General features: G+C 71.8%; 98 protein-coding genes, 1 tRNA gene, 1 pseudogene and 1 riboswitch (2 of these 101 running past the window's edge). Of the genes and pseudogenes, 53 read left to right on the top strand and 47 right to left on the bottom strand.

What is annotated here, in order from left to right; translation table 11 throughout:
• Positions 1 to 56: the 5' end (the start) of an NAD(P)-dependent malic enzyme gene (locus FB465_RS22440; RefSeq protein ID WP_145797523.1), read on the bottom strand. 1141 nt of this gene lie to the left of the window's left edge; 56 of the gene's 1197 nt are visible here — the first part of the coding sequence; the start codon lies at positions 54 to 56; its stop codon lies off the left edge, out of view.
• A 656-nt stretch (positions 57 to 712) separates the two neighbouring features.
• Here FB465_RS22440 and FB465_RS22435 point away from each other — a divergent pair.
• From FB465_RS22435 to FB465_RS22415, 5 genes are all read left to right on the top strand, one after another.
• On the top strand, positions 713 to 1669 hold the full coding sequence (locus FB465_RS22435) for an ABC transporter substrate-binding protein (protein WP_246192785.1): 957 nt from the start codon (positions 713 to 715) through the stop codon (positions 1667 to 1669).
• Between the two features lie 380 nt (positions 1670 to 2049).
• Positions 2050 to 2967, top strand: a complete 918-nt coding sequence (locus tag FB465_RS22430) for an ABC transporter substrate-binding protein (protein ID WP_145793206.1) — start codon at positions 2050 to 2052, stop codon at positions 2965 to 2967.
• 34 nt (positions 2968 to 3001) lie between these two features.
• Complete coding sequence (locus tag FB465_RS22425) at positions 3002 to 3973, top strand: amino acid ABC transporter permease (RefSeq protein ID WP_246192784.1); 972 nt, start codon at positions 3002 to 3004, stop codon at positions 3971 to 3973.
• A gap of 38 nt (positions 3974 to 4011) precedes the next feature.
• Positions 4012 to 4764: an amino acid ABC transporter ATP-binding protein gene (locus FB465_RS22420; RefSeq protein WP_145797520.1), complete on the top strand. Its 753-nt coding sequence runs from the start codon at positions 4012 to 4014 to the stop codon at positions 4762 to 4764.
• Between the two features lie 110 nt (positions 4765 to 4874).
• Entirely contained in the window at positions 4875 to 5465 is a 591-nt protein-coding gene (locus FB465_RS22415; protein ID WP_145793204.1) for a CGNR zinc finger domain-containing protein, read from the top strand.
• Here FB465_RS22415 and sodX read toward each other — a convergent pair.
• Positions 5449 to 5886, bottom strand: a complete 438-nt coding sequence (sodX, locus tag FB465_RS22410) for a nickel-type superoxide dismutase maturation protease (RefSeq protein ID WP_145793202.1) — start codon at positions 5884 to 5886, stop codon at positions 5449 to 5451. The two genes, FB465_RS22415 and sodX, sit on opposite strands and share 17 nt — an antisense overlap.
• Before the next feature lie 171 nt (positions 5887 to 6057).
• Here sodX and sodN point away from each other — a divergent pair, with 171 nt between their 5' ends.
• From sodN to FB465_RS22375, 7 genes are all read left to right on the top strand, one after another.
• Entirely contained in the window at positions 6058 to 6456 is a 399-nt protein-coding gene (sodN, locus tag FB465_RS22405) for a superoxide dismutase, Ni (protein WP_145793200.1), read from the top strand.
• A gap of 400 nt (positions 6457 to 6856) precedes the next feature.
• Positions 6857 to 11170: a LamG domain-containing protein gene (locus FB465_RS22400; RefSeq protein WP_170290663.1), complete on the top strand. Its 4314-nt coding sequence runs from the start codon at positions 6857 to 6859 to the stop codon at positions 11168 to 11170.
• The gene (locus tag FB465_RS22395; protein WP_246192783.1) at positions 11167 to 11598 is read left to right on the top strand and encodes a DUF4279 domain-containing protein; all 432 of its coding nucleotides are present in this window, start codon (positions 11167 to 11169) and stop codon (positions 11596 to 11598) included. The genes FB465_RS22400 and FB465_RS22395 overlap by 4 nt, the downstream gene beginning before the upstream one ends.
• Before the next feature lie 143 nt (positions 11599 to 11741).
• Complete coding sequence (locus FB465_RS22390) at positions 11742 to 12110, top strand: nuclear transport factor 2 family protein (RefSeq protein WP_145793196.1); 369 nt, start codon at positions 11742 to 11744, stop codon at positions 12108 to 12110.
• A gap of 84 nt (positions 12111 to 12194) precedes the next feature.
• Positions 12195 to 12674, top strand: coding sequence for a GNAT family N-acetyltransferase (locus tag FB465_RS22385; protein ID WP_145793194.1), 480 nt, complete (start codon positions 12195 to 12197; stop codon positions 12672 to 12674).
• Between the two features lie 234 nt (positions 12675 to 12908).
• Positions 12909 to 13322, top strand: a complete 414-nt coding sequence (locus FB465_RS22380; RefSeq protein WP_145793192.1) for an ATP-binding protein — start codon at positions 12909 to 12911, stop codon at positions 13320 to 13322.
• A 115-nt stretch (positions 13323 to 13437) separates the two neighbouring features.
• The gene (locus FB465_RS22375) at positions 13438 to 14469 is read left to right on the top strand and encodes an RNA polymerase sigma factor SigF (protein WP_246192782.1); all 1032 of its coding nucleotides are present in this window, start codon (positions 13438 to 13440) and stop codon (positions 14467 to 14469) included.
• Between the two features lie 95 nt (positions 14470 to 14564).
• On the opposite strand, the gene FB465_RS22370 is transcribed toward FB465_RS22375, so the two are convergent.
• Positions 14565 to 14975 carry a hypothetical protein gene (locus FB465_RS22370; RefSeq protein WP_145793190.1) on the bottom strand — a complete coding sequence of 137 codons (411 nt, stop codon included), beginning with the start codon at positions 14973 to 14975 and terminating at the stop codon, positions 14565 to 14567.
• 50 nt (positions 14976 to 15025) lie between these two features.
• On the opposite strand from FB465_RS22370, the gene FB465_RS22365 reads away from it, so the two are divergent.
• Both FB465_RS22365 and FB465_RS22360 read left to right on the top strand, forming a co-directional pair.
• Positions 15026 to 15997: a diacylglycerol/lipid kinase family protein gene (locus tag FB465_RS22365; protein ID WP_145793188.1), complete on the top strand. Its 972-nt coding sequence runs from the start codon at positions 15026 to 15028 to the stop codon at positions 15995 to 15997.
• Positions 15998 to 16346: 349 nt separating this feature from the next.
• A complete protein-coding gene (locus FB465_RS22360; RefSeq protein ID WP_014138019.1) occupies positions 16347 to 16598 on the top strand; it encodes a WhiB family transcriptional regulator in 252 nt (83 codons plus the stop codon).
• 294 nt (positions 16599 to 16892) lie between these two features.
• Here FB465_RS22360 and FB465_RS22355 read toward each other — a convergent pair whose 3' ends face one another.
• From FB465_RS22355 to FB465_RS22345, 3 genes are all read right to left on the bottom strand, one after another.
• Positions 16893 to 18413 carry a sensor histidine kinase gene (locus FB465_RS22355; RefSeq protein WP_246192781.1) on the bottom strand — a complete coding sequence of 507 codons (1521 nt, stop codon included), beginning with the start codon at positions 18411 to 18413 and terminating at the stop codon, positions 16893 to 16895.
• A 425-nt stretch (positions 18414 to 18838) separates the two neighbouring features.
• Positions 18839 to 19897 (bottom strand): SIS domain-containing protein, encoded by a 1059-nt coding sequence (locus FB465_RS22350; protein ID WP_145793186.1) that lies wholly within the window; start codon positions 19895 to 19897, stop codon positions 18839 to 18841.
• 157 nt (positions 19898 to 20054) lie between these two features.
• Entirely contained in the window at positions 20055 to 21362 is a 1308-nt protein-coding gene (locus tag FB465_RS22345; protein WP_145793184.1) for an extracellular solute-binding protein, read from the bottom strand.
• A gap of 493 nt (positions 21363 to 21855) precedes the next feature.
• Between FB465_RS22345 and FB465_RS22340 the strand changes: the two genes are divergently transcribed.
• The 9 genes and pseudogenes from FB465_RS22340 to FB465_RS37065 form a co-directional block, all read left to right on the top strand.
• Positions 21856 to 23169 carry an extracellular solute-binding protein gene (locus FB465_RS22340; RefSeq protein ID WP_246192780.1) on the top strand — a complete coding sequence of 438 codons (1314 nt, stop codon included), beginning with the start codon at positions 21856 to 21858 and terminating at the stop codon, positions 23167 to 23169.
• 154 nt (positions 23170 to 23323) lie between these two features.
• Complete coding sequence (locus tag FB465_RS22335; RefSeq protein WP_425461205.1) at positions 23324 to 24313, top strand: carbohydrate ABC transporter permease; 990 nt, start codon at positions 23324 to 23326, stop codon at positions 24311 to 24313.
• On the top strand, positions 24313 to 25224 hold the full coding sequence (locus FB465_RS22330; protein ID WP_145793180.1) for a carbohydrate ABC transporter permease: 912 nt from the start codon (positions 24313 to 24315) through the stop codon (positions 25222 to 25224). The genes FB465_RS22335 and FB465_RS22330 overlap by 1 nt, the downstream gene beginning before the upstream one ends.
• A 48-nt stretch (positions 25225 to 25272) precedes the next feature.
• Positions 25273 to 26853 (top strand): glycoside hydrolase family 3 protein, encoded by a 1581-nt coding sequence (locus FB465_RS22325; protein WP_145793178.1) that lies wholly within the window; start codon positions 25273 to 25275, stop codon positions 26851 to 26853.
• A gap of 121 nt (positions 26854 to 26974) precedes the next feature.
• Positions 26975 to 27763 (top strand): GntR family transcriptional regulator, encoded by a 789-nt coding sequence (locus tag FB465_RS22320; RefSeq protein WP_145793176.1) that lies wholly within the window; start codon positions 26975 to 26977, stop codon positions 27761 to 27763.
• Between the two features lie 181 nt (positions 27764 to 27944).
• Positions 27945 to 28232 carry a DUF3311 domain-containing protein gene (locus FB465_RS22315; protein ID WP_145793174.1) on the top strand — a complete coding sequence of 96 codons (288 nt, stop codon included), beginning with the start codon at positions 27945 to 27947 and terminating at the stop codon, positions 28230 to 28232.
• Complete coding sequence (gene mctP, locus FB465_RS22310; RefSeq protein ID WP_145793172.1) at positions 28229 to 29863, top strand: monocarboxylate uptake permease MctP; 1635 nt, start codon at positions 28229 to 28231, stop codon at positions 29861 to 29863. Before FB465_RS22315 ends, mctP begins: the two co-directional genes overlap by 4 nt.
• Before the next feature lie 134 nt (positions 29864 to 29997).
• Positions 29998 to 30744 (top strand): histidine phosphatase family protein, encoded by a 747-nt coding sequence (locus tag FB465_RS22305; RefSeq protein ID WP_145793170.1) that lies wholly within the window; start codon positions 29998 to 30000, stop codon positions 30742 to 30744.
• Between the two features lie 40 nt (positions 30745 to 30784).
• Positions 30785 to 31894 (top strand): annotated as a pseudogene (locus FB465_RS37065) (phosphodiester glycosidase family protein); the annotation flags it as partial.
• Positions 31895 to 31907: 13 nt separating this feature from the next.
• Here FB465_RS37065 and FB465_RS22295 read toward each other — a convergent pair.
• A complete protein-coding gene (locus tag FB465_RS22295) occupies positions 31908 to 32972 on the bottom strand; it encodes a CDP-alcohol phosphatidyltransferase family protein (RefSeq protein WP_145793166.1) in 1065 nt (354 codons plus the stop codon).
• Positions 32973 to 33182: 210 nt separating this feature from the next.
• On the opposite strand from FB465_RS22295, the gene FB465_RS22290 reads away from it, so the two are divergent.
• Complete coding sequence (locus FB465_RS22290) at positions 33183 to 35525, top strand: RICIN domain-containing protein (protein ID WP_246192779.1); 2343 nt, start codon at positions 33183 to 33185, stop codon at positions 35523 to 35525.
• 92 nt (positions 35526 to 35617) lie between these two features.
• Here FB465_RS22290 and FB465_RS22285 read toward each other — a convergent pair whose 3' ends face one another.
• Positions 35618 to 36565, bottom strand: a complete 948-nt coding sequence (locus FB465_RS22285) for a helix-turn-helix domain-containing protein (protein WP_145793163.1) — start codon at positions 36563 to 36565, stop codon at positions 35618 to 35620.
• A gap of 61 nt (positions 36566 to 36626) precedes the next feature.
• The gene (locus FB465_RS22280; protein WP_145793161.1) at positions 36627 to 36827 is read right to left on the bottom strand and encodes a hypothetical protein; all 201 of its coding nucleotides are present in this window, start codon (positions 36825 to 36827) and stop codon (positions 36627 to 36629) included.
• A gap of 47 nt (positions 36828 to 36874) precedes the next feature.
• Between FB465_RS22280 and FB465_RS22275 the strand changes: the two genes are divergently transcribed.
• The 3 genes from FB465_RS22275 (at position 36875) to FB465_RS22265 (ending at position 41177) form a co-directional block, all read left to right on the top strand.
• The gene (locus tag FB465_RS22275; RefSeq protein ID WP_145793159.1) at positions 36875 to 37369 is read left to right on the top strand and encodes a GNAT family N-acetyltransferase; all 495 of its coding nucleotides are present in this window, start codon (positions 36875 to 36877) and stop codon (positions 37367 to 37369) included.
• 93 nt (positions 37370 to 37462) lie between these two features.
• Positions 37463 to 37591, top strand: a riboswitch (cobalamin riboswitch).
• Between the two features lie 77 nt (positions 37592 to 37668).
• A complete protein-coding gene (locus tag FB465_RS22270; RefSeq protein WP_425461204.1) occupies positions 37669 to 40161 on the top strand; it encodes a ribonucleoside-diphosphate reductase subunit alpha in 2493 nt (830 codons plus the stop codon).
• Positions 40161 to 41177, top strand: a complete 1017-nt coding sequence (locus tag FB465_RS22265) for a ribonucleotide-diphosphate reductase subunit beta (protein ID WP_145793157.1) — start codon at positions 40161 to 40163, stop codon at positions 41175 to 41177. Before FB465_RS22270 ends, FB465_RS22265 begins: the two co-directional genes overlap by 1 nt.
• 159 nt (positions 41178 to 41336) lie before the next feature.
• On the opposite strand, the gene def is transcribed toward FB465_RS22265, so the two are convergent.
• The 8 genes from def to FB465_RS22225 all read right to left on the bottom strand — a co-directional run bounded on the left by def (position 41337) and on the right by FB465_RS22225 (position 49187).
• Positions 41337 to 41969, bottom strand: a complete 633-nt coding sequence (gene def / locus FB465_RS22260; RefSeq protein ID WP_145793155.1) for a peptide deformylase — start codon at positions 41967 to 41969, stop codon at positions 41337 to 41339.
• A gap of 84 nt (positions 41970 to 42053) precedes the next feature.
• On the bottom strand, positions 42054 to 43037 hold the full coding sequence (locus FB465_RS22255) for a tetratricopeptide repeat protein (RefSeq protein WP_145793153.1): 984 nt from the start codon (positions 43035 to 43037) through the stop codon (positions 42054 to 42056).
• A 197-nt stretch (positions 43038 to 43234) separates the two neighbouring features.
• Complete coding sequence (locus tag FB465_RS22250) at positions 43235 to 44536, bottom strand: HD-GYP domain-containing protein (RefSeq protein WP_246192778.1); 1302 nt, start codon at positions 44534 to 44536, stop codon at positions 43235 to 43237.
• Complete coding sequence (locus FB465_RS22245) at positions 44533 to 46029, bottom strand: HD-GYP domain-containing protein (RefSeq protein WP_246192777.1); 1497 nt, start codon at positions 46027 to 46029, stop codon at positions 44533 to 44535. Before FB465_RS22245 ends, FB465_RS22250 begins: the two co-directional genes overlap by 4 nt.
• Before the next feature lie 261 nt (positions 46030 to 46290).
• Positions 46291 to 46638 carry a mycothiol system anti-sigma-R factor gene (gene rsrA / locus FB465_RS22240; protein ID WP_145793151.1) on the bottom strand — a complete coding sequence of 116 codons (348 nt, stop codon included), beginning with the start codon at positions 46636 to 46638 and terminating at the stop codon, positions 46291 to 46293.
• Positions 46635 to 47273 (bottom strand): sigma-70 family RNA polymerase sigma factor, encoded by a 639-nt coding sequence (locus FB465_RS22235; protein ID WP_170290814.1) that lies wholly within the window; start codon positions 47271 to 47273, stop codon positions 46635 to 46637. Before FB465_RS22235 ends, rsrA begins: the two co-directional genes overlap by 4 nt.
• A gap of 476 nt (positions 47274 to 47749) precedes the next feature.
• Positions 47750 to 48454, bottom strand: a complete 705-nt coding sequence (locus FB465_RS22230; protein WP_145793147.1) for an alpha/beta hydrolase family protein — start codon at positions 48452 to 48454, stop codon at positions 47750 to 47752.
• Positions 48402 to 49187, bottom strand: a complete 786-nt coding sequence (locus tag FB465_RS22225; protein ID WP_145793145.1) for an SOS response-associated peptidase — start codon at positions 49185 to 49187, stop codon at positions 48402 to 48404. Before FB465_RS22225 ends, FB465_RS22230 begins: the two co-directional genes overlap by 53 nt.
• Positions 49188 to 49306: 119 nt before the next feature.
• Between FB465_RS22225 and FB465_RS22220 the strand changes: the two genes are divergently transcribed.
• The 7 genes from FB465_RS22220 (at position 49307) to FB465_RS22190 (ending at position 56407) form a co-directional block, all read left to right on the top strand.
• Entirely contained in the window at positions 49307 to 50011 is a 705-nt protein-coding gene (locus FB465_RS22220; protein WP_145793143.1) for a M50 family metallopeptidase, read from the top strand.
• A gap of 230 nt (positions 50012 to 50241) precedes the next feature.
• Positions 50242 to 51561, top strand: coding sequence for a 3-phosphoshikimate 1-carboxyvinyltransferase (gene aroA, locus FB465_RS22215; protein WP_145793141.1), 1320 nt, complete (start codon positions 50242 to 50244; stop codon positions 51559 to 51561).
• A 17-nt stretch (positions 51562 to 51578) separates the two neighbouring features.
• Entirely contained in the window at positions 51579 to 52634 is a 1056-nt protein-coding gene (rsgA, locus tag FB465_RS22210) for a ribosome small subunit-dependent GTPase A (RefSeq protein WP_145793139.1), read from the top strand.
• A 155-nt stretch (positions 52635 to 52789) separates the two neighbouring features.
• Complete coding sequence (locus FB465_RS22205; protein ID WP_145793138.1) at positions 52790 to 53113, top strand: DMT family transporter; 324 nt, start codon at positions 52790 to 52792, stop codon at positions 53111 to 53113.
• 59 nt (positions 53114 to 53172) lie between these two features.
• Positions 53173 to 53970: a histidinol-phosphatase gene (hisN, locus tag FB465_RS22200; RefSeq protein WP_145793136.1), complete on the top strand. Its 798-nt coding sequence runs from the start codon at positions 53173 to 53175 to the stop codon at positions 53968 to 53970.
• Positions 53971 to 54161: 191 nt separating this feature from the next.
• Positions 54162 to 56066, top strand: a complete 1905-nt coding sequence (locus FB465_RS22195) for a sensor histidine kinase (protein WP_145793135.1) — start codon at positions 54162 to 54164, stop codon at positions 56064 to 56066.
• The gene (locus tag FB465_RS22190; protein ID WP_145793133.1) at positions 56066 to 56407 is read left to right on the top strand and encodes a DUF742 domain-containing protein; all 342 of its coding nucleotides are present in this window, start codon (positions 56066 to 56068) and stop codon (positions 56405 to 56407) included. The genes FB465_RS22195 and FB465_RS22190 overlap by 1 nt, the downstream gene beginning before the upstream one ends.
• A 69-nt stretch (positions 56408 to 56476) precedes the next feature.
• Here FB465_RS22190 and FB465_RS22185 read toward each other — a convergent pair whose 3' ends face one another.
• On the bottom strand, positions 56477 to 57955 hold the full coding sequence (locus FB465_RS22185) for a catalase (RefSeq protein ID WP_145793131.1): 1479 nt from the start codon (positions 57953 to 57955) through the stop codon (positions 56477 to 56479).
• Between the two features lie 103 nt (positions 57956 to 58058).
• On the opposite strand from FB465_RS22185, the gene FB465_RS22180 reads away from it, so the two are divergent.
• Positions 58059 to 58472 (top strand): Fur family transcriptional regulator, encoded by a 414-nt coding sequence (locus FB465_RS22180; RefSeq protein WP_145793129.1) that lies wholly within the window; start codon positions 58059 to 58061, stop codon positions 58470 to 58472.
• Between the two features lie 193 nt (positions 58473 to 58665).
• Here the strand turns inward: FB465_RS22180 and FB465_RS22175 are convergent, their stop codons facing one another.
• From FB465_RS22175 to FB465_RS22165, 3 genes are all read right to left on the bottom strand, one after another.
• Positions 58666 to 60579, bottom strand: coding sequence for a tetratricopeptide repeat protein (locus FB465_RS22175; protein ID WP_246192776.1), 1914 nt, complete (start codon positions 60577 to 60579; stop codon positions 58666 to 58668).
• Positions 60580 to 60981: 402 nt separating this feature from the next.
• Positions 60982 to 61055, bottom strand: a tRNA-Met gene (locus FB465_RS22170).
• Positions 61056 to 61112: 57 nt separating this feature from the next.
• Entirely contained in the window at positions 61113 to 64031 is a 2919-nt protein-coding gene (locus FB465_RS22165) for a UPF0182 family membrane protein (RefSeq protein WP_145793127.1), read from the bottom strand.
• A 186-nt stretch (positions 64032 to 64217) separates the two neighbouring features.
• Here FB465_RS22165 and FB465_RS22160 point away from each other — a divergent pair, with 186 nt between their 5' ends.
• On the top strand, positions 64218 to 64754 hold the full coding sequence (locus FB465_RS22160) for a PPA1309 family protein (RefSeq protein WP_145797511.1): 537 nt from the start codon (positions 64218 to 64220) through the stop codon (positions 64752 to 64754).
• Positions 64755 to 64766: 12 nt separating this feature from the next.
• Here FB465_RS22160 and FB465_RS22155 read toward each other — a convergent pair whose 3' ends face one another.
• The 4 genes from FB465_RS22155 to FB465_RS22140 all read right to left on the bottom strand — a co-directional run bounded on the left by FB465_RS22155 (position 64767) and on the right by FB465_RS22140 (position 68028).
• The gene (locus FB465_RS22155) at positions 64767 to 65849 is read right to left on the bottom strand and encodes a YlbL family protein (protein ID WP_145793126.1); all 1083 of its coding nucleotides are present in this window, start codon (positions 65847 to 65849) and stop codon (positions 64767 to 64769) included.
• Positions 65850 to 66012: 163 nt separating this feature from the next.
• Entirely contained in the window at positions 66013 to 66198 is a 186-nt protein-coding gene (locus FB465_RS22150) for a hypothetical protein (RefSeq protein WP_145793124.1), read from the bottom strand.
• Positions 66199 to 66348: 150 nt separating this feature from the next.
• Positions 66349 to 66789: a molybdenum cofactor biosynthesis protein MoaE gene (locus tag FB465_RS22145; protein ID WP_425461203.1), complete on the bottom strand. Its 441-nt coding sequence runs from the start codon at positions 66787 to 66789 to the stop codon at positions 66349 to 66351.
• Between the two features lie 90 nt (positions 66790 to 66879).
• Complete coding sequence (locus FB465_RS22140) at positions 66880 to 68028, bottom strand: NAD-dependent epimerase/dehydratase family protein (RefSeq protein WP_425461202.1); 1149 nt, start codon at positions 68026 to 68028, stop codon at positions 66880 to 66882.
• Positions 68029 to 68218: 190 nt separating this feature from the next.
• Here FB465_RS22140 and FB465_RS22135 point away from each other — a divergent pair, with 190 nt between their 5' ends.
• Positions 68219 to 69724, top strand: a complete 1506-nt coding sequence (locus FB465_RS22135) for a zinc-dependent metalloprotease (RefSeq protein WP_145793119.1) — start codon at positions 68219 to 68221, stop codon at positions 69722 to 69724.
• Complete coding sequence (locus FB465_RS22130; RefSeq protein WP_145793117.1) at positions 69721 to 70290, top strand: NUDIX hydrolase; 570 nt, start codon at positions 69721 to 69723, stop codon at positions 70288 to 70290. The genes FB465_RS22135 and FB465_RS22130 overlap by 4 nt, the downstream gene beginning before the upstream one ends.
• Positions 70291 to 70376: 86 nt before the next feature.
• Here the strand turns inward: FB465_RS22130 and FB465_RS22125 are convergent, their stop codons facing one another.
• Positions 70377 to 71060, bottom strand: coding sequence for a M48 metallopeptidase family protein (locus tag FB465_RS22125; protein ID WP_145793115.1), 684 nt, complete (start codon positions 71058 to 71060; stop codon positions 70377 to 70379).
• A gap of 243 nt (positions 71061 to 71303) precedes the next feature.
• On the opposite strand from FB465_RS22125, the gene FB465_RS22120 reads away from it, so the two are divergent.
• Together FB465_RS22120 and FB465_RS22115 are read left to right on the top strand one after the other, a co-directional pair.
• On the top strand, positions 71304 to 72428 hold the full coding sequence (locus FB465_RS22120) for a ThiF family adenylyltransferase (protein ID WP_145793113.1): 1125 nt from the start codon (positions 71304 to 71306) through the stop codon (positions 72426 to 72428).
• 170 nt (positions 72429 to 72598) lie between these two features.
• Complete coding sequence (locus FB465_RS22115) at positions 72599 to 73948, top strand: ABC1 kinase family protein (protein WP_145793112.1); 1350 nt, start codon at positions 72599 to 72601, stop codon at positions 73946 to 73948.
• Positions 73949 to 74065: 117 nt separating this feature from the next.
• Here the strand turns inward: FB465_RS22115 and FB465_RS37970 are convergent, their stop codons facing one another.
• The 4 genes from FB465_RS37970 to FB465_RS22095 all read right to left on the bottom strand — a co-directional run bounded on the left by FB465_RS37970 (position 74066) and on the right by FB465_RS22095 (position 77870).
• Positions 74066 to 74311, bottom strand: coding sequence for a hypothetical protein (locus FB465_RS37970; protein ID WP_145797510.1), 246 nt, complete (start codon positions 74309 to 74311; stop codon positions 74066 to 74068).
• 149 nt (positions 74312 to 74460) lie between these two features.
• On the bottom strand, positions 74461 to 74826 hold the full coding sequence (locus FB465_RS22105) for a WhiB family transcriptional regulator (protein WP_281292353.1): 366 nt from the start codon (positions 74824 to 74826) through the stop codon (positions 74461 to 74463).
• Positions 74827 to 74991: 165 nt separating this feature from the next.
• A complete protein-coding gene (locus FB465_RS22100; RefSeq protein ID WP_145793108.1) occupies positions 74992 to 75456 on the bottom strand; it encodes a hypothetical protein in 465 nt (154 codons plus the stop codon).
• 242 nt (positions 75457 to 75698) lie between these two features.
• A complete protein-coding gene (locus FB465_RS22095; RefSeq protein ID WP_281292389.1) occupies positions 75699 to 77870 on the bottom strand; it encodes an ATP-dependent DNA helicase UvrD2 in 2172 nt (723 codons plus the stop codon).
• 262 nt (positions 77871 to 78132) lie between these two features.
• On the opposite strand from FB465_RS22095, the gene FB465_RS22090 reads away from it, so the two are divergent.
• A complete protein-coding gene (locus FB465_RS22090) occupies positions 78133 to 78390 on the top strand; it encodes a mycoredoxin (protein ID WP_145793104.1) in 258 nt (85 codons plus the stop codon).
• 70 nt (positions 78391 to 78460) lie between these two features.
• Here the strand turns inward: FB465_RS22090 and FB465_RS22085 are convergent, their stop codons facing one another.
• Positions 78461 to 79267 (bottom strand): GntR family transcriptional regulator, encoded by an 807-nt coding sequence (locus tag FB465_RS22085; protein ID WP_145793103.1) that lies wholly within the window; start codon positions 79265 to 79267, stop codon positions 78461 to 78463.
• A 169-nt stretch (positions 79268 to 79436) separates the two neighbouring features.
• Between FB465_RS22085 and FB465_RS22080 the strand changes: the two genes are divergently transcribed.
• Positions 79437 to 79925 (top strand): ATP-binding protein, encoded by a 489-nt coding sequence (locus tag FB465_RS22080; protein ID WP_170290661.1) that lies wholly within the window; start codon positions 79437 to 79439, stop codon positions 79923 to 79925.
• Between the two features lie 204 nt (positions 79926 to 80129).
• Here the strand turns inward: FB465_RS22080 and nudC are convergent, their stop codons facing one another.
• The 5 genes from nudC to FB465_RS22055 form a co-directional block, all read right to left on the bottom strand.
• Positions 80130 to 81062, bottom strand: a complete 933-nt coding sequence (gene nudC / locus FB465_RS22075) for an NAD(+) diphosphatase (protein WP_145793099.1) — start codon at positions 81060 to 81062, stop codon at positions 80130 to 80132.
• Positions 81063 to 81098: 36 nt separating this feature from the next.
• Positions 81099 to 82499 (bottom strand): dipeptidase, encoded by a 1401-nt coding sequence (locus tag FB465_RS22070; protein ID WP_145793097.1) that lies wholly within the window; start codon positions 82497 to 82499, stop codon positions 81099 to 81101.
• Between the two features lie 188 nt (positions 82500 to 82687).
• Positions 82688 to 85570, bottom strand: coding sequence for an FtsX-like permease family protein (locus tag FB465_RS22065; protein WP_145793095.1), 2883 nt, complete (start codon positions 85568 to 85570; stop codon positions 82688 to 82690).
• Positions 85567 to 86340, bottom strand: coding sequence for an ABC transporter ATP-binding protein (locus tag FB465_RS22060; protein WP_246192774.1), 774 nt, complete (start codon positions 86338 to 86340; stop codon positions 85567 to 85569). Before FB465_RS22060 ends, FB465_RS22065 begins: the two co-directional genes overlap by 4 nt.
• A gap of 28 nt (positions 86341 to 86368) precedes the next feature.
• Positions 86369 to 86980, bottom strand: coding sequence for a PadR family transcriptional regulator (locus FB465_RS22055; RefSeq protein WP_145793094.1), 612 nt, complete (start codon positions 86978 to 86980; stop codon positions 86369 to 86371).
• Between the two features lie 61 nt (positions 86981 to 87041).
• On the opposite strand from FB465_RS22055, the gene FB465_RS22050 reads away from it, so the two are divergent.
• Positions 87042 to 88013, top strand: coding sequence for an endonuclease/exonuclease/phosphatase family protein (locus FB465_RS22050; protein ID WP_246192773.1), 972 nt, complete (start codon positions 87042 to 87044; stop codon positions 88011 to 88013).
• Here the strand turns inward: FB465_RS22050 and FB465_RS22045 are convergent.
• The 4 genes from FB465_RS22045 to FB465_RS22030 form a co-directional block, all read right to left on the bottom strand.
• Positions 88003 to 89190, bottom strand: a complete 1188-nt coding sequence (locus FB465_RS22045) for a PP2C family protein-serine/threonine phosphatase (protein WP_145793090.1) — start codon at positions 89188 to 89190, stop codon at positions 88003 to 88005. The two genes, FB465_RS22050 and FB465_RS22045, sit on opposite strands and share 11 nt — an antisense overlap.
• Before the next feature lie 191 nt (positions 89191 to 89381).
• Positions 89382 to 92573: an ATP-dependent helicase gene (locus FB465_RS22040; RefSeq protein WP_145793088.1), complete on the bottom strand. Its 3192-nt coding sequence runs from the start codon at positions 92571 to 92573 to the stop codon at positions 89382 to 89384.
• A gap of 180 nt (positions 92574 to 92753) precedes the next feature.
• Complete coding sequence (locus FB465_RS22035) at positions 92754 to 96155, bottom strand: ATP-dependent helicase (protein ID WP_145797508.1); 3402 nt, start codon at positions 96153 to 96155, stop codon at positions 92754 to 92756.
• A gap of 270 nt (positions 96156 to 96425) precedes the next feature.
• Positions 96426 to 96752 carry an MGMT family protein gene (locus FB465_RS22030; RefSeq protein ID WP_145793087.1) on the bottom strand — a complete coding sequence of 109 codons (327 nt, stop codon included), beginning with the start codon at positions 96750 to 96752 and terminating at the stop codon, positions 96426 to 96428.
• Positions 96753 to 96895: 143 nt separating this feature from the next.
• Between FB465_RS22030 and FB465_RS22025 the strand changes: the two genes are divergently transcribed.
• Positions 96896 to 99631 carry a flippase-like domain-containing protein gene (locus FB465_RS22025; RefSeq protein WP_425461201.1) on the top strand — a complete coding sequence of 912 codons (2736 nt, stop codon included), beginning with the start codon at positions 96896 to 96898 and terminating at the stop codon, positions 99629 to 99631.
• Positions 99632 to 99723: 92 nt separating this feature from the next.
• Here the strand turns inward: FB465_RS22025 and moeZ are convergent, their stop codons facing one another.
• The 5 genes from moeZ to FB465_RS22000 all read right to left on the bottom strand — a co-directional run bounded on the left by moeZ (position 99724) and on the right by FB465_RS22000 (position 106090).
• Complete coding sequence (gene moeZ, locus FB465_RS22020) at positions 99724 to 100902, bottom strand: adenylyltransferase/sulfurtransferase MoeZ (protein ID WP_145793085.1); 1179 nt, start codon at positions 100900 to 100902, stop codon at positions 99724 to 99726.
• A 243-nt stretch (positions 100903 to 101145) separates the two neighbouring features.
• Positions 101146 to 102096 carry an NAD-dependent epimerase/dehydratase family protein gene (locus FB465_RS22015; RefSeq protein ID WP_145793083.1) on the bottom strand — a complete coding sequence of 317 codons (951 nt, stop codon included), beginning with the start codon at positions 102094 to 102096 and terminating at the stop codon, positions 101146 to 101148.
• A 46-nt stretch (positions 102097 to 102142) separates the two neighbouring features.
• A complete protein-coding gene (locus tag FB465_RS22010; RefSeq protein WP_145793081.1) occupies positions 102143 to 103222 on the bottom strand; it encodes a hypothetical protein in 1080 nt (359 codons plus the stop codon).
• Positions 103222 to 104799, bottom strand: a complete 1578-nt coding sequence (locus FB465_RS22005; protein WP_145793079.1) for a DUF3492 domain-containing protein — start codon at positions 104797 to 104799, stop codon at positions 103222 to 103224. Before FB465_RS22005 ends, FB465_RS22010 begins: the two co-directional genes overlap by 1 nt.
• Before the next feature lie 355 nt (positions 104800 to 105154).
• Positions 105155 to 106090, bottom strand: coding sequence for an alpha/beta fold hydrolase (locus FB465_RS22000; RefSeq protein ID WP_145793077.1), 936 nt, complete (start codon positions 106088 to 106090; stop codon positions 105155 to 105157).
• Between the two features lie 242 nt (positions 106091 to 106332).
• On the opposite strand from FB465_RS22000, the gene FB465_RS21995 reads away from it, so the two are divergent.
• From FB465_RS21995 to FB465_RS21985, 3 genes are all read left to right on the top strand, one after another.
• Positions 106333 to 106989 carry a TetR/AcrR family transcriptional regulator gene (locus tag FB465_RS21995; RefSeq protein WP_145793075.1) on the top strand — a complete coding sequence of 219 codons (657 nt, stop codon included), beginning with the start codon at positions 106333 to 106335 and terminating at the stop codon, positions 106987 to 106989.
• 129 nt (positions 106990 to 107118) lie between these two features.
• Positions 107119 to 107346 (top strand): DUF3107 domain-containing protein, encoded by a 228-nt coding sequence (locus tag FB465_RS21990; protein ID WP_145793073.1) that lies wholly within the window; start codon positions 107119 to 107121, stop codon positions 107344 to 107346.
• A gap of 157 nt (positions 107347 to 107503) precedes the next feature.
• Positions 107504 to 107785 (top strand): hypothetical protein, encoded by a 282-nt coding sequence (locus FB465_RS21985; protein WP_145793071.1) that lies wholly within the window; start codon positions 107504 to 107506, stop codon positions 107783 to 107785.
• Positions 107786 to 107797: 12 nt separating this feature from the next.
• On the opposite strand, the gene FB465_RS21980 is transcribed toward FB465_RS21985, so the two are convergent.
• Complete coding sequence (locus FB465_RS21980) at positions 107798 to 108547, bottom strand: ferritin-like fold-containing protein (protein WP_145793070.1); 750 nt, start codon at positions 108545 to 108547, stop codon at positions 107798 to 107800.
• A gap of 595 nt (positions 108548 to 109142) precedes the next feature.
• On the opposite strand from FB465_RS21980, the gene FB465_RS21975 reads away from it, so the two are divergent.
• The 6 genes from FB465_RS21975 to FB465_RS21955 all read left to right on the top strand — a co-directional run bounded on the left by FB465_RS21975 (position 109143) and on the right by FB465_RS21955 (position 115016).
• A complete protein-coding gene (locus tag FB465_RS21975) occupies positions 109143 to 110738 on the top strand; it encodes a DEAD/DEAH box helicase (protein WP_342791824.1) in 1596 nt (531 codons plus the stop codon).
• A 352-nt stretch (positions 110739 to 111090) separates the two neighbouring features.
• Entirely contained in the window at positions 111091 to 111960 is an 870-nt protein-coding gene (locus tag FB465_RS21970) for an alpha/beta fold hydrolase (protein ID WP_145793068.1), read from the top strand.
• Between the two features lie 322 nt (positions 111961 to 112282).
• Positions 112283 to 112429 (top strand): hypothetical protein, encoded by a 147-nt coding sequence (locus FB465_RS35935; protein ID WP_170290660.1) that lies wholly within the window; start codon positions 112283 to 112285, stop codon positions 112427 to 112429.
• 229 nt (positions 112430 to 112658) lie between these two features.
• A complete protein-coding gene (locus tag FB465_RS21965) occupies positions 112659 to 113297 on the top strand; it encodes a DUF6758 family protein (RefSeq protein WP_145793066.1) in 639 nt (212 codons plus the stop codon).
• A 41-nt stretch (positions 113298 to 113338) separates the two neighbouring features.
• The gene (locus FB465_RS21960) at positions 113339 to 114187 is read left to right on the top strand and encodes a PHP domain-containing protein (protein ID WP_145793064.1); all 849 of its coding nucleotides are present in this window, start codon (positions 113339 to 113341) and stop codon (positions 114185 to 114187) included.
• 214 nt (positions 114188 to 114401) lie between these two features.
• Positions 114402 to 115016: a MarC family protein gene (locus FB465_RS21955; protein WP_145793062.1), complete on the top strand. Its 615-nt coding sequence runs from the start codon at positions 114402 to 114404 to the stop codon at positions 115014 to 115016.
• Between the two features lie 7 nt (positions 115017 to 115023).
• On the opposite strand, the gene FB465_RS21950 is transcribed toward FB465_RS21955, so the two are convergent.
• Positions 115024 to 115343: the 3' portion of a suppressor of fused domain protein gene (locus tag FB465_RS21950; RefSeq protein WP_145793060.1), read on the bottom strand. It continues 331 nt past the right edge of the window; only the last 320 of its 651 coding nucleotides appear in the window; its start codon lies off the right edge, out of view; it ends in the stop codon at positions 115024 to 115026.

Genomic DNA, 115343 nt, shown 5'->3' with positions numbered 1-115343 from the left:
GCGTCGACGGGGTCGTCGGTGTCCTGAGTGCTGGGGTGGATGATCTCCGCTGCCACGATGACCTCTTCAGTCATGATCAGCGAGAGCGCACGGCCGACGGGCGTACGACCCGGCCCGCCGATGCGGGAAACCGGGTACGCCTGGGCGTACCCGGAGCCGGGTCGGGGCGCTGCCGTCGAACGGGCGCCCTCGGGTGAGGGTATGGGGTGTTGTCTGCGCTGTGCTTCCGGTCTGCCAGGGCATCATCCGGTCGGTGCCGGATCTTGAGCCTAGGTCGGACTAAGGCATCGCACCTATGCCTTTTTGTCCTCTTAACGTGCGCGTCATCCCTTGATTGCCACTTGACGACCCCTGGTTTCGGAAGCACCGAGGGGCCTGTGACGGCAATGGCGACTGAGCACGCACACCCGCAGGAGTGAACCAGACACGGAGGGGAGCTGGTGCACCGGATCCAGAGTCGGCGTCTTCGACTTCCGGTCCTGTGCACCCCGAGCCTGTCGCGACTCGGCGGTCTGGTTCGGTTCGGGGGTCACCCGATACCAGATTCTGACACACCCGCCGCCCGGCCCAGCAGAGTGGGATGGCAGGATCCGCTCTCAGCCACCGGTACCCGGCCTGTCGTGCCTCCACGCGAGCGCGGCAGCCGGCCCATCCGCACACCCGCGCGCCTGGTGGCAGACAGCACCACCTCTCCCACAGGAGGAGCACCACCATGCACAGACCGACCCAGCTCAGACCCACCCAGCTCAGACCGGCCCGGCACATGTCCACCCTGGCAGCCGGCCGGGCCGGCGCCGCTCTGGCGGCCGGTTCACTGCTGCTCACCGCCTGCGGCAGCACCGCGGTCACGAAGAACTCCGCGGACGAACTGCGCGGCAGGCTCCCCGCCGCCGTGAAGGCGGCCGGCGTCCTGAAGGTCGGCTCGGACCTCAACTACGCGCCGGTCGAGTTCAAGGACCAGAACTCCGAGGCCGCCGGAATCGACCCGGAGATCGCCGAGGCCATCGGCAAGCAGCTGGGTCTGAAGGTCGAGATCGTCGACACCTCGTTCGACAAGCTCATCCCCGGCCTGCTGGCCAAGCAGTACGACATGGTGATGTCCGCGATGAGCGACAACCGCCAGCGCCGCGAGGGCACGGACGACAGCGGCAAGCAGACCTCCCCCGGCGTCGACTTCGTCGACTACTTCATCGCCGGCACCTCGCTCCTGGTCCAGAAGGGCAACCCCAAGGGCGTCAAGAGCCTCGACGACCTCTGCGGCCACACCATCGCCCTGCAGCGCGGCACCACCCAGGCCGCCATCGCCGACCGGCAGATCGGAGCCTGCGGCAAGACCGGCAAGCCGCTGGTCGTCCATCTCTTCGACACCGACGACCAGGCGCTGGCCGAGGTCGCCACCGGCAGGGCGGTCGCCGACCTGAACGACTACCCGGTGGCCGCGTACGTCGCGCAGCGCAACCAGGCCGGCAAGCAGTTCGAGGTCGCCAGCTCCCAGCTGCAGCCCGGCCCGTACGGGATCGCGCTGACCAAGGAGAACACCGAGCTTCGGGACGTTCTGGCCAAGGCGCTCGACCAGGTCATCCGCAGCGGCGAGTACGACAAGATCCTCGCCAAGTGGAACGTCGGCGCCGGCGCGGCGCAGAACGCGGTCGTCAACGGAGGCTTCTGACGCCCGTTCGCCTCGGCCGGGCCTCCCGGGCTGAGCGACCTCTGGTCCGCATACTTATACACAGGGTGACAGGGGCACGGAATTGCTCCGAATAGCGGACAGTCCGGGCCCCCGTTATCCGATTTTGATCTGAATATGGGTCCGTTCACCGGCACCGGATGGCAGGATTCCCCCAACTCGGATCGCGACAGCCACTTGGTCGAGTCAGTTCGATCGCTCGTCCACCTCGGCGGAGGGTGGCGACGGCACCACCAGGAATGACCTGCACAGACGAACGACCGGCACGGCTCCGTACGACGTTGTGCGGGCCGGTTGGACCCGGTGTGCCGCTCCCCCGCGGCGCGCTTCGCCCGACCTCTCCCACAGGAGGAGATCCCCCCATGACCGCCCGCACCTCGCGCTCCCGCCTCCTCGCGGCCGGCGCCGTACTCGCGTCCGCCTCGCTGGCCCTCACCGCCTGTAGCAGCAGCAAGAGCACCGGCTCCGCGAGCCCGAGCACCACGGTCGCCGCCGTCACCGCCGATCCTTCGCTGGCCGCGCTGGTCCCCGCCGACCTCAAGTCGAGCGGCAAGCTGGTCGTCGGCGCCGACGCCTCGTACGCGCCGAACGAGTTCAAGGACGACAAGGGCAACATCGTCGGCATGGACGTCGACCTGGCCAACGCGATCGCGCAGAAGCTGGGCCTGACGGCCAACGTCCAGAACGCCGACTTCACGTCGATCATCCCCGGTATCACCTCGAACAAGTACCAGCTCGGGATGAGCTCCTTCACCGACACCAAGGAGCGCGAGGCCACGGTCGACATGGTGACCTACTTCTCCGCCGGCACCGCCGCAGCGGTCAAGTCCGGCAACCCGGACAAGATCACCGACGACCTCTGCGGCAAGAAGGTCGCCGTCCAGACCGGCACCACCCAGGCCGACTCGATCAAGGACGTCATCAACCCGGCCTGCGTCAAGGCCGGCAAGCCGACCATCCCGAACGACGGAGACAAGTTCGCCCTGCAGACGGACGTCACCACCGCTGTGGTGTCCGGCCGCGACCAGGTCATGTTGGCGGACTCGCCGGTCATCGACTACGCGATCAAGCAGACCAACGGCCAGCTGCAGAAGCTCGGCGCGACCACCGACACTGCCCCGTACGGCGTCGTGGTGGCCAAGGGCTCGCCCCTGTCCAAGGCCGTCCAGGGCGCCATCACCGCCCTGATGGCAGACGGCACCTACAAGCAGATCCTGTCGAAGTGGGGCGTCGAGGCGGGTGCGATCAACAGCTCCACGATCAACGGCGCCACCAGCTGACCGTCTTTCTGAACCCACCCCCTGAGGTCACACTGTGAACCCTTCCGATCAGGGGGCGACCCCGGGACGGCCTGACTACATCAAGGCCGTCCCGGTGCGCCACCCCGGACGTTGGGCCGGAGCCGTCGTCATCGCGGTCCTCGCGGCGATGCTGTTCCACGCCCTGAAGTACAACCCCGCCTTCCACTGGGACATCGTCGGGAACTACCTCTTCGACTCGAGCATCCTGCACGGCCTCGGGGTCACCCTGGAGCTGACCGCGCTGTCCATGCTCATCGGCGTGGTCGGCGGCGTCGTCCTCGCGGTGATGCGGCTGTCGCCCAACCCACTGCTCTCCGGCAGCGCCTGGGTCTACATCTGGGTGTTCCGCGGCACGCCTGTCCTGGTCCAGCTGCTGTTCTGGAACTTCCTCGGCGCCCTGTGGGCGAAGATCTCGATCGGTGTCCCGTTCGGCCCGGCCTTCTGGTCCGAGAACACCAACTCGCTGATCCCGGTTTTCACGGCAGCCCTGCTCGGCCTCGGCCTCAACGAGGCCGCCTACATGGCGGAGATCGTCCGTGGTGGCATCCAGTCCGTCCCCGAGGGACAGACCGAGGCCTCGCACGCGCTCGGTATGAGCCAGTTCGCCACGATGCGGCGCATCATCCTGCCGCAGGCGATGCGGGTGATCATCCCGCCGACCGGCAACGAGACCATCTCGATGCTGAAGACCACCTCGCTGGTGTCGGTGATCTCGCTGGAGGAGCTGCTGCGAGCCGGTCAGAACATCTACTCGCGCACCTTCCAGACCATCCCACTGCTGATCACGGTCAGCCTCTGGTACCTGTTCCTGACGTCTATCCTGACAGTGGGCCAGTACTACATCGAGCGGTACTACGCGCGCGGGGCCAACCGGGTCCTGCCGCCCACCCCGCTCCAGCGCCTGCGCGGTCTCTTCACGCGCAAGCCCACGCCGCACGCCGAGCACGACGTCGTCACCGGCGTCGAGGGAGGTGGCCACCTGTGAGCGACCTGACGAAGGCAACGGCCGATTCTGCGGCCCCCATGGTCAAGGCCGAGGGCGTGCACAAGTCGTACGGCCTGATCGAGGTACTCAAGGGCATCAACCTGGAGGTCAGGAAGGGCGAGGTGTTCTGCCTGGTCGGCCCCTCCGGCTCCGGCAAGTCGACCTTCCTGCGGTGCATCAACCACCTGGAGAAGATCAACGCCGGCCGGCTCTCGGTCGACGGCGAGCTTGTCGGGTACCGCGAGAAGGGCGACCGGCTCTACGAGCTCAGGGACCGCGAGGTGTCGCTCAAGCGCCGCGACATCGGCATGGTCTTCCAGCACTTCAACCTCTTCCCGCACATGACCGCCCTCGACAACGTGATCGAGGCTCCGGTACAGGTCAGGGGCGAGAGCAAGTCCGCCGCCAAGGAGCGGGGGATGCAGCTCATGGAGCGGGTGGGCCTGGCCGACAAGGCCCGCAACTACCCCTCACAGCTCTCCGGCGGCCAGCAGCAGCGGGTCGCGATCGCCCGTGCACTGGCGATGCAGCCGAAGCTGATGCTCTTCGACGAGCCCACCTCGGCGCTCGACCCCGAGCTGGTCGGCGAGGTCCTCGACGTCATGCGCGGTCTCGCCGAGGAGGGCATGACGATGATCGTCGTCACCCACGAGATGGGCTTCGCCCGCGAGGTCGGCGACGCGTTGGTCTTCATGGACGACGGCGTGGTGGTCGAGTCCGGCAGTCCGCGCGACGTGCTCACCAACCCGCAGGAGGAACGGACCAGGGCCTTCCTGTCCAAGGTCCTCTGACACCGTTGTCGTTTCGGCGCCTGCCGCACCCGTGGCAGGCGCCGCCGCGCGTCCGCCATTGGTAATACCCTGGGGGCAGCTCACCCGTTACCGCCCCTGGAAGGACCACCGTGGAGCTCGCCTCGTACGCCGACTACGCCGTCCGGCTGGTGAACAGCGAGGAGCCCGAGCGCGGCACCGACGCGCTGACCTCGGTGGACGCCGTACGGGCCCTCTTCGGTACCCCCTCCCGGGCCGCCGCCATCGCCGACGAGGCCGACCTGCCGCGGCTGCGGGCCGTCCGGACCAGGCTGCGCGGGGTCTTCGAGGCCGCCGCGGAGGGCGACGAGGTCCGTGGGGTGGACCTGCTCAACAGCCTGATGGTGGAGTACCCCGTCAGCCCGCTGGTCTCCGGCCACGACTACCTGGACGAGGCCGGCCGGCCCCGCTGGCACCTGCACCTGGCCGACAACGCGCCCACCGCCGCCGCCAACTACACCGCGGTGGCCTGCATGGGCCTGGCCATCCACCTCACCGAGCTCGGCGCCGACCGGCTCGGCATCTGCCAGGCCGCGCCCTGCCGCAACGCCTACCTGGACACCTCCACCAACCGCTCGCGCCGCTACTGCTCCGACCGCTGCGCGACCCGCGCCAACGTCGCCGCGTACCGGGCCCGCAAGCGGGAAGAGGCCAAGCGGGCCACGCTCACAGCTCAAGGCTGAGCGGCCGGTGCACCCCCAGCCGGGCCGCCAGCCAGGGCGCCCGGGCCAGCGGTCCGCTGGTCAGTGCACGCTCCAGCCAGACCGTCGGGGCCAGCCAGGCCGGGCGGGGCCGGATCCGCAGCAGCACGCGTCCGAGCACCAGTTCGTCCGGTACCGGCCCGTACTCCCGGCTGTCGGTGTGCACGCCCTGGTTGTCGGACAGCAGCCACCACCCGCGCGGACGGCGCTCGGCGGCCCGCTTCACCACCAGCAGGTCCTGCCGCAGCGGGTGCCGGAACAGCACCACGGCACCCGGCCTGATCCGCGCGCCGTACCGGACCAGGACGTGGTCCCCGTCGTGCAGTGACGGGCGCATCGACGGGCCCACCACGTCGATCACCCCGAACGGCAGCAACCCGCTGCTCTCCTGCCTCGTTGTCATCCGATCACCCCTGACTCCGCGTCCAGTGTCCAGCATGGCCCGGGCCGCGGACCCGTCCGAAATCTACCGGTTCGGGCTCCGCCTTTTGCCCTAGGCACCCGGCCCTGCGGCGAAACGGACGGGGCGGAGGGGTAATCTCAGCGCGGGAAGACGATCTAAGGAAGGACTCCCATGTTCTCTCGTCTGTTTGCACCGCGCGCCACTGCGCACGCCCACTGCGACCTGCCCTGCGGTGTGTACGACCCGGCCCAGGCCCGCATCGAGGCCGAGTCCGTGAAGGCCACTCAGGAGAAGTACCAGGCCAACGAGGACTCGCACTTCCGGGCCCGCGCCATCGTCATCAAGGAGGAGCGCGCCGAGCTGGTCAAGCACCACCTCTCCGTGCTGCACACGGACTACTTCAAGGCCCCGCACTTCGAGGCGTACCCGCAGCTGCACGAGCTCTTCAACAACGCCGGCAAGGCCGCCTCGGCCGCCAAGGCGTCCACCGACCCGGCCACCGGCCAGGCGCTGCTCGACCTCATCGCCCAGATCGACGCGATCTTCTGGGAGACCAAGAAGGCTGCCTGAGCCACCGGCTCGCCGCATCCGGCACCAGCACCGACCGCACCCGGTCCGCGGGGCTCCACCTCGGAGCGCCGAAGGCCGGGTGCGGTCGTGTTCCCGGCACAGACCTGATGACGCGGACCTGATGAGGCCGACCTGATGGCGCAGGCCCGATGACCGCACCCCCCGTCCGGCGGGGAGCTCCCCCCGCCGGACGGGGGTGCCGTTCCCGGATCTCCGCGTGTGAGTATTCGCATGCCCTCGGGGGGTGGGCCCAGATCTGACGCTTGATCAGCGCACGGCGCTCTGCGACGCCGCCGCCGCCTCCTGGGGCGAAGTGATCCCCACTCAGGAGAACGGCGACACAATGCACAGGAAAGTCCCGATAAGGGCAGGCCGGGTACGTCGTGCCCTGGCCCGGGCGATGACCGTCACCGCCCTCGCGACGGCCACGTCGCTGGTGATGTCGGTGGCCCACGCCGTCCCCCAGCAGGTCGCGCCGAAGGCGGCCGATCCGGCCCCGGGCCACGCGGTCAACGGCGAGCTGGCCCACTACGACTTCGAGTGGAGCGAGCCGGACTACACCCCGAACACCATCGAGGGCGGCCCCCGGGCAGCTCACCACAACGGCGTGTTCGCCGGTGCGCGGACCGACAACGAGGCGATCTGGGGCAACCTGGGCTCCGGCGGCCGGACGCTGCGCCTCGACGGTGTGGACGACTACCTGTCCGTCCCGGTCACGCTGCCCACCGACCAGTCCTTCACGGTCTCGGCCTGGGTGCAGCTCGGCAAGGCTCCCGGCCAGTCGTACTCGGTGATCACCCAGCCGGGCAGCCGGGTGTCCGGCTTCTACCTGAAGGTGAATCCGGACGGCAAGCCGGTGTTCGGAATGCCGCGGGCCGACTCGGAGACGACCGGCTGGGACGCGGCGAACGGCACCGCGGTGGTGGCCGGCGCGAACGACTGGACCCATCTCACCGGCGTCTACGACTCGGCCGCCGCCCAGATCCGGCTGTACGTGAACGGCGCCCTGGCGTCGACCGCCGCGCACACCGCGACCTGGCAGGCCGCTGGTGAGGTCCAGGTCGGCCGGGGTCTCCGGGCCGGCACGCCCGGCGACTACTTCCCGGGCCGGATGGACGAGGTCCGGCTCTGGCAGCGCGCGCTGCCGGACATCGAGGCCTCGGCGGTGGCGATCCCGGACGCCCAGATGCGCAGCGACCGGTGCGTCACCGGGAACTGGCTGCACGCGGGCGGTCCGAAGGTGAAGGCGGTGGCGGCGCAGAGCCTGGCCGCCGGCCGAGCCGTGGACACCCGCCAGGCGGTGTTCACCTGGGGCATGGGCACGCTGGGCAACGCCCGGATGGACGACCAGAACGACCAGCGGGCCGCCAACCAGGCGCAGACCGCGCGGCAGGACGTCTGGGCCAAGGTGACCACGCCCTACGCGGTCCACACCTCCGACTACATGACGTTCCTGCACGCGCCGGAGTACGGCAAGGCGATGCGGGACTTCCTGCTGGACAGCGGGGAGAAGAACTTCGACGGCCCGCCGCCGCCCAAGCCGACGCAGGCCGCGCTCGACCGGGCGATCGCGATCCTGAAGGAGCGCAGGGCCGCCACCGCGGACCAGCCCTGGGGCGGCATCTACGGCTTCTACGCCTCCGAGGACTGGCTGAAGTCGCTGTCCTCGTACCAGATCGCACGCTGGATCCGCCTGGGCGGGTTCCCGTCCGCGGCTCCGGCGAAGGACTCGGTCGAGTTCCGGATGGAGGTCGAGGACCTCAAGATCCAGTGGGCCGGGTGCGACACCACCGAGCCGCTGGACCCGCTGCACCTGTTCGACGAGGTGGTCGCCACCGCGAACGCCGAGTGGCAGGCCGAGCAGGCCGCGCAGGCCAAGCAGCGCGCCGACATCGCGGCCGCCGACATCCAGGCCAACAAGGACGTCCGGACGGCGTCGAACGCGATGGTCGAGGCCCAGGGCCAGGCGTACATCGTGAGCCGGATGCTGGTCTTCCAGAAGTACTGGCAGGGCAGGCCGAAGACGGACTCGGACTACCCGAAGCCGGCCCAGTTCACCCAGGCCACCACAGAGATGGCCAACGCGAAGAAGGCGATCTCCGCCCAGCTGGCCGTCGCGCAGAAGGCCGCCGCCTCGGCGAAGACCCAGGCCGACCGGGCGAGCGCCGCGCAGACCGAGGCCGGGAAGATCGCGGCCGCCAACGGCACGCCGTACGGACGCGGTCTGACCTACGCGCTGCAGTCGGCGCAGGTGACCAAGGCCGAGGCCGCCGCCGCGCAGTCCGCCGCCAAGGCGGTCGAGGCGACCCTGAACGCCGTCTCGGCCACCCAGGCCGACAGCAAGGCGCTCTACTCCCTCGGTGACACCCAGTCGCACGCGGCCAAGGCCGAGTTCCAGCGCGCGGCCGCACAGGAGGCCGCCGACCAGGCCCACGCCGCCGCCGCGGCCGCCGCCACCCAGGCGGACCGGGCCGCCCAGGCCGCCGCCCGCGCCAAGGCGGACAAGGAGAAGGCCCAGCAGGCCGAGCAGACCGCGAAGGCCGCTGCCGCCGATGCCCACGAGAAGCGGGCCGTCGCGGACCAGGAGCGCGCCAACGCCGCCGACGCCCGCGCGCGGGCGGACGCCGAACGGACCAAGGCCGCCCAGGCCGAAGCCACCGCCCAGAGCCAGCGGGCCAGTGCCGCAACCGCGCTGAGTGCCGCTCAGACCGCCGGTCAGACCGCCGCCGACAAGGCGGCGGCGGCCGAGGCCGCCGAGAGCAGGGCCTCCGTGGCCCGGGACGCCGCGCTGGCCGCCGAGGCCAACCGGAACTCCACCGCTGCCCGGCAGAAGGCGCTGGAGGCCGCGGCGGCCGCCGCCGAGGGCACCGCCGACGCGCAGGAGACCCGCCAGGCGGCGAACGACGCCAAGACCGCCGCCGGCCAGGCCACCAGTGCCGCGTCCGGCGCCCGGTCGGCCGCGAACGACGCGAGCGCCGCCGCGGTCGCCGCCCGTACCGCCGCGACCCAGGCCGAGGGTGCGGCCTCCCGCGCCAGGGCCGCATCCGAGGCGGCACAGGCGGACGCCGCCATCACCGCAGCCGCGGCCGCGACCTCGCACGCCGCCGCCGCCGACGCCATCGCGGCCTCCGAGCAGGCCGCGCAGAACGTCAAGAACGCGAACGAGCAGGTCCAGAAGGCGGGCGCGGCCGCCGCGCAGGCCCGGGTCGCCGCGGCCGCCTCCCGCAAGGAGGCCGACCAGGCCGCCGTCGACAGTGCCCGTACGGCCGGTCAGGCCTTCGCGGCGGCTCAGGCCGCGGCGGCGGCGCGCGATGCGGCGTCGTCCGCGATCCGCGCCGGCAACGACGCCATCGCGCTCGGCACCCCGTTCCGGGAGACCGACTCCTCGGCGGCGCTCGCCGTCCTGGTCGGTCAGAGCGGCAAGACCCTGGCGCAGCAGCAGGCGGACGTGGCCAAGGCCCGCGCCGACGAGGCGGCGAAGGCCGCCAAGGACGCTGCCGCTCTGGCGGCCAAGGCCGACGCCGACGCCAAGGCGGCGGCCCAGGCCAGTGCCAACGCCGCGGCCGACGCCGCGAGTGCCGCGAAGTCGCTGCAGAGGGCACGCGAGTCCGCCGCCCAGGCGGCGAGCGACGCCGAGGCGACCAAGCTGGCCGACGCCAACACCGGCAAGTACGACATGCAGGCGCAGACCGATGCGTTCTACGCCTCGATCTCCGCCCGCGACGCGACCACCGACGCGACCGCCGCCCGCTCCTCGGCCACCGCCGCCGAGCAGGACGCCGCAAGTGCCCGCAGGGCCGCGAGCGCGGCCGAGAGCGACGCGGCCACCGCACGCTCCACGGCGACCCGGGCCGACCAGGACGCCGTCGCGGCCGAGAAGGCCGCCGCCAACGCCCGCAGCGACGCCGAACAGGCGGATCAGGCGGCCACGCGTACCGAGGAGAAGGAACGGGCCGACGAACTGGCGGCCCGCCAGGCGGCGATGGCCTCCGACGGCAGCAGCCCGGGCCCGGAGCTGACCGCCGACGAGGAGAAGATCCTGCTGGCCCAGTGCGGCCAGAGCTGCGTGGACGCCTACCGCAAGGCCCGTGCCGAGGCCTCGCAGGACGTCCTCGACTGGGTCAAGGAGAACGGCGGTCAGATCCTCCTCGACGTGCTGGGCGTCACCGATGCCAAGAAGTGCTTCGCGGACGGGGACGTCGAGGGCTGCCTCTGGACGCTGGTCAACGTGGGCAGCCTGATCGTCGTGATCGGCAAGCTGCCGGCGGTCAGCAAGGCCATCGTCAGGATCAGCGGCGGCATCGCGAAGTTCTTCGAGGAGACCGAGGCCGCCAAGCGGGTCCTCGACCGGGCCCGCAAGCTCATCGAGCGGGCCAGGAAGGCGCCGGGCTGCCCGGTCAAGGCGGTGACGAAGGCCGCGTCGGCGAAGTCCGCGCACACCGCCGTCGCGCCGCGCGCCGCCACCTGCGGGTTCATCGCCGGTGAGATCCCGGACGCGGCCGCGATCGACCGTGGTTCGCTGGTCAAGATCAAGGAGAAGCAGCTGGAGAAGGCACTCGCCTCGCTCGGCGAGGACCCGCACGGCTTCAAGGAGGACTGGGTCGGCAAGGCCGTCTCCCGGTTCGACGCGGTGCGCGACGGCGCGGGCCGCATCATCCTGATGAGCAAGGACGGAAAGATCCTGGTGCCGACGAACTACAGGTACATCCCGTGAGCGCGTTCCAGATGTACGTCCGGGTCGTCAGCTCCTCGCTCCAGCCGTCGGACATCACCGCGCGGCTGAACGCGGAGCCTGACGAGTCGTCGGCGATCGGCAGCCGCCGCCGTCCCGAGCTTCCTCCGCGCGGTCACACCAGCTGGATCCGACGCGCCGTCGCTCCCGAGGCCGGTGCCAGGCCGGAGGATCTCGAACCGTCCGTCCTGGCCTGGGGTACGGAGTTCGCCGCCGCGCTGGGCGCCCTCGCCGAGAGCGGGGCGGCCGACGTCTCGCTGGTGATCGTCCAGCGGATCCAGGACCCGGACGGTACCGCGGAGAAGGGCATCTTTCTCGGCGCGGAGCTGATCAGGTGGCTGGCCACGGCCGGAGCGTCGCTCGACGTGGACCAGTACGTGCTCCACGAGTGCGAGCAGTCGCAGGACTGACACCCGCCTCGCACAGGCCCGGTCGTCGGCGGCGCCGACGGCCGGGCCTTCCCCGGGTGCCGCTCCTGCGGTGCGGCGTACGCTCATGGGTACGGGTCGAATCGCCCGGGTCCGGCTCGTCCGAACGAGCGAAGGAGACCATCATGAGCAGCATGGCGGCACCCACCGCCTTCGACACCGAGGCCCTGCGCCGGGGCATCGAGGGGCCCGACGCCTCGGCCCTGCTGACCCTGTACTCGGACGACGCCGAGATCCGCATGGTGGACCACCAGACCCAGCCCAGCCACCCCAAGGTGATGCACGGGCGCTCCGCGATCTCCGAGATGCTGAGCGACGTGTACGGCCGGGAAATGACGCACAAGCTGGAGAGCGTGCTGGTCGACGGCGATCACGTGGCGTTCATGGAGTCCTGCGAGTACCCCGACGGCACCCGGGTGCTGGTCACCTCGGTGGCGGACCTCCGGGACGGCCGGATCGTCGACCAGACCTCCGTCCAGGCCTGGGACGAGTAGCCGCACCCCGTGCCGGCCCGGTGCTCCGCACGACCGTCGCGAGGACAGTCCCGCCAGGTCGGTGCCGCCGAGTACGCTCGCCGTATGATCCGCACCGCCGAAATCACCGACGTCCCCGTCATCCACTCGATGATCCGCGAGCTCGCGGAGTACGAGAAGGCCCTGCACGAGGCCCAGGCCACCGAGGAGCAGCTGCGCGAGGCGCTGTTCGGGGACGACCCGGCCGTCTTCGGCCTGATCGCCGAGGACGACGCGAGCGGCGAGCCGGTGGGCTTCGCGCTCTGGTTCCGCAACTTCTCGACCTGGCGCGGCACCCACGGCATCTACCTGGAGGACCTCTACGTCCGGCCGAGCGAGCGCGGTGGCGGCCACGGCAAGGCCCTGCTGACGGAGCTGGCCCGGATCTGCGTGGAGCGCGGGTACTCGCGGCTGGAGTGGTCGGTGCTCGACTGGAACGAGCCGTCCATCGGCTTCTACAGGTCGCTGGACGCGGTCCCGATGGACGACTGGACGGTCTTCCGGCTCACCGGCGAGGCACTCGACGCGCTCGGCGCGGGGCAGTAGAAACGGGTCCGGGTTCGCTCGTTCCCGTGACGGTGGTCGGAGATCGCGACATACGCCCATGGATCGCGGTAACGTCTCGGGCGGATGCGCGGCGTTCCGGCCTCTCCCGGGTGGGTATGACCGCTACGTACCGCACCACCCCTCTGGACAGTTGGGGCGAAGCAGTTGAGCCAAGCAACAGGAAGTGCCGCGGCCGCCGAGCCGCAAGCACCGCGCGTCACCCAGGAGGTGAGGGTGTCCCAGATCGACGGCGAGCCCGGAGTGAAGGACTTCGTAGAGGTCCGGCTGCCCGCGGCCGGGGCGTACCTCTCGGTGCTGCGAACGGCCACGGCCGGCCTCGCGGCCCGGCTGGACTTCACTCTCGACGAGATCGAGGATCTCCGGATCGCGGTGGACGAAGCCTGCGCCATCCTGCTTCAGCAGGCGGTGCCGGGTTCCGTTCTGAGCTGCGAGTTCCGGCTGGTCGGGGACTCGCTCAGAGTCACCGTCTCGGCACCGACCACCGACGGCCGGGCCCCCGAGCGGGACACCTTCGCCTGGACGGTGCTCTCCGCACTGGCCGGCGAGGTGGAGTCCTCGGTCGGCGCGGACAACACGGTGAGCATCAGCCTGCACAAGAAGCGCGGCGGAGCACCTGCCCAGCTGTGAGGGCCGGCCGTGAAGCCGTACGTTCGGCGCCACCCGCGCCGCGCGTACGGCTCCCCCGTACCGCCTTGCGGTACAACCCAAGTGAAGTGCTCCCGGAACGGAACGGGTGATCGCCGTGAGTGATCTGGACCGCACAGGTGCAGCCGGGAGCCCGGCCGCCACCGCCGACGTGGCCGTGCCGCCCCAGGCGAGCGCCGCCGCCCCGTACGACGCCCGAACCGCCGTAGACGACGTGCACCCGAAGGACGCCCATCGGATGAGCCAGCCGACCGATCCGACGCCGGAGCAGGAGCAGGAGCAACCGGCCGAGGAGGTGCCGACCGACGAGGACCTGCAGGCCGCCGCCGAGGTGGTCCGCGGTGCGGTCCCCGCACAGGCCCACCGCTCCGGTGCGCCGGACCGGGAGGCCGCGCGGGCGCTGTTCGTCCGGCTGTCGGCGCTCCCTGAGGGATCGCCCGAGCGGGTCGAGCTGCGCAACCAGCTGGTCCGGATGCACATCCCGCTGGTCGAGCACCTGGCCAGGCGGTTCCGCAACCGCGGCGAGCCGCTGGACGACCTGACCCAGGTCGCCACCATCGGCCTGATCAAGTCGGTGGACCGCTTCGACCACGAGCGCGGGGTGGAGTTCTCCACGTACGCCACCCCGACCATCGTCGGCGAGATCAAGCGGCACTTCCGGGACAAGGGCTGGGCGGTCCGGGTCCCGAGACGGCTGCAGGAGCTCCGGCTCTCGCTGACCACGGCGACCAGCGAACTCTCCCAGCGGCACGGACGCTCGCCCACGGTGCACGAGCTGGCGGAGCACCTCGGGATCTCCGAGGAGGACGTGCTGGAGGGCCTGGAGTCCGCCAACGCGTACAGCACGCTCTCGCTGGACGTACCGGACAGCGACGACGAGTCGCCCGCGGTGGCGGACACCCTGGGGGCGACGGACGAGGCCCTGGAGGGCGTCGAGTACCGCGAGTCGCTCAAGCCTCTGCTGGCTCAGCTGCCCCCGCGGGAGCAGAAGATCCTGGTGCTGCGGTTCTTCAGGAACATGACGCAGTCTCAGATCGCGGCCGAGGTGGGCATCTCACAGATGCACGTGTCCCGACTGCTGGCCCGCACCCTGGCGCAGCTGCGGGAGAAGCTCCTCGTCGAGGAGTGAGGGCTCACTGACAGGGGCGCGGGGAACCGCGCGCAGCGGAAGGCTCAGGACCGGACCTTCCGTCTCGCGCGGTTCCCCGCGCCCCTGTCGGTGCGCTAGCGATCGCCGTAGAGGGCCTGGGTGACCTTCGGGTTGAGCAGCGACACGATGCCGGCCAGGCCGAGCAGGGCGACGACCACCGCGACGACGGCCACCGCGCCCCCGGGCTGCCACATGTAGTAGGCGACCGGCAGGCAGATCGAGTTGGTCAGCACGGCCGGGCTGCGCCCCCAGCGGCGGAGCTTCAGCAGGGACCAGCCGGCCAGCAGCGGCAGCAGCCCCATCAGCAGCAGCACCACACCGCCGGCCTCGCTGCGGCCGAGCGCCACCGGGTCGCCGAGCAGCCCGGTGATCATGTCGTAGATCCCCCAGCCGGCCAGCGCGGCCCCCTCCAGCGCGGTGATGACGGCGCCGACGAGCAGCGGGGTGGGCCTGGCGGGGCTCTGGGCGATGGTTTCTGCGGTCACTCCAGCAGGGTAACCGCCGGTCCTCCCGTACCGACCCGTAGGCTGACGCCATGCGCGCTCTCCTGGTCGTGAACCCGAAGGCGACCACCACCAGTGGACGCACCCGCGACGTGCTCACCCACGCCCTGCGCAGCGATCTCAAGATGGAGGTCGCACACACCGAGTACCGCGGCCATGCGCGTGATCTGGCCCGCCAGGCGGCCTCCGAGGGCGCTGTGGACCTGGTGGTGGCCCTGGGCGGCGACGGCACCGTGAACGAGGTCGTCAACGGCCTGCTGGCCCACGGCCCCTCCGAGCGGGTCCCCCGGTTGGCGGTCGTCCCCGGTGGCAGTACCAATGTCTTCGCCCGCGCGCTCGGCCTGCCGAACGACCCGGTGGAGGCGACGGGCGCCCTGCTCGACGCGCTGGAGCACGGGCGCGAGCGGGCCATCGGCCTGGGCAAGGCGATGTCCGAGGGGCTGCCGGACCGCTGGTTCACGTTCACCGCGGGCCTGGGCTTCGACGCCGGCGTGGTGGGCCGGGTCGAGGAGCAGCGCAGAGCCGGCCGGAGATCCACCCACGCGCTCTACATCAACCAGGCACTCCGCCACTACGTCACTGAGCGTGAACATCGCAAGAACGGCCCGATCTCCCTGCAGATCAACGGGCACGAGGCCGTGCCGGGCCTGGTGATGGCCATAGCGTCCAACACCTCACCGTGGACCTTCCTGGGCAACCGCCCGGTCCTTCCTTCGCCCGCCGCCTCCTTCGACACGGACCTCGACGTCTTCGGCATCACTCGAATGACCGCGTTCGGCACGGCTCGAACGGTCCGTCAGATTCTGCGCTCGCACACGCCTGCGAATGGCGGCAAGGAGCCCCTCGGGCCGAGCGGCAAGCATGTCGTCTCCTACCACGACGTCAGACACTTCACCTTGGTTTCACAGGAACCGGCCCCGTTTCAGGTCGACGGGGACCACCTTGGAGACAGGAGTCGCGTCAGTTTCACAGGCGTTCGGCGGGCACTGCGTGTGATTGTGTGACCAGAAGGGGGTCTGACCCTTCTTCTCGAACGCACAAGCCCCCTTCACCCCATAGAAGTACGGCCTGTGAGGTAGGCGACACCGAAGAATCAAAAATTCCTACCCGAAGGGGGTTGTATCCCGGCCCGAGGTTTGCGAACCTCTACATGGCGATCGGGACACGTCGCAAAGCGGGACACCGCGACACATCCCTTGATAGCCCGAACCCCACCCCAGCGCAGACCACCCGGGCCCGATGGGCCTTTGGTCTCTTTTGCTGTTGCGGGATTCGTGAAAGCGTTCACATTCACAAGCCACCACGATTGCGTCGGCCGGGCCACAGCCCACCGACCGGAGGAGTTGGACGAACATGGACTGGCGCCACCGCGCTGTCTGCCGCGAAGAGGACCCGGAGCTGTTCTTCCCGATCGGGAACACCGGTCCTGCTCTGCTGCAGATCGAGGAAGCCAAGGCCGTGTGCCGCCGCTGTCCCGTCATGGAGCAGTGCCTGCAGTGGGCGCTCGAGACCGGCCAGGACGCCGGCGTCTGGGGCGGTATGAGCGAGGACGAGCGTCGTGCGATGAAGCGCCGCGCTGCCCGCAACCGCGCCCGCACCGCCTGACACACACTCAGCAGTACCTGATCAACCCATGATCAAGGGCTCCTCCGTACCGCAGGTGGAGCCTTCCGAAGAACGGAACCCGCCCCGGCGGAATTCCGTCGACGCCGAGCGGCCCGGGCACTTGATACTGTTCACTTAGAGCAATATCGTGGACCTAGGGCGCTCACCGTGTGCAACACAACGGCAGGGCGTCGCACCACCCAGAGCCCCCGCTCCGGCCGACTCCCCCCGACGGCCGGAACGGGTTGAGAGGCCCTGTCGACCCACCCCCCCGGTCGACAGGGCCTCGTTTCTCTATCGCACCGGGATCTCCAGGACCACCTTCGTGCCGCCGCCGGGTGCCGCGACCATGTCGAAGGTGCCGCCCAGCTCATTGGTGGCCAGCGTCCTGACGATCTGCAGCCCGAGGTTCCCCGCCTGCTGCGGGTCGAAGCCCTCCGGCATGCCCTTGCCGTCGTCCTGCACGGTGATCAGCAGGTACTCCTCCGGCTTGGCGCCGCCGTTCCAAGTGTCCGACCAGCCCATACCGGTGGCCGGCGCCCGACCGCGCAGTGCGCTGACCTCCAGGCTTCCCGAGGCCTTCGGGCCGAAGGCGTGCTCCAGCGCGTTCTGCAGCAGCTCGGTGAGCACCATCGCCAGCGGGGTGGCCACCTCGGCCGAGAGGATGCCGAAGCTGCCGGAGCGCCTGGTGGCCACCCGGCCGTCCTGGGACAGCTCCATCACCATCGCGAGCACCCGGTCGGCGATCTCGTCGAAGGCGACCTGCTCGTCCAGCGTCTGCGAGAGCGTCTCGTGCACGATGGCGATCGAGCCGACCCGGCGTACCGCCTCGTCCAGCGCGGACCGGCCGGCCTCCGAGTCCATCCGGCGGGACTGCAGGCGCAACAGTGCGGCCACGGTCTGAAGATTGTTCTTCACCCGGTGGTGGATCTCCCGGATGGTGGCGTCCTTGGTCATCAGCTCGCGGTCACGCCGGCGCAGCTCGGTGACGTCGCGGGCCAGCACCAGCGAACCGGTGAGCACGCCCTTGGGCTTGAGCGGGATCGCCCGCAGGGTCACCACTCCCCCCTGGGCCTCCACCTCGGTCTGCCGGGGGGCCCAGCCGCTGGCCAGCTTGACCAGCGCCTCGTGCACAGCCCCGCGTGACGGCGGCGCCAACTCGGCGGTGGTACGGCCGAGATGACTGCCCACCAGGTCCGTGGTGAGCCCCAACCGGTGGTAGGCGGAGAGCGCGTTGGGGCTGGCGTAGGTCACGATGCCGTCCGCGTCCAGGCGGATCAGCCCGTCGCCGACCCGGGGCGCGGCGTCCATGTCGGTCTGCTCGACGCCGTGGTAGGGAAACGATCCTGCAGCAATCATCTGGGCCAGGTCGGAGGCACTCTGCAGGTAGGTGAGCTCCAGCCGGCTCGGCGTGCGCACGGTGAGCAGGTTGGTGTTGCGGGCGATCACGCCGAGCACCCGGCCCTCGCGCCGGACGGGGATCGACTCGACCCGCACCGGCACCTCCTCGCGCCACTCCGGGTCACCCTCCCGGACGATCCGGCCCTCGTCGAAGGCGGCGTCCAGCAGCGGACGGCGGCCGCGCGGGACGAGGTGGCCGACCATGTCGTCCTGGTAGGAGGTCGGCCCGGTGTTCGGGCGCATCTGGGCGACCGAGACGTACCGGATCCCGTCCCAGGTGGGGATCCACAGCACCAGGTCGGCGAAGGAGAGGTCGGAGAGCAGCTGCCACTCCGAGACCAGCATGTGGAGCCACTCCACATCGGCACCGGTCAGGGTGGTGTGGCGGCGGACGAGTTCGTTCAACGAGGGCACATGGCGAGCGTAACCCCACCAGGCCCTCCGCCCCCCTTCCAGCTGTTGTCCAGACCAATCCGCGAAGGCCTCTGGACAACCCGGATTGGTCTAGTCCACAATGAAGAAGCACCAAGGAGCGGCCCCCGCGCAACTGCCCTGACCGCGCGAGGCAGCTCCTCGGTCGGACGCCTTCCGGCCGAGAGCCCCGCACAGCTCTCGGCCCGGGAAGGCGCCCGACGACAGCTCCGGGCTGCGGTGCCGCATGGGTTGAGGGTCCCGTGTCGGCGCCGTGGCCCGTAGTGCTGTTTGGGCGCACCCACGCATCCGCTGAAGGGGCGCGGGGAACTGCGCGAGGCGGAAGGCTACGGTCCGTACCTTCCGACTTCGCGCAGTTCCCCGCGCCCCTTCTGGGTTGCCCGCCTGCGTCCAGCGCGCCCCTTGCGTCAGTGGGTCTCGGTGACCTTGGCGAGGGCGCGCGGGGCGTCCGGGTCCTGGCCGCGGGCGATGGTGACCTCGTACGCGAGCTGCTGCAGCGGGAGGATCTCGAGGATCGGCTGGACCTCCTCGGGCACCCCGGCCGGCAGCGCGAAGCCGGCCGACGCGGCGTCCACCTGCTCCTGCTGGCCGATGACCACCAGGTCCGCCCCACGGCCGCGCAGCCGGTCCAGCACGGGCTGCAGGGCCTCGCCGCCCTTGCCGTCCGGGACGATGGCGATGACCGGGGAGACGTTGTCCACCATGGCCAGCGGGCCGTGCAGCAGGTCGGCGCCGGAGAACGGGGACGCCGGGATGTACGTCGTCTCCATGAGCTTCAGCGCGGCCTCGCGGGCCGTCGGGTAGCCGTAGCCGCGCGAGGTGAGCACCAGGCGCTGGGCGAAGCGGTAGCGCTCCGCCAGGGCCTTCACCTCGGCCTGGCGGGCCAGGATGCCGGCGGCCAGCTCGGGCAGGTCCTTGGCCGCCGAGCCGTCGCCCCCGCGCAGGCCCTCGATCAGCAGGTAGAGGGCGAGCAGCTCGGCCGTGTAGGTCTTGGTGGCCGGCAGCGCCTTCTCCGGGCCGGCCAGCACGTCGATGTGGAACTCGGAGACCTCGGCCAGCGGCGAGTCGGCGTTGTTGGTCACCGCGAGGGTGATCGCGCCGGCCTCGCGGGCCGCCTTGGTGGAGGCCACCAGGTCGGGCGAGCCGCCGGACTGGCTGACGGTGATCACCAGCACGTCGGTGAGGTCGGGCTTGGCACCGTACGCCGTGGTGGTGGACATCGAGGTGAGGCCGGCCGGCTTGCCGAGCAGGACCTCGATCAGGTACTTCGCGTACAGGGCCGCGTTGTCGGAGGTGCCGCGTGCGGTGAGCAGCACGAATCGCGGCTTGCGAACGGCGATCTCGGCCGCGATCTCGCGGATCCTCGGTGCTCCCTCGTCGAGGATGCGCTGCAGGACGGCCGGCTGCTCGGCCATCTCCGCCGCCATGATCCGGCCCGGTACGGAGCTGGTCTGCGTGTCGGACATCTGAATGTGCCTCCGATGAGATGGTTCTACCCCGGCCCGGGCGGCTGCCCGGCGGGGACCTCTACGGCGGCGAGTCCGCACACTCGCTGCGGTGTTTCCTCCGACGATCCTACGGGGGCCGGATCGCCGGAGCACACCCGGCGCACCGTGCCCAGGATCACGACGGATTGTTGATCAGCTGGTCGATCTGGGCGTCGGCGTCCCTGGTGGCAGCGTCGACCGACTTGCCCTTGAGGATGTCGTTCAGCATGTTGACCAGCACGTTCTGCTTCTCGACCGCTCCCCAGCCGGGCGCCAGCGGCGTGAACCAGGCGTCCGGTACGGCGTTGGCGGCGGCCGCGGTGGCCGGCTTGAACTTGAGCGGGCTCAGCTGAGTGAGGTTGTTCGGCAGGGTGTCCTTGTCGGCCAGGATCTGCTCCGACTTGGCGCTGGTGAACATCCGGATCCAGTCCTTGGCCGCCTCGGCCGACTGCGACTTGGCGGTGACGGCGAGGTCGGAGCCGCCGATGAAGGACGGCAGCGGCTTGCCGTTCGGGCCCGGCATGCCGACCACCTTGAGGGCGTCCTTGAGTCTGGGGTCTCCGGAGACCGGGGCGAGGGCGGTGCCGACCTCCCAGCCGTTGCCGTACAGCACCGCGGCCTTCTGCTTGCCGAGGACAGCCGCCTGGTTGAGCTCGTTGACCGTCAGGTCACCGTGGTTGTACGTCTTCACCAGCTCGACGAAGTGCTCGATGCCCTGCTGGGACTTGCCGTCGTGCAGGGTGCCGTGCCAGGTGCCCGCGCTGTCGAAGCGGGCGATCGCGCCGCCGTACGCGGCCACGTAGGACATCGCCGCGTACCAGTACGGGCCGGGCAGGTAGAGCGCGGAGAAGTTCTTCTCGCCCTTGTGCTTCGCCTGGACCTTGTCGAGCACCGCGCGCAGCTCGTCCTCGGTCCTGGGGAAGTCGGCACTGCCGGTGGCCTCCTGGAACATCGCCGAGTTGTAGAGGCCGACCCGGGCGCCCGCGTAGTACGGCACGCAGAACAGCTTGTCCTGGTAGGTACAGGTGTTGACCAGACCGCGGATCCAGGTGTCGGAGTTCTCGAAGGTCGACTTCTCGACCGGCGCGAGCGAGCCGTTGAGGATGTACTTCATCGTCTCGGTGTTGCCGAGCTCGACCACGTCGGGGGCGTTGTTCTCCTTGAGCGCGGCGTCCAGCTTGGCGATCTTGTCCGCCCAGGTCTGGTAGCTGAGCTTCAGGTCGACGTTCGGGTACTTGGCGGCGAACTCGTCGTTGACCTGCTGGACCAGCTCGGGCCAGCTGCCCTGGGCCTCGTTCATCAGCCAGACCGTGACCATGCCGCTCACGGCCTTGGGGTCGGTGGTGGTCGGGCCGCCCTTGGCCGCCGTACCGCCTGCCCCGCACCCCGCCACGGAGACCAGCAGCGCGGTGACGCCGAACGCGGCCATGAGCTGACGCTTCACGCAATCCTCCGGGGGAGCAGGAGCGGCCTGCACAGTGGTACAGACCAGATTGCTGGAGCCTGGACCAGACCAATTCTGCTGTCAACGCACCTACGGGCCGCAGCCGCCAGTCGTTGTACACCCGTTGCTTAAGGCTCCTTTCAGGTCGGCTTGAGGAACCGTTAGGCCTCCACCCTCCAGGACCGGGACGTGTCCGATTACGCCCGTACTGCCCGCATTTGCCCCCGACCTTGGTCCAGTCCAACCACGGTCGTGTCAAGCGTTGATAACGGCTTGTGCAGACCGCCGACGAACCCTTGACGCTCTTCATTGGTCCATGCCAATCTCCACCCGTTGGTCTAAACCAATGGTCTACGCCGACAAGCGGGTTGCAGCGTCACCCCCCCAAGTACGCAACCGCGGTATCCGGTGAAATCCCCCCAGGCACAACGACGCTCAGGGCTCTGGCCCAACAGCCCGGTGCCATCCCTTGCTCATCCCTCTGGAGGATGGTTTGAACCGCAAGATCGCAGCCGTGGCCGCCATTGCCACCGTGCTCGTCGCCTCGGCCTGCTCTTCGTCCGGCTCTTCCGGTGACGCCAAGCAGGCGACGCTGAGCAAGGACGGCAAGGGCAAGACCGTCACCGTCTGGCTGATGGACGACGCCCAGAAGGGCTGGCCGTCCGTCGTCGACGCTGCCAAGAAGCAGTTCGAGGAGGAGACCGGCGCCACCCTGAAGATCGAGTGGCAGACCTGGACCAACTACACCACCAAGCTCGACACCGCGCTGCTCTCCGGCAACGCCCCCGACCTCATCGAGGCCGGAAACACCCAGACCGCCAAGTACATCGAGGCCGGCTCCTTCGTCGACCTGACCGGCGTCAAGGGCCAGTTCGACAACTCGGACAAGTGGCTGGACTCGCTGGCCGCCTCCGGCCAGAGCGGTGACGGCACCAAGACCTACGCCGTCCCGTACTACGCCGGTGCCCGCGTCCTGATCTACCGCAAGGACCTGTTCGCCGCCGCCGGCGTCACCGCCGCGCCGACCACCCTGGCCGAGCTGACGGCCGCGCTGGACAAGGTCAAGGCCGCCAACGCGAGCACCCCCGGCTTCTCCGCCCTCTACCTCCCGGGCCAGAACTGGTACACCGCCGCCTCCTTCGGCGCCGGCACCTTCGGCGTCAAGAACATCGTCGCCAAGAAGGACGGCGACAAGTGGGCCGGCACCCTGACCGACCCGAAGTTCGTCGAGGGCATCAAGACCTGGAACGACCTGCAGAAGAAGTACTCGACCGGTGGCACCACCACCGACGAGGCCACCCAGGACGCCCTGATGGCCAAGGGCAACATCGCCGCCATCGTGGGTGCGGGCTGGGAGCTCGGCTCCGTCATCGACCCGAAGACCGGTGACCCGAAGCTCGCCGACAAGCTCGCCACCATCGCCCTCCCGGGCACCGCGGCCGGCTCGCCGACCCCGGCATTCCTCGGCGGCTCCGACCTGGCCGTGCCGGCCAAGGCCGCCAACCCGGGCCTGGGCGCGACCTTCCTGCAGATCTACACCAACACCAAGCAGCAGACCGAGCTCGCCAAGTTCGCGATCCCGAACAACAAGACCCTGGTCGCCGCCTACAAGGCCGCCGCTCCGGCGAACAAGGCCGCCGGTGACGCCGCCGAGGGCCAGACCTGGTTCATCCCGAACTCGCCGCTGTGGTCCGGCGCCGACGAGACCGCGCTGAAGACCGCCTTCGGTGCGATCGCCGCCGGTGGCGACCCGGCCGCCGAGCTCAAGAAGGTCCAGGACACGATCGTCAAGGACCTGAACGGCTGAACCGGCTGACCGCAGGCCCTCCCGGCGCCCCTGGGGCACCTCCCCGGCCTGCCAGCACTGAGCGCAAGGGGGTGGGCAGTTCGCGAGGTCGCGAACTGCCCACCCGCGCGCCGGTCAGTTACCGACCAGTTCCGCGGGCCCGGGAAGGACCCTGATGAGTGTGACCAGCAACGAAACGTTGGTAGAGGCCGAGGCGGTCGCCCCCGCCCCCGCCGCCGCGCCGAAGCGGCGCCGCGGCTTCTTCGCCGGCGGCCACTACATTCCGTACGTCATGATCCTCCCGGCCGTGGCCGCTCTGATCGGCGTCATGGCGTACCCGCTCTACTCGCTGTTCGACCTGTCGTTCCAGAACGTCAACAGATACGCCCAACTGGTCAACCCGAGCCTGTCCAGGTACATCGGCCTCGACGGTTACACCAAGGTGCTGTCGGACGACCAGTTCTGGGAGGTCGTGCTCCGCAGCGTCTACTTCACCGTCGAGCTCGTGGTGCTGTCGATGGTGCTGGGCATGCTCTTCGCGCTGCTGCTGAACCGGGTCTCCCCCTGGGCCAAGGTCACCGTCATCACCGTGCTGATGTTCGTCTGGGCGATCCCCGCGATCGTCACCGGCACGATCTTCAAGTGGCTCTTCGCGAGCAAGGGCGGGGTGATCGACTACATCGGCTACCTCTTCGGCGGCACCAGCGAGACGAAGAACTACGACTGGTTCGCCGACCCCACCGTCGGCCTCTACGTGGTCTCCGCCGCCGTCATCATCTGGGGCGCGCTGCCCTTCCTGGTGATCGGCCTGCACGCCGCGCTGACCCAGGTGCCGAAGGAACTGATCGAGGCCTCCAAGCTCGACGGCGCCAACGCCCTCCAGAGCTTCCGGCACGTGGTCGTCCCGGTCATCAAGCCCTTCCTGCTGGTCTCCGCCTCGCTGAGCTTCATCTGGGACTTCCAGGTCTTCGCGCAGATCTTCTCGCTGCGCAACAGCTCCCCCGAGCCCGGCTACTGGAACATCGGGATCTACCTGTACGAGAAGGGCATCGTCTCCTCGCACTACAGCGACAGCTCGGTGATCTCGATCGCGATGATCCTGCTCATGCTGGCGGTGCTCGTCTTCTACATCCGCCAGGTCATCAAGATCGGAGCCCAGGACTGATGGCTGCCACCGACGTGCACGCAGAGACCGTGACCCCGCTCGCGGCCCCCAAGGTCCGGCAGAAGGTCCGGACGACCGGCCAGAGCCGGGCGATGACCTGGGTCTGGAACACCATCGCGCTGGGCTTCGCCGCGGTGATGGGCTTCCCGATCTACTGGATGATCATCACCACGTTCAAGACGAACAAGGACCTGATCGCCAAGGATCCGACCTTCTGGCCGAGCACGTTCTCCTTTGAGAGCTACAAGACCATCTTCGACGACCCGGCGTTCCTGCCCGGTCTGCAGAACACCCTGCTGATCACCATCGGCTCGGTGCTGCTCGGCCTGGTGGTCGGCTTCCTGGCCGCCGTCGCGGTGGCCCGCTTCAACTTCCGCGGCCGGAACTTCTTCATCGTCACGATGCTGGTCATCCAGATGGTGCCGCTGCTGGCGATCATCATCCCGCTCTTCATCGTGATGAAGACCGCCGACATGACCGGCACGATCTTCGGTGTGGTGCTGGCCTACCTGGTCTTCACCATCCCGTACGTGATCTGGACGCTGCGCTCCTTCATCGTCAACATCCCGGCCGAGCTGGACGAGGCCGCGATGGTCGACGGGTGCACCAAGTGGGGCGCCTTCTTCCGGGTGATCCTCCCGCTGACCCTGCCCGGCCTGATCACCACCGGCGTCTACAGCTGGATCCAGGCCTGGAACGAGTTCATCGTCGCCAACACGCTGCTCAGCAGCGGCGGCAAGCAGACCTCGATGATCTGGCTGACGTTCTACTCCACCACCCCGACCCGCGGCGCCGACTTCGGCGCCCAGATGGCCGGCGCGCTGCTGGTGTCGCTCCCCGTGATCATCCTGTTCGTGATCTTCCAGAAGAAGCTGTCGGCGGGTCTCACCGCCGGTGCGGTCAAGGGCTAGTCCCACCCACCCGCAGGTCCAGCACCCCCACCCCCCAGGGAAGGAACCATGGCGATTCCCGGTACGGAAAGCGTCGAACTCCTCAGCGACGCCGGAGCTGTCCTCCAGCCGGGCTTCGCCGGGCTCACCGCCCCCGACTGGCTGCGCAGGAGACTCGGCTCGGGCGAGCTCGGCGGGGTCGCCCTGTTCGGCCGCAACATCCGTACCCCGCAGCAGGTCGCGCAGCTCACAGCCGAGATGTACGCGCTCAACCCCGACCTGCTGGTCGCCACCGACGAGGAGGGCGGCGACGTCACCCGCCTGGAGGTCACCAGCGGCTCCTCGTACCCGGGCAACTTCGCACTCGGCGAGGTCGACGACACCGACCTCACCGAGCGGGTGGCCCGCTCGATCGGCTTCGACCTCTCCACCGTCGGGATCAACCTCGACTACGCGCCGGACGCGGACGTCAACTCCAACCCGGACAACCCGGTCATCGGGGTCCGCTCCTTCGGCGGCGACGGCGAGCTGGCCGCCCGGCACACCGCCGCGTACGTGCGCGGCCTGCAGTCCGCCGGCGTCGCCGCCTGCGCCAAGCACTTCCCCGGCCACGGGGACACCGCCGGCGACTCGCACCTCGGGCTGCCCAGGATCGACCTGACCCCGGACCAGTTCCAGGAGCACCTGAAGCCGTTCCGGGCCGCCATCGCGGCCGGGGTGAAGACGATCATGACGGCGCACATCCTGTTCCCCGCGTACGACGACCAGCTGCCCGCCACCATGTCGCCGGCCATCCTGACCGGGCTGCTCCGCGAGGAGCTCGGCTTCCAGGGCCTGATCGTCACCGACGGCATCGAGATGGGCGCGATCTCCGGCACCCACGGCGTCGCCGCCGGGGCCGTCAAGGCGATCGCGGCCGGCGCGGACACCATCTGCGTCGGCGGCGGACTGCAGGACGAGGCGGCCTTCCTCTACCTGCGCGACGCGCTGATCTGGGCCGTCCGCGAGGGCCGGCTCTCCGCCGAGCGGCTGCACCGGGCCGCCGAGCGGAACCGCGCGGTGGCCCGCTGGTCGGCGGGCGTACGGCAGGCCCAGGTGGGGGCGCACGGCGAGGTCGGGATCGGCCTCACCGCGGCCCGCCGGGCGCTGCGGATCCACGGCGAGCTCCGCCCGGTCCGGGGCGTGCCGCACGTGGTCGAGTTCTCCCCCGGCGCCAACATCGCGGTCGGCGACGAGACCCCGTGGGGTGTGGCCGGGCCGCTCTCGGAGCTGGTCCCCGGCACCACCCGGACCCGGATCGGCGCTCCCGCCACCCGGCTCGAGGGCTCCGGCCTGCTCCACGTGGCCGTCGCCGCCGAGGGAGCCGAGGTCGACGTCGCCCCGGTCCTGGGCGCCGCCGTGGGCCGTCCGCTGGTGATCGTGGTGCGCGACGTGCACCGGCACCAGTGGATGAAGCGGGCCGCGCTCGCCCTGGTCGAGGCCCGCCCGGACGCGGTGGTGGTGGAGATCGGCACGGCGTACGGACTCGCCGAGACCTTCCGCTCGCGCGGCGTGACGGTACTGGCGACCCACGGCGGCGCCCGGGTCTGCGGCGTCGCCGCCGCCGAGGCCCTGGCCGGGCTCGCGCTGAGCGCCGCCAAGAGCGGCTGAGCGTACGGTCTCAGGTCCTGTCCCGGCGGGAGCTCACATCTTCGGGCTTCCGCGTGCAACCATGTGCGATACATAGACGGAGGAGCCGGTGACGGCTGCAGGGCGAGGAGTGAGAGCGGCCATGAGCGGCGACAGGGGCACGGCGGCCATCCCTGAGGGCACCACGGTGCCGGCACAGGCCGGGACGGCCACGGGCGCGGCCGCTCGGGTCCCCAAGTACTACGGCCTCAAGCGCCACCTGCTGCAGCTCACCGAGACCCAGCCGGCCGGCACCCCGGTGCCGCCCGAGCGGGCGCTGGCCGCCCAGTTCGACACCTCTCGCACCACCGTCCGGCAGGCCCTGCAGGAGCTGGTGGTCGAGGGCCGGCTGGAGCGCATCCAGGGCAAGGGCACCTTCGTGGCCAAGCCCAAGGTCGCCCAGGCCCTGCAGCTCACCTCCTACACCGAGGACATGCGCGCCCAGGGCCTGGAGCCGACCTCCCGGCTGATCGAGGTCGGCTACATCACCGCCGACGACCGGCTGGCCCCGCTGCTGGACATCAAGCCCGGCGGCCGGGTGCTGCGGATCGAGCGCCTGCGCCTGGCCAACGGCGACCCGATGGCGATCGAGGTGGCCCACCTCTCGGCCAAGCGCTTCCCCGCCCTGCGCCGCAACCTGGTCAAGCACAACTCGCTCTACACCGCGCTGCGCGAGGTGTACGGGGTCACCGTGGCCGAGGCCGAGGAGACCATCGAGACCACCCTGGCCAACCCGCGTGAGGCCGGCCTGCTCGGCTCCGACCTCGGCCTGCCGATGCTGCAGCTCTCCCGGCACTCCTTCGACGCGGAGGGCCATCCGGTGGAGTGGGTGCGCTCGATCTACCGCGGCGACCGGTACAAGTTCATCACCCGCCTGCAGCGCCCGGCCTGACGCAGAAGCGTCCGGTATCCGGGAAGTTCCGCCGTACCTAGTGACACAGGTCACTCCGTGCCCTAAATTTCGCAGCCGTACTGACTGCCGATCACCAGGGGTGCTGCTCGGCGGACGCACGGGCCCAGGTCCGCGCGTTGCGGCGCCGACGAGGTGAGCCCTCATCAGCCGGAGCCGCAACATGTCGTCAGAAGTCCCCCTGCCCGAGGCCGTTGAGCCCAGCCCGATCCCGGCGGTGACTCCGGAACGGGTCCTGGCCGGGCTCAGCCTCCTCGTGCCGATCGTCGCGATGCTCTGGGTCTCCTCGTACGCGAAGGCGACCCCCGAGCTCGGCGGGATGCCCTTCTTCTACTGGTACCAGCTGCTCTGGGTGCCGGCGTCGGCCGTGTTCACGGTCGCCGCGTACCTGTTGATCAACCGGGACGAGAAGGCCCGCAAGGCCGCCGCCCAGGCCGGTGGTCGGGCATGAACCACACCGGCGTCAACGTCACCGCTCTGACGGTCTTCCTGCTGTTCTTCGTCCTGGTCACCGTGATGGGCTTCCTCGCCTCGCGCTGGCGCCGGGCGGACAACGCCCTCCACCTGGACGAGTGGGGCCTGGGCGGCCGGAGCTTCGGCACCTGGGTCACCTGGTTCCTGCTCGGCGGCGACCTCTACACCGCGTACACCTTCATCGCCGTCCCCGCCGTGATCTACGGCGCGGGTGCGGCGGGCTTCTTCGCGGTGCCGTACACGATCATCGCGTACCCGCTGGTCTTCCTCTTCCTGCCGCGGCTGTGGTCGGTGTCCCGGGTGCACGGGTACGTCACCCCGGCCGACTTCGTGCGCGGGCGGTACGGCTCCAAGTCGCTGTCGCTGGTGGTGGCGCTGACCGGCATCCTGGCCACCATGCCGTACATCGCGCTGCAGCTGGTCGGCATCCAGGCGGTGCTGGACGTGCTGGGCGTCGGCGGCGGCGCGGACAGCAACTGGTTCGTCAAGGACCTGCCGCTCTTCCTGGCCTTCGCGGTGCTCGCCGCGTACACGTACTCCTCGGGTCTGCGGGCGCCGGCGCTGATCGCGTTCGTCAAGGACACCCTGGTGTACATCGTGATCATCGTCGCGGTGATCTACATCCCGATGCGCCTCGGCGGCTACGGGCACATCTTCGACACCGCGGCGCAGAAGTTCAGCACCGTCAACCCGGCGACCGGCAAGCCCGTCGGCGCGCTGGTCTCGCCGGAGAAGGCCCAGTGGACGTACGCCACGCTGGCCTTCGGCTCGGCGCTGGCGCTGTTCATGTACCCGCACTCGGTGACGGGTGTGCTCGCCTCCAAGTCCCGCAACACGGTGCGCCGGAACATGGCGATCATGCCGGCGTACTCGCTGATGCTGGGCCTGCTGGCGCTGCTCGGCTTCATGGCCATCGCGGCGGGCGTCGGCAAGGGCGTGAAGGGCTACAACAACCAGCTGGCCGTGCCGCAGCTGTTCGAGAACATGTTCCCCGACTGGTTCACCGGCGTCGCCTTCGCCGCGATCGGGATCGGTGCCCTGGTACCGGCCGCGATCATGTCGATCGCGGCGGCCAACCTGTTCACCCGCAACGTCTACAAGGACTTCATCAAGCCGGACGCGACCGCCGCCCAGGAGACCAAGGTCGCCAAGATCGCCTCGCTGCTGGTGAAGGTCGGCGCGCTGGCCTTCGTGCTGGTGATGGACAAGCAGTTCGCGATCAACCTGCAGCTGCTCGGCGGCCTGTGGATCCTGCAGACCTTCGTGTCGATCGTCGGCGGGCTCTTCACCCGCTGGTTCCACCGCTGGGCGCTGCTCGCGGGCTGGGCGGTCGGCATGGCGTACGGCACCTGGAAGGCGTACGGCGTCTCCTCCCCCGCCACCAAGCACTTCGGCGGCAGCTCGGCGGAGATCCCGGGCATCGGCGAGATCGGGTACATCGGCCTCACCGCCTTCGTGCTCAACCTGACCGTCGCCGTCGTCCTGACGCTGGTTCTGCGGGCCGTCAAGGCCCCTGAGGGCGTCGACGAGACCAGCAAGGCGGACTACACCGCGGAGGCCGGTGAACCCGCCCTGGCGAAGGCTCCGGAGCCCGCAGTCGCACACTGAGCCGACGGGCGCACTCGGACCTCCCGCGTGCGCCCTGTGATCGCGCCGTCACCCCGGACAACACTGGGGTGACGGCGCGATCATTTGAATGACGGCCGGCCGAGGAAACGACGACGTCACGGGGAGAAGCGGCCATGGCAGAACTCAGCAGCACGCTCAACGGACACCGCACGACGAAGGCCGGCCTCCGGCTGCCGTCCGTCCTGATCGCCACCCGGCACGGCGAGAGCATCGCCAACGTCGAGTTCCAGCTCGCGGCCGAGACCGGCGCGCTGACCGTCCCGATCACCAGCCGCGACGCCGACATACCGCTCTCGCTGCACGGCCAGGCGCAGGCCCAGGCACTCGGACGCTGGTGGGCCGAGCTGCCGCCCGCCGACCGCCCGCGCAGCGTCTGGTGCTCCCCGTACGTCCGCACCACCGAGACCGCCCGGATCGCGCTCGCCCAGGCCTCCGGGCTCGGCGCGGTGCCGGTCGGGCTCCAGGTCCGCCTCGACGAGCGGCTGCGGGACAGAGAGCTCGGCATCCTGGAGATGCTGACCGCGGCCGCGATCGACAAGGAGCACCCGGCCGAGGCGGCCCGGCGGCGGAAGATGGGCGAGCTGTACTACCGGCCGCCGGGCGGCGAGTCCGTCCTGGACGTGGCCCTGCGGGTGCGCAGCTGCCTGCGCGACATCTGCGAGGAGGAGGCCGGGCGGCCGGTGCTGCTGGTGGCGCACGACTGCACCGTCCTGATGCTCCGTTACGTCCTGGACCGGCTCCCCGAGCAGCAGCTGCTCGGGCTGGACCCGGTGCGCAACTGCTCGGCCAGCCTGTGGCGTTCGCAGGACGGACGGCTGCGCCCCGAGCACTGGAACGAGGTCGGCCACCTGGCCGCCTGACGGCCGTGACCTCGTACCCTCGCGGGTCGTTGGACGGTTCGTGCCTGCTCTCCGACCTCGGCTGACCGGCCGGGCCGGCCGCCGGGTCGGCGCGGCCCTGGCGGGCGCGGTGCTGCTGCTCCCGGCCGCCGTCCCCGACCTGACCGGGCAGGCCCGCACCGAGCATTACGGGCTGCCCGCCGGGGCCCGGCTGACCGTGGCGGACGTCCCTCGGCAGTCCCTGCGCTACCAGCTCACCGAGGCCGCCCTGGGCCCCGCGCGGCTCACCTCGCTGGGCGGCAGGCTCTCCGAGCGGGAGTCGCTGTCGGCGCTGGCCGACGGTGCGGGGCCGGCCGCCCTGGCCGCGGTGAACGGCGACTTCTTCGACATCCACGGCACTGGCGTGCCGCTCGGCCCGGTGATCCGGGACGGACAGGTGCTCAAGGCCTCCGCCGAGCCGGTCCGCGCCGTCGGCACCGACCGGGACGGGCTGCTGCGCAGGGGGCTGGTCCGGCTCGCAGGGGCGGTGTCGGTCGGCGGGACCCCGTACCCGCTGGGGTGCCTCAACTGCCGCTCGCTGCGCCCCGGCCTCACGGTCTTCACCCCCGACTGGGGTGGCGCGCCCCGGCCCGTCCGCGCCCGTGGTCCGGTGCGCCAGCTGACCGTCTCGGGCGGGCGGGCGGTGGACGTCCGCGAGGGTGCCGACGGCCGCCCGGTGCCCGGGGACGGCTTCGTCCTGGTCGCGGTCGGGCGGGCCGCACGGGCTCTCTCCGCCGTCCCCCCGGGTGCGCCGGTCGCCTTCCGCGCCGGCCAGGACGGCGACGGCGGCACGCCGTGGGACCTGGCCATCGGCTACCGGGGCACCCTCCTGCGCAAGGGCCGGGTCCCGGCCTTCCCCCGCACCCACCGGTACGAGATCCGCGAGCCCCGGACGGCACTCGCCTGGGACGCCTCGGGGCGCCGGCTGTGGCTGCTGACGGTGGACGGCAGGTCCGCCGGCTCGGCCGGACTGACCATCGCGGAGACCGCCCGGCTGCTGCAGCGCCTGGGCGCCAGGAACGCCGTCATGCTCGACGGCGGCGGCTCGACGGAGATGCTGGCCCGCACCTCACCGGGCACGATGGCGATCGTCAACGCGCCGTCCGGCGGCAGTGAGCGGCCCGTCCCGAACGGTCTCGCCCTGGTCAGTCCGCAGTCGCGGTTCGCCCTGCGCCGGCGTCCGTCCCGGGCCTCCGGGCGTCCGTCCCGGGCCTCCGGGCGCTCGGACCCGGCGGCGACACCCGGCGCTCCGGCGCTCCTTCGTCGCTCGTCGCTTCTCCGTCTCGCCACCGGCGCGCCCTCCCGGCCCCTGCGTTGACGCTGGAGCGGGCCGCGGGCAGCCGCCCGATCGTCTGCTCGAAGTCACGGGTGGAGAGCAGGAGTTTGTAGACGACGGCCGCTTCGAAGGCGATCAGCCCCGCCCCCGCGACCAGCGCGGCCGACGCGATCCGCCCGAGCACCGGGCCGACGATGAACACGGCCATCTGGAACTCGATACCGCTGACCAGGTGCGGGCGGATCCGGTGGCGCAGCAGGTGGCCGCGGAAGTCCGCGTACCAGGGGAAGCGCCGCTCGAAGCTCCGGTGCAGGTCCTCGACGGCGGCGACCCGGCCGGGCGCGGCGGCCCCACCGGCAGCGGAGGTCTGCCGGACGGCCGTGCGGTCGGCGATCCGCTGGCGCATCCCGGCGCGGATCTGGCCCACCTTCAGCACGTTGAGGTAGCGGAACATGTCGAGGAAGACCACGGCCACCGCCAGCAGCAGGTAGCGCGCCTGGCCGTGCAGCAGCCACTGGCCGCCCATCAGGGCGACCGCACAGCACGCCACCCTGACCCGGTCCAGGACGAAGTCGAGCCAGCCGCCGAAGAGCGTGCCACGCCCCTGGAGCCGGGCCAGCTTGCCGTCCACGCAGTCCAGCACGAAGCTCAGGTGGTACAGCAGCGCGCCGGCCGCCAGCCAGCCCGGCCGGCCCTGCGCGAAGCAGCCGGCCGCGCCCAGCCCGAGCAGCAGAGCGGCCCAGGTGACCTGGTCGGGGGTGACCCGGGTGCGGTTGGCCGTCCAGCGAACCAGCCTGACCGCCGTCGGGTCGACCAGCAGCACCGTCCACCAGGCGTCACGCCGTTTGCAGACGCGCTCACGGACGTCGGCCAGGGTGACGGCCTCGCGGCGGCCGTCCGGGCGGGGCTCCTGTGCCTGATCGGTGGTCAGCATGCGGCGCACTGTAGGTTCGTGCGCGCTCCCGCCCGCGTACCGCCACCCGATGGACGTCGTGTCGGATCACCGTGGCGACACTCCGCAGACGCACCAGTCCTGATGCACAATTCTGCGCAGTCTTGCATGTCCATTGACACAAACGCGCATTCTCCGCTCCACTGGGTGCGCACCAGACTGTCCGGGCCCTCACCTCCAGGAGCCGTCACCGTGGCACTCTCGCGCCTTCCCTCCTTCCTGCTCTTCCTGGCCTTACCGGCCCTCTTCCTGCTGCCCGCCCAGGCCGGAGCAGCCACCGCCGCCGCCACCGCGCCGCACACCGTCCCCGCCCTCCAGCAGTGGACGGCCGGCACCGGCTCGTACACCTTCGCCGGCGGCTCGCGGGTCGTGGTCGACAGTGCATACGCCGGACAACTCGACGTCACCGGCCAGGTGTTCGCCGACGACCTGACCCAGCTGACCGGCACGACGGTCGGCCGGACCACCGCCGCCGCTCCGCAGCCCGGCGACCTCTTCCTCACCCTCGGCTCGGCCGACACCCGCCCGGACGCCTACTCCCTGACGGTCGGCCAGGCCGTCACCGTGCGGGCGGCGGGCGATGCGGGCGCGTTCTACGGCACCCGTACGGTGCTGCAGCTGCTCCGGCAGTCCAGGACGATCCCGGCCGGCACCGCGCAGGACTGGTCGGCGTACCCCGAGCGCGGCCTGATGGTCGACGCCGGGCGGAAGTACTTCACCGTCCCGTGGCTGCAGCAGCAGATCAAGGACCTGGCGTACGCCAAGATGAACTACCTGCACCTGCACCTCTCCGACACCTTCGGCTTCCGCCTGGAGAGCAGCACCCACCCGGAGGTCACCTCCGCCCAGCACTACAGCAAGCAGGAGATCACCGACCTGATCGCACTCGGCGCGCGGTACCACGTCACCGTCGTCCCCGAGATCGACATGCCCGGGCACATGAACGCCGTGCTGGCGGCCCACCCCGAGCTGCGGCTGGTCAACAAGGCGGGTACGGCGAGCAACGAGTTCATCGACCTGGCCAACCCGGCCTCGTACACCCTGATCCAGGACCTGATCAACGAGTACCTGCCGCTCTTCCCCGCCGCCTACTGGCACCTGGGCGCCGACGAGTACGTCACGGACTACAGCAGCTACCCGCAGCTGCTGACCTACGCCCGCTCCCACTACGGCGCCAACGCCACCGCCAAGGACGTCTTCTACGGCTTCGTGAACTGGGCGGACGGCCTGGTCAGGGACGGCGGGAAGACCATGCGGATGTGGAACGACGGCATCAAGTCGGGCGACGGCACGATCACTCCCAACGCCGACATCACCGTCGACTACTGGTACAACTACGGCCTCACCCCCCAGCAGTTGACGGCCGCCGGGCACACCGTGATGAACTCCAGCTGGACGCCGACCTACTACGTCTACGGCGGCGCCAAGCCCGACACCCGGTACATGTACGAGAGTTGGAACCCCGGCATCTTCCAGGGCGGCGCCACCCTCACCGACCCCTCCCGCAACCGGGGCTCCGCACTGCACGTCTGGTGCGACAACCCGGGCGCCGAGACCGAGCAGCAGACCGCGGCCGGCATCCTCACCCCGCTGCGGGCCCTGGCCCAGCAGACCTGGGGATCACCGAAGGCGGTGAGCACGTACGCCGAGTTCCAGACCGTCGTCGCCGCGATCGGCCGGGCGCCCGGCCTGCCGGCGGACACCGCGGCGGGTGATCTGGCGCTGGGCAAGCCGGTCACCGCTTCGAGCGTCGAGACCGCGTCCTTCCCGGCGAGCGGTGCGGTGGACGGGAGTTACGGCACTCGCTGGTCGAGCGCGTACAGCGACCCGCAGTGGCTGCAGATCGATCTGGGCAGCACGCAGCAGGTGGGGAGGGTCAAGCTCAGCTGGGAGGCCGCGTACGCGAAGGCGTTCCAGATCCAGTTCTCGGACGACGGCGCCTCCTGGACCACGGCGTACTCGACCACCGGCGGGACGGGCGGCGTGCAGGACCTGGCCGTCACGGCCTCCGGGCGGTACCTGCGGGTCTACCTGACGCAGCGGGCGACGACGTACGGCTACTCGCTCTGGGAGGTCGAGGCGTACCCGCCGGGCAGCGGGCCCGCCGGGCACACGTACGTGCTCACCGCCGCGTCCAGCGGCAGCGCGGCCGACGTCAACGGGGGCTCGACGGCGGCGGGCGCCTCGGTGATCGAGTACCGGACCACCGGCGGCACCAACCAGCAGTGGACGTTCCAGGACGCGGGTGGCGGGGCGTACCGGCTGGTCTCGGTGAAGAGCGGGCTCTGCCTCGACGTCACCGGCTCGTCGACGGCCGACAACGCCCAGGTGATCCAGTGGACCTGCAGCGGCAACGCCAACCAGACCTGGCTCCTCCAGCCTGCGGCGGCCGGCGGCTTCACCCTCACCGCCCAGCACTCGGGCAAGCTCCTCACCGTCGGCAACGGCGGCTCGGCGGCGGACACCACCCCGATCGTCCAGTCCACCGCCAACGGCGCGGCCTACCAACGCTGGCAGCTCACCCAGATCTCCTAGCTCAGCCATGCACCGCAGGGGCGCGGGGAACTGCGCGACCAGCCCTCTACGGAGGTGCATGGCCGGCAGCGCAGTTCCCCGCGCCCCTCGCTTCACGCTCCGGCAAAGGTTCGCCGGTAGGCCTGCGGCGTGGTGCCCAGCCAGCGGCCGAAGTGGTGCCGCAGGGTCGCTGCGTTGCCGAAGCCGCACCGCGCCGCGACGGCGTCGATCGGTTCGTTCGTGCCTTCCAGCAGGCGCTGGGCGAGCAGGACACGCTGGTTGGTGAGCCAGCGGTGCGGGGTGGTGCCGGTCTCCTGCTGGAAGCGCCGGGCGAAGGTACGCGGGGACATGTGTGCGCGGGCGGCGAGCTGTTCGACGGTCAGTTCCTGGTCGAGGTGGCGACGCAGCCAGTCGAGCAGGCCGCCGAGCGAGTCCCCGTCGTCCACCGGCAGCGGCCGGGCGATGAACTGCGCCTGGCCGCCCTCCCGGTGTGGCGCGACCACCATCCGACGGGCGATCCCCCGGGCCACCTCGGCGCCCTGCAGCTTGCGGACGAGGTGCAGGCAGGCGTCGATCCCGGCGGCCGTACCGGCCGAGGTGAGCACCGGGTCCTCGTCCACGTAGAGCACGTCCGGCTCGACCCGGGTGAGCGGGAAGCGCTCGGCGAGCAGCCCCGTGTACCGCCAGTGCGTCGTGCAGCTGCGGCCGTCCAGCAGCCCCGCCGCGCCGAGCAGGAAAGCCCCGCTGCAGATGGAGAGCACCCTGGCGCCGCGATCGACGGCCGCCCGCAGCGCCTCGATCAGCGGCGCCGGATACACCTCCCCGATACCGGTTGCCGCCGTGATCACCAGGTCCGCCTCGGCCAGGCGCTCCGGGCCGTGCGGGACGTCGATGCTGAAGCCGGCGTGCGTCCGGACCGGCCCCGGCCGGCTCGACGCGAGCGCGAAGTCGTAAACGGGCAGGCCCTGCTCGCTCCGGTCGAGCCCGAACACCTCGCAGGCAACGCCCAGTTCGAAGGGGTGCACCTCTTCCTGCACCACGACCACCACGTTCTTCAGCATGCCGACAGCATGCCGGATGGCAGGATTTCGATGCAATAGGTCGTTTCTGCCACTCGTCGCGTCATTCCTCCATCGCCAGAGTGGAGACATGACCTCCTCGACGCTCGAAAGCGCACTCGCCCTGCTCGGCGCCATCGGCGGCTTCGGCCTGCTCGGGCTGATGGTCGGACGCGACCTGGACCGCAACAGCCGTCATGGCCGCGACAACTGGCACCGCCCCGGCCGCTACCCCGCCGACCCGGCCACGGCCGACCGGCTGCACGGCACCCTGACTCCCGCTTCGAACATCCCTTCGGGCACACTGTCCGGATGGACATCGTCATCCGCCGAGCCCGCGAAGAGGACCTCGAAGCCGCAGGTGACGTCACCGTCGAGGCTTTCGTCGGGGACGGACACAGCTCACCCGACGACGACTACGTCCGGCTGCTCCGTGACACCCGTCGACGCGCGGCAGAGGCGGAACTCCTCGTCGCGGTCGACCCGGCCGACGGGAGAGTCCTCGGCTGCGTGACCTTCGCGGCCGGCGGCACCGAGTGGGCCGACATCGCCGAGCCCCACGAGGGTGAGATCCGGATGCTCGCGGTCTGCGCGGCGGCACGCGGCCGGGGCGTCGGAGAGGCGCTGGTCCTCGCCACGATGGCCCGCAGCCGGGAGCTCGGACTCGACGGAATGGCCTTCTCGACCCGCCCGGCAATGACGGCCGCGCACCGGATCTACGAACGCCTGGGCTTCCGCCGGACCCCCGAACGGGACTGGGAGCCACGCCCCGGGATCGACCTGATGGTGTATTCGATCACGTTCTGAGAAGCCCGTCCTCAGGTCACCCCTTCTCTCCCAGCGATCGTCCGATCACGACATGCGGCACTACATCTGGTGTCGCATCGTCAGACCGCCACAACATGTATGCTCGCTCTCGCTGTCGCGTAGGGGAACCCGGTGGGAGTCCGGGACTGCCCCGCAGCGGTGAGCGGGCGACTCAGTCATGAGCCCGCGAGTCCGATGACCTGCCGACGGTGTGCCACACGGCTTCCCCGCAGATGCCATGCAGCACCGCAGTACGTCCGGGCCTCGCGGGTGGGCCGGGGGGTCTTCGCGCGCCACCGATGAGGTTCGGCGTGCTCTGCTCCCCTGCGCCCATAAGCGGCCCGGCGCCCCTCGCCGTTCCGCCGCCGCCAGGAGAGAGCGCCTTGACCATCGCTGCCTCAGTTGCCCTGCCGTCCCAGGGTTCCGCCGACAACGACCGGACCGACCCCGGTGCTGCGCTGCTTCGGCTGCTCACCGACCGCAGCGTCGACCTCCCCCAGGTGGACCCCGGCCACGTCGCCGCCGCAGCCCTTCGCGGCCGGCACGCCGGCTCCGACTTCGCGGAGCTGCGCGGGCTGGCCGTGGAGGCCGCCGCGTCGATGATCGCCGAGGACCCGCAGTACTCGAAGCTCGCCGCCCGCCTGCTGGCGATGGAGATCACGGACGAGGCCGTCAGCCAGGGCGCGGTGAACTTCTCCGCCTCGATCACCGTCGGCCACACCGAGGGCCTGATCGGCGACACCACGGCCGCCTTCGTCGCCAAGCACGCCGACGCCCTCGACGCGCTGATCGACCAGCAGGGCGACGACCGCTTCGAGTACTTCGGCCTGCGCACCGTCCAGTCCCGCTACCTGCTGCGCCACCCGATCACCCGCAAGGTGATCGAGACCCCGCAGCACTTCCTGCTCCGGGTCGCCTCCGGCCTGGCCGTCGGCGACAACGAGCAGTCCGTCCGCGAGGTCGCCGAGCTGTACGCGCTGATGAGCGCGCTCTCGTACCTGCCGTCCTCGCCGACGCTCTTCAACTCCGGCACCAAGCACCCGCAGATGTCCAGCTGCTACCTGCTGGACTCGCCGCTGGACAACCTGGACTCGATCTACTCGCGCTACGCGCAGATCGCCCGCCTCTCCAAGCACGCCGGCGGCATCGGCCTCTCGTACTCGCGGATCCGCTCGCGCGGCAGCCTGATCCGGGGCACCAACGGCAAGTCCAACGGCATCGTCCCGTTCCTGCGCACCCTCGACTCCTCGGTCGCCGCCGTCAACCAGGGCGGCCGCCGCAAGGGCGCGGCCTGCGTCTACCTGGAGACCTGGCACGCGGACATCGAGGAGTTCCTGGAGCTCCGCGACAACACCGGTGAGGAGGCGCGGCGTACGCACAACCTGAACCTCGCGCACTGGATCCCGGACGAGTTCATGCGCCGCGTGAACGCCAACGCCGACTGGTCGCTGTTCTCCCCCGCCGACGTCCCCGAGCTGGTCGACCTGTGGGGCGCCGACTTCGACGCCGCGTACCTGAAGGCCGAGGCCGAGGGCAAGGCCGTCCGCACCATCCCGGCGCAGACCCTGTACGCGCGGATGATGCGCACCCTGGCCCAGACCGGCAACGGCTGGATGACCTTCAAGGACGCCTCCAACCGCGCCGCCAACCAGACCGCCGTCCCCGGCCGCACGGTCCACTCCTCGAACCTCTGCACGGAGATCCTGGAGGTCACGGACGACTCCGAGACCGCCGTCTGCAACCTCGGCTCGGTCAACCTCGGCGCCCACGTCGCCCCCGGCGCAACGGCCGCCGACCTGCTGGGCTCCATGGACTGGGAGCGGCTGGACACCACCGTCCGCACCGCCGTCACCTTCCTCGACCGGGTCGTCGACATCAACTTCTACCCGACCCCCGAGGCCGGCGCCTCCAACTCCCGCTGGCGGCCCGTGGGCCTCGGTGTGATGGGCCTGCAGGACGTCTTCTTCCAGCTGCGCATCGACTTCGACTCCGCCGAGGCCAAGCAGCTCTCCACCCTGATCGCCGAGCGCATCATGCTCACCGCGTACGAGCGCTCCAGCGAGCTCGCCGAGCAGCTGGGCAAGCACGAGGCGTACGGCGAGACCCGCGCCGCCCGCGGCCAGCTGCACATCGACCACTTCGCCACCGCGCCGCAGTGGACCGAGCGCTGGGACGCGCTGCGCGCCCGCATCGCCACCACCGGCCTGCGCAACTCCCTCCTGCTCGCCATCGCGCCGACCGCGACCATCGCGTCCATCGCCGGTGTCTACGAGTGCATCGAGCCGCAGGTCTCCAACCTCTTCAAGCGTGAGACCCTCTCCGGCGAGTTCCTCCAGGTCAACCCGTACCTGGTCCGCGAGCTCAAGGCGCTGGGCGTCTGGGACGCGCAGACCCGGGACGCCCTGCGCGAGGCCAACGGCTCGGTGCAGGAGCTCAACTGGCTGCCCACCGAGGTCCGTTCGCTCTACCGCACCGCGTGGGAGCTGCCGCAGCGCGCCCTGATCGACCTGGCCGCCGCCCGGCAGCCGTACATCGACCAGAGCCAGTCGCTGAACCTCTTCATGGCGGCGCCGACCATCGGCAAGCTCAGCTCGATGTACGCGTACGCCTGGAAGGTCGGTCTGAAGACCACCTACTACCTGCGGTCGCGCCCGGCCACCCGGATCGCCCAGGCCGCCTCCGGCGCGGCCCGCACGGCAGTTCCGGTCCCGACCCCGACCCTCACCCCGGAGGAGGAGGCGGCACTCGCCTGCTCCCTGGAGAACCCCGAGTCCTGCGAGGCCTGCCAGTAATGTCCGAAGACCGCGAGAAGATGCTGCTCGACCCCGGTTTCGAGCTGACGCTGCGTCCGATGCGCTACCCGTCGTTCTACGACCGGTACCGCGACGCGATCAAGAACACCTGGACCGTCGAGGAGGTGGACCTGCACTCCGACGTCGCCGACCTCGCCAAGCTCAGCGAGGGCGAGCGGCACATGATCGGCCGCCTGGTCGCCTTCTTCGCGACCGGTGACTCGATCGTCGCCAACAACGTGGTGCTGAGCCTCTACAAGCACATCAACTCCCCCGAGGCGCGGCTCTACCTCTCCCGGCAGCTGTTCGAGGAGGCCGTGCACGTCCAGTTCTATCTGACGCTGCTCGACACCTACCTGCCCGACCCGGACGACCGCGCGGCGGCCTTCGACGCGGTGGAGAACATCCCCTCCATCCACCAGAAGGCGCAGTTCTGCTTCAAGTACATGAACGCGGTCGACCACCTGGACTCGTTGCAGACCAAGGACGACCGCCGCGCGTTCCTGCTCAACCTGATCTGCTTCGCGGCCTGCGTCGAGGGCCTGTTCTTCTACGGCGCCTTCGCGTACGTGTACTGGTTCCGGTCGCGCGGTCTGCTGCACGGTCTGGCGACGGGCACCAACTGGGTGTTCCGTGACGAGTCCATGCACATGGACTTCGCCTTCTCGGTGGTGGACACCGTCCGCGAGGAGGAGCCGGACCTCTTCGACGACAAGATGGCCCAGCAGGTCACCGAGATGCTGGAGGAGGCCGTCGAGGCCGAGCTCCAGTTCGCCCGCGACCTCTGCGGCGAGGGCCTGCCCGGCATGAACACCGAGTCCATGCGCCAGTACCTGGAGGCCGTCGCCGACCAGCGCCTGGCCCGCCTCGGCCTGCCGATCCGCTACGGCTCCACCAACCCCTTCGGGTTCATGGAGCTGCAGAACGTCCAGGAGCTGACCAACTTCTTCGAGCGCCGCGTCTCGGCCTACCAGGTCGCGGTCGAGGGCTCGGTCTCCTTCGACGACGACTTCTAGGCACCTGGGCAACCAGAAAGGGGCGCGGGGAACTGCGCGAATCGGAAGACGGCTGAGCCCAGCCTCTCCCGCCTCGCGCAGTTCTCCGCGCCCCTGTGGCTACCCGATCCTGATCGGTTCCCCGCCCGGCGGAGCCTCACGCCCCTGGCTGTGGTGCCGTCAGCTGTTGGGCACGGTGGCGTACTTGGGCGTGCCCTCGGCCATCTGCCGCAGGGCGTCCTTGCGGTCGCGCTTGGAGAGGCGGTCGATGTACAGGTAGCCGTAGAGGTGGTCGGTCTCGTGCTGGAGGCAGCGGGCGAAGAAGCCGGTGCCCTCGACGCGGATCGGGTTGCCGTCCTTGTCCTGGCCGGTCACGGCGGCGAAGTCGGGGCGCGGCAGCTCGGCGTACGCGGTGGGCACGGAGAGGCAGCCCTCGTTGCCGTCGTCCAGGATGCGGCGGGCGGCCGGGAGGTCCTCCAGCACCGGGTTGATGACGTGCCCGATGTGCCGCACGCCCTCGTCGTCCGGGCAGTCGTAGACGAACACCTTGGCGTCCACGCCGATCTGGTTGGCCGCCAGGCCGACGCCCTCGGCCGCGTACATCGACACGAACATGTCGTCGATCAGCGCGGAGAGTTCGGCGTCGAAGACGGTGACGTCCTTGCACTCGTGGTGCAGGACGGGGTTGCCGACCACGGTGATCGGGCGGGCGGTGCCCTTGGTGAGGTCCGGCTCCTCGCCGACGATCTTCAGGACCGGCGTCTCGCCGTCCTCGTGGCCGTGCTCGTGGTCGTGCTCGTGCTGCTCCGCCATCGTTGCTTCCGCTTTCGTGGGTCCACCGAGATATACCGCTCAAGGGTACGGCCCCTGGGACCCTGCCGGTCCTTACTTTCGGGCTCAGCAGACCTCTTCGAGGTCCCGGTAGGCCCGGGTGGCGGGGGAGGCCGCGACCCAGCGGTCGAGCAGCGTCCGGACCAGCCCGGCCGGCGCCGCGATCCCGCACTCCCGCTCGGCCAGCCAGGACATCCCGGCGCTGCCCTGGCTGAGGTGGCTCAGGTGTCCCGGGTGGGCGGCGTCGCCGTCGTCGTGCGGGTCGTGGTGCGCGGTGTGACCGTCGTCGGTCGCCATCCGGCTCTCCGAACAGGCCCGGCAGAGCAGCCGTACGGAGGACGTCCAGTCCTCGGCGGCGTACCCCGCGTCGGCCACCAGGCGCTCCAGGGCGTCCCGGTCACCCGCCGTGGCGGCCTGCAGCAGGACGACGTACGTGGGCACGGGGGACGGCGCCCAGAGCTCGATCTCGTCGAAGACGGGGTAGGCGACGCCGTCCGTGACCCGCTCGCCGTGCGGGGCGCCGTCGTGCAGCACGACCTCGCCCCAGCGGCGGCCCGAGGAGGGCAGCGGGATGGAGAGCACCTCGATCCGGGCCGGGTCCAGCCGTCTGCCCCAGACCACCTCGGACTCGCCCTCCGGGGAGAGCCGGACGGGGGTGGTGCCGAGGTCCAGCTCCACCGGGCCGTCCAAGGGGCCGCCGCCGGGCAGCCGCAGGCCGTACGCCTGCCAGGCCCGGCGGGCCAGCGACCAGTCCTGCAGGGCGGTGGCGGTGATGCCGAGGTTCCACCAGTCGGGGGCGCCGTGCTCGCGGTCGAGCAGCGCGACGGCGCGCAGACCTGCGGTGCGGGCCTGGTCCCAGTCGCGGCGGAACTTGTGCAGCAGGGCGAGGTTGAACCAGGAGTCGGAGAGCCAGGGCTCCAGGTCCGCGGCCATCACCAGGAGCGCCCCCGCGTCCTCGTAGCGGCCGTCACCGATCAGGGTGAAGGCCCGGTCGGTCGTCTGCCGCCAGGTGGCCGACGGCCGGTGCCGTGCGCGGTGGAAGATCCTCACGTTCCGTCCCTGCCGTTGTCGTCCGCCAGTGCCTGTCCCGGAGGCCAGGGCCGGTCCCCAGTGGGCGATGCCTGCTTCCCAGGCCGCTTGCCGTAGCCGGAGTTCCTCCCGTCGGCCGGGCGGCCCCGGTTCGGGTGTTCCACGCTACGACCGCATCCAACCACGGCTCCATCGGGCCGCGCTCCTCACGCAGGCATTCAGTCCGGATCGCGGGCGCGGTGGCCCACTCTGGCCAGTGCCTCGACGACCCTGGGGTCGTAGAGCCGGCCGCGCTCCAGCCGCAGCACCTCCAGAGCCTCCAGCCGCCCCGCCTGGTCAGCCAGGCCCCGGCCGCGGGCCGCGGCGAGCAGGTCGTCATGGGCGTTGGCGACCCGGATGATCCGGGCGGCGAGCGGTAGCGAACGGTCGTACGAGCCGTCCGGGCGGCGGCACGGGTCGGCCAGCCTTGCGACCTGCTGGGAGACCTGGCGCGGCACACCGGTCCGGCGGATCACCTCGCTGCCCAGCCGGGCGATGCGCTGCTGCTCGGCCTGCGGCAGCAGCGCGGTGGCGCCGTCCGGGACGGGCTCGACCAGCGAGAGCTGCCCGATGTCGTGCATCAGGGCGGCGTACTCCAACAGAGCGAGATCCCGGGTGCCCAGGCCCAGCTCGCGGCCGAGCGCGCAGGCCGTGTCGGCGACCCGTCGGGCGTGGCCCGGCGGGGTGTAGCCGGCCACCTCGGTGGCCCTGGCCAGCGTCTCGATGGTCTGCCCGGTGGTGGCCCGCACGTCGGCGGCCCGGCGGAAGGACGCCTGGGCGAGCAGCAGCGGCGTGCAGAACAGCGGCAGCGCCCAGAGCCCGACCTCCCCGGCCAGCAGGCTGATCAGCATGCCGGTGGCGACGATCGCCGAGCCGATGCCGAGCAGCGAGTGCAGTTCGTCCTCCAGCGCGGCCGCGAACCGCAGCCCGGTACGGGCCCGGTGCAGCACTGCCGCCAGCGTCGCGTCGCAGAGCGACGCGAGCGCGGCCACACCGGTCAGGAAGACGCCGTACGCGGGCCCGGCCAGCGGTACCCGGTCGAGGGCGCCGCTGTTGTAGAGGGGCTGGAAGAGGGTGGCCGCGAAGCCGACGGTGAGCAGCCGCCGGGCGGCCGCGTCCAGCCTGGCCTGGTCGGCCAGCCCCCGGAGCGGCGGGATCAGCCCGGCCAGCGTCCCCGCGCCCGTCACCGCGACCACCTGGAGCACGCCGTGCGAGGTCGGCAGTCCGCGCAGGGGCCCGAGCATCGCGTACGCGAGGGCGACGGCCGTACCGATCGGTGCCTGCTCGCGGTCGCCGGGCAGCGTGACCCGGACGCGCTCACCGACCGCGATCACCGCCGCGAAGGCCAGCGCCACCCAGGGGTCGGCAGGGCCGTCCAGCACCAGCGCGCCGGCTGCCGCCAGCAGGAGGAGGGCGGCGGCCGTGTGCACCGCCCGTACCAGGATCACGTCGGCCTGCAGGACCGCCCGGGCCCAGCTCACGTCGGCCCGCCCGAGGACACGGCTCTCCCCTGCGGCTGCACCCGCCTGGACGGTTCGGGGACGCCGAGCGGGATGTCCGGCACCTCGCCGGCCCAGCCGCCGGGCGGGGGCAGTGCGGGCACCCAGCCGTGCTCCTCGACGGCGGCGACCAGGGCGTGGACCATCCGCGGGTCGAACTGGCTGCCCGCGCACCGCTGCAGCTCGGTGACCGCCTCGTCGACCGGGCGGCCGCGCCGGTACGAGCGGGTGGAGGTCATCGAGTCGAAGGCGTCCGCGACCGAGATGATCCGGGCGAACTCCGGAATCCGGTCGCCCGCCAGCCCGCCGGGATAGCCGCGGCCGTCGAGCCGCTCGTGGTGATGCAGGATCCCTGCCCTCGCTTCACCGAGGAAGGCGATGTCGCGGACCAGCTCGTGGCCGAAGACCGGGTGCACCTCCACGGCCCGCCGTTCGGCCTCGGTGAGCGGACCGTTTCTGCGGAGCAGCTCCGTCGCGACCCCGAGTTTACCCACGTCGTGCAGGGTGCCGGCGAAATGCAGGCTCCGCAGGCGCTCCTCGGCCATGCCGAGCTGCTGGGCGATCAGCACGGCTGCCCGGCCGACGCGTTCGCTGTGCCCGCGGGTGTACGCGTCCTTGATCTCCACCGCCTGGACCAGTGCCTGGACGGCGGCCTGATGGGCCGTCCGCTCACGGTGGCCCTGGGCGAAGACCCAGGCCGAGATGGACAGCGGCAGCAGCGCGAGCAGCGCCGCGAAGGCGCCGTACGGGCCCTGCCAGAGCACCGCGACCATCAGGCCGCCGGCTCCGTGCACTAGGGCGGGCAGCGCGGCGGCGCGCAGCCGTGCGTACCAGGTGTCCACCGGCCCGGGGGGCTCGGTGAGCCGTCGCATCCCGCCCACCAGTGCGCTGTTGACCAGGCAGAACGCCGCCACGGCGGCCAGCGCGGGCAGGATCGCGCCGGGGAAGCGCGAGCCGAGCAGCAGCCGGGGACCGTCCAGCAGCCCGAAGAGCGCGGCGGCCGCGAAGGCCGCGAGGGCGAGCTGGGCGGCGTTCCACGCCCGCCGCAGCGTACGCGGCGCCGTGGCGTGGCCCGAGAGCGCGGCCGGCAGCGCGACCAGCGCGGCGGCGGCGGGCGGGAGCATCAGCACGCCGGCGAAGAGCACCGGGAAGAAGGCGGGGCCGGTGGGGCGGGCGGGCTCGGCGGTCGGCACCTCGCGGCGCAGCAGTCTGCGCCCGAGCCGGAGGCAGGGGGTCGGCAGCCCCTGCGCCAGGGCGTCCCAGCAGGCGTGCAGAAAGGCCAGCAGGGCCACCCGGGGCCAGTCCACCGGGCCGCCGAGCCAGCCGGCCCGGGCGGTGGAGGGCAGTGCAAGGGTCAGCAGGCAGGCCGCAGCGGCCGGCAGCACCACGGCGACGTACCGCACCGCCGCGCCCGGCAGGGTCACGCGCTCACGCCGCGACTCACCCGCCTGCCCGTTGCTCGTCGCTCTCGGCACCGGCGCCCCCTTCGGCTCGGGGCGGCAGCAGCTGGGCCTCCCCGCCACGGCCGCAGTTCCCCTCGGGCACACTGCCTTGAGGGCCCGTCAGGAGGATAGGGCTCCACCCGGCGAAGCGGGTGCCCGATCGCGCAATGCCTTGGCCGGCGCAGCGTCAGCTCACCCGAACGGGTGAGACCGCGCCAGGGCTCACGAGGGCCGGGGAGACAGCCAGGGCCCCGGGGCGACTGCCCCGAGGCCCTGCCGTTCGATACCGGGCCGCTACTCCGTGGCCGCCAGCGTGCTCGGCGCGCCGTGCCCCGCGGGGTCGTCCACCGCGACCTCGGCGACCGGCACCGGCGCGCCGGAGCGCTGCCCGGACCTGATGCTGTCGATCCGGGCCAGCACCTTGCCACGCAGGTCGGCCGGGGTGTCGTCGCACCCGCAGGAGCGCTTGATCAAGGCTTTGATGGCCTGTTCGAGGCCGTACTTCTCCAAGCACGGCGAGCACTCCTCGAAGTGCACGCGCAGCTTGGCGCAGTCGCCCTCGGCCATCTCGTTGTCGAGGAATTCGTAGAGGTGGTCCAGCACCTCGCCACACTCGGTGTCGTGCGGATCGCCGCAGCTCATGACCCCGCGCCCTTCGATTCCTGCCCTGCCCCGCTGCCGGCGGGGACGAGCCCGCGCTCACGGGCGTAGTCCTCCAGCATGCCGCGCAACTGACGGCGGCCACGGTGCAGTCGGGACATCACCGTACCGATGGGTGTACCCATGATGTCCGCGATCTCCTTGTACGCAAACCCCTCCACGTCCGCGAGATAGACCGCGATCCGGAACTCCTCCGGAATCGCCTGGAGGGCATCCTTCACATCGCTGTCCGGCAGGTGGTCGAGCGCCTGGGCCTCGGCCGAACGCAGACCGGTCGACATGTGCGACTCGGCCCGTGCCAGCTGCCAGTCCTCGATCTCCTCGGCGGCGGTGCGCTGAGGCTCACGCTGCTTCTTGCGGTACGAGTTGATGAAGGTGTTGGTGAGGATGCGGTACAGCCACGCCTTTAGGTTGGTCCCCTCGCGGAACTGATGGAAGGACGCGTACGCCTTCGCGAACGCCTCCTGGAGCAGGTCCTCCGCATCGGCGGGGTTGCGGGTCATCCGCAACGCAGCCGAGTACATCGGATCCAGGAAGCCCAGGGCGTCGCGCTCGAAGCGCTCCCGCCGGGCCCCCTCGGTCTCCTCCGCAGACACTCGGAAGGTGTCCTCACCGATCGCCTCGGCAAGCTCGTCACCCGTGAGCACCTCGCTCACCGGCAGAACATCGCCCGGCTCGGCCTCGTCCTCGGTCCCGACGACCGGACCCACCTCCTCGGCATTGCGGGCACGACCCACGGTGGGCCCACCCGAAAGCGAGGATATCGGGCTGACGGGCTTCTCGCCCGCGACAAGCCACTCGGACCAGACCGGCACGATGGCCGCCCCCGCCTCGCGCTCGTCGGGCCGTTCGGGGCACGCGATCGAACCCATCTGCCCTGCCTTTCCTCCGGGACACCTGCTGACGGTGGTGTTAACGGGGTCGGCCCGCCCCGCATTCCCACCGGCCAGGTGGGCAACTGATCAGGATCGGGTATCCCAGGGGCGCGGGGAACTGCGCGAGACCGGAAGGTACCGGCCCGTACCCTCCCGCATCGCGCAGTTCCCCGCGCCCCCTGCGGTTGGCCCGCCGCCTCAGCCACCGGCGGAGCCTCTCAGCGCAGGGCCAGGATCCAGTCGCCGACCGCGTCGGTGATCTGCCGCAGCGCCTCGTCCTGGCCGAGCGGCGCCCGCTTGGGCACGGAGAAGCCGTGGCCGGCGTACGGGATCGCCACCAGCTCGTGGCCGGTGGGCAGTTGGGGGAACTCCTCGGGGGTGCCGAAGGTGTCCTTGCCGCCCTGCACCACGAGGGTCGGGCGGCCGGACCCCAGCAGTTCCTCGGCCCGGCTGCGCTCGGGCTTGCCCGGCGGGTGCAGCGGGAAGGCCAGTGCCACCACGGCCACCGCGCCGACCGCCTCGGCCGTACGGCAGGCCACCCTCGCCCCGGCGCTGCGGCCGCCGGCCACCAGCGGCAGACCGCTCCCGGCGAGTTCGGCCAGCACCGGGAGCCAGCCCTGGTCCAGCGTCTTCGGCGCCGGGCCGAGCTTCTTGCCGGCCACCCGCCAGGGCTGTTCCACCAGCGCGACGGTGATCCCGCGCGCGGGCAGGGCGGCCGCCAGCGCCTGCAGGTCGCGCGCCTCGATGCCGCCGCCGGCGCCGTGTCCGAGCGCGAGCAGCGCCTTCGGGGTGCCCTCGGCCGGGTAGCGGGTGATCCGGGCCTCGCCGACGGGGGTGGGGACGAGGGTCTGCACACGGGCTCCAGAGGGCTCAGAAGAGGGTGGCGCCGACGGCCTCGCCGAAGCCGCCCCCGGCGAGGGCATCCTCGGTGAGGGCGATCGGGCGGACCAGGTCGGCGCTGTTGTTGCGGATGCTGCCCACCGCCGGTGACACCGGGACGGCCTGCAGCGCGCCGGGAGCGGGCGGGACGAGCAGCGAGCGCAGCTCGTCCGGGTCGGTGCGGCCCGGGTCGAGCCAGGCGTCGTACCCGCCGGGGTCGAGGAAGAGCGGCATCCGCTCGTGGATCGGGGCGAGGTCCGGCTCGGCGTCGGTGGTGACGATGGTGCAGGTCACCAGCCAGGCGAGGGGGTCCTCGGACGGGACGGCGCGATCGCGCCAGAACTCGTACAGGCCGGCCAGCGCGAGCACCCCGCCGTCGACGCGGCTCACGAAGAACGGCTGCTTGCGGGGCTTGCCCTTCTCGGTGGGTATCGTCCGCCACTCGTAGTAGCCGTCCACCGGGAGCAGGCAGCGGCGCCCGGCGAAGGCCTGCCGGTACGAGGGCTTCTCGTGCACCGTGTCGGCCCGGGCGTTGATCATCTTCACCGCGCCGTCCGCGGACTTCGACCAGGACGGGACGAGGCCCCAGCGCAGCACCCGCAGCTGGCGGACCGGCTCCGCCTGCCCCTTGGGGGTGCGGTCCAGTACGGCGAATGCCGAGTCCGTCGGGGCCACGTTCCAGCTGGGGGCGAGGGTCTCCGTCGGGTCCCACTGCTCGACGCCGAAGATCTCGACCAGGTCCTCGGGCTTGGTGGTGGAGGCGAAACGTCCGCACATGCGGCCAGCTTGCCACGGGCGCCCGGCGGTTCTCATCTCTGTCCTAGAACCGGGCGGTTCCGCCGGGCCGTCCTGTCATGGGAGGCTGCCGACTCGGCACGGGCTATGGGAGGCAGGGCATGGACTTCGCGGACGTATGGGACCGAGTGATCGGCATCCAGTCCGACCCGCCGCGCTGGCTGGTGCTGGGCAGCGCGGCCCTCGCCCTGCTCGCGATCCTGCCGCACCCGGTGTGGCGGCTCAGCCGCAACGTGGTGACCATCGCCCACGAGGGCGGGCACGGCCTGGTCGCGCTGATGACCGGCCGCCGGCTCTCGAGCATCCGGCTGCACTCCGACACCTCGGGGCTGACCGTCTCCTCCGGGAAGCCGACCGGCCTCGGCATGATCCTGACGGCCGCCGCCGGGTACACCGCGCCGTCCCTGCTGGGGCTGGGCGGCGCCGCGCTGCTCGCCGCGGAGCACATCACCGCGCTGCTGTGGATCTCGATCGCGCTGCTGGCCGGTCTGCTGATCATGGTCAGGAACGCCTTCGGGCTGCTCTCTGTGGTGCTGACCGGTGCCGCGTTCTTCCTGATCTCCTGGTACGGCGGCAGCGAGCTGCAGGCGGCCTTCGCCTATCTGGGTGTGTGGTTCCTGCTGCTGGCCGGGGTGCGCCCGGTGGTCGAGCTGCAGGGGAAGCGGCGGCGGGGCGGGGCGCGCGACTCCGACGCCGACCAGCTGGCCCGGCTCACCGGCATCGGCGCACTCCTCTGGGTCACCCTCTTCCTGGTGGTCGCACTGTCCTGCCTCCTGGTCGGCGGCAGCTGGCTCCTCACCGCCTGACGGCGAACCGTCCGCACTTGGGCACCCCCAGGGAAACCGTACGCACATGGGTCCCCCCAGGGGCGCGGGGCTCTGCTTGATCAACTGCGTGCGCGACCAGGGCACAACGGCGCTGCACGGTTGACCGCGCAGTTCCCCGCGCCCCTGCTGTGGTTGCCCCGAGTGCACACGGCCTACCGCCATTCGGGCAGGAACCAAGGCCCAGTTCCCGGGCGCCCTAGACTGAGGCCATGACCGAAGCCCTGTGGCCCGCCCCCGTCGCGACCGCCGCCGTTGAAGCGACCGTCACCATCCCCGGCTCCAAGTCGGCGACCAACCGTGCCCTGGTGCTGGCCGCGCTGGCCGACGGCCCCGGCTGGGTGCGTCACCCGCTGCGCAGCCGCGACTCCCAGCTGATGGCGGACGGCCTGCGCGCACTCGGCGTGGGCATCGAGGAGACGGTCAACAACGCCAGCGGCGGCATCGGCGGCGGCGAGGCCTGGCGGGTCATCCCCGCGGGTCAGCTGCGCGGCCCCGCCCAGGTGGACGTGGGCAATGCAGGAACGGTCATGCGCTTCCTCCCGCCGGTCGCGGTGCTGGCCGACGGCCCGGTGCACTTCGACGGCGACCCCCGTTCGTACGAACGCCCCCAGCACGGCGTGATCAACGCCCTGCGCGCGCTGGGCGCCCGGATCGACGACGGCGGCCGGGGCGGCTTCCCGCTCACCGTGCACGGCGCCGGCTCGCTGGACGGCGGTTCGGTGGAGCTGGACGCGTCCTCCTCCTCTCAGTTCATCAGCGCCCTGCTGCTCTCCGGCGCCCGCTACAACAACGGTGTGGAGATCCGGAACATCGGCGGTTCGGTCCCCTCGCTGCCGCACATCCGGATGACGGTGGACATGGTCCGCAAGGCCGGCGCCCAGGTGGACGCGCCGGAGGACGGCGGTGAGAAGGACGTCTGGCGGGTCACCCCCGGCGCCCTGATCGGCCGCGACCTGGTGGTCGAGCCGGACCTCTCCAACGCCGCGCCGTTCTTCGCCGCCGCGCTGGTGACCGGCGGCCGGGTGACCGTCCGCGACTGGCCGAAGCACACCTTCCAGCCGGGCGACCAGCTCCGCGAGATCTACTCGCAGATGGGCGGCTCGTGCCGCTTCACCGACGAGGGTCTGGAGTTCACCGGCACCGGCAGGATCAAGGGCATCGAGGCCGACCTGCACGACGTCGGCGAGCTCACCCCGGTGATCGCCGCGGTGGCCGCGCTGGCCGACTCCGAGTCGCACCTCTACGGCATCGCCCACCTGCGCCTGCACGAGACCGACCGCCTGGCCGCCCTGGCCAAGGAGATCAACGACCTGGGCGGCGACGTCTCCGAGACCGAGGACGGTCTGCGGATCCGCCCGCGCCCGCTGCACGGCGGCGTCTTCCACACCTACGAGGACCACCGCCTGGCCACCGCCGCAGCGGTCATCGGCCTGGCCGTCGAGGGTGTGGAGGTGGAGAACGTGGCGACCACCGCGAAGACCCTGCCCGACTTCCCCCGGATGTGGGCCGACCTACTGGCCAAGGACTGACGGGGAGCGGGACGAACATGCGCCGCTACGGCAAGGACGCCGACGAGGACGACATCCGCAACCGCCCGGGTCGCAAGGGCTCCCGGCCCCGGACGCGGATCCGGCCCAAGCACGAGGACGCCGCCGAGGCGATGATCCTCACCGTGGACCGGGGCCGGCTGACCTGCCTGGTGGACGCGGGGACGAAGCTGGAGCGCGAGGTCACCGCGATGAAGGCCCGCGAGCTGGGCCGCAAGGGCGTCGTCGTCGGCGACGTCGTGCACGTGATCGGCGACCTCTCCGGCGAGCCGGACACCCTGGCCAGGATCGTCCGGGTCGAGGAGCGCAGCTCCGTACTGCGGCGCACGGCGGACGACGACGACCCGTACGAGCGGATCGTGGTCGCCAACGCCCAGCAGCTGGCCATCGTCACCGCGCTGGCCGACCCGGAGCCCAGGCCCCGGCTGATCGACCGCTGCCTGGTCGCCGCGTACGACGCGGGCATGGAGCCGCTGCTGGTGCTCACCAAGTCGGACCTGGCCCCGGCCGAGCCGCTGCTGGAGTCGTACGCGCCGCTGGGCATCAAGTACGTGGTGACCCGGCGGGACGAGCTGGAGACGGCCGGTGCGGAGGCCGTCCGGGCGTACCTGCGGGGGCGCTCGACGGTGTTCATCGGGCACTCGGGTGTCGGGAAGACGACGCTGGTCAACGCTCTGGTACCGCTTCGCCAGCGGACCACCGGCGTGGTCAACGCGGTGACCGGGCGGGGCCGGCACACCACCGTCTCGGCGCTCGCCCTGCGGCTGCCGCCGCCGCCCGGCGCCAAGCCGGGCTCGAAGAAGGCGCTGGACCCGGGCTGGGTGATCGACACCCCCGGCTTCCGCTCCTTCGGGCTCTCGCACATCGACCCGTCCCGGGTGATCCTGGCCTTCCCCGACCTGGAGCCGGGCACCGTCGACTGCCCGCGTGCGTGCAGCCACGACGAGCCGGACTGCGCCCTCGACGCCTGGGTCGCGGACGGCCACGCCGAGCAGGCCCGGCTGTACTCGCTGCGCCGGCTGCTCTCCTCGAAGGACGTCCGGGAGGGCGACTAGCTCATCGACTAGCTCATCTTTCGGCCCGTCAGAAGTGTTGGACGGCCCTGTCGCGGTGATCATAGGACCAGCGAGCGAGTGTTCGGAGGCGAGCCGAGCATCCAAGTCGTCGGCCCGCCGTGGTCCGGCGTTCCCGAGGACAGGGAGCCAGCGCGATGGCATGGGCCATGGTGATCATCGCCGGTCTGCTGGAGACCGGCTTCGCGATCAACCTCAAGCTGAGCCACGGCTTCACCGAGCTCTGGCCCACCATCGGATTCTGCTGCTTCGCCCTGGGCAGCTTCGGGCTGCTCACCCTCTCCCTCAAGTCCCTTCCGGTGGGGAGTGCCTACGCGGTCTGGACCGGCATCGGCGCGGCCGGCACCGCGATCTACGGCATGATCTGGATGAACGAGTCCACCTCGGCGCTCAAGCTGGTCTCGATCACCCTGGTGATCGCGGGCGTGGTCGGCCTGCAGCTCAGCGGCTCCGGGCATTGACTCGTCCCGGTGTGCGAGCCGAACTGTCGGGATCGCGGAGGTCTCGCTAGGGTTCGAGCATGGCCGACTACCACGACGATCTCCGACTCGCCCACGTCCTCGCCGACTCGGCCGACTCGGTCACCATGGAGCGCTTCAAGGCGCTGGACCTCAAGGTCGAGACCAAGCCCGATCTCACGCCGGTCAGCGACGCCGACAAGGCCGCCGAGGAACTGGTGCGCAGCGTGCTGCAGCGGGCGCGCCCGCGTGACGCCGTGATGGGCGAGGAGTTCGGCCTGCAGGGCACCGGCCCGCGCCGCTGGGTGATCGACCCGATCGACGGCACCAAGAACTACGTCCGCGGCGTGCCGGTCTGGGCCACCCTGATCGCACTCCTGGAGGTCGGTCCGGACGGCGAGGAGCAGCCCGTGGTCGGCATCGTCTCGGCCCCCGCGCTGCACCGCCGGTGGTGGGCGGCCAAGGGCCTGGGCGCGTACGCCGGCCGCAGCCTGGCCAAGGCGAGCCGGATCTCGGTCTCCAAGGTCTCCCGGATCGAGGACTCCTCGTTCTCCTACTCCTCGCTCAGCGGCTGGGAGGAGCGCGGCCGCCTGGACGCCTTCCTGGACCTCAGCCGGTCCTGCTGGCGCACCCGGGCGTACGGGGACTTCTGGTCGTACATGATGCTCGCCGAGGGCGCGGTCGACATCGCCGCCGAGCCGGAGCTGAGCCTGTGGGACATGGCCGCGCCCTGCATCGTGGTGCAGGAGGCGGGCGGCCGCTTCACCGGCCTCGACGGGGTGGACGGCCCCGGCGGCGCCGACGCGGTGGCCTCCAACGGGCTGCTGCACGACGAGGCGCTGCGGCGGCTGAGCGTCTGACAGCCGTGTTTCCGGACGTGGTCCGCCGGGTTGCCGAGTTCTCCCCAACGGCCTTCCGGTGACTCTGAGTTCGGCGCAACCCCCGCGCAATCCCCACCCCCTACGCTCGACGGGCCAAGGCCGGTACCGCAACCGCGCCCCGCTCCCCCGCGCGCCCACCACGCCGGGCCGCTCGACTGGGGAATCCCGACGTGCGTACGCTCCGCAGCATCCGCCACCGGCTGGCCCTGCTGCTCGCCCTTCCCACGGGTGCACTGGTGGTACTGGCCGCGCTCGGTACGGCCGGGCAGGCCGCCCGGTACACCGAGGCGGGCCGCACCAGCGACCGGGTGGCCCTGGTGGCCACCACCGAGGAGCTGGTCCACCAGCTGCAGCGCGAGCGCGGGCTGACGGCCGGTCTGCTCGGCGGGGACGAGAGCTTCCGTCATCAGCTCGGCGGTCAGCGCAGCGCCGCCGACCAGGCCCGCCAGGCGCTGGACCGGCAGCTGGCCACCGACCCGCCCGGCGCCGCCTCCGTGCGGTCCGCGCTGTCCGGGCTCAGCACGCTCGCCGCGCTGCGCGGGCGCGCGGACACCGGCACTGCCGGCCGGGCCGAGGCGCTCACCTTCTTCACGGATGCGATCACCGGCCTGACCTCGGCCGCCTTCGCCGATCAGGGCTCCTCCGGCGACGACCGGCTGCAGGCCTCGCTGACCACCCTTCGGGCGCTCTGCGACGCCACCGAGGCGGCCGCGCTGGAGCGCGGCACGCTCAACGGGGTGCTGGCCGCGGGCTCGTTCCGAGGTGCCGACTACCCGTCCTTCGTGCGGATCACGGCGGTGAAGAACGCGGCACTGGCTCAGGTCCCGCGCACCGCGAGCTCCGCCAGGATCACCTCGCTCGACGCCGCGCTGCGGACCCCGGCGGCGGTCACCGTCGCCGGAATGGAGCAGCAGGCCCTGGCCGGTTTCGCCGCCGAGCACCTGCCGGTGAAGCCCTCCGACTGGTGGCGGGCCGCAAGCGGACTGGTCGACGACCTGCACAAGGTCCAGGAGGAGGCCGCGCAGGAGAGCCGGGCACGCGCGGACGAGCTGCGCTCGGCGGCGCTCTGGTCGCTGGGCCGGGACGTGGCGCTGGCCCTGGTCGCCGTGGCCGGCGCGGCAGGGCTCGGGGTGGCCGCCACCCGGTCGATCACCCGCCCGATGGCGGCACTGGTCGCCGAGGCGGGCGGGCTCGCGGACCGGGTGCTGCCGGCGGCGGTGGCGCGGATCCGCGACGCCGGACCCGACCAGGACCTCGCCGAGCTCGGCACGCTTCCCGCCTCGACCCGGTCGGGGCGGGCGGACGAGCTCGCCGAGGTCGCCGCCGCACTGGACCGGGTGGCGGCGACGGCGCTGCGCCTGGCCGTGGAACAGTCCGTGCTGCAGCGCAACAGCACCGAGTCGCTGGCCAGTCTCGGCCGCCGCAACCAGGCGCTGATCACCCGCCAGCTGGGCTTCCTCTCCGCCCTGGAGCGCGGCGAGCACGACCCCGGGGTGCTGGCCAACCTGTTCGAGCTGGACCACCTGGCCACCCGGATGCGGCGCAACGCGGAGAGCGTCCTGGTACTGGCCGGGGAGCGCAGTCCGCGCCGCTGGGCACAGCCGGTGGGCATGGGGGATGTCGTCCGGGCCGCGCTGGGCGAGGTGGAGGACTACCGGCGGGTGGTGCTCCGGCAGGTGGACGAGGCACTGCTGGACGGCGGCGCGGTCGCCGAGGTGGCGCACCTGCTGGCCGAGCTGATCGACAACGCGCTGGCCGCCTCCGCCCCGGACACCGATGTGGAGATCTTCGCCAGGGTCACCGGCGCCGGGTACCTGGTCGCCGTACTGGACCACGGGGTCGGTATGACCGAGCCGGAGCTGGAGCGGGCGAACGCCCGGCTGGCCGGGCACGAGAGCTTCCTGGTGGGCCGTACCAAGCTGCTCGGCCACTACGTGGTCGGCCGCCTGGCCGCCCGGCTGGGCGCGAGGGTCCGGCTGGCGCCCTCACCGGTGCACGGCGTCACGGCGACGGTCCTGCTGCCGGGCACCCTGCTGACCTCCCATCAGCAGCTGCTGCAGAGCGAGGTCGTCTGATGGGCGGCGAGGAGTACGAGACCGGCGAGGTGGTCCGCCCGTTCATCGTCACGGCCGGGCGGACCCGGCCGGTCAGTGAGGAGCTGCGGCTGGAGACCCTGGTCTCGGCGCCGCCCTCGGCGCTGACCGCACCGCTGGGCTTCGAGCGGCACCGGATCGTCGAGCTCTGCCAGTACCCGCGCTCGGTCGCCGAGCTGGCCGCGCTGCTGCCGACGCCGCTCGGGGTGGCCCGGGTGCTGGTCGCGGATCTCGCGGCGGAGCGGTACGTCCGGATCCATCTCGCCGAGAGCCCGTCCGTGGCGCTGCTGGAGCGGATCAGGGACGGGTTGCTGCGGCTCTGACTCATGAGTGCGGGCCCCGGGACCAGCGCGAAGCTGCTCCCGGGGCCCCCGGCTTGTGGGCGACCGCTGCTACTGCTGCTTGCGCAGCTCGCGGACGGCGGCCTCCAGGCGCTGACCGTAGTCGGCGTCGGCCTGGCGGAAGTTCTCGACCGCCCGCTCGACGATGTCGTCGCGGTCGGCGGAGACCTTGGCGATGAAGCCGGCCAGGTTGGCGATCAGGCGCTGCTTCTCGTCCTCGGAGAAGAGCCGGTAGAGGTTGCCGGCCTGCACGAAGTCGCTGTCCTCGGCGTGCGAGGGCGCCTCGTGGTTGCCGGTCAGGCCGTTGACCGGGACGGCCGACCAGAGCGGACGGCCGGTCTCGACCGGGCCGCCGAAGGTGTTCGGCTCGTAGTTCTTCTGACGGCCGTGGCGGCCGTCGTAGAGGTAGCCGTCGCGGCTGTTGGTGCGCGCCTCGGTGGCGTGCGGGCGGTTCACCGGCAGGTGGTCGGCGTTGATGCCGACGCGGTAGCGGTGGGCGTCCGCGTACGCGAACAGGCGGCCCTGCAGCATCTTGTCCGGGGACGGGCCGATGCCGGGCACGAAGTGCGCCGGGGAGAAGATCGACTGCTCGACCTCGGCGAAGATGTTGTCGGGGTTGCGGTTGAGCTCCAGCTTGCCGATCTCGATCGGCGGGTAGTCCGCGTGCGGCCAGACCTTGGTCAGGTCGAACGGGTTGAAGCGGTAGTTCGCGGCGTCGGCGGCGGGCATGATCTGCACCTGGACGGTCCAGCTCGGGAACTCGCCGCTCTCGATGGACTCGCGCAGGTCGCGCTGGTGGCTGTCCGGGTCCTCGCCCGCGAGGGCGGCCGCCTCCTCCGACGTCAGGTTCTTGATGCCCTGGTCGGTCTTGAAGTGGTACTTGACCCAGAAGTACTCGCCGGCCTCGTTCTGCCACTGGTAGGTGTGCGAGCCGTAGCCGTTGAGGTGGCGGTAGGTCGCCGGGATGCCGCGGTCACCGAAGAGCCAGGTCACCTGGTGCGTCGACTCGGGCGACAGGCCCCAGAAGTCCCAGACGTTGTCCGCCTCCTGGGAGCCGGTGTACGGGTCGCGCTTCTGGGTGTGGATGAAGTCGGGGAACTTGATGGCGTCCTTGATGAAGAACACCGGGGTGTTGTTCCCGACGAGGTCGTAGTTGCCGTCCTCGGTGTAGAACTTCAGCGCGAAACCGCGGGGGTCGCGCACCGCGTCGGCCGAGCCGAGGTTGCCCGCCACGGTGGAGAAGCGCAGGAACGTTTCGGTCTGCTTGCCGACCTCGGAGAGGAACTTCGCCCTGGTGTACGCCGTCACGTCGGCGGTCACCGTGAAGGTGCCGTACGCGGCGGCGCCGCGGGCGTGGACCACGCGCTCCGGGATGCGCTCACGGTTGAAGTGCGCCAGCTTCTCGAACAGCAGCTGATCCTGGATCAGCGCCGGGCCGCCTATGCCGGCGGTCTCGGTGTTCTGGTTGTCGGCGACCGGCGCGCCGGCCTCCGTGGTCAGGGTTGGCCGCAGCTCGTCCTGGGCAGTCATGTGAGCACCTCCGCGTTATCCGGTCGTTAGGATCAGATCCTAGCTTGGACTTTGTCTAAGTCAATACTGGAACCAACTCAAGAACGTGCTCTACCCTGTTGCCATGAGTGACCTGCTGGAACGACTTCGCGGACGTGGGTGGCGCCTGACCTCGCAGCGGCGCGTCGTGGCCGAGGTCCTTGATGGTGATCATGTACACCTCACGGCGGACGAGGTGCACGCCCGCGCGGTCCAGCGGCTGCCCGAGATCAGCCGGGCGACGGTCTACAACACGCTGGGCGAGCTGGTGACGCTCGGCGAGGTGCTGGAGGTCTCCACGGACGGCCGCGCCAAGCGGTACGACCCCAACGCGCACCACGCCCACCAGCACCTGGTCTGCTCCGGCTGCGGCGCGATCCGCGACGTCCACCCCGAGGGCGACCCCATCGCCGCCCTCCCCGCCGGCGAACGCTTCGGCTTCGCCATCTCCGGCGCCGAGGTCACCTACCGCGGCCTCTGCCCCGACTGCCGGGCCTGACCTCCGCAGGCTTCTGCAGGACGGGTGAACAGACAGGGGCGCGGGGAACTGCGCGAGGCGGAAGGTGCGGCGCCGTCACTCCCGATCTCGCGCAGTTCCCCGCGCCCCCAGTGGTTGCCCCTTCGCACTGAGCGGTGGTGCGGCGCCGTCACTCCCGGTTTCGCGCAGTTCCCCGCGCCCCTGGCGGTCAGCCCTAAGCGCTGAGTTCGGAGTGCAGCGCACCCAGCAGCCGCGCAGCCCGCTCCGCCACCTCCGCCGGACCGTAGTCGGCCGCGCGACGGCACCAGTTCTCCGCCTGCACCGGCTCACCCCGCCGCAACGCCAGCAGCGCGAGCCGCAGCGCCGCCCGCCCATGCCCCGCATCCGCCGCCCGCGTGTACCAGAGCATCGCCTCGGTCTCGCTGTCCTGCCGGGCCAGCAGCAGCCCCAGGTTGAACGCCGCGCTACGGCTCCCGGCCTCCGCCGCCCGGCGGTACCAGCTCTCCGCGATCTGCAGCGCCCCACGCTCGGCCGCCCGGACCCCCATCCGCACCTGGGCACGCCGGTGATCCGCGTCGGCCGCCACCGCGTACCAGTGCTCGGCCTCCGCGTCCGCGTCGCCCCTGCGGTCCAGCAGCGAGGCCAGCCGGAAGGCGCCCTCCGCCGAGCCGCCGGCCGCCGCCTGACGGTAGCGGTCCAGCGCGGCCGCCAGCTGCCCGCGCTGCTCCTGCGCGACGGCGAGCTGGAGTGCGGCCTCGCCATGGCCCTCGGCCGCAGCGCGCGCGTACCACTCGTGCGCCTGCTGCTGCTCGCCGCGCCCGGCGTGCAGGACGCCCAGGTTGAAGGCACCGTCCACGCTGCCGGCCTCGGCGGCCTTGGAGAACCACGGCTCGGCCCCGGACTCGTCGCCGCGCTGCAGCAGCACCACGGCCAGCGCGTTGCAGGCCTCCCGGTGCCCGGCGTACGCGGCCCGGCGGTACCACTGCTCGGCCTGGGCCTCCCGGCCCGCGCCGGCGCAGAGCAGGCCGAGGTTGAAGGCACCGTTGTGGTCGCCCGCGTCCAGCGCGGCGCGGTACCAGTGCTCGGCCTCCGCGGCCTCGCCCCGGCTCGCGTGCAGCGCGCCGAGCGCGTTCGCGGCGTTGCCGTCGCCCGCCTCGGCGGCCTCCTGCCACCACTCGGCGGCGGCCGTCAGGTCACCCGCGTCGCGCAGCAGGAAGCCCAGGGCGCATGCTGCCCGGGCCTCGCCGTTCTGCGCGGCCTGCCGGTACCAGCGGGCCGCCTCGTCCGCGTCGCCGCGCTCCTCGAGGAGCACGCCGAGCCGCAGCCCCGCGCGGGCGTGACTGCGCGCGGCGGCGGTGCGGTACCAGGTCTCGGCGGTCTCCTTGTCCCCCGCCGCCTCCCGCATCCGGGCAAGGCGGTACGCGGCCTCGCGGTGGCCCGCGTCGGCCGAGACCTTGAACCAGCGCTCGGCCCGGACGTCCCGCCGATGCTCCATCAGATCGCCCAGTGCGTAAGCCCCGAGCGGGTGGCCGTGCTCGGCGGCGAAGTGCAGCCAGTACTCGGCGGCCTCCTCCTCGCCCTGGTCGCGCAGCTGCAGCCCGAGCGCGTGCGCGGCCGGCGCACTGCCCGCGACGGCGGCCTGGCGCCACCACTGGGCGGCCTCGGCCCGGTGGCCGCGCTGGTGCAGCAGCACACCGAGGTTGTTGGCGGCGGCCCGCAGACCGGCGCCGGCGGCACTGCGCAAATACGGTTCGGCATCCTCGAGGTCGCCGCGGCGCAGCAGCAGCGCACCGAGCTGGCTGGACGCGTTGGGGTCGCCCTCGTCGGCGGCCTGACGGTGGCGGGACTCCAGCGCGGCCTGCTCGCGGGCGGCCAGCGCGGTCTCGAAGCTGGCGCCGTCCCGCTCCGGCTCCACGGCGGTTCGGGCAGCGCTGTACGGGCCCACCGCCGCGGCGAACTGCTCCGCGGAGAGCCGGACCAGGCTGTCGGGCCCGTACCCGACGCTCGCCCGAGGGACCGTCAGGCCGCTGGTGCGCTGGGCCGGCAGGGCTCCCTGGGTCTCGTCGGGGCTCTGCGCCCATGCCTCGGTGTCGGCTTCGGTCTGTGCGTTCCTACCGATCAGCTTCATGCCGACTCCCGCTCCCCCAGAGTGCTGCGGCATCCCCCAGGGGCGTGTCGGATTCGACGGCCGTCTTCTCCCCGCGAGCCGTAGGGCGCGCCGGGGTCAACGGCCGTACAGCGTCCCCCATGTGTTCCATCGTCGCATCACCCGCAACCCGCGTACACCTGCCCCGCCCAATTTTGGCGGAGCGGGCCGAAGCCCGGCGAGATTGCTTCAGCGCTTTGTCGATTTCCCGACACTTGGGCCTCACAAACCCCGCCTGCCGCATGGAAGGGTGAGGCTGCCGGCGTCGGCGCCCTTGACGACGCTCGATCGTACCGGAGTCGACCGGCACAAGGCTGGCCAATACGTCAAGCCCCCGCAAACACCGAAGGCCCGGAGAAGAATCTCCGAGCCTTCGGTACAGAGTAGCGGGGACAGGATTTGAACCTGCGACCTCTGGGTTATGAGCCCAGCGAGCTACCGAGCTGCTCCACCCCGCGTCGTTGTGTCTCAACCATAACACGGGTTTGGGGCAGACCTGGAATCGGTTAACTCAGCTAGGGGGTCGCGGACGGCGAGGGCGAGGGCGAGGGAGTGCTCCCGCCCGTCCTCTGCTGGGCCGCCGCCGCCTGGTTCAGCGCGTCCTGCAGCGCCTTCTGCGCGGTGCCGTACGCCGTCCAGTCACCGTTCTTCAGCGCGTTCTGGCCGTCCGTGAAGGCCTTCTGCGCGTCCTGGAGCGCCTTCTGCAGCGCCTGGTCGGTGGTGCTCGGCGGGGTGGTGGGGGTGGGCGTCCCCGGCGTGGTCGGCGTGGTGGGCGCCGTCGGCGTGGTGGGCGCACCGCTGGTGGCGGCACCGAACACCTTCTTCAGCGCGTCCTCCAGGGTGTTCTCGAAGGCCACGTTGTCGTTGCCGTACACCGCGAGCACCTTCTGCAACACCGGGTACTTGGCGCCACGGCCGCGTACGTACACCGGCTCCACGTTGAGCAGGCCGCCGCCGACCGGCAGGGTCAGCAGGTTTCCGTACTCGACGTCGGAGTCCCCGCCGTTCTTCAGGATGTTGAGCTGGCGGGCGACTTCGGGGTCCGAGTTGAACTTGGACTGCGCCAGGCCCGGGCCGAGCGTGCCGGTGTCGCCCGGCACCTTGAGGATCCGGATCTTGCCGTACTCGGGACCGGGGTCGGCGCTGACCGCCATGAAGGCGGCCAGGTTGTCGCGCCGGCTGGGCACGAAGGAGGTGGTCAGCGAGAAGCTCGCCGAGGGCACGTCCGGCATCCGGACCGTCAGGTAGTACGGCGGCTGCACCGCACCCGTGTTGGTGGTCGGGTCGACCGGGACCTGCCAGATGTCGGTGCCGTTGAAGAAGGAGTTGGCGTCCGTCATGTGGTACTGGCCGAGCAGGTCGCGCTGCACCTTGAACATGTCCTGGGGGTACCGCAGGTGCGGCATCAGCGTGGCCGGGATGTCGCTCCGGCCCTTGACCGTGCCGGGGAAGGCCTTCATCCAGGTCTTCAGCACCGGGTCGGCGTCGTCCCACTGATAGAGCGTCACCTCGCCGGTGTACGCGTCCACGGTGGCCTTCACCGAGTTGCGGATGTAGTTGACCTTGTTGGCCGCCGTCAGCGTCCGGCCGCGCTGGTCGGTCAGCGAGTCCTTGGTCACGTCGCCCAGGGTGGTCTTGGACGAGAACGGGTAGCCGTCCGAGGTGGTGTAGCCGTCCAGCACCCAGACAAGCTTGCCGTCCTGCACCACCGGGTACGGGTCGGCGTCGATGGAGAGCCAGGGGGCGACCTTCTCGACCCGCTCCTTGGGCGTGCGGTCGTAGATCACCTTGGCGCCGTCGCTGATCGCGCCCGAGTAGAGCATCTGCGGCTCGGCGAACTTCACCGCGTACGCGGCCCGGGTGAACGGGTTGTTCAGCGAGACGCCGCTGCCGCCGGTGTACTGGTAGGTCTTGTCGCCGGAGTCGACGGTGTAGTCGATCTCCTTGTTGGAGCCGCCCACGATCGAGTAGGTCTTGGTGTTCTCGCCGTAGTAGATCCGCTGCTGGTACTCGCCCAGCGTGCCGGAGGCCGGCAGGCCGGACTCGGTGAAGACCGGCTGGCCCAGGTTGTTCACCTGGTTGCCCTTGGCGGAGACGGCGCCGTAGCCGTGGGTGTACTTGAAGTGGTCGTTGATCCAGTTCCGCTGCTGGACACCGTTCAGGTTCAGCTCACGCAGGCCGATCACGGTGTCCTGGGCGAGGACGCCGGTGCCGTACCGGTCGACGTCCAGGGTCTGCGGGAAGGCGTAGTACGAGCGCTGCTGCTCGATCTGCTGGAAGGTCGGCGAGACCACGTTCGGGTCCAGCAGCCGGATGTCCGCGATGGTCTGGGCGTCCGGCTTGAGCGCGTCCTGGGTGGTCGAGCCCTTCGGCGTGTACTGCTGGGTCTGGCTGTCCGCGATGCCGTACGCCTGCCTGGTCGCGTCGATGTTCTTCTGGATGTACGGCGTCTCCTTGGCCTGCTCGTTCGGCTTGACCTGGAACTGCTGCACGATCGCCGGGTACACCCCGCCGATCAGCACCGCCGAGAGCGCCATCAGACCGAAGCCGATCAGCGCCGGGGCCCAGGTGCGGCGCACCGGGGTCAGGAAGAACAGCACCGCGCAGATGATCGCGACGAAGAACAGGATGGTCTTGGCGGGCAGGAAGGCGTTGGCGTCCACGTAGCGCAGGCCCGTCCAGCCGTCCACCCCCTTGTACGAGCCGGACTTCACCGCCAGCGCGTACCGGTCCAGCCAGTACGCCAGGGCCTTGAGCAGCACGAACACCCCGAGCAGCACCGCCAGGTGGCCCTGCGCACCGGCACTGGCCCGGCGACCGGGGCCCTGCAGGCGCAGGCCGCCGTACAGGTAGTGCACCAGCACCGAGACCAGCAGCGAGACGATCACCGCGCTGAACGCGAAGCCCAGCAGGAACTCGTACCAGGGCAGTTCGAAGGCGTAGAACGAGACGTCCAGGTGGAACTGACTGTCCTTCACCCCGAACGAGGTCTCGTTGGTCCAGAGCATCCAGGTCCGCCACTGGCCCGACGCCGCGGCCCCGGCGACCAGGCCGATCAGCAGCGAGACGCCGGCCAGCAGCCACTTCTTGTACGGGGCGACGCCCATGCGGTAGCGGTCCAGGCTCTGCTGCTCGACCGACATCGCGGAGAGCGGAGGGCGCAGCCGGTAGGCGAGCCAGATGTTGGCACCGACGATCACGGCCATCAGCAGGCCGAAGACGCCGAACAGCCCGGCCTTCGTCCAGAGCTGGGAGCTGAACACGGAGGAGTAGCGGACCGACTTGAACCAGAGCCAGTCCGTCCACAGCCCGGCGAACATGACGAACAGCAGGAACAGCACCGCGAGTACACCGGCGGTCAGCAGGAGCACTCGCGTGCGGCGGGAGGGCGGGCCGACTCTGGCACGGAAGCCCGGTCCTGGTCGGTCCGGCATCTGGAATACCAAGGTGGCACCTCTGCTGTGTCGTGTTGTTGTCGGGGCAGTCCTCAGTGCAACTTAATCGGTGTTTACCTGAGTTCCCATGGTTTGCAGCTATCTCTGACGTGACCCTGCACCGCTGCGCGGCCACGCCGGTTCGGGCCCTCGGGCGGTACGTGTGAGGATTGGGGCATGTCCGATGTGCCTAACACCCCGCCGGCCGCCACCCCGCTGACCCGGGCCGCGCTGGAGATCGACGAGTACGCCTCCACCCTCGGGTGGGACCTCCCGGCCCGACTGTTCGCCCTGGTCGACAGCGCCAAGCTGCGCAAGACCGACCCCGCGGTGGCCAAGAAGCTGGGCCTGACCGACGACGACGAGCCCGGCCTCACCCCGATCGAGCAGGACGAACTGCCCGCCGGGATGGAGCTGGACAAGTTCCTCGGCACCATCGCCTGGCCGGACATGGTGGCCGGCTGCGCCCTGGTGGTCGAGCGCCTGATGCTCCCGCCGGGCGCCGAGCAGACCCGCCCGAAGAACGCCACCGAGGCCCAGCTCGCGGAGTGGGTGGCCAACCACCCGGCCCGCGAGGAGGTGCGGATCACCGCCGCCGTCCTGCGCGACGGCCGGAAGGAGACGGCCCTGCGCCTGCGCTCCAAGGACGTCGCCCGCGAGGTGCTCACCGGCCCCGACCTGGTGCCCGGTCTCACCGACGCGCTGCTGGCGACCTTCGCCTGAGCCCTACCTGGCTTATGTGGTGCTGCAGGACGGCAGCGCTGCGGTCTGACCGGCCCTGACCTGGTCGAGGGCCTTCAGCGCGCCGTCCAGCGTGTCCACCTTGATCAGACGCAGCCCGCCCGGGGTGCTCTTCGCGGCCTCGGTGCAGTTCTCGGCCGGGGTGAAGAAGTACTCGGCACCCTTGTCGCGGGCCGCGATCAGCTTCATCGCTATGCCGCCGATCGGACCGACCTTGCCGTCGTCGCTGATCGTGCCGGTGCCGGCCACGAACTTGCCGCCGGTGAGCTCCCCTGGCGTCAGCTTGTCGACGATGCCGAGCGAGAACATCAGGCCCGCGCTCGGACCGCCGACGTCCTGCAGACCGATGTCGATCTTGAACGGATAGGTGTGGGTGGCCCCCGGGCCGATACCGACGATCGCCCGGTCGGAGCTCTCCGCCTTGGCCGTGGTGATCGGGACCTGGACCTGGTCCGCCGCGTTCGGGGTCGCGCTGTCCTTGCCGTGCGGGACGACGGTGAAGACCACCGTCTCGCCGGGCTTGTGCTTGGTCACCAGCTGGGCCACCTGGGCCTGGGAGGTGACCTTGGTGCCGTCGACTGCGACGATCTGGTCGCCCGCGTGCAGCTTGCCCTCGGACGGACCGCCGGCCACCACCGAGGAGACGATGATCTCGGTGCCGACCGGGATGCCCAGCTGGGTCAGGGCCGCGGTCTTGGCGCTGTCCTCGGAGGAGGCGAACTCCTCGGCGTTCTGCTGCTGGGCCTCCTGGTCGGTCTGGCCCTCGGGGTACACGTTGTCGTGCGGCACCACCAGCACGTCGCCGCGCAGCCAGCCGATCACCGCCGAGACCAGGCTGGGCTCGTACTTCGCACCGGTCACCTGCACGGTGGTCATGTTGAGATGCCCGCTGGTCGGATAGGTCTCGTGCCCGGTGATGCTGATCACCGGCTGGTCACTGTCCGCCTGCATCCCGAGCGTGTTGTACGTCGGGCCCGGGCTCATCTCGGTGTACGGCACCTTCATCAGCACGGAGACGCACAGCAGTGCTATGAGCAGCAGGGTGGCGGCGAGCATCGTCGCTGAGCGGCGTGGCATGGCTCGACAGTACGGGACGAGGGCTACCCGGCGCTGCCCGGGCTCCCCGCCCCGAGCCGAAGGGCGCGCCGACGCCGAAAGCGACGAGCGACAAGCGACGAAGGAGCGCCGGAGCGAGAAGCGCCGGCGGCGGGTTCAGAGCGCCCGGAGGCGAGCGGGTGAGTCACCGCCTGGTGGGTTCGGTCGATGCGCCGGCGGTGCTGCGCTCCATGGCGGCGCGGAAGCGCTGGTGCTCGGCCAGCGAGGCCGGGTCACCGGTCGCCCTCGGCGTACGGGCGGCCCAGCCGGCCCAGACCATGGCGAGGACCGCGGCGATGACGGGGATGATCAACCAGGCGAGCGCAGCCATATCCGTACTCCCAGCTCGTCGTGTCTATGAGCAGATTAACCACCCGGGCTGACAACGGTCACAGCGCCATACGGGTTACGGTGCGCAGACCCCGCTCACCGCTTGGGAGTATTCGTCAGATCGGCGCGCGACCGAACGAGTGACGGGGGCTCAGCAGGAGCCGGCGCCGACCCACTCCTCCTCGCCGTCGGTGAAGACCTGGTGCTTCCAGATCGGCACCTCGTGCTTGAGGTCGTCGATGAGCCGGCGGGCGGCCGCGAAGGCCTCGCCGCGGTGGGCACAGGAGACCGCGACGATCACGGCCTTGTCGGTGATTTCCAGTCGGCCGATGCGGTGCACGGCCGCCAGCGCGCGGACCGGGAAGTCGGCGCAGATCTTCTCGGCGATCCGGCGCATCTCCTGCTCGGCCGTCGGGTGGCAGCTGTACTCGAGGGCGGACACCGACTTGCCGCCGTCGTGGTCACGCACCGTCCCCACGAAGACGGTGGTGCCGCCGGCCGCGTCGTCGCCGACCGCCTCGTAGACCTCGTCCAGCGAGAGCGGGGTCTCGCGGATGGCGAGGAGGCGGATGGGGTCGTGGTTCTCGGACATGGTCACCATGATTCCTCATCCTGGGTGGTTCGGAGCAAGAGGCTTCCGCATCACGATTTCACAATTCCGCGATGCGAGAAGCGGCGGAGCTCAGATCCGCCGCCGCTTGCGGGCCCGGCGGACCAGTGCCGCCGTACCGACCAGCGCCACCGTCGCACCGGCCGCGCCGAGGCTGGTGGCAGCCTCCTTGCCGCCGAGCCGGCGCCCGGCCACCGCGTGCTTGCCGGAGACCTGGGCCAGCAGCTCACCGAGCACCTGTTCATTGGTGAAGCCGGGCCGCCAGCCCGCCTCGTGCAGCCGGCTGCCGGAGACCACCCACGGGTACATGGTGTACGCCAGGTCACCCGCCGGGGCCGGGGTCAGCCCGAGCCGGTGCAGCCTGGCCGCGGTGCCCAGTGCCAGGGCGGCGGGCAGCTCCATCCGGCGGATACCGGAGAGCTCCTCGACGTCCTCCTGCTCCAGCCAGCCGTCGCAGCCGACCGTCACCTCGCCCTCGACCAGGCCGAGCACGGCGTACTCGAGCGCGGTCGCCAGATCGTCCACGTGGCAGAACTGCCAGCACGGGCGCGAGCCCGCCACCACCAGCAGCCTCGGAGCCTCGAAGTGCCTGGTCAGCACGGTGTCGACACCGGGGCCGACGACCACCGCCGGCCGCAGCACCGTCACCTGCAGGCCCGGGTGGGCCCGCGGCGCGCGACGGGCCAGCCGCTCGATCTCCAGCAGATCGCCGACCAGCGAGGCCTCTTCGGTTGCGCGGAGCTCCGAGTCCTCGGCGAGCGGCACCTCGTTGTCCGCCAGCGCGCCGTAGACCATCGCGGAGGTGCAGAGCACGACGCGGTTCACCCCGGCCGCCGCGGCGGCGGTCAGGACGGTCTGCGCGCCCCGCACGTTGTACGCGCTCCGGGCTCGCGGGTCGGACTCCATTCCGAGGTCCATCGCCAGGTGGACCACTACGTCGACCCCGGCGAGGCGCTCGGCCACGGCCGGGTCGCGTACGTCCAGGACCCGCCAGTGGACGCCGGGCACGTCGCCGCGCCGGTCGTCGAGGGCCAGCACCTTGCGTACTCCCGGTGAGGCCACCAGGCGGGCGGCGACCCGCTCACCGAGCACACCGGCGGCGCCGGTGACGGCCACGGTCAACGGCTTGCCGCCGTAGGCTGGAGACGGCGAACCCCCGACGGCAGGAGCGTCCTCACCTCCGGTCAGCCCAGAGCGAACGTCCGAAGGCGGGGAACTCACCGGCCATCCTCCACGGTTAGCTTATGTGCGTACGTACGAGTGTCACGTACCGACCATCCTGCCCGAGGCTTGGGCCCGGCGGTGCACCCGGCACGGGCCGGGTCGCCCGACCTTTGCTCCGCCCACCGCCCCGGGCCTGCACACTTTCCCGCCACACCACCGCGTGACGGCCGACCAGATCGAGGACCCCGTGAGCGACCTCCCCTTCGGATTCGGCGTTCCGCCCGAGGAGCCCGAGGACGGCAAGGCCAAGCGCGACAAGACCCCCGAGGACAAGAACGACGCGGACAAGCCGGGGTCCTCGGATTCCGGTGCCACCCCGCCGCAGCAGCCGTTCGGCTTCGGCGGCGGCAACCCGCTCGGCGCGTTGTTCGGGATGGGCGGTGCCGGCGGCGCGTCCGGTGACAACCCCTTCGGCGCGATGCTGGGCGGGCTCAACCCCAACGACCTGGGCGCCGCCTTCCAGCAGCTCGGCCAGATGCTCTCCTTCGACGGCGGCCCGGTGAACTGGGAGCTGGCCAGGGACATCGCCCGGCAGACGGTCGTCGCCGAGCAGCCCGAGGGCAAGAGCAAGGACCGCTCGGTGAGTGCCGGCGAGCGCTCGGCGGTCGCCGAGGCCGTGCGGCTGGCGGACCTGTGGCTGGACTCCTCCACCGAGTTCCCGTCCGGGGCCGGTACGGCCGTGGCGTGGAGCCGGGCCGAGTGGATCGAGGCCACCCTGCCGGTCTGGAAGGACCTGGTGGACCCGGTCGCCGAGCGGGTCGGCAACGCCATGGGCGGCGTGCTGCCCGAGGAGATGCAGGCCATGGCCGGCCCGCTGATGGGCGTGATGCGGTCCATGGGCGGCGCGATGTTCGGCACCCAGATCGGTCAGGCGCTGGGCGCGCTGGCCGCCGAGGTGGTCGGCTCGACCGATGTCGGCCTGCCGCTCGCCCCGGCCGGCAAGGCCGCGCTGCTCCCCCAGAACGTCGCCGAGTTCGGCGAGGGCCTGAGCGTCCCGGCCGACGAGGTCCGCCTCTACCTGGCGCTGCGCGAGGCCGCCCACCAGCGGCTGTTCGCCCATGTGCCGTGGCTGCGGGCGCACCTGTTCGGCGCCGTCGAGGCGTACGCGCGCGGCATCAAGGTCGACACCACGCGCATGGAGGAGCTGGTCGGCCAGCTCGACCCGAGCAACCCCGAGGCCCTGCAGGAGGCGCTGGCCGGCGGCCTGCTGCAGCCCGAGGACACCCCCGAGCAGAAGGCCGCGCTGGCCCGCCTGGAGACCGCCCTCGCGCTCGTCGAGGGCTGGGTGGACGCGGTCGTGCACGCCGCCGCCGAGCCGCACCTGCCGCAGGCCGCCGCACTGCGCGAGACCGTCCGCCGCCGCCGTGCGGCCGGCGGCCCCGCCGAGCAGACCTTCGCCACGCTGGTCGGACTGGAGCTCCGCCCGCGCCGGCTCCGGGACGCCTCGCGGCTGTGGGCCTCGCTGGCCGACGCGCGCGGCATCGAGGGCCGGGACGCGCTCTGGCAGCACCCCGACATGCTGCCGACGGCGGCCGACCTGGACGACCCGGACGGCTTCGTGCACCGCGAGGCGGGCGAGGGCGCCGAAGGCGGCATCGACTTCGACGCCCTGGACAAGCTCCTGGGCGAAGCCGCCGCAGGAGAGAGCAAGGGCAAGGGCGAGGACGAGGGCAACGGGGAGCCGAAGAAGTGACCACCGGGCTCCACTCCGACGCCGTACGGGCTCTCCGCGACTGGTCCGTGGCCGACGCCGACCAGGAACAGCTGCGGCTCGACTACCTCGGCCACCTCGCCGAGCGCCCGGACGGCCTCTGGCGGGCCTGCCTGCCCGCGCACATCACGGCCAGCGCGGTCGTGGTGGACCCGTCGGCCGGGCGGGTACTGCTGACACTGCACCCCAAGGTCGGGATCTGGCTGCAGATGGGCGGCCACTGCGAGCCCGGTGACCGGACGCTGGCCTCCGCCGCACTGCGCGAGGCCACCGAGGAGTCCGGCATCCAGGGCCTGGAGCTGCTGGCCGTCGACGGCGTACCCGCACCGGTCAAGCTCGACCGGCACCTGGTGCGCTGCGCGGGCAAGGACCAGCCGGAGAACACCCATCTCGACGTCCAGTACGTCGCGCTGGCGCCGGCCGGTGCGGAGGAGCAGATCAGCGAGGAGTCGCTGGACCTCCGCTGGTTCGACTTCGACAAGCTGCCCGAGCTGACGGACGTCTCGGTCCGCGAGCTGGTCGCGATCGCCCGGAAGCTCACGAGCTGAGCGCAACCACCTCAGGGGCGCGGGGAACTGTCCACCTTCGTAGAGGGCTGGTCGCGCGGTTCCCCGCGCCCCTGCTGCGGTTTCCGTCAGCCGCAATCGGGCTGTTCGCCCCGGGCACCCGGGATGTGCGGCAGGCGGGCTGCGGCGGCCACCCCTTCCAGGTAGCCGCGGGCCCGCTCGGTGCGCGGGTACGCCTCCAGCAGGGCCCAGAAGCGGGGGCCGTGATCGGGCACCAGCAGGTGCGCCAGCTCGTGCAGCAGCACGTAGTCGACCACGTACTCGGGCATGCCCTGGAGACGGTGGGAGAGCCTGATGGTGCGCTCGCTCGGGGTGCAGGAGCCCCAGCGGGAGTTCTGGTTGGTCACCCAGCGGACCTGGCCGGGCTCGGCCCGGCCGGACAGGTAGGCGGCGGACAGCTCGCGGGCCCGGGCGGCTAGGGCGTCGTCACCGAGTACGCGGCGGCTCTCCTGAGCGGCCAGCTTGTCCAGCATCTGGGCCACCCAGCGCTGCTCCTCGGCGTGCGACATCCGCGCCGGGATCAGCACGACGGTGCGGTCACCCTCGCGGTACGCCGAGACCGTACGGCTGCGGCGGGCGCTGCGGCGGACCTCGACCGTGGAGCGGTCCAGCACCGGCTCGGGCTGCCCGCCGGTCTGCGGGTCAGGTGGACCGGAGAGCGCACGCGTGCTGGGCGTCGCGACTCCCGGCCCGGAGGCTGCACGGGCACGCCGACGCGACGCCGAAGGATGGGAGTCCCGTTCGGCTGCCATGTCACACGACGTTACCCGGTACCACTGACAGAAGTCCGCTGCCGTGGCCGAAATCTTTCCTGGAGCGATCGCGAACGAAAGGTGAGGGCGGTGTGATCTTCCCGGGTTATCCACAGGCTGTGCGGACTGATCGTCCGATCATGCGCACGGGGCTGTGGACAACCGAACCGGCCGAGTGGACGGGATCGGGCATCCTTCCGTCACCTGCTCTGCCTGCCATGCCTGCTCCGCCGGAGGACTGCCATGCGCCCCATGCTCAAGCCCGCGCTCTCCCGTGCCTGGCGGGACCGCGCCACCCTGCAGTTCGGCACCGTCCGCAAGCACGCCCGCGTCGTGGACGAGGTGAACCAGGCCGTCGCGGCGTTCCTGGAGCTGCTGGACGGCACCAGGGAGCGGGCCGCGCTGCTCGACGCCGGCGAGCGGCTCGGGCTCGGCACCGAGCTCGCCGAGCAGCTGCTCGGCTCGCTGGAGCAGGGCGGCCTGCTGGACGACGCCGAGGCCGTCCAGCAGGCGCTCGGCGGCTACTCCCGGCCACAGCAGGAGCTGCTCGGCCCTGACATGGCGTCACTCTCCCTGGTGCACCCGGCGCCGGGCGAGGCACCGGCGGTGCTCCAGAGCCGGGCGAGGGCCCGGGTGGAGGTGCGCGGCGCGGGGCGGGTGGGAACGGCGATCGGCGCGGTGCTCGCGGCCGGCGGCATCGGCACGGTGAGCCTGGTCGACTGCGGCCGGGTGGCCGCGCGGGACTGCTCGCCGGCCGGATACCCGCCGACGGACGTCGGCCGCCTGCGGACCACCGCCGCCCGGGAGGCGGTGCACCGGGCCGCCGGTGCGGCCGCGGGCGAGCGGCACCGGCGTACTCCCGCCGGCGGCCCGCCGCCCACGCTGGTGGTGCTGGCGCCGCGGGACGGCAGCGGCGCCTTCACCGGAGCCGCCGCGGAGGCACAGCAGCTGATGCGGGCCGGTGTGCCGCATCTCTACGTCGGAGTCCTGGAGCACCTCGGCATCGTCGGGCCGCTGGTCCTGCCGGGGGCCTCGGCCTGCGGCAGCTGCGCGACGCTGACCCGGCGGGACGAGGACGAGGCCTGGCCGAAACTGCTGGCCCAGCTCGCGGACGAGGGCCCCGGCAGGCCCCGCACCCCGGCCTGCGACAGCGCGCTCGCCACGGCGGTGGCCGGGCTGGCAGCCCTGCACGTGGACCTGTACCTGGACGGCGGCCGGCCGCCGAGCGTCGACGGCTGGTGCGAACTGTCCGCCGCGGACGGCATGGCCCGCCGCCTCCGGCTGCAGAGCCACCCGGAGTGCGGCTGCCTCTGGCAGTCCGTACCGCAGCCACGGCCGGCTGCCAGGGAGCCGATGCGCCTGTCGTGACGTGCGCCCCCGGCTCCCCGGACACGCCCCGGTTCACCCGGCCCGACGGGTGCCGGTGGCCAGTGCGGAGTATGCGGGGGAGGAGCAGGGACGACCGGGCACAATGGCCCTAGTGACCACCGTCCTCCGGTCTTCCGTGGCCGGCCGGGACATCTGACTGGGAGGCCTGGGTGAGCGATCTACCGCGCAAGGCAGTGACCCGTACCGCTCGGCTCGCCGCCCTGCCGCTCGGGATAGCCGGACGCGCAACACTGGGCCTCGGCAAGCGGATCGGCGGACGTTCGGCGGAGGTGGTCACCGCCGAACTCCAGCAAGCCACGGCTGATCAGCTCTTCAAGGTCCTGGGGGAGTTGAAGGGCGGTGCCATGAAGTTCGGGCAGGTGCTGTCCGTCTTCGAGGCCGCCCTCCCCGAGGAGGTCGCCGGGCCGTACCGGGCCGCCCTGACGAAGCTTCAGGATGCCGCTCCCCCGATGCCCGCCGCCAAGGTCCACACCGCACTGGCCGAGCGGCTCGGCAAGGACTGGCGCAAGAAGTTCAAGAGCTTCGACGACCGCCCGGCCGCGGCCGCCTCGATCGGCCAGGTGCACCGGGCCGTCTGGCACGACGGGCGCGAGGTCGCGGTCAAGGTGCAGTACCCGGGAGCCGGTGACGCACTGCTCTCCGACCTCGCCCAGCTCAGCCGGGTGGCCTGGCTGGTCGGCCCGCTCATCCCCGGGCTCGACATCAAGCCGCTCATCTCGGAACTGCGCGAGCGGGTCGCCGAGGAGCTCGACTACGAGTTGGAGGCTCAGGCCCAGCGCCGGCATGCCCAGGAGTTCGCCGACGACCCCGACATCACCGTGCCCGACGTGGTCGCCCAGGCCGACCAGGTCCTGGTCACCGAGTGGCTGGACGGTACCCCGATGGCCGAGGTGATCACCAACGGCACGCAGGAGGAGCGGGACCGCGCCGGGCAGTTGCTCGCCCGCTTCCTGTTCGCCGGGCCGTCGCGTACCGGGCTGCTGCACGCCGACCCGCACCCGGGGAACTTCCGGCTGATCAAGGACGACGGGCCGGCCTCGGGTTGGCGGCTCGGCGTGCTCGACTTCGGTACCGTCGACCGGCTGCCCGAGGGCCTGCCCGCCCCGATCGGGGACTCGCTGCGAATGGCCCTGGCCGGGGACGCGGCCGGGGTCCTGGACATGCTCCGCGAGGAGGGCTTCGTCAAGCCCTCGATCCAGCTGGACCCGGACGCCGTACTCGACTACCTGCTGCCGATCATCGAGCCCGCCACGGTGGAGACCTTCCACTTCACCCGGGCCTGGATGCGGGCCCAGGCGGCGCGGATCGCCGACCCTCGCTCACCGGCCTACAACCTCGGCAAGCAGCTCAACCTCCCGCCGGCCTACCTCCTGATCCACCGCGTGACGCTGAGCACCATCGGCGTGCTCTGTCAGCTGAGCGCGAAGGCGCCGTTCCGGGCCGAGATGCTGGAGTGGCTCCCGGGCTTCGCCGAGGAGGCCGAGCGGGTGGAGAGCTGACGTCGGGTCACCTGACGCAACGGCAGCAGACACACGGATACGCCGATGGCCGCTCACCCCTTGCTGAAAGGGGGAGCGGCCATCGCCGTCACGGGGGTGGGTACTGCGGCCTCGCCCTTACATCAGGGCGACGGCGAGCGCCTTACGGGCCCTCAGCGAAGCGCGCTCGGCACGGCGCTTCAGCTTCGCGGCCCGGGCGACGCGGACGCCCATTCGTTCGTGTTCAGCCTCTTGGAGGCGTTCTTGCATATGGGCACGGGCCAGGGATTCATGGAGGAGATGCATCTCGCGAGTCCTGTTCTGGATCTGAAGTTCGGTGGTCTGCTCGGGGCGGACGGACGGATCGATGGCGGCGGCGGTCATGTGGTGGTCCTGCTCGTGGTGCGTGCTCGGGAACGGACGGGAGTGGGCTGCATCCGCCTTGGCGGCGGCGATGCGTACCGAGTGGCGCAGTGCGCTGTCCAGCGGGGGCTGCTCTCCCCGACGGACGGCAGCTGCGCGCAGCGCGGGGTTCACGCTGCGACCTCGGTCTTGCGCGGACGGCCCCGGGGCCGCTTGCGGGCAACGACGACACCCTGGACGAAGAGCTCCCCGCCCCAGACGCCCCACGGCTCACGCCGCTCGAGCGCACCGGCCAGGCAGGCCTCCTTCACCGGGCAGGTGCCGCAGAGCGACTTCGCGTACTCCACGTCCGCCGGGGTCTCGGCGAAGAAGACCTCCGGGTCGAAGGCACGACACGGGATGGGGAGACCGAGCGCCTCGGCGTCGTCGATCGCGGTGAGCTGCATGAGGGATACCTCCGGAGGGTCGGCCTGGTCGGCCTTGGTGAGCGTGTCTGTCGGTACGGACGGAAGTGGCGGTGTGATGACCGTTGACACTTGGTGTTCCTCGTCTTCTTCTCTGTGGTTCCGGTCCAGCCGGCTGGTGGGGCTGGACCGGAGGCCCCGAGGGGCCAGGGTGGTCTGACGTACCGGACAAAACAGAAGGGCCGCGGATCCCGTGTACGGGTTCCGCGGCCCTGGAGGCGCCGACCTGAGGCTGACTCAGGTTCGTTCTCTCCAGGGTTCAGGCCCGCGGAAGGCCCGCATCCGGACGGCCATGGCGCCGATGAAGGCGGCCTTGGCCTGGTTGATCAGCTGCTGGTTCTGCTTCTGGGGTTCTCCGGCACCGATGACCTGCGCATAGTCGCCATGCTTGGCGGCCGCTACTGCTGCCTTCGGTGCCTCGATCGGTCGCTCGCTGCGCAGCTCACGCCCGCCGCCGAACGTCGCCCAGTCACGGGACAGACCCGTCTCGACGGACGTGGCACCAGTGTTGCCAAGACCACTGACAACAACGGAGACACCGGTGGCGTCGAGACCCCGACCGTTATCGGCAAGCACGACCACGCCGCGCAGGAGCGAGGCAGCGGACGAGCAGCCGGTGGTGCCGAACAGCGAGAGAGCGCCGGAGGGCATGGCGATAACGGTCTGGCCAGTCATTTTGGTGATCATCTTCGTGGTTTCCACTGTCTTCGCCTCCTCTCGGCGTCTCGCGGTGCCCAGTCCCCCGGGCCCCGATGTTCGGATGTTGGTCGGTCAAGCAGGGTGAAGCAGGTGATGCTGTTCAAACGCATGGGGAAGCTGTTGCAGGAGTGACCCCGCACAGCTCGCGATCTCGTCCCCTTGACCGCTCCGGCAGGCTATTGCTCTCCATGCACGGCGCGCAAACTATTTTTCCGGCGAGTTCTGAAGTGGTCTCAGCGAGCGGCTCAGGCCGGCTCGTCGGACTCCCCCTGAGTCTCCCCCTGCGGATCGGCCTCGGACTCGTCCGCAGGCTCCTCCCCAGCACACAACGACAACACGGCGGCCCCGTATTTGTCCAGCTTCATCGCACCGACGCCCGAGATCACGGCCAACTCGCGCTCGTTCGACGGGACGTCCTCGGCGATGGCCATCAGCGTGGCGTCGGTGAAGACCACGTAGGCCGGCGCGCCCTGCTTCTTCGCCTGCCGCGCCCGCCACTCGCGCAGCCGCTCGAACAGCGCCTCGTCCATCGAGGACGGGCAGCTCTCGCAGCGGCGCAGCTTGCGTTCGACGGCCTCGGTGAGCGTCTTGTCGCAGACCCGGCACTTGACCGGGCCGCGCACCTTGCGGGCCGCCGAGCGCTCCGCGCCGTACTCGACCCCACCGCGCCCGCCGCGCGCGCGGGGCACCGAGGAGCTCGAGCCGGGCCGCAGACCGTCCAGGAAGCGCGTCGGCTTTCGGCTCGCCCGGCCGCCCGGGGAGCGGGAGAGCGCCCAGGAGAGCGAGAGGTGCAGCCGGGCCCGGGTGACGCCGACGTAGAGGAGCCGGCGCTCCTCCTCGATCTGCTCGTCGGTCTTGGCGTAGATGATCGGAAGCGTGCCCTCGGTGAGGCCGACCAGGAAGACGGCGTCCCACTCCAGGCCCTTGGCGGCGTGCAGCGAGGCCAGCGTGACGCCCTCGACGGCGGGGGCGTGTTGGGCGGCGGCTCGGGCGTCCAGCTCGGCGACGTACGCCGCGAGGTCGGCGGCCTCGGCGGCCGCACGGCGCGCGGCCTCGAACTCCTCGGCCAGGCGGACGAGTGCCGCCAAGGACTCCCAGCGCTCGCGGACGGTGCCGGAGCCGGCCGGCGGGTCGGGCGTGAAGCCGCGGCTGGCCAGCACGGCCCGGACCTGGCCGGCCAGGTCGGGGGCGTCGGCCGTGAGCGGGTCGGACCCGGCGCGGGCGGCGCCCCTCAGCAGCATCACGGAGTCCCGGACCTCCGGGCGCTCGAAGAACCGCTCGGCACCCTTGAGCTGGTACGAGATGCCGAGGTCCGCGAGAGCCTGCTCGTAGACCTCGGACTGGCCGTTGGTACGGAACAGCACCGCGATCTCGCTGGCCCGGATGCCCTGCGCGAGCAGCTTCCTGATCTCGGCGGCGGTGGACTCGGCCTCGGTCGGCTCGTCGGCGTACTCGACGTAGACCGGCTCGGGCCCGGCCTCGCGCTGCGAGATCAGCTCGAGGCGGTGCTGGGCGGCCTGGCCGCGGGCCTTGGCGAGCAGGCCGTTGGCGAGGTGCACCACCTGCGGGGTGGAGCGGTAGTCGCGGACCAGCTTCACCACCGTGGCCTCGGGGTGCCGGGTGCGGAAGTTCAGCAGGTAGTCGGGGGTGGCGCCGGTGAAGGAGTAGATGGTCTGGCTGGCGTCGCCGACCACGCAGAGGCTGGCGCCGCCGCCCGTCCACTGGTCGAGCAGGCGCTGCTGCAGCGGGGAGACGTCCTGGTACTCGTCCACCGTGAAGTGGCGGTACTGGGCGCGGACCCGGTCGGCGATCTCGGGGCGGTCCTCCAGGATCGCGGCGGTGAGCAGCAGCACGTCCTCGAAGTCGATCACGCCGCGGTCGCGCTTGGTCTGCTCGTACGTGGCGTAGACCCTGGCGATCTCGGCCGGGTCACGCGGGGCCTCGCGGCCGGTCTTGACCACGGCGGCCGGGTAGTCGTCCGGCACGATCTGGGTGACCTTGGCCCACTCGATCTCGCTGGTCAGGTCGCGCAGCTCGGTGCGCTGGACGCGCAGGCCGCTGCGGCCTGCGGCCTCCGCCACCAGCTGGACCTTGCGCTCCAGCAGCCGGGGCACCTCGCCGCCGATCGCGCGCGGCCAGAAGTACTGGAGCTGGCGGAGCGCCGCGGAGTGGAAGGTCCGCGCCTGGACGCCCTCGGCGCCGAGCTGGCGCAACCGCCCGCGCATCTCGCCGGCCGCCCGGGCCGTGAAGGTCACGGCGAGCACCTGCTGCGGCTGGTAGACGCCGCTGCGCACGCCGTACGCGATCCGGTGGGTGATGGCGCGGGTCTTGCCCGTCCCGGCGCCCGCCAGGACGCAGACGGGCCCGTGCAGGGCGGTCGCGACGGCCCGCTGCTCGGGGTCGAGGCCGGCCAGCACGGCGTCGGCGCCGAGCGGTGCCGCGCCGGCGTAGCTGTCGTACGGGTCGCCGCCCAAGAGGTCTTCCTGCATGCCGTCCATCCTCGCAGGCCCGGATGACAGTCTGTCCCGAGTTGTCCACAGGTCGGGTGTGACGAACGGATAATCTCTGCGCGCCACGGCGTGCGGGCTACCCTGCGCGCCGGGCGCGCGAGGAATGCCCGATGCACGCGGGACGTTCTCGCCTCAGACCGTACGCCCCCTCCCGAAGGAGTCCACCGCCATGTCCGGCAGCGTCACGATGTACAGCACGACCTGGTGCGGCTACTGCAACCGTCTCAAGAGCCAGCTGGACCGTGAGGGCATCGGCTACGACGTGATCAACATCGAGGAGGACCCGGCCTCGGCGTCCTTCGTCGAGTCGGTGAACAACGGCAACCAGGTCGTGCCGACCGTCATCGTCAAGCCGGCCAACGGCGGCGAGCAGGTCGTGATGACCAACCCGAGCCTCCGTCAGGTCCAGGCCGCACTGGTCGGCTGACGAACTCGGCTGACGCAGACTCCGTACGCCAGCGGCCTCGACCCCCACGGGTCCGGGGCCGCAGGCGTTTTCAGTCACCGTCGACCGGTGCGGGCCTGGCGGCGAGCTCCCCGAGGCCGTACACCAGCCGGCAGCGGTCCGCGGAGTAGCGCGTCTCGATCACCCGCACCGGCCCGCGCCGGTCGTACGTGACCCGGGTCTGCACCAGCAGCGGCACCCCCGGCCCGCCCTGGAACCAGGCCGACTCCTCCGGGCCCGGCATCCGGGAGACCAGGTGGTCGACCCCGCCGATCTCGGTCCGCCCCAGCCCGGCGAGCACCGCCTCGTCCCCGCCCGGTACCGGATCGGGCTCCATCAGCGGTGTGCCCGCGGCCAGACCGGCCCGGTAGTGGCTCTCCTCGATCGAGTAGGGCTCACGGTCCATCAGCCGCAGCTGGCGGCGGACCACCACGGCCTCGCCCGGCCGCAGTCCGAGCCGCTCGGCGATGTCGACCCGGGCCCGCACGATCAGCATCTCGAAGTCGGCCGTCAACCGACGGCCCCGCTCGTGTGCCTCTTTCGTGTACACCTCGGTCGGTGCGGCCAGGCAGTCCCGCTGGCCGGGGACGAGCGCGGGCCCGTACGCGCGATGGTCGAGCACGGGATGGTCCTTCAGATAGGTGCCCTTGCCCTGGAGACGGACCAGCCGACCCTCGTTGACCAGCACGTCAACCGCGAGGCGCACGGTGTTGCGGGCCACGCCGTACTGCTGCTCCAGCTCGCCCTCGACCGGCAGCGGAACGTCGCTCGGCCACTCCCCGGCCGCGATGCGGCGGCGGAGATCGGCGGCCAGGCGCTGGTACTTGGGGGATTGGGCAGTGCCCCGTGGGATTGTCACCCGAGTGAATGTAGCGATGGGGGTTGCGCCATTTCAGCGAAACCAAGCAATATTGGCCAGGATTGGGGATTCTGAGATTGATCCCGAACAGGTCGATTGCAGTCGCCCGGCGGCACCGTCGCCATATCGGGCGTCACATTCCACGCACGCACACCCCGGGGGCGGACCCATGCCCGTAACCAGCACCGCACACCAGAACAGAGCGCGGCAGGCCGAGAAGGAACGCACCGACCCCTCCGGGGCCGAGCGTCGGCCGGGCCGGACCCTCGAAGCCGCCGACCGCGGCGCGTGGTCCGCGACGGCCTCGTTCCCGCCACAGCCGCGCAACGTCGGCCGGGCCCGCCGGCTGACCCGTACCGCACTCGCCGCCTGGGGCGCCTCCCAGCTGACGGACTGCGCCGAGCTGCTGGTGTCCGAGCTGGTCACCAACGCCCTGCGCTACGGCCACGGCGCGATCTCCATCACCCTCGCCCTCACCGACAGCGCCCTGCAGATCTCCGTCGCGGACTTCGGGCGCGGCCTGCCGCAGCCCCGCGAGGCCGCCGAGGAGGACCCGAGCGGCCGGGGCCTGGCGATCGTCAGCGCCCTGTGCGAGCAGTGGACGGTGACCACCCGGCTGACCGGGAAGACCGTCAGCTGCTGGCTCGAACTGTCGTAGCACAACAGTTTTCAGTTCTGATCAGAAAAATAAAGAAAAAGGGGAGCGGGGAGCCAAAGGGCGCGCCGGTGTCGAAAGGGACGAGCGACGAGCGACGAAGGAGCGCGGGAGCGAGGAGTGTCGACACCGGGCCAAGAGCGCCCGGCGGCGAGCCGCCCCAGAAAGGGGGCGTGCGGCATATTGCCGCACGCCCCCTTTCTGCTTCTACCAGCGAGCCGCGGAAGGCAGCGGTTCGCCGTACCAGAGTTCGACCAGATGACGTGCGATCGAAATTCCGGACGGCGGCAGGATCTCCCCCGCCGCCATTCCGGCCCGCAACTCCTCGCGGGAGAACCAGCGCGCCTCGGCCAGCTCCTCGCCGTCCACCGTGATCGCGGTGCCCGCCGGGTCGGCCTTCCCGAGGAAGCCCAGCATCAGGCTGGACGGGAAGGGCCACGGCTGGCTCGCCACGTAGCTGACCTCGGCGACCCGGACCCCGGCCTCCTCGAACACCTCGCGGGCCACCGCCTGCTCGATCGACTCACCGGGCTCGACGAATCCGGCCAGCGTGGACCAGCGGCCCTCCGGCCAGATCGCCTGACGGCCCAGCAGGCAGCGGTCCTGCTCGTCGGTGATCATCATGATCACCGCCGGGTCGGTCCGCGGGTAGTGCTCGGCCGTGCAGGAGGTGCAGCGGCGGACGTGTCCGGCCCCGGCCTTCTCGGTCGGGTGGCCGCAGCGCGAGCAGAAGCTGTGCAGCCGGTGCCAGTGCTCCAGGGCGACGGCGTGCACGAGCAGCCCGGCGTCCCGGTCCGAGAGCAGAGCACCCACCTCGCGCAGCCCGGCCGGTCGGGCGTCGCCGTCCAGCCGCCCGGGCAGGCTCTCGCAGGCCAGTGCGAAGTACGAGGTGCCGTCGTCGTCGGTGCCGAGGAAGTAGCGGTCCCCGGCCTGCGGTGACTCGAAGGAGGCCAGCAGCACCAGTTCGGTGCCCAGCTCGGTGTCGACCACGAAGGCCTCACCACCGGCGATGGGCAGCACCTTGGTGCTCGGGTGGCTCCAGGCCGCGGCCAGCCACGGCTCGTCGAACCGGTGCTGCGCGGCCCGGTCCACGCCGGCCCGGGCGAGGGCGAGGTGCTTGGTGTCAGGCACGGTGCTCAACTCGGTCCATCCCCGTTCGAATAGTCATCAGGTCGGTCACGCCCTGCGCCAGTTCTCGGCCAGGTCGCCCCAGAGGTACGCGGCGGTCTCCACGCCCTTGCTCAGCAGGTCCAGCTCGACCTTCTCGTTCACGGAGTGCCAGCCGTCCGAGGGCACCGAGATGCCCAGGAACAGCACCGGCGCGCCGAGCACGTCCTGCAGGTCGGCGGCCGGTCCCGAGCCGCCCTCGCGGGTGAAGAGGATCTTCTGCTCGAAGGCCCGGCCCATCGCCCGCACGGTGGACTGCAGCGCCGGGTGGTCCAGCGGGGTCAGGCAGGGGCGGGTGGCACCGGGGAAGACGACCTCGTACCGGATGCCGTCCGGCACCTGGCCGGCCACCCACTCCCGGACGGCCTCGCGGACCTTCTCGATCTCCTGCCCCGCGACCAGCCGGAAGGAGAGCTTGAGGTGCGCGTCCGCCGGGACGATGGTCTTGCCGCCCGGGCCGGTGTACCCGCCCCAGATGCCGTTGACCTCGGCCGTCGGCCGGGCCCAGACGCGCTCCAGGGTGCTGTAACCGGCCTCCCCCTGGGTGCCGTACGACTTGGCGACGCGCAGCCACTGGGCCTCGTCGAAGGGCAGCTCGGCGAAGAGCTCGCGCTCACGGTCCGTCAGCTCGACGATGCCGTCGTAGAAGCCGGGGACGGCGACCTTGCGGTCGGCGTCGTGCAGCGCGGCGGCCAGCGAGGCGGCGACGTCGGCCGGGTTGGGTACGGCACCGCCGAAGGAGCCGGAGTGGATGTCGGTGTCCGGGCCGAACAGGTCGATCTGGGCGTCGGCCAGGCCGCGCATACCGGTGCAGACCGTCGGGGTGTCCTCGGCCCACATGCCGGTGTCGGAGATGATCACGACGTCCGAGGCCAGGCGGGCGGCCTCGCGGCGGATCAGCGCGGCGAAGTTCGGGGAGCCGGACTCCTCCTCGCCCTCGATCAGCAGCTTGAGGTTGACGGCGGGCGCGGTACGGCCGGTGGCGGCCAGGTGGGCGCGGACACCCAGGGTGTGGAAGAAGACCTGGCCCTTGTCGTCGGCCGCGCCGCGGGCGAACAGCTGCTTGCCGACCACGGTCGGTGTGAACGGCTCGGTCGCCCAGCCGTCCTCCTTGGCGGCGGGCTGGACGTCGTGGTGCCCGTACACCAGCACGGTGGGGGCGGACGAATCCCCGGACGGCCACTCGGCGAAGACCGCCGGCAGACCGTCCGTCTCCCAGACCTCCGCCACCGGGAAGCCTGTCTCGCGCAGCTTGTCGGCCAGCCACTCGGCGGAGCGGCGGACGTCGGCGGCCCGGGTCGGGTCGGCGGAGACGGACGGGATGCGCAGCCAGTCGGAGAGGTCCTGGAGGAAGGCGGCCTGGTGCTGGTCGATGAAGGAGCGGACGACGCTGTCCGGGGTTTTCGTCATACGGACGACTTTAGTTCGCCCATGCGGGTGCGTGCCCCGGCGGTCCAGGGACAGCACCCGTAACCTCGATCACCTTTGTCAGAGAGGGCACCAGTGGGGGCGCGGGGAACTGCGCGTCCGGCCATGCACCTCCGTAGAGGGCTGGTCACGCAGTTCCCCGCGCCCCTGGGGTGCCCGAGTGCGTACGGTCAGGCCGAGCGCCGCACCAGGGTCATCTTGGAGCGGGTGAAGAGCATCGCCAGCAGGACGGCCACGGCGGGCAGCACCAGCAGCGTGATCCCGATGTTCAGCCACGGGATGGCGATCACCACGTGGCCCTCCTGCGCCCCGGACATGACGGCCTCGATGTGGGACATGCCCTGCATCTTCCGCAGCGCGATCGCGGGCACCATCCCGCTGATCGTGCCGAGCACCGCGCCCATCGCGGCGATCACCCCGCACTGGAAGCCGGAGAGCCTGCGCCGGATGCCGCCCGCCGCCCCGACCGCCGACAGCGTGGCCAGGTCCCGCTGGGAGTCCGCGGCCGCGAGGCCGGTGGCGATCCCCGCCGCACCCAGCGCGACGATGGCGGCGAAGCCGGTCAGGCCGAGGCTGGTCAGGTCGTTCCGCGCGCGGTAGCCGCGCTCCACCTCCAGCTGGCTCGACCCCGAGATCTTGCTGACGGCAGCGGTGGCCTTCTGCTCGGCCGAGCTGCTGGGCACCGTGTCCGGCAGCCAGACCGAGCCGGCGTCCGAGGTGGTCAGGCCGAGCCGGTGCGCGGTCTCGGGAGTGAGGAGGGCTACGCCGCCGGGGACCTGCGCGGTGGCCACGACGGCCTCGACCGTGACCTCGTGGGTCTCCTGCTTGGGGGCGTCCGCCACCTTGCCGTCAGCCCCGACCTGCATCGTTCCGGCGCTCTGCTCCTTCATCGGCTCGGTGAGCTCGATGGTGATCTTCCCGTCCTTGAGATAGACCGGGTCGAAGACCACCGCCTTGCCCCCCGTGAGGGCCTGCACGGCCGCCGGGTCCTGCACCCCGAAGAGGTTGTGCAGCGCGGTCGCGTCGCCGGCCGGGAGCATTCCGAACTGCCCTCCGTAGCCCCGGGTCTGCTCGGCCTGGCAGCGCGGGTCCTGCATCAGCCGCCGGTACTCGGCCTCGTCCATCTGCGGGCCGGTGTTGTCCCGGTCGTGGGCCGGGCAGCGGCGCTCCTTGGGGATGATCACCTCGGCGTTGCCGCAGGAGCCCCCGCCCTTGCGGCAGTCCCCCTTGTAGCCGGTGGTGTAGACGTCGGCGCGGGCGCCGAGGGCCGGCATCGACTGCTCGACCGCGGCCCGCTGCTGCGGCAGCAGCTTGGCGTCGGCACTGGGCCCCCAGCCCGTGGCCAGCAGTACGGCTCCACTGGGCAGACTCGCCTGGTACTGCTCGCGGCTCTGCTGGTCGGAGCTCGTCGTGTAGATGCCCACCGCGACCGAGCCGGCCACCGCCGCCATCACGGCGGCCACCGCGGGTGCGGTCCGGCCGCGGTGACGTACCGAGTCCCGCAGTGCCAGCCGGGGGCTGAGCGGCATCCAGCGGCCGAGCCTGCCGAACAGGCCGACCAGCATCGGGGTGCAGACCACCATGCCCAGCTCGGCGATCACCGAGCCGCCCAGCACGGCGGTGCTGCGGCTGCCGACGTTGGCACCGAACAGGGCCAGCGCGGCGCCGCCGGCGAGCATCAGCAGGCCGAGCAGGGCCAGCCACCTGTTCGGCGGCTTGACCGAGCCCCGCCCGGTCAGTGCCTCCACCACGTCCTGCCTGGCCGCCTGGACGGCCGGGACGACCGCCGCGAGCAGGCCGGTGACCAGGCCGAGCGCGGCCACCCCGAACAGGTCGAGCGGCTGCAGGTCGAAGTGCCCGAAGCGGCGTCCGGCCAGCTCCTCCAGCCAGGGGCGGACGGCGCCGACCAGGCCGATCGCGAGCACCACACCGACGGCCGCACCGGCCAGGCCGAGCACCACACCGCCACCGAGCACCACCGCCCGGATGTGCGAGCGGTCACCGCCACCGGCGGCCAGCAGGCCGAGCTGCCGCCGGGACCGCCTGGCCCCGACGGCGAAGGCGGGGCCCGCGAGCAGCACGATCTCCAGCAGCGCCATCCCGGCGACGGTCGCCAGGATCACCAGCCCGGTGTCGTCGATGTACTTGCCGACGCCTTGCTCGTACTGGTCCTGCTCGACGTAGTACGGCACCTGCGAGCGCGGCGGCGGGTCGAGCACCACGCTGCGCGAGGTGACCGTGAAGCCGTACTTGTTGGCCTCCAGGACCTTCGGCCAGTCCAGGACGGTTCCGGCCGGCAGCTGGACCAGCCACTTGCCGTTGCTGAACGGGCCGTTGTCCCTGGCGCTCTGGCCGTTGGCCCTGGCCAGCGGATCGACGAGCGCGCCGGGGCGGCCGATCAGCTGGTCGGTGGTCAGGTCGCCCGGGTACTCGGCGACACCGGTGATGGTGAACGGCTTGTCGTCCAGCCCGCGCAGGCTGGTGGTGTCACCGACCTTGAGGCCCGCCTGGTCGAGGAAGTGCCGGGTCGCGGCCAGCTCCTGCGGAGCGCTCGGCGCACGGCCCTCGACCAGATCGACCTTGCCGTGCCAGACCGGGTTGGTCAGATCCGCCTCGGCGGTCCTGACCCCGAGCCGGCCGTCGCGGGTGGTGGCCGAGGCGCCGGCGCCCTCGGTGTACGGGATCAGCACGCTACCGGCCGGCAGCACCTGCTTGACCAGCTCGGCGGGCTCGACCGTCAGGCTCCTCTGCTGCTCCGGCGTGGGCTTCTCGCCGGTCCTGGGCATGTGCGCGTTCGAGCCCTCGTCGGCGATCGGCGGCTGCAGCACCGTCATCCCGCGTCCGTACGCGGAGACCAGCGCGTCCGCGCCGCCCATCAGCCGGACGATCTTCTCCCCCGGCTCCAGCTCGGCACTGCGGTAGACCACGTCGGCGCCGGCCACGCCGAGCACCGGCAGGGCGATCATGGCGAGGACGAGGGCGCTGCGGCCCTTGGCACGCAGGGCGTCGCGGCGGGCGATGCGCAGGGCGACCCGCCAGGCGGTGAGCTTCACTCGGCCACCGGGCCCTTGATGCTGTTGGTGGCGGCACTGACCAGCAGGGCGGCGGCGTCCTGGCTCACGCTCTCGTCGACCATCCGGCCGTCCCGGAGGAACACCACCCGGTCCGCCCAGGCCGCGTGCCGGGCCTCGTGGGTGACCATCATGGCGGCCGCACCCGCGTCGCAGCGGGCCCGCAGCACGGCCAGGACGGCCTCCCCGGTGGTGGAGTCGAGCGCACCGGTCGGCTCGTCGGCGAGCACCAGGCGGCGGTCGCCGATCAGGGCGCGGGCGATGGCGACGCGCTGCTGCTGGCCGCCCGACATGTCGTCGGGGAAGCGGTCCGCGAGCTCGACGATGCCGAGCTCCTCGAGGGCCGTGATCGCCTCGCGGCGGGCGGCGCGGCTGGATATCCCGTCCAGTTCGCGGGGCAGTGCGATGTTCTCGGCGGCGGTCAGCGCGGGGATCAGGTTGTAGTCCTGGAAGACGTAACCGATCGCCCGGCGGCGGACCTGGGCCTGCTTCTTGCGCGAGAGCCCGCCGAGCGCGACGCCCTCGACCAGCACCTGACCGGTGGTCGGGCTGTCCAGGCCGCCGGCCAGGGTGAGCAGGGTGGACTTGCCGGAGCCGGAGGGCCCCATCACGGCGACGAGTTCGCCCGGGCGCACCTTGAGGTCGACGCCGCGCAGGGCGTGCACCTCGGCGGCGCCCTGGCCGTGGACCCGGGTGACGTGCTCCAGGTGCAGCACCACGTCGGTGCCTGCGGTCGCTTGAGAGGTGGTCAACTTTCCCCCTGCTGTCGTGCGGTGGACTTCAGATTCGGGTGCGGCGGCGCGGCTTGGCCGAGCTCTCGGCGGGCGCCTGGTTCTGCCCCGGCGTGGGCGGCTCGGGCTGCTGCCGGTGCTGCGCGAGACGGGTCTCGCAGTGGTCCAGCCAGCGGATCTCCGCCTCGGTCTGGAAGATCAGCTGCTCCAGCACCAGCAGCCAGGCCAGGTCGGCCTGACGGCCCGCGTCGGCGGCGAGTGCCTGGCCCTTGAGCCGGGTGTAGTCCTGGAGTGCCTTCATGCTGTGCCGGCGCTGCGACTGGACGACTGCGGCGACGTCCACGCCCGGAACGGTGACGGCCATCGCCAGCTTGATCGCCAGTTCGTCGCGCGGCGGGTTGGTCCGGGGCACCGGGGTGTCGAACCAGTTGCGCAGTTCCGCGCGTCCTGCCTCGGTGACGGCGTAGAACTGGTGGCCCTCGTCGTCCTCACCGTGCGGCGCGACCAGACCGTCCCTCTCCAGGCGGCCCAGCGTGGTGTAGACCTGGCCGACGTTGAGTGGCCAGGTCGCGCCCGTACGGGCCTCGAACTCGGTGCGGAGCTGGTAGCCGTAGCGCGGGCCCTGGTCGAGCAGGGCGAGCAGGCCGTGACGGATGGACATACCGAGTATGTATACCCGGTATGCCCGAGGGTCACAAGCGCAGCGGGTACCGTCGTGCAGTGTGAGCCAGCTGCGCATCGCCACCTTCAACCTGTTGCACGGTCAGCCCCTGGCCGCCGACGGCAGCCCGCTGCCCTACCCTCCCGAGGCCGCCGACCCTCTCGCCGAGGCGATCACCGAACTGGACGCGGACGTACTGGCGATCCAGGAGGTCGACCGCCACCAGGAGCGCTCCGGGTTCGTCGACCAGACCGCCGTTGCCGCGAAGGCGATGGGCGCCGCCGACTGGCGCTTCGCCGCAGCCCTGCACGGCCGCCCGGCACCGCTGGCCGGCTGGGTGCCCGACCCCTCCGTCCCCGGCCTGCAGGTCTACGGGCCCGGCGAGGTGGGCACCGCCACCGAGCTGCCCTCGTACGGCACCGCGCTGCTCACCCGGCTGCCGGTGCACCACTGGCGGGCCCGCCGGTTCGCCCCGGCGCCGTTCGGGCTGCCCCTGCGGGTGGCCGGGCGGCGCGGGCTGACCCCCGTACCGGACGAGCCGCGCGCTGCGGTGGCCGCCGTACTGCAGGGTGAGCACGGGCAGTTCACGGTGGTCGCGACGCACCTGTCCTTCGTGCCGGGCTGGAACATGGCACAGCTGGCCGCAATCCGCCGCTGGATCGCGGACCTGCCGAAGCCGTACCTGGTGCTCGGCGACTTCAACCTGATCGGCGCGGTTCCGCGGACGGTGCTCGGCGGCGCGGCGGCACTGGATCCCGAGACCCGGCGTGATCGCGTGCGGGACCTGCGGGTGGCCCGGCGGGCCCGGGCGGCCCAACCGGGTCCGCGCCGGCGCCGGGTGCGCGAGCCGCGCCCGCGACTGCAGGGCTGGTACGACCTGGCGAAGACGCCGACCTACCCCTCGCACCGGCCGGCCGTGCAGTTCGACCACGTGCTCGCGATAGGCGTGCCACGCGCGGCCGTCGGCCCGGCGGCCGCGCCGCACGCGGCCGTTTCGGACCACCGCCCGCTGGTGGTCGAGGTCAGCCTGTAGTCAGCGCCTGCTGGCCGTTCTGGTGCGGGAGTTGCGGCACGATGGGCTCGTACTGGAGGAGCAGCATGGCGGCATCGTCGCCCAGCTTGCGGCCGACATGGCGGACGACGTCGTCGTGCAGCCGGTGCAGCACCTCGACCGGGCCGCCGACGGCGCAGTGCGGGAGCCGCTCCGCCAGCGGGTAGAAGGCGCCGCGGTGGTCGCGGGCCTCGATCACCCCGTCGGTGAAGAGCAGGACACGGTCGCCGGGTTGGACCTTCACCCGCTGGACGGGCGGGCTGACGTCGGCCGGGTCGAGCACCCCGAGCGGCGGGACGGTCTCGTCCAGCTCCAGCGCCCGTACCGGCTCGCCGGTACGGAGCAGAAGCGGGGCGGGGTGTCCGCAGTTGACGATCTCGGCGGTGCCGTCGGGGCAGACGCCGATCAGGACGAGGGTGACGAACTCCTCCTCCACGCCCGGGTGGTCGTTCTCGTGCAGGGCGCGGTCCAGACTGACGGCCAGCCAGCCGGCCACCTTCTGCAGGGAGGGCTCCTGGTGGGCGGCCTCCCGGAACGCCCCGAGCACGGCGGCCGCCGTCTCCACGGCGTTGAGGCCCTTGCCCCGGACGTCGCCGACCACCGCGCGCACCCCGTGCCGGGTGTTGACCACCTCGTAGAGGTCGCCCCCGATGCTGGCGTGCTCGGCCGCGGCCGCGTAGTGCACGGCGGCCCGGACGCTGCCGACCCGGTCGGGGACGGAGCGCAGCAGCACCCGGCGGGCGATCTCGGCGACCAGTTGGGCGTCGGCCAGTGCCTGCTCCTGACGGACCCGCAGGGTCGCGCTGACCCAGCCGATCCCGGCGACCAGGGCGATCGCGAAGACCGTCGCACTGTGCACGGACTCGCCGAGCACCTCGTTGTAGACGGCCATCAGGAAGGCGGCGGCCTCGGTCAACAGGCCGATGAACAGCGGGTACCAGGTGCGCCGGCTGACCACGGCGGCCAGCGCGGGAACTGCGGTGAGGGCCGGTTCGACCGTCACCTCGGTGTTGCTGAAGTAGTCGAGGGAGACGACCAGGAGCATGCCGATGAACGGCAGCGCGAGGGCGGTCCTCGGCCACGTGCCCGTAACCGTGCCTGGAACGGCTCCCGGGGTCGGCCCCGCCAGCCGCTCTCTGATCCATCCGGTCGCGCTCAACTTCGGTCTCTCCAGCAGAAGGTGGCCGGTGCCAGGGGACACCTGCGGTGATGACTGAGGGTGAGGAACTACGGTCCTCGCGGGTGGCCGGGGTCCGGGGGTGACCGGTTACCGACCCCACAATAGGCGCGAAAAGTGCGCAGTGCTCAGGTTTCGCGCGATCCTGTGACGACTTGGATGCTCTGAGTGACTCATTCTTCACTATTCCCGATCAGAAGCCTGGTCAACTCTTTTCGGTCAGGAAGTCCTGAGGGTCTTTCGACACGCCCACTGCGGACGTATAGAAACGAAGCCGTGACCTGCTCCGGCTCCACACCCATCTGCTCGGCCCAGGCGACCCGGTAGATGGCGAGCTGCAGCGGATCGGCCGTCTCCTCCCGGTGGGTCTTCCAGTCGACGACCTCGTAGTGTGACGAGGACGGTGACCCTGAGCCACCGTCACGCTCCCGGTAGACCGCATCGATCCGGCCGCGCACCACCCGGCCCGCCAGCACCAACTGGAACGGCGCCTCGACCCGGTACGGCGTCCGGTGTGCGTACGGGCTGCGCAGGAAGGCCTCCTTGAGCCGCTCCAGATCGCGCTCGTCCTCGATCCCGTCGTCGTCCACACCCGGCAGCGCGCCGGGCTCGATCAGCATCAGCGGCTCGATCCTGGACTGCACCCAGGCGTGGAAACGGGTGCCCCGGCGGGCGGCCGGCTGCGGCGCACGCGGCATCGGGCGGGCCAGTTCGCGGGCGAAGCCGTCCGGATCGGCGGCCAGGCGCATCAGCTGGGAGGCCGACATCGAGGCCGGCAGCGGGACTTCACGCACCGCCCGCCGGGACCGCTCCAACTCGCCCAGCAGGGCGGTGAGATCGCGATCCCAGGAATCGACCTGCCGCTGGTCCTCGATCGCCAGCCGCTCCGGCTCGGGGGCACCCTCCCCGGCCAGCCTGCGCTGCACCACCTCGGCGACCCGGCGCCGGGCGGACTGGGCGGCCGGGTCCAGCGGCAGCGGCCACGGGGTCTCGACGGTGGCGGTCAGCGCCGGGTTCTCCGCGTCCGGAAGCGGCGCCTCGGCCCACTGCTCGACCTCGCCGCAGCCCGGCTGCCCGCAGTGCTCGGACAGCGCCTTCAGGAAACTCGACGGGCCGCGCCGGCGCTTCTGGCTCGGCCCCCACCAGTGGCCGGAGGCCAGCAGCAGCGAGCGGGGGCGGGTGAAGGCGACATAGCCGAGGCGCAGCTCCTCGGTCTGCGAGTGGGCGGCCATCTCCTTCTTGAACAGGCCCATCTCCTTCGGGGCCCAGGCCGCGATGTCGGGCAGGGTGGCCGCGTCACCGCGCAGGAGGTGCGGGAGCACCCTCTTGGTACTCGTCCAGCGCTCGCGGCCCTTGCCGCTCGGGAAGGTGTCCTTGACCAGGCCGGGGACGGCGACCACGTCCCACTCCAGGCCCTTGGACTTGTGGGCGGTCAGCACCTTCACGGTGTCCTCGCCGCCGGGGAGGCTGTTGTCCAGGCCGCGCTCGTACTCCTGAGCGGCGCGCAGGAAGGCCAGGAAGGCGGCGAGCCCCGGGTCCCCGTCCAGGTCGGCGAACCCGGCGGCGATGTCCAGGAAGCTGTGCAGCGTCTCCCGCCGCCGGGCGGCCAGGGCGAGCGGGGAGGCGGAGAGCTCGACCTCCAGGCCGGTCACCGTGAGGACCCGGTGCAGTACGTCCATCAGCGGCTCGGCCAGCGAGCGGCGCAGCTCGCGGACCTCCTGGGCGAGCCTGGCGAAACGGACCCGGGCCTCCGGGGAGAACGGCAGCTCGTCGGGCTGCTCGGCGTCGAGGAAGGTCTCCAGCGCGTCGGAGAGCGAGACCACCTCGGTGGGGTCGGTCTCCGCTACGGCGGCGGCCAGCGCGTCCACGCCCTCCGGGCCGCCGGTGCGGACCAGCTGGGTCGCGCGGCGGCCCAGCAGGGCGAGGTCACGCGGGCCGATCCGCCAGCGCGGGCCGATCAGCAGGCGGACCAGGGCCGCGTTGGCGGTCGGGTCCTGCAGCACCTCGCAGACGGAGACCAGGTCGGCCACCTCGGGCAGCTGCAGCAGCCCGCCGAGGCCCACCACCTCGACCGGGACCTCGCGGGCGACCAGCGCCGCGTGGATGTCGGGGAAGGCCACGCCGCCCCGGCAGAGCACGGCGATCCGGCCCGGGGCGGTCCCGGTGAGGACCAGGTGGGCGATCGAGTCGGCCAGCCAGTCGATCTCCTCGGCATGGGTGGGCAGCAGGGCGCAGCGTACGAAGCCCTCCTGCTCGGCGCCGGGGGCCGGACGGAGCGCCTCGACGCCCTGGTGCATGTCGCGCAGCGGCACGGCGAGCTCGTTCGCGAAGGCGAGCAGGCGGCCGCCGCTGCGGCGGTTCTCGCTGAGCGAGTAGCGGACGGCCGGGGAGCCGTCGCGGCGCGGGAAGTGCTCGGGGAAGTCGTCCAGGTTGGCCACGGAGGCCCCGCGCCAGCCGTAGATGGCCTGGCAGGGGTCGCCGACTGCGGTGACCGGGTGGCCGGAGGGTGCCCCGAAGAGCCCGGCGAGCATCAGGCGCTGAGCGACCGAGGTGTCCTGGTACTCGTCCAGCAGGACCACCCGGTACTGGGCCCGCAGCAGCTCGCCGACCTCGGGCCGCTGCTGGGCGAGCCGGGCCGAGGCCGCTATCTGGTCGCCGAAGTCCATCAGCCCGGCCGCCCCTTTGCGACGGCGGTACTCCTCGACCAGCTGGAGCAGCTCCAGCCGGGCGCGGGCCGTCACCGGGACAGCACGAAGGTCGTCGTTGCTGAGCTTGGCGGTGGCCAGCGAGTCGAGCAGGGCGCTGTCGAAGGTCCGCAGGTCGGCCGGCTCCACCAGGTGCTCGGCCAGCTCGCTGTCCAGCGCGATCAGGTCCGCGACCAGGCCGGAGAAGGCGCCGGTCAGCGCGGGGAACGGCCCCCGGGCGGAGCGCAGCACCTTGGCGGCCAGCTGAAAGCGGGTGGCGTCGGCGAGCAGCCGGACGTCCGGCTCTATGCCGATCCGGAGGCCGTGCTCCTTGAGGAGCCGCCCGGCGAAGGCGTGGTACGTGGAGATCTCCGGCTCACCGAGGGACTCCTCGTCGGTCTCGATCACCTGGGCCCGGAGCAACGCGGACCGCACCCGCTCGGCGAGCTCACCGGCCGCCTTGTTGGTGAACGTGAGCCCGAGCACCTCCTCCGGCCGGACGGCCCCCGACCCGACCAGCCACACCACCCGGGCGGCCATCACCGTCGTCTTGCCCGACCCGGCACCGGCGACGATCACGGCAGGCTCCAGCGGGGCGCCGATGGCCAGCATCTGCTCCCGGTTGAAGGGAATGCCGAGCAGCTCCTTGAGCTGGTCGGGGTGGGTGAGCACGGATCGCACGCCGACCAACCTAACCGCTGCCGCCGACACCTGGTGCCCAGCCGAGCACGGTCGCCTTCGGGCACGCGGCCGGCCTTGCAGTCTCCAAGGGCGCGGGGAACTGCGCGAAACCGGAAGCGACGGTGCCGCACCTACCGCCCAGCGCAGCTCCCCGCGCCCCTGATCAGCTAGCCCGATCCGCTAATCGATCAGTTGGCGGCCGTCCCGCTGCGCCGAGCAGCTGCTGCGGAACGAGCAGCGGGTGCAGTTGTCCCCCGCCGACGGGACGAAGCGCTCGGCGAGCACGCGTCCCGCCGCGTCGGCGAGCAGGTTCTCGATCCACGGCTCACCGTCCGGCGGCCCCTGCTGCTGCACCTTGGGACTCTCGGCGTCCCCCTTGGCGGGCTCGCGCAGGTGCACCAGCTCGGCCCCGCCGGTCTCCGCGCCGTCCTCGAAGCCGGGCAGCCCGGCGAGCGCCCCGCCGCGTACGGCGAGCTGGTAGACCGCCAGCTGCTTGTGCTCGGGCAGCGACTTCTCGGTGGGGATCTGCTTGCCGGTCTTGAAGTCGACCACGTACGCCCGGCCGATCTCGTCCTGCTCCACCCGGTCCATCGAGCCCCGGATCCGGACGTTGATCCCGCCGACCGGGAGGGTGAGGTCGAAGCCGTGCTCGGTGGCGACGGTGGTGCGGCCGCGTTCCAGGACGTGCCAGTGCAGGAAGCGTTCAAGGGCCGCGCGGGCCTGGTCCTTCTCCTGGTGGGACTTCCAGGGGGCGTCGAAGGCGAGCGCGTCCCAGACGGTGTCCAACCGCTCCATCAGGACCGCCAGGTCCGCCGGGGTGCGGCCGGAGCCGACCTCGTCGGCGAGCGCGTGCACCACGTTGCCGAAGCCCTGGGCGGCCGTGGTGGTGCTCGCCGCCTTGACGTCCTTGTCCAGGAACCACTGGAGCGAGCAGTTCTCCAGCTGCTCCAGGCCACTGCCGGAGAGCCGGACGGGCTCGGTCGCATCGCGCAGCGGCTCGGGGGCGTCGGTCCGGTCGACCAGGCCCCACCAGCGGTCCGGGTGGGCGGCGGGCACCAGGGGGTAGCCGTCCTCGTCGGTGGCGGCGGCCAGCTGGGCCAGCCGTTCGGCGGCTGCGCGGCGCAGCTCGGGCGCCCTTCCGGGGTCGACGGTGACCGCACGCAGCTCGGCGACCAGCGCCGACACGGCGAGCGGGCGGCGCGGGCGGTGGGTGACGTCCTCGACGGTGACCTGCGGGGTCCGGCTGCGGACCCGGCCGGTGCGAGGGTCGAGCTCCTCGCGGTACAGCTCGCGCAGGAAGCGGGACGGCTCGTCGCCGTCCTCGGCCGGGGCCTTGACGGCGGTGACGATCAGCCGCTCCTTCGCCCGGGTCGCGGCGACGTAGAAGAGCCGGCGCTCCTCGCCGAGCAGCGCGGACGGGGAGAGCGGCTCGGCCAGGCCGTCCCGGCCGATCCGGTCCGCCTCGAGGAGGGAGCCCCGGCGCCGCAGGTCCGGCCAGAGGCCGTCCTGGACCCCGGCCACCACGACCAGCCGCCACTCCAGGCCCTTGGACCGGTGGGCCGTCATCAGGCGTACGGCCTCCGGCCGCACCGCCCGGACGGTGAGGGTGTCGGCGGCGATGTCCTGGGCCTCCAGCTCGGCCAGCAGGTCCAGCGCGCCCCGGTGTCCGGTGACCTGTTCCTCGGCGCGGGCGGCGGTCTCGAAGAGGGCGCAGAGCGCGTCGAGGTCGCGGTCGGCGTTACGGCCTGCCGCGCCACCGCGCAGGGCGGAGCGCTCCAGCCGCTCCCGCCAGCGCCGGCTGCCGTCCCAGAGCTCCCAGAGCGCATCCTCGGCACTGCCGCCGCCGGCCAGCAGCTCGCGCACCTTGCGCAGCAGCACGCCCAGGTCCCGGGCCCGGCGGGCGTACAGCGGGTCCATCGCGACCAGCCGCTCGGGCTCCGCCAGCGCCTCCCGGATCAACTCGTCAGCAGACCGCACCGGGCCGCCCCCAGGGGCGCGGGGAACTGCGCGAGACGGAAGATCCCCCGCCGTCACCGCTTCGCCGACCTCAGGAGGCACTCGGTCGCGCAGGGCGGTCTCGGGGTGCCCAGTTGCTGCGAGAAGGTCCAGTTCCGGGAACAGATCTTCCGTTTCGCGCAGTTCCTCGCGCCCCTGGTGGTGCAACTGACTGGATTGCCTCAGCGCCTGGCGCTCCTCCTCGCGCAACGCGCGCCCCAAGCGCCGCAGGTCGGAGCCGTCCAGCCCACCGAGCGGGCCGGTCAGCAGGGTGCGGGCCAGCTCGGCGGTGCAGGCCTCGGCGGGCTGGGCGCAGACCCGCAGGGCCAGCAGCAGCGGGGCCACGGCCGGCTCCTCGCGCAGCGGCAGGTCGTCGCCGTCGATCTCCAGCGGTACGCCGGCCGCGCTCAGCGCCCGCCGCACGCCCGGGATGGAGCGCGACCCGGCCCGGACCAGCACCGCCATCTCGCCCCACGGCACCCCGTCCTCCAGGTGCGCGCGGCGGAGCAGGTCCGCGATGCTGTCCAGCTCGGTGCCGGGGGTCGGGTACGTGTAGACCTCGACCTTGCCCCCCTCGCGGGAGGGCAGCAGCGCGCGGTGCTGGGCCAGCTTGTCGGCGGGCAGCCGGCCCATCGGCATCCGGCGGGCCAGCTCCCGGGTCGCCGCCAGCAGGACGGCGCCGGAGCGCCGGGAGACCCGCAGCACCTTGACCTCGGCCGGCCGTCCGTCGGCCTGCGGGAAGGACTGCGGGAAGTCGAGGATGCCGTTGATGTCGGCGCCGCGGAAGGCGTAGATCGACTGGTCCGGGTCCCCTACGGCCACCAGGTCGCGCCCGCCGCCCGCGAGCTGCCTGAGCAGCCGGACCTGCGAGGGGTCGGTGTCCTGGTACTCGTCGACGAAGACCACCTCGTACCGCTGCCGGAGCTCGGCGCCCACCTCGGGCCGCTCGGCGAGCAGCACCGCGCGGTGCACCAGCTCGGCGTAGTCCAGTACGCCGCGCAGGTCGAGCACGTCGAGGTAGTCGGCGAGGAAGTGCGCGGCGGCGGCCCAGTCGGGGCGCTGGACGCCGTCCGCGAAGCGCGCCAACTCGGCCTCACCGAGCCCGAGCTCGCGGCTACGGGCCAGCACGGCGCGGACCTCGTCGGCGAAGCCACGGGTGGTGAGGCAGGCCCGCAGGTCGAGCGGCCAGCTGATCCGGCCTATGCCCAGCTTGGCGTCCTCGGCGCCGCCCGCGAGCAGCTCACGGACCATCACGTCCTGCTCGGGCCCCGACAGCAGCCGCAGCGGCTCGGCGTACGACTCCGGGTCCTGGTGCGCGCGGAGCAGGGCGTAGCAGAAGGAGTGGAAGGTGGTCGCCTGCGGGGACACCCGGGAGCTGCCCAGCCGGGCGGTCATCCGGTCGCGGAGCTCCATCGCCGCCTTGCGGCTGAAGGTGAGCACCAGGATCCGCTCGGGGTCGGTACCGCTCTCGATCCGCCGGACCACCGACTCCACCAGCGTGGTGGTCTTGCCCGTCCCCGGCCCCGCGAGCACCAGCAGCGGACCGCCCGCGTGCTCGGCCACCGCCCGCTGGTACGCGTCCAGCATCGGCGGGGCGGGCTGTGCGAGCGGGCTGCGCACCAGTCTGAAGGGGGAGGTCACGGAGGTCCTGAGCGGTGGAGATCGGGTGGGCCGGGCCGGGCCCGTACGCAACGAGCCTACGATCCTGCCCCGTCATGTCCGCCCGCGCACCCGTTTCCCGGCAGCTGGACCCCGAGCCGCGCCCGATGGCCGGAAAAAGGGGGCGCATGAGGTGCCGGGTGCGCCCGGTGTGAGGAATGCGGGGGCAGGCCGCGGCGCAGGCTCCTCGGTGTGTGGTTACTTCCCGTCCCAGCGCGCGCGCTTCAGGTCGACCCGGGGCTCGCCGCCGACGTCGCGCAGCGGGGTGCCCTCCACCCGGTAGTTGGCGAGGGCCCGGTCCTCGTGGTCGGGCAGCGGCCGGCCGTCGGCCCGGATCACCCGCCACCAGGGCACCGCGCCGCCGTACAGCGCCATCACCCGGCCGACCTGCCGGGGCCCGCCCTGGCCGATAAACTCGGCGACATCCCCGTACGTCATGACCCGGCCGGGCGGGATCCGCTCGGTAAGGTCGAGCACCGACTCGGCGAAGGGCGGCAGTTCGCCCGCGTTCCCACTCTCCGTCATCTGCGGCATTCTTCCCCATCCGGTCGATTCCGGAGCCCCGTGCGGGGGATTCGCCGCGCCCGATACGGCCCCTGTCCAGCGCGAGTCGGCCGGGCATGCCACCATCTTCGGGGCGGTGAGTGGTGATACGAGGACAAGACCAGATGACCGGGACGGCAGGCGTGGACGTGGACGAGGGCTCGGACGAGTCCGCCACCGGTCGCTCCGCGGGCTCGGGCCACGACCTGCCGCAGGAACCTGAGGAGCCGCGACCGGTCCCACCGGCACCGCGGGTTCCACCGGCGCCTGAGGTGTCTCCGGCACCATCGGCAGCAGAGGTGTCTCCGGTACCACCGGTATCACTGGACAAGCCGGTATCACCGGACAAGGGGGAGAAGGGCGTGGCGGCCGAGGAGCCACCGAACGGCGGCGACCTCGCCGTGGACGAGCCGCTGCTCGCCGCCCGAGCGCACCGGCCGTCCGATCTGATCCGGTTCCTGACCGGCGTCCTGGGCATCATCGCGCTCTTCCTGGTCGCCAGATTCGCGATCTCGACCACCACGGGCCTCGAGAACGACATCTCCGTCAACGCCCACCGGATCCCGAACGTCCTGAGCACCATCGCCGCCCTGGTGTCGAGCGTCGCGGTACTGGCCGTCCCGCTCGCCTTCGCCGTCGAGCGCCTGATCAAGCGGGACGGCCTCCGGGTCGCCGACGGCGTGCTGGCCTCGGTACTCGCGTACGGGGTCTCGCTGGGCGTCGACTGGTGGGTCGCGGCCGGGGCACCACCCGCGATCCGGGACGCCCTGACCCAGCTGCCGCCCGACGGCGGCCAGACGCTGACCGACCCGGTGCACGGCTACCTCGCGCCGGTGATCGCCTATATGACGGCGGTCGGCATGTCGAGCCGCCCGCGCTGGCGGGTCGCGCTCTGGGTGGTGGTGATCCTCAGCGGGATCACGGAACTGGTGAGCGGCTACGCCACGCTGCTGTCGCTGATCCTGACGGTCCTGATCGGCTGGTCCGTCGCGTACGGCACGCTGTACGCGATCGGCTCGCCGAACATCCGGCCGACCGGGAAGCACCTGCTGATCGGCCTGCGGAAGGTCGGCTTCGCCCCGGTGGGCGCGCACCGCGCCCCCGACGCCCCCGGCGGGACCAGGCGTTACTACGTCGTCCAGCAGGACGGCCCGCCGCTGGACGTCCACATCATCGACCGGGAACAGCAGGCATCCGGCTTCTTCTACCGCGCCTGGCGACGCCTGCGCCTGCGCTCGGTGGCCGTCCGCCGCAGCCCGCAGTCGCTGCGCCAGGCACTGGAGCAGGAGGCCCTGATCGCGTACGCGGCCGCCGCCTCCGGCGCCCGCGCCCCGCAGCTGGTGGCCACCTCCGAGCTCGGCCCGGACGCCGCCATCCTGGTGTACGAACAGGTGGCCGGGCGGACGCTTGACGAACTGGAGGACGAGGAGATCACCGACCAGGTGATGGCCTCGTTCTGGGAGTCGGTCACCGCACTGCACGAGCGCCGGATCGCGCATCGGCGGCTCACCGGCGAGTCACTCCTGGTGGTGGACGAGAAGACCGGCTGTCTGGTGAACCTCTCCGGCGGTGACATCGCGGCGGGCGACCTGACCCTGCGGATCGACGTCGCGCAGCTGCTCACCACCTTCGCCCTGCGGGTCGGGCCGGAACGGTCGGTCGCGGTGGCCAACCGGGTGCTCGGCGCCGACCGGGTCGCCGCCTCCCTGCCCCTGCTGCAGCCGGTCGGCATGAGCCGCTCCACCCGCATCGATCTCAAGCGCCTGGTCAAGGAGCGCAAGGCCGCCGCCCAGGCGGTGGCCCTGGAGCAGGTGGCAGCGGGCGAGCGGACCCAGCAGCAGGCCGAGGAGGACATCGCCACGGCCAGCGAGGACCTGCTGAGCCAGATCCGCGGCCAGATCCTGCAGATCGCGCCCGAGGCCCCGCTGGCACCCGCCAAGCTCGAGCGGCTCAAGCCGAAGACCCTGATCACGGTGATCGCGCTGGGCTTCGCCGCCTATCTGGCGCTGACCCAGATCAAGCCGGCGCAGCTCAAGCTCTCCCAGATGGACTGGGGCTGGGCGGCGGTCGCCCTGGTAGCCGCCGTGCTCAGCTACGGTGCGGCGGCGATGAGCCTGACCGGCTTCGTGCCGGAGCGGCTGCCGTTCGGCCGCACCGTCGCGGCGCAGGTGGCCGGGTCCTTCGTGAAGCTGGTCGCACCCGCGGCGATCGGCGGTATCGCGCTGAACACCCGGTATCTGCAGAAGTCCGGCATTCGCTCCGGCCCGGCGGCGGCGAGCGTGGGCGCGTCGCAGCTGGCCGGCCTCAGCGGGCACCTGTTGCTGCTGTTCTGCTTCGGCCTGATCACCGGCAGCCAGACCAACGGGGATCTCGGCGCCTCGCGAGCGGTGATCATCGCGGTCCTCACGGCGGCGGTGCTGGCCCTGGTGGTCGCCGCCGTCGCTCCGCTGCGCCGGTTCGTGGTGACGCGGGTGCGCTCGCTGTTCTTCGGCGTCGTCCCCCGGATGCTCGATCTGATGCGTCAGCCCGGCAAGCTGTTCACGGGCTTCGGCGGGATCCTCCTGCTGACCCTCTGCTTCACGGCCTGCCTCGACGCCTCCGTGCTGGCCTTCGGCGGGTCGATCAGCTTCTCGGCCGTGGCGGTCGTCTTCCTGACCGCCAACGCGGCCGGCTCGGCCATCCCGACGCCGGGCGGGGTCGGCGCGGTGGAGGCCGCACTGATCACGGCGCTGACGTTCGCCGGTGTCCCCGCCTCGGCCTCGACGCCGGCGGTCTTCCTGTACCGGGCGCTGACCTTCTGGCTGCCGGTGATCCCGGGCTGGATCTCGTACAACGTGCTGCAGCGCAAGGGAGCGCTCTAGACGGTTCCGGACGGGCTCCGACAGGTCCTCGACAGCCGGAAGGGCCGCCCACTCAGCTTGAGTGGGCGGCCCTTCCGGCTGTCAGCCGAGGTCTAGTAGACCGGCTTGTGGGGCTCGATCTGGTTGACCCAGCCGAGCACGCCGCCGCCCAGGTGGACGGCGTCGGAGAAGCCGGCGGACTTGAGGACGGCCAGCACCTCGGCCGAGCGGACGCCCGACTTGCAGTGCAGCACGATCTTCTTGTCCTGCGGCAGCGTCTCCAGCGCGTTGCCCATCAGGAACTCGTTCTTCGGGATCAGCACGGCGCCGGGGATGTTGACGATCTCGTACTCGCCGGGCTCGCGGACGTCGACGAGGAAGATGTCCTCCTTGTCGTCCTGCCACTCCTTGAGCTGCTTCGAGGTGATCGTGGAGCCCGCGGCGGCAGCCTGGGCCTCCTCCGACACGACGCCGCAGAAGGCCTCGTAGTCGATCAGCTCGGTGACCGTCGGGTTGTCGCCGCAGAGCGCGCAGTTCGGGTCCTTGCGGACCTTGACCTGGCGGTAGTTCATCTCCAGGGCGTCGTAGATCATCAGTCGGCCGACCAGCGGCTCGCCGACACCGGCCAGCAGCTTGATCGCCTCGGTGACCTGGATCGAGCCGATGGACGCGCAGAGCACGCCCAGCACGCCGCCCTCGGCGCAGGACGGGACCATGCCTGGCGGCGGGGCCTCCGGGTAGAGGCAGCGGTAGCACGGGCCGTGCTCGGCCCAGAAGACGCTGGCCTGGCCGTCGAAGCGGTAGATCGAACCCCAGACGTACGGCTTGCCGAGCAGCACCGCGGCATCGTTCACCAGGTACCGGGTGGCGAAGTTGTCGGTGCCGTCCACGATCAGGTCGTAGCCGGAGAAGATCTCCATGACGTTGGAGTTGTCGAGGCGCTCCTCGTGGAGGATCACGTTGACGTAGGGGTTGATCTCCTTGACCGAGTCCCGCGCCGACTCGCCCTTGGAGCGGCCGATGTCGGACTGGCCGTGGATGATCTGCCGCTGCAGGTTGGACTCGTCAACGGTGTCGAACTCGACGATGCCGAGCGTGCCGACGCCCGCCGCGGCCAGGTACATGAGCGCGGGCGAGCCGAGGCCGCCGGCGCCGACGCACAGCACCTTGGCGTTCTTCAGCCGCCTCTGCCCGGCCATCCCGACATCGGGGATGATCAGGTGGCGGGAGTACCGGCGGACCTCGTCGACGGTGAGCTCGGCGGCCGGCTCGACCAGGGGTGGCAGCGACACGGGGACTCCGATGGTCGTCAGTAGTTCGGTTACAGCTTTCGATTACAGCTACGCCAACAGTGTCATGCCGCTCCGGTATTCCGAGACAGGCCGTCCGACAGGCGAGACGACCGACACCGGATCGTGGGACCGGGGTATACGCGCCGCGCAGGAAAACGCGCCTGGTTAAGAGGCTCCGCCACGTGGGCAGCCGGCAGGTGGGGCAGTGGGCCAACCACAGGGGCCCGATCCTGCTCGAGAGCCTCAGACCCGGCAGGCCGTCTCCAGCCAGATGTCCCCGAGCGACTCCTCCAGCGGGACCTGTGTCCGCCAGCCGAGACGATCCCGGGCGGTACGGACGTCGGCCTGCCGCCACTGAACGGGCTCGATGACGGGGCGCGGGTCCAGCGTCCGCTGCAGCTGGTCGGGGCCGGTGGCGGTCTGGCCGGGGACCAGCACCTGGCGGGCGTCCTCGCTGACCGTGCCCTCGAATCCGGAGGCGCGGACCAGCAGCTGGGCCGCGTCCCGGGCCCGGACGGCATGGCCGCTGCCGATGTTGATCACGCCCGTGGCGGCGGACACGGCAGCCGCCTGGATCGCCCTGGCGACGTCCCGGACGTCCACGAAATCTCGGTATCCGGACAGGTCCGGCATCCGCACCTGGGACTCGTCGTGCTCCAGGGCCCGCCGCAGGCCCTCCGCGAGCCGCCCGAACAGCGAGGCGGTCGGGGAACCGGGGCCGACCACGTCGAAAACCCGCAGCACCGCGGCATCCAGACCGGAGGAGATCACCAGCTCGGTACCGGCCAGCTTGGAGACCCCGTACGGGCCGACCGGCCGCGGCTCGGCGCCCTCGGGGATCGGCGCACCGGCCGGCATCGGCCCGTACTCGGCCGCCGAGCCCACGTGCACCAGCCGGGCCGGCTCCCGGCTGCGCCGGATCGCCTCGCAGACCGTCGCCACGGCAAGGGTGTTCGACTTGATCAGGGTGCGTGAGGACCCGTAGGTCGCGCCCGCGCAGTTGATCACCACCTGCGGGGCCACCGCGTCCAGGAATCTGGCCAGCGCCCCGGGGCTGCCCGCCGTCAGGTCGAAGCGGATGTCGGCCGAGTCACGCCGGCCGAGCACGGTGACCTGCAACTCCTCCTCGGTCAGCAGGCGGTCGGCGACCCGACGGCCGATGAAGCCGTCGGCACCCAGCAGCAGCACCCTCATCGGGGGTGTCCTTCCACGAAGCCGGGCCCGCGCGGGCCCAGGCAGGTTACGAGTGTTCAGGTGAGAGCGGAGGCTCGGGGCGATACGCCCCGGGGCGGCCTATGACGACGAAGGCGTACGGGAGCAGCACGCCGGCCGCCACGCCGCAGCAGAGCAACTGCGCGGCGGCGGGGTCGTACTGAAGCACCGTCAGCAGAGCGCTCCCGCCGCCGGCGGCCAGCAGCCCGCCGACCGCGGGGCCGGGCCGGCCGCAGCGGAGCAGTGCGGCGGCGAGCACCAGCAGCAGGCCGAGCGCGGCCTGGGCCGCCCACTGGGGGCCGGACGCCCGCTGGGCGGCCTCGTGCAGCAGCCCGCCGGGGGCGGGACCGGGCCGTGGGACGAGGGCGGCGAGCACGGCCAGCGCGGCATAGCCGAGCGCCGCCGACACCGCGAGGTGCAGGCCGAGCGCGACCGGGAGGACCGGCCGCATCCGGGCACGGAAGTCCGCCATCGTCCCGGCCGCACCGAGGTGGCCCCGGGCGGCGTGCCGCAGCCAGCCGACCGACCACTCGACGGACCCCATGGCCACCGCGGCCGCAAGCCCGAGCGCCGCACCGACCCGGCCCTCGGCCACCACCGGGACCAGCAGGACGAGCGCCACTCCCAGGCCGTACCCGAGCCGCGGCAGGATGCGCAGCCCGGCCGCGACCCACACCAGCCAACCTCCGCACAGCAGGACCACGAGCAGGCCGACCGGGCCGCCCGGTGACGGCAGCAGGACCCGCCCGGCGAACAGCACCCCACAGGGCAGCGCGTGCACCGCCGCCGTGCGCAACGCCCGGGCTGCCCTGCGCCGCCACGGCTCGGCGCGCGGGGGCGCACCGGATGAGGGCGGGCGGCGCGGCACCCGGGCGTACAGCTCCTCGGCGAGCGAGAAGACGTCCGCGTGCCGGTAGTGCCCGGCCTCGGCGGGCCCGATCCCGGCATCCTCCAGCGCTGCGGCGATCTCCAGCACGTCGACGGCCTGCTCGCAGAGGGCTCGGTGACGCTCCATCAGCTCGCGCACCGGGTCCCCCGGAGGCGGGTTGGTCCGCTCGGTGACCCCGGTGCCGCCCGGTGGCCCGGGGGCAGGTTCTCGTCGGGCCATCAGACCGCCTCCGCCAGCGCTCCCGGCTCGGCGGCCCCGGCAGGGGTGTCGGGGACGGTCCCGGCGGCCGGGCCGGTGCCGGCCACCCAGTACTCGGCGGGGCGGGTGAAGGGCCTGGCCCGGTCCGCCCCGGTGGCGGTGGCCGGGAAGGCCGGCCAGCGCGAGACCAGCTCCAGATAGATCTCCCGGAAGGCCGTCACCACCGGCTCGACGGCGAAACGCTCCTGCGCCCGCAGGCGGCCCGCCAGGCCGAGCCGCGCCCTGCGCTCCTCGTCATCCAGCAGCGCCAGGCAGGCGCCGGCCAGGGCCTGTGGGCTGCGCGGCGGGACGAGCAGGCCCGTCGGCCCCACCACCTCGCGGGCCACCCCGACCTCGGTGGAGACCACGGCGCGCCCGCTGAGCATCGCGTCCGCCAGCAGCCGCGGGCTGCGCTGTGCGAGTGCCGAGAAGACCACCACGCTGCCGGCCGACCAGGCCTCGGCCAGACCCGGCGGCCGCCCCTCGAAGGACACCGCCGGGGCGAGCCCGAGGCGCTCCGCGATCGCCTCGCAGTGTGCGAGGTACCCCGGCGCGCCCTCCTCGCCGTACATCCGCAGCCGGGCCTGCGGGCACTCGGCCCGCACCCGGGCGAAGGCGTGCAGCATCAGGTCAGGGTCCCGGCCGGGCTCCAGTGAGCCCGCCCAGACCAGGGTCGGCGTCTCGGGCTCGGGCCCGGCCGCCTCGCGGGCCACCGCGTCGGTGCCCTCGTGGACCACCCTGGTCCTGGCCGGGTCGGCGCCGCAGCGCTGCTGCCACCGCTGGTCGTAGGTGCTGCCGGGGGTGAGCACGGCGGCCTGCCGGTACGTTTCCTCGGCCAGCAGTCTGAAGAAGCTGAGCATCAGGGCCCGGACGGGCCAGCGGTACGGCGCGGTGCGGTAGCTGCGGTACTGCTCGCGCAGGTGCAGGCCGTGCTCGGTGATCACGAACGGCACCCCGTGCAGCTGTCTGGCCACCAGCGCGGGCAACACCGCCGGGCCGCCCCCGACCACATGGCAGAGGTCGGCCGCGCCGAGCCCGCCCTCGCCGGTGCCGTACCAGGGTGCGGAGAGCGGCCGCAGGCACTGCTCCAGCAAGTCCCCCGCCACCAGCACGTCGCAGACCTGGGGCTGTCCGGCCGCGGTGTCCGCGCCGGGGGCGCGCCAGACCGTCTCCAGGGTGCGCTGGGCATGGCCGGAGGCGAGGAAGGCGGGCAGGCCGCCGTCCTCACGGGCGAGCGCGGCCAGCCGGTAGAGGCCGGCGGCGAACGAGCCGCGCTCGTTCGGCATCACCAGGGCGCGCACCATGTCCCGGTAGGCCTGGACGTACAGCCTGCGCCGGTGCACCGCCGGGCCGCGCCCGGCCGGCCGGCGACCCCCCATCGGCAGCTCGTGCACCGCCGCGAGCCGACCGGGTGGCACCGCGACCGGCCGGCCGCCCCTGGCCAGCAGGTACAGCCGGAACTCGTGCTCGGCCAGCCCCTCCACCAGTCGGCCGGACCAGGCGGCGCCACCACGCGGTGCGTACGGATGAGTGCCCTCGGTGAGCAGAGCAACGCGCACGACGACCTCCAGAGCTGAGCGGTTCGAACGGCCTTCGAATGACCTGGGTGCAACTACGTCACGACAGGGAGCCTGATCAGCCGACACGCCAATACTCAGATGGGCCCACAAGGCGCTCGGCAGCGCCGCCCGGCACCGGGACCGCTCTCCCTGCGGTCACGGTGCCGGGGAGGCACCGACGCCCCTGCACAGCCGCCCCTTGGGCATCCGACGGCCGCTACTCCCCCACACCTGTTCGGTCTGACAGCACGAAGGTAGAACGAATCGCTGACAACTCCTCGCTCACCTGCCTGGTTGCCACCTGAACGAGTGAACCGGCGTTACCTCGAGCGGAGTGCCGCGTTCGGCGCGGTGCTCAGACCTCGGCGAGCAGCTCCCGCACCGCCCGCGCGACCTGCGCGGGGTGCTCCATCATCGCGACGTGGCCGGACTCCGGGAGCACCAGCAGCCGGGCGTCCGCGAAGGCCGCGCAGGCCCGCCGGGCGGACCGGTAGGAGACCAGCCGGTCCTTCAGCCCGTACACCAGCAGCACCGGCACCCTGATCTGCTCCGCCTGCCGCCACAGCGACTGGTCGCCGCGCTCGGTGTACGCGGAGACGATCCCGCGCGCCGAGCCGACCATCACCTGCAGCGCGTACGGCAGGCCCGCCCGGCGCCGGTACTCGGTCACCGCGCGGTCGCGGCGCTCCGCCGGTATCGCCGCCGGGTCGCCGTAGACCAGCCGCAGCAGGCCCTCGGTGGCGTCCTCGGCGCTGCGGTCGCCGTTGGCGGGGACGCGCTGCAGCAGCGCGGGCACGCCGGGCACCGCCAGCAGGCCGGTCGGCCAGGCCGAGCGCTGCGGAGGCAGCTCGGGCAGCGCGGGCGAGATCAGCGTCAGGCTGCGCACCAGGTCGGGCCGGAGCGCCGCGAGCCGGAGGGCCACCGCGCCGCCGAGCGAGTTGCCGAACAGGTGCACCGGACCGCGCCCGGACGCCTCCAGATACCCGATCACGGCCCTGACGTGCCCGGACACCGAGAGGTTGCCGTCCTGCGGCGGCGCCGACCAGCCGAAGCCGGGCAGATCCACGGCCTCGCCCGACACCACGTCGGAGAGGTCGGCCATCAGCTCGGTCCAGTTGTCGGACGAGCCGCCGAGCCCGTGTACGAAGAGCGCCGGCGGCAGCCCGTCGGAGGCGGCGGACGGCCCGCTCACCGCGAGGACGGCACCCGGGACGGCGACGGTACGGACGGGCTCGGCCACCACGGGCCCGGCTGCTTCGGACTCGGCCGCCAGCTGCTGCTCAGCACTCATGGAGCACGATGGTAGTGAGAGCGGGCCCGGCAGCCCCAGCCCCCTGCACGGTCTCACCCTCTGGACAGCACAGGTCAGCCCCGTATTGTGGGCTCCCGACAAGGGGGTTGCTGAGCTTTTCTCGCCTTCGACCGGCGCAGATCCAGTTACCCGAAAGTAGAATCAGTGACCTTGCCAGCTATGCACGGCACACCGTCCAAGTCTGGGCGCGCCTGCCGCAGACCGTGAAGTGAGGAGCGCCCGTGACGGCCATCCAGGAGGCGCAGGAGCGCCCGCGCGGTGCCCGCCTGCCGCGAAGCGCCCGCCGCGAACAACTGCTCGGTGCCGCGCAGGAGGTGTTCGTCGCCCAGGGCTACCACGCCGCGGCGATGGACGACATCGCGGACCGCGCCGGGGTCAGCAAGCCGGTGCTCTACCAGCACTTCCCCGGAAAGCTGGAGCTCTACCTCGCCCTTCTCGACAAGCACTGCGACGCCCTCGTCGACGCGACCCGGGACGCCCTCTCCGCAACCACCGACAACAAGCAGCGCGTGGCCGCGACCATGGAGGCGTACTTCAACTACGTCTCCAGCGAGTCCGGCGCGTTCCGGCTGGTCTTCGAGTCCGACCTGACCAACGAGCCCGCCGTTCGCGAGCGGGTCGAGCGGGCCGCGGACGCCAGCGCCACGCTGGTCAGCGCGGTGATCGCCGAGGACACCGACCTCCCCGAGGGAGAGGCCAAGCTGCTGGCCGTCGGCGTCTGCGGCCTGGCCCAGATCACCGCCCGCTACTGGCTCTCCCAGGGTCTGGAGATCCCTCGGGACGAGGCCGTCCGGCTGGTCGCCAGCCTGGCCTGGCGCGGCCTGAAGGGCTTCCCGATGCACCCGGGCGACCAGGGAGCCGCCCCGAGCGCCGAGTAGACGATCATCGGACCTTCGTCGCGCGGAGAGGGTGTTGCTCTAAGGTGAAGCCGTACGGCACGGTCGCCACGAACACCCGTTCGAGGCGCTCCGCGCGTGGATGGCTGCAACCCCGGAGGGACGGAAGCCGTGGAGGTCAAGATCGGCGTGCAGAACGCGCCCCGAGAGATCGTTCTCGAGAGCACGCAGACTGCCGATGAGGTCGAGAGCGCGGTCGCGAAGGCGGTGGAGGGCACCTCGAAGCTCTTCACGCTGACCGACGAGCACGGCCGCCGCGTCATCGTCCCGGCCGAGCGCCTGGCGTACGTGGAGATCGGTGAGCCCAGCGTGCGCAAGGTGGGCTTCGGCACCATCTGAGGCGCCGAGAGCGTCATCAGCAAGGCAACCGGCGGTGCCCCGTTCCTCCTCGCGAGGGACGGGGCACCGCCGTTCCGCGTCCGTGCGCGTACCACCGGCGGCCCCGGGGTATGGCGAGGGGTGTAGCAACGACCCGTACCGCCCCGGGAGGCAGCCTGTGCTCATCGAGTCGATCGCCTTCGTGCTCATCGGCCTGGCCGTCGGCGTCGGCGCCGTCGTCCTGCTCCCCGGGTACTTCCCGGCCGCACGCAGCCTGACCGTCTCCACCGCACTGGTGGCCGCCGTGCTCGGCGGCCTGATCTCCGGTTACGCGCTCGACGGGAGGCTGCCCGGCGTCTCGCTCGCCGTCTCGGCGGTCAGCTCGGTCCTGCTGGTCTCGGTGCTGGCGCGGCCGGGGCAGGTCACGCGGCAGGGCCGCCACCGGCACCGGCACGCCTAGCCGCTCAGCCGATCAGGAAGCCAGCCCCAGGGCGGCCATCCGCTTGGTGTGCGCCTCGGTGATCCGGTTGAACATCTTGCCGACCTCGACCAGGTCGAAGCCCTGCACGTGCGCGCCGCCGACCAGGAGGTTGGAGAGCGCGTCCCGCTCGGCCACCACCCGCTGCGCCTGGCTGAGCGCCTCGCCCATCAGCCGGCGTCCCCAGAGCGCGAGCCGCCCGCCGACCCGGGAGTCCTCCTCGATCGCCTGCCGCACCCGGTCCACGGCGAACTGGGCGTGCCCGGTGTCCGACATCACCCGCAGCATGAGGTCGCGGGTGTCGTCGTCCAGCCGGACGGCCACCTCGCGGTAGAAGTCGGTCGCGATGGCGTCGCCGACGTACGCCTTGACCAGGCCCTCCAGCCAGTCCGAGGGCGCGGTCATCCGGTGGAAGGACTCCAGCGGCTCGACGAAGGGGTTCATCACCTGGGTCGGGTCCTCGCCGACCTCGACCAGGCGGTCGTGCAGCAGCTGGTAGTGCTGGAACTCGGCGGAGGCCATCCGGGCCAGCGCGGCCTTGTCGGCCAGGCCCGGGGCGAGCTTGGCGTCCTCCGCGAGCCGCTCGAAGGCGCTGAGCTCGCCGTACGCCAGGGCACCGAGGAGGTCCAGCACGGCGGCCCGGTAGCCGGGGTCGGCCGCGCAGGTCGCCCAGTCACCGATCGAGGCGGTCGAGGCGGTCGGGGTGTCGTCACCGGAAGAAGCCGAAGATGCCTGAGTCTCCATGGCTCGCCACCCTAGACCCTCCGGTGTCCCCGACCAGGCACGGATCACACCGAGTAAGACGCGTCACGTGTTCGACTCGTCGCCTGACTGTATGGTGGTAGTGAGGCCCGATGTACCCAGGCAGCACGAGCGTGCTCCGTAACGGACACCGGGCACTCACGTACGCGGATGCCCGGTCGGAGACCCGATCGGCTCCGACCATGGCTTGGACCTCAAGCCCTGGCACCGCATCAGTGGCCGAGCGAGGGCCGCCGCGGACCGCGCCGCACGGCGAAGGTCCCGCGCATGGCCCCTCAGGGAATCCTCCCCCACGCCGCCGGACGACGCGCCCGTTACCGGGCTGCCCGAACCGGCAGGCCGCAGGGGCCGGCGCGGTTGTGCGTCCCGCAGCTGCCGCAGGGCCGACCAGGCCCCGTACGCAGTCGCGTGGCTGCCCGCCGCCCTCTCGCTCTCGGCCCCACCACATGGAAGAGGCAGCACCCTGTCCACCACCGCTGAACCCACCAAGACCACCTTCCGGGAGCTGGGGATCCTCCCGGAGACCGCCGAGGCTCTCGAGGCCGTCGGCATCATCCACCCCTTCCCCATCCAGGAGATGACCCTCCCGGTCGCGCTGACCGGCCACGACGTCATCGGCCAGGCCAAGACCGGTACCGGCAAGACCCTCGGTTTCGGCCTCCCGCTGATCGAGCGCGTCGTCGTGCGCGCCGACATCGACGCCGGCCGGGCCACCGAGGACCAGCTCTGCGACAGCCCGCAGGCGCTGATCGTCGTCCCGACCCGCGAGCTCTGCACCCAGGTCACCAACGACCTGCAGACGGCCGGCAAGGTCCGCAACGTCCGCGTGCTCGCGATCTACGGCGGCCGTGCGTACGAGCCGCAGGTCGAGGCGCTCAAGAAGGGCGTCGACATCATCGTCGGCACCCCGGGCCGCCTGCTCGACCTGGCGGGGCAGCGCAAGCTCGACCTCTCGAAGGTCCGCGCGCTGGTCCTCGACGAGGCCGACGAGATGCTCGACCTGGGCTTCCTGCCCGACGTCGAGAAGATCATCACCATGCTGCCCGCCAAGCGGCAGACGCTGCTGTTCTCGGCGACCATGCCGGGCCAGGTCATCAGCCTCGCCCGCCGGTACATGAGCCAGCCGACCCACATCCGGGCCGCCGCGCCGGACGACACCGGCCACACCGTGGCCAACACCACCCAGCACATCTTCCGGGCGCACTCGCTCGACAAGGTCGAGCTGGTCTCCCGCATCCTGCAGGCCGAGGGCCGCGGCCTGGCGATGATCTTCTGCCGGACCAAGCGCACCGCCGCCGACGTCTCCGACCAGCTCACCCAGCGCGGCTTCGCGGCCGGCGCGGTGCACGGTGACCTCGGCCAGGGCGCCCGCGAGCAGGCCCTGCGGGCCTTCCGGAGCGGCAAGGTCGACGTGCTGGTCTGCACCGACGTCGCGGCCCGTGGCATCGACGTCGAGGGCGTCACGCACGTCATCAACTACCAGTGCCCCGAGGACGAGAAGACCTACCTGCACCGGATCGGCCGCACCGGCCGTGCCGGGGCGTCCGGCACCGCCGTCACGCTGGTCGACTGGGACGACATCCCGCGCTGGCAGCTGATCAACAAGGCGCTGGACCTCGGCTTCAACGAGCCGGAGGAGACCTACTCGACCTCCGCGCACCTCTACGAGCTGCTGAAGATCGCCCCGGGGACCAAGGGCATCCTGCCGCGCTCCGAGCGCACCCGTGCCGGCCTGGGCGCGGAGGAGGTCGAGGACCTCGGCGAGACCGGCGGGCGCGGCGCCCGTTCCGGCGGCCGGGCCAAGGGCGGGCGCGCGGCTGCGCCGGCCGTTGAGCAGCCGGCCGAGCGGCCGGCACGCAAGCCGCGTGAGCGTCGTCGCACCCGTGGCGGCCTGGGCTCCGAGGTGGCCGAGGGCGCCGTGGTCGAGGGCGCCGTGGTCGAGGCCCCGGCAACCGCCGAGGCTCCGGCTGTGGAGGCCGCGGCCGAGGGTGAGGCCCCGCGCCGTCGCCGTCGCCGCCCGCGCAGCGCCGCCGCCGCCGGTGGTGAGGGCACGGCCACCGCGGCCGTGACCGAGACCGCCGCCGAGGCGAAGGACGAGGGCACCGCCGCACCGCGCCGCCGCACCCGCACCCGTCGCCCGGCCGCCGCCGGTGAGGCCACGCCGGAGAGCTGAGCAGTCCCCCTCGAACGGGCGGGCCGGATCACCACGATCCGACCCGCCCGTTCGCCTTTCCGGAAGGCTCCACCGACAGTTAGGCACCAGAGCCAGTTGCACTCTCCAGGGGCGCGTGGGGGCACCTCCCGGCCGAAGGCCGGGGGAGAACTGCGCGAAGACGGAAGGCGACACCGTGTGCCCTCCCGCCTCGCGCAGTTCTCCGCGCCCCTGTGGTGACCCCATTACCGGCGGACGCCCTGCCCTGAGGCAAGCCGCCAGTTGCACCATCCAGGGGCGCTCGGGGCTGACCGAGCTACGGGCGGGGCCCTAAGCTCAAGACCCAGCCCAGCCGTCCGCAGGAGTCCGTACGATGAGCACCCCGCTGTTCCTCACCCTCCCGGCCTGTGCCCGCGCCCTGCGGCTGGCGACCTCCCGTGGCGACTTCGCCGCACTGCAGGCCGTACCGGCGGGACCGGTACGCGGGACGGCGCTCCTCGTCCCCGGTTTCACCGGCAGCAAGGAGGACTTCATCGCCCTCCTGGAGCCGCTCGCCCTGGCCGGGTACCGGGTGGTGGCCGTCGACCAGCGCGGGCAGTACGAGACCGGCGGCCAGGACGACCCGGCGGCGTACGCGATCGACGAGCTGGCCCGTGATGTACTCGCGCTCTCCGCGGAACTCGCCGCCGACGGCCCGCTGCACCTGCTCGGGCACTCCTTCGGCGGCCAGGTGGTCCGCCAGGCCGTGCTGGCCGCCGCCGGCGCGGGGCGGGAGCTGCCCTGGCGGTCGCTGACGCTGCTCTCCACCGGGCCGGCCGCGATCGACGCGGCCGAGGCGGCCCGTACCAAGCTGCTGGTGGACGCGCTGCAGACGATGGACCTGGAGTCCATCTGGCAGGTCATGCGGCAGATGGAGGAGGGCAACGGCGGCGCCGCCGTCCCGCTGCGTCCCGAGATCGCCGACTTCCTGCACCGCCGCTTCGTGGCCAACGTCCCACAGGCGCTGATCACCACGGGGGAACACCTGATCTCCGGCCCCGACCGGGTGGCGGAGCTGGCCGCCGTGCCGCTGCCGAAGCTGGTGGTCTCGGGGGTGCGCGACTACGCCTGGCCGGTGGAGGAGCAGTCCCGGATGGCCGAGCGGCTGGGAGCCCTCCGCGTGGTGATCGACGACGCCGGCCACTCCCCGAACGCCGAGCAGCCGGCCGCCACGGCGGCCGCGCTTGTGGAGTTCTGGACCTGACACTGTGTGCGTGAGCCCACACCGTTGTGACAACTCACGGGACAGATTTCGTTAGCTCGGGTAATATTTGATTCTGTCCGGGAATCATTGTGCCCGTCGACCCCGTTGACCATGAAGGCGACAGTTCGCCGAAACCGGGACTTTACGGACGGGCAACCGGCCGGAAGCAGCATCGCGGCACTCTGTTCCATGAGGCACCAACAGCCTCGGCCAGGGGCGCACAGGGGGGAGCCACATGCCGCCGCAGGCAGTAGCAGCAGCACCCGCACGACAGACCGAGCTGAACCAGCCTCAGCCAGTGAGGCAAGGAAAGGAGAGGCCCATGCGTTTCGAGATCCTCCGCCTGGACGACGCCCAGGGCGCCGCCACCGACAGCCTGATCGCCGACGCCGAGACCGTCCGCGAGTTCGTGGAGGCCGCCGCCCGCACCGGCGAGCGCCTCTACATCCGACCGTGCAAGGCGGTCTGACCCGCATCGGACCGGCCCACGCCGAGTCCGACGTTCCGATACCCCACTGACGCCCCGTCATCGAGCTTCTGGATGACGGGGCGTCAGTGTCTCCCGGTCCTACCTGGGACACGTTTGCCGCCGCCTCTGACGGGACATTCCCTAGCGGGGCGGCCACCCACGACGCGACGCACTCCGTACGGGTGATCGTCCTTGACGCGGCGCTCCGGAGGGAGGAGCGTTGTCGGCTATGAGGGGCGAGCCAAGCTGCCCGAGGTGCGCCGGTCGGGTCCGCGCCCCCGGTCTCTTCTCCGACACCTGGCAGTGTGACCAGCATGGCGCCGTGCACCCGATGCAGCCGGTGCTACCCCCGAGTGTGGAAGCCCTGAGCGTTGCCGTTGCCCGTTCCCAGGTGCCGGTCTGGCTGCCTTGGCCGCTACCGGTCGGCTGGTTGTTCACCGGGATCGCGCATGCGGGGGACGACGTCTCCGGCGCCCGTGCCACCGCCGTCGCCTGCTCGGGACCCGCCCCGCTGGGCGGGTTCGGCGAGTTGGTGCTGGTGGCGGAGGAGTTGGGCGTCGGGCTCGGCGCCCGGTACGCGGGCCTGCCCGGCCCCGACCCGGGCGAGGCCGTCTCGCTCTACAAGCCCGCCGACGCCAAGCTGCTCGCGGCGGGGCGCCCGACCCCGATGTTCCACGTACCGGACGCGCCGTCGGACCGCGCGGTCTTCGTCGGCGAGGCGCGCGGCCTGTGGCTCTGGGCCATCGCCTGGCCCGAGCAGTCGGCCCTGGTGATGTACGACGAGCTGGTCCTGACCGACCTGCGGGACGCCGGCGCGGAGCTGGGACTGCTGCCCTGCGGAGCCCTCTCCCCCCGCCTGCTGGGCTGACTATCCTGGGCCCTCCGCCCGAACACAGGAGCCCACAGACCGTGCGCATCGACCTGCACGCCCACAGCACCGCCTCCGACGGCACCGACAGCCCCGCCGAACTGATCGCGGCCGCGGTGGCCGCCGGTCTCGACGTGGTCGCGCTGACCGACCACGACACCGTCGCGGGGCACGCGGAGGCCGCGGAGGCCGTGCGGGGCACCGGGCTCACGCTCGTCCCCGGCGCCGAACTCTCCTGCCAGGTCGAGGGGATCAGCATGCATCTGCTGGCGTACCTCTTCGATCCGGCCGAGCCCGCCTTCGCCGAGGAGCGCGAGCTGGTCCGCACCGACCGCTTCCGGCGCGGCCGGGCGATCGTCGAGCGCTGCCGCGAGCTGGGGGCGCCGATCAGCTGGGAGCAGGTGCAGCGGATCGCCGGGGACGGCTCGGTGGGTCGGCCGCACATCGCCAGCGCCCTGGTCGAGGCGGGCATCGTGCCCACCGTCTCGGACGCCTTCACGGCCGACTGGCTGGCCAACGGCGGGCGCGCGGACGTCCGCAAGCACGAGACCGACCCGGTGACGGCCGTACGGCTGGTCCGGGCGGCCGGCGGCGTACCGGTCTTCGCCCACCCCGGCGCGGTCAAGCGCGGCCGTACGGTCTCCGACCAGGTGATCGCCGACCTCGCGGCGGCCGGACTGGCGGCACTGGAGGTGGACCACCTCGACCACGACGAGGAGACCCGCGCCCACCTCCGCGGGCTGGCCGCCGAGCTGGGGCTGCTGACCACCGGCTCCAGCGACTACCACGGCACCCGCAAGACCGTCCGGCTCGGCGAGTACACCACCGATCCTGCGGTGTACGAGGCACTGGTCGCCCAGGCGACGGGGGCCAAGCCGATCAGCGGCTGAGGCCAGTTGCACTGTCCGGGGGCGCGAGGGACTCCGCGAGATCGGACGGTAGCAGCCTGCGACCTTCCGCTTCGCGCAGTTCCTCGCGCCCCTGCTGTGGCAACCCGATTGCCTACCGGCGGAGCTCCAAGCGGGCGGCCGAGCCTGGAGTGCGTTCCCCGTGACGCGACCAGACAATTCGTGACATGAGCGACGCAGCCCCGCCGGACGGCCCATGAGCCTCTTCGACGTGACGAGGTTCGGGTCACTCTTCGTCACGCTCTTCGTGATCATGGACCCGCCAGGCACCATCCCGATCTTCCTGGCCCTCACCTCGGGCCGGGCGGGCAAGGTGCAGCGCCGGATGGCGTGGCAGGCCGCCGCAGTGGCCCTCGGCGTGATCACCTGCTTCGGGCTCTTCGGCCAGCAGATCCTCGACTACCTGCACGTCTCCATCCCCGCCCTGCAGGTGTCCGGCGGCATCCTGCTGCTGCTGATCGCGCTGGACCTGCTCACCGGCAAGATCGAGGAGCCGACCCAGACCAAGGACGTCAACGTCGCCCTGGTGCCGCTGGGTACCCCGCTGCTGGCCGGGCCGGGCGCGATCGTCGCCGTGATCCTGGCCGTACAGGGCGCGAACGGCGCATCCGAACAGCTCGCGGTCTGGACCGCGATCCTGGCGATGCACGTGGTCCTGTGGTTCACCATGCGCTTCTCGCTGATCATCATCAGGATCATCAAGGAGGGCGGCGTGGTCCTGATCACCCGGATCTCCGGGCTTCTGCTCTCGGCGATCGCCATCCAGTTGATCGCCAGCGGCGTCTACGGCTTCATCAAGAACTACCACTGACGGCTGGTCAGTCCAGCGGGACGCCCCGCCGCTGCGGGTCGCGCAGGTCGGTGCCGTGCCGCAGCCAGCGCTCCTCCAGCGCGGCCGCGCCCTGCACCCGCTTGAACGCCGCCTCGTTGGGCGTCATCGGCAGCAGCGGCAGGAAGCGCACCGGCTCGGCCGGCTCGGCGAGCTCCAGGTCCGGGACGAGACCGCCCGGCTCGGCCGCCAGCACGGAGGTGAAGGGCGCGCCCTCCCAGAGCGGACTTCCCAGGTCGAGCGAGCCGCCGGGGGCCACCACCAGGCCCTCGACCTGAGGCGTCGCCGCGAAGGTGGCCAGCGTGCGGA

This window comes from Kitasatospora atroaurantiaca, assembly GCF_007828955.1.
GTDB classification, from domain to species: Bacteria; Actinomycetota; Actinomycetes; order Streptomycetales; family Streptomycetaceae; genus Kitasatospora; species Kitasatospora atroaurantiaca.
This window is presented reverse-complemented; position numbering and strand designations above follow the sequence as displayed.

What these genes read in the sequence shown, in the direction of transcription:
- FB465_RS22435 (WP_246192785.1), top strand. Translation starts at nt 713, where the DNA reads ATGCACAGACCGACCCAGCTCAGACCCACCCAGCTCAGACCGGCCCGG.
- FB465_RS22430 (WP_145793206.1), top strand. Translation starts at nt 2,050, where the DNA reads ATGACCGCCCGCACCTCGCGCTCCCGCCTCCTCGCGGCCGGCGCCGTA.
- FB465_RS22420 (WP_145797520.1), top strand. Translation starts at nt 4,012, where the DNA reads ATGGTCAAGGCCGAGGGCGTGCACAAGTCGTACGGCCTGATCGAGGTA.
- sodX (WP_145793202.1), bottom strand. Translation starts at nt 5,886, where the DNA reads ATGACAACGAGGCAGGAGAGCAGCGGGTTGCTGCCGTTCGGGGTGATC.
- sodN (WP_145793200.1), top strand. Translation starts at nt 6,058, where the DNA reads ATGTTCTCTCGTCTGTTTGCACCGCGCGCCACTGCGCACGCCCACTGC.
- FB465_RS22400 (WP_170290663.1), top strand. Translation starts at nt 6,857, where the DNA reads ATGACCGTCACCGCCCTCGCGACGGCCACGTCGCTGGTGATGTCGGTG.
- FB465_RS22390 (WP_145793196.1), top strand. Translation starts at nt 11,742, where the DNA reads ATGAGCAGCATGGCGGCACCCACCGCCTTCGACACCGAGGCCCTGCGC.
- FB465_RS22385 (WP_145793194.1), top strand. Translation starts at nt 12,195, where the DNA reads ATGATCCGCACCGCCGAAATCACCGACGTCCCCGTCATCCACTCGATG.
- FB465_RS22365 (WP_145793188.1), top strand. Translation starts at nt 15,026, where the DNA reads ATGCGCGCTCTCCTGGTCGTGAACCCGAAGGCGACCACCACCAGTGGA.
- FB465_RS22360 (WP_014138019.1), top strand. Translation starts at nt 16,347, where the DNA reads ATGGACTGGCGCCACCGCGCTGTCTGCCGCGAAGAGGACCCGGAGCTG.
- FB465_RS22350 (WP_145793186.1), bottom strand. Translation starts at nt 19,897, where the DNA reads ATGTCCGACACGCAGACCAGCTCCGTACCGGGCCGGATCATGGCGGCG.
- FB465_RS22335 (WP_425461205.1), top strand. Translation starts at nt 23,324, where the DNA reads ATGAGTGTGACCAGCAACGAAACGTTGGTAGAGGCCGAGGCGGTCGCC.
- FB465_RS22330 (WP_145793180.1), top strand. Translation starts at nt 24,313, where the DNA reads ATGGCTGCCACCGACGTGCACGCAGAGACCGTGACCCCGCTCGCGGCC.
- FB465_RS22325 (WP_145793178.1), top strand. Translation starts at nt 25,273, where the DNA reads ATGGCGATTCCCGGTACGGAAAGCGTCGAACTCCTCAGCGACGCCGGA.
- FB465_RS22320 (WP_145793176.1), top strand. Translation starts at nt 26,975, where the DNA reads ATGAGCGGCGACAGGGGCACGGCGGCCATCCCTGAGGGCACCACGGTG.
- FB465_RS22315 (WP_145793174.1), top strand. Translation starts at nt 27,945, where the DNA reads ATGTCGTCAGAAGTCCCCCTGCCCGAGGCCGTTGAGCCCAGCCCGATC.
- mctP (WP_145793172.1), top strand. Translation starts at nt 28,229, where the DNA reads ATGAACCACACCGGCGTCAACGTCACCGCTCTGACGGTCTTCCTGCTG.
- FB465_RS22305 (WP_145793170.1), top strand. Translation starts at nt 29,998, where the DNA reads ATGGCAGAACTCAGCAGCACGCTCAACGGACACCGCACGACGAAGGCC.
- FB465_RS22295 (WP_145793166.1), bottom strand. Translation starts at nt 32,972, where the DNA reads ATGCTGACCACCGATCAGGCACAGGAGCCCCGCCCGGACGGCCGCCGC.
- FB465_RS22285 (WP_145793163.1), bottom strand. Translation starts at nt 36,565, where the DNA reads ATGCTGAAGAACGTGGTGGTCGTGGTGCAGGAAGAGGTGCACCCCTTC.
- FB465_RS22275 (WP_145793159.1), top strand. Translation starts at nt 36,875, where the DNA reads ATGGACATCGTCATCCGCCGAGCCCGCGAAGAGGACCTCGAAGCCGCA.
- FB465_RS22270 (WP_425461204.1), top strand. Translation starts at nt 37,669, where the DNA reads ATGAGGTTCGGCGTGCTCTGCTCCCCTGCGCCCATAAGCGGCCCGGCG.
- FB465_RS22265 (WP_145793157.1), top strand. Translation starts at nt 40,161, where the DNA reads ATGTCCGAAGACCGCGAGAAGATGCTGCTCGACCCCGGTTTCGAGCTG.
- def (WP_145793155.1), bottom strand. Translation starts at nt 41,969, where the DNA reads ATGGCGGAGCAGCACGAGCACGACCACGAGCACGGCCACGAGGACGGC.
- rsrA (WP_145793151.1), bottom strand. Translation starts at nt 46,638, where the DNA reads ATGAGCTGCGGCGATCCGCACGACACCGAGTGTGGCGAGGTGCTGGAC.
- FB465_RS22230 (WP_145793147.1), bottom strand. Translation starts at nt 48,454, where the DNA reads ATGCCCTCGCCGGGGGCGGCTTCGGCGAGGCCGTCGGCGCCACCCTCT.
- FB465_RS22225 (WP_145793145.1), bottom strand. Translation starts at nt 49,187, where the DNA reads ATGTGCGGACGTTTCGCCTCCACCACCAAGCCCGAGGACCTGGTCGAG.
- FB465_RS22220 (WP_145793143.1), top strand. Translation starts at nt 49,307, where the DNA reads ATGGACTTCGCGGACGTATGGGACCGAGTGATCGGCATCCAGTCCGAC.
- aroA (WP_145793141.1), top strand. Translation starts at nt 50,242, where the DNA reads ATGACCGAAGCCCTGTGGCCCGCCCCCGTCGCGACCGCCGCCGTTGAA.
- rsgA (WP_145793139.1), top strand. Translation starts at nt 51,579, where the DNA reads ATGCGCCGCTACGGCAAGGACGCCGACGAGGACGACATCCGCAACCGC.
- FB465_RS22205 (WP_145793138.1), top strand. Translation starts at nt 52,790, where the DNA reads ATGGCATGGGCCATGGTGATCATCGCCGGTCTGCTGGAGACCGGCTTC.
- hisN (WP_145793136.1), top strand. Translation starts at nt 53,173, where the DNA reads ATGGCCGACTACCACGACGATCTCCGACTCGCCCACGTCCTCGCCGAC.
- FB465_RS22190 (WP_145793133.1), top strand. Translation starts at nt 56,066, where the DNA reads ATGGGCGGCGAGGAGTACGAGACCGGCGAGGTGGTCCGCCCGTTCATC.
- FB465_RS22185 (WP_145793131.1), bottom strand. Translation starts at nt 57,955, where the DNA reads ATGACTGCCCAGGACGAGCTGCGGCCAACCCTGACCACGGAGGCCGGC.
- FB465_RS22180 (WP_145793129.1), top strand. Translation starts at nt 58,059, where the DNA reads ATGAGTGACCTGCTGGAACGACTTCGCGGACGTGGGTGGCGCCTGACC.
- FB465_RS22175 (WP_246192776.1), bottom strand. Translation starts at nt 60,579, where the DNA reads ATGAAGCTGATCGGTAGGAACGCACAGACCGAAGCCGACACCGAGGCA.
- FB465_RS22165 (WP_145793127.1), bottom strand. Translation starts at nt 64,031, where the DNA reads ATGCCGGACCGACCAGGACCGGGCTTCCGTGCCAGAGTCGGCCCGCCC.
- FB465_RS22155 (WP_145793126.1), bottom strand. Translation starts at nt 65,849, where the DNA reads ATGCCACGCCGCTCAGCGACGATGCTCGCCGCCACCCTGCTGCTCATA.
- FB465_RS22150 (WP_145793124.1), bottom strand. Translation starts at nt 66,198, where the DNA reads ATGGCTGCGCTCGCCTGGTTGATCATCCCCGTCATCGCCGCGGTCCTC.
- FB465_RS22145 (WP_425461203.1), bottom strand. Translation starts at nt 66,789, where the DNA reads ATGTCCGAGAACCACGACCCCATCCGCCTCCTCGCCATCCGCGAGACC.
- FB465_RS22125 (WP_145793115.1), bottom strand. Translation starts at nt 71,060, where the DNA reads ATGGCAGCCGAACGGGACTCCCATCCTTCGGCGTCGCGTCGGCGTGCC.
- FB465_RS22120 (WP_145793113.1), top strand. Translation starts at nt 71,304, where the DNA reads ATGCGCCCCATGCTCAAGCCCGCGCTCTCCCGTGCCTGGCGGGACCGC.
- FB465_RS37970 (WP_145797510.1), bottom strand. Translation starts at nt 74,311, where the DNA reads ATGACCGCCGCCGCCATCGATCCGTCCGTCCGCCCCGAGCAGACCACC.
- FB465_RS22090 (WP_145793104.1), top strand. Translation starts at nt 78,133, where the DNA reads ATGTCCGGCAGCGTCACGATGTACAGCACGACCTGGTGCGGCTACTGC.
- FB465_RS22080 (WP_170290661.1), top strand. Translation starts at nt 79,437, where the DNA reads ATGCCCGTAACCAGCACCGCACACCAGAACAGAGCGCGGCAGGCCGAG.
- FB465_RS22070 (WP_145793097.1), bottom strand. Translation starts at nt 82,499, where the DNA reads ATGACGAAAACCCCGGACAGCGTCGTCCGCTCCTTCATCGACCAGCAC.
- FB465_RS22055 (WP_145793094.1), bottom strand. Translation starts at nt 86,980, where the DNA reads ATGTCCATCCGTCACGGCCTGCTCGCCCTGCTCGACCAGGGCCCGCGC.
- FB465_RS22035 (WP_145797508.1), bottom strand. Translation starts at nt 96,155, where the DNA reads ATGCTGGACGCGTACCAGCGGGCGGTGGCCGAGCACGCGGGCGGTCCG.
- FB465_RS22030 (WP_145793087.1), bottom strand. Translation starts at nt 96,752, where the DNA reads ATGACGGAGAGTGGGAACGCGGGCGAACTGCCGCCCTTCGCCGAGTCG.
- FB465_RS22025 (WP_425461201.1), top strand. Translation starts at nt 96,896, where the DNA reads ATGACCGGGACGGCAGGCGTGGACGTGGACGAGGGCTCGGACGAGTCC.
- FB465_RS22015 (WP_145793083.1), bottom strand. Translation starts at nt 102,096, where the DNA reads ATGAGGGTGCTGCTGCTGGGTGCCGACGGCTTCATCGGCCGTCGGGTC.
- FB465_RS22010 (WP_145793081.1), bottom strand. Translation starts at nt 103,222, where the DNA reads ATGGCCCGACGAGAACCTGCCCCCGGGCCACCGGGCGGCACCGGGGTC.
- FB465_RS22000 (WP_145793077.1), bottom strand. Translation starts at nt 106,090, where the DNA reads ATGAGTGCTGAGCAGCAGCTGGCGGCCGAGTCCGAAGCAGCCGGGCCC.
- FB465_RS21980 (WP_145793070.1), bottom strand. Translation starts at nt 108,547, where the DNA reads ATGGAGACTCAGGCATCTTCGGCTTCTTCCGGTGACGACACCCCGACC.
- FB465_RS21975 (WP_342791824.1), top strand. Translation starts at nt 109,143, where the DNA reads ATGACCCTCCCGGTCGCGCTGACCGGCCACGACGTCATCGGCCAGGCC.
- FB465_RS21970 (WP_145793068.1), top strand. Translation starts at nt 111,091, where the DNA reads ATGAGCACCCCGCTGTTCCTCACCCTCCCGGCCTGTGCCCGCGCCCTG.
- FB465_RS35935 (WP_170290660.1), top strand. Translation starts at nt 112,283, where the DNA reads ATGCGTTTCGAGATCCTCCGCCTGGACGACGCCCAGGGCGCCGCCACC.
- FB465_RS21965 (WP_145793066.1), top strand. Translation starts at nt 112,659, where the DNA reads ATGAGGGGCGAGCCAAGCTGCCCGAGGTGCGCCGGTCGGGTCCGCGCC.
- FB465_RS21955 (WP_145793062.1), top strand. Translation starts at nt 114,402, where the DNA reads ATGAGCCTCTTCGACGTGACGAGGTTCGGGTCACTCTTCGTCACGCTC.